The organism is Streptomyces sp. MK7, from assembly GCF_032658145.1.
In the GTDB taxonomy this organism is placed as follows: Bacteria; Actinomycetota; Actinomycetes; order Streptomycetales; family Streptomycetaceae; genus Streptomyces; species Streptomyces spiralis.
The window spans coordinates 1-114,727 of the sequence record NZ_JAVACL010000017.1; the positions used below are offsets into that span (position 1 = coordinate 1).

At 72.8% G+C, this 114,727-nt stretch carries 94 protein-coding genes, 1 tRNA gene and 5 pseudogenes; 54 read left to right on the top strand and 46 right to left on the bottom strand.

The window, feature by feature from the left end; genetic code table 11:
• Positions 1-38 precede the first annotated feature (38 nt).
• The gene (locus R2S09_RS19725) at positions 39-452 is read right to left on the bottom strand and encodes a MarR family winged helix-turn-helix transcriptional regulator (RefSeq protein WP_306189191.1); all 414 of its coding nucleotides are present in this window, start codon (positions 450-452) and stop codon (positions 39-41) included.
• 68 nt (positions 453-520) lie between these two features.
• Between R2S09_RS19725 and R2S09_RS19730 the strand changes: the two genes are divergently transcribed.
• Positions 521-1,327, top strand: a complete 807-nt coding sequence (locus tag R2S09_RS19730) for an SAM-dependent methyltransferase (RefSeq protein ID WP_316742374.1) — start codon at positions 521-523, stop codon at positions 1,325-1,327.
• Between the two features lie 92 nt (positions 1,328-1,419).
• Here R2S09_RS19730 and R2S09_RS19735 read toward each other — a convergent pair whose 3' ends face one another.
• Positions 1,420-2,394, bottom strand: a complete 975-nt coding sequence (locus tag R2S09_RS19735; RefSeq protein WP_306189188.1) for a teichoic acid biosynthesis protein C — start codon at positions 2,392-2,394, stop codon at positions 1,420-1,422.
• Positions 2,395-2,534: 140 nt separating this feature from the next.
• Between R2S09_RS19735 and R2S09_RS19740 the strand changes: the two genes are divergently transcribed.
• The gene (locus tag R2S09_RS19740; protein WP_316742376.1) at positions 2,535-3,017 is read left to right on the top strand and encodes a GNAT family N-acetyltransferase; all 483 of its coding nucleotides are present in this window, start codon (positions 2,535-2,537) and stop codon (positions 3,015-3,017) included.
• Between the two features lie 36 nt (positions 3,018-3,053).
• On the opposite strand, the gene R2S09_RS19745 is transcribed toward R2S09_RS19740, so the two are convergent.
• Both R2S09_RS19745 and R2S09_RS19750 read right to left on the bottom strand, forming a co-directional pair.
• Positions 3,054-4,238 (bottom strand): PP2C family protein-serine/threonine phosphatase, encoded by a 1,185-nt coding sequence (locus R2S09_RS19745; protein WP_306189186.1) that lies wholly within the window; start codon positions 4,236-4,238, stop codon positions 3,054-3,056.
• A gap of 75 nt (positions 4,239-4,313) precedes the next feature.
• A complete protein-coding gene (locus tag R2S09_RS19750; protein ID WP_316742378.1) occupies positions 4,314-5,168 on the bottom strand; it encodes a DMT family transporter in 855 nt (284 codons plus the stop codon).
• Positions 5,169-5,366: 198 nt separating this feature from the next.
• Here R2S09_RS19750 and R2S09_RS19755 point away from each other — a divergent pair, with 198 nt between their 5' ends.
• On the top strand, positions 5,367-6,845 hold the full coding sequence (locus R2S09_RS19755; RefSeq protein ID WP_316742380.1) for a glutamate-cysteine ligase family protein: 1,479 nt from the start codon (positions 5,367-5,369) through the stop codon (positions 6,843-6,845).
• A 68-nt stretch (positions 6,846-6,913) separates the two neighbouring features.
• Entirely contained in the window at positions 6,914-8,128 is a 1,215-nt protein-coding gene (locus R2S09_RS19760; protein WP_316742381.1) for an MFS transporter, read from the top strand.
• A gap of 11 nt (positions 8,129-8,139) precedes the next feature.
• On the opposite strand, the gene R2S09_RS19765 is transcribed toward R2S09_RS19760, so the two are convergent.
• Positions 8,140-9,591 (bottom strand): WGR domain-containing protein, encoded by a 1,452-nt coding sequence (locus R2S09_RS19765; RefSeq protein WP_316742383.1) that lies wholly within the window; start codon positions 9,589-9,591, stop codon positions 8,140-8,142.
• A gap of 115 nt (positions 9,592-9,706) precedes the next feature.
• On the opposite strand from R2S09_RS19765, the gene R2S09_RS19770 reads away from it, so the two are divergent.
• Positions 9,707-10,243, top strand: a complete 537-nt coding sequence (locus R2S09_RS19770) for an SRPBCC family protein (protein WP_306189181.1) — start codon at positions 9,707-9,709, stop codon at positions 10,241-10,243.
• A gap of 337 nt (positions 10,244-10,580) precedes the next feature.
• Here the strand turns inward: R2S09_RS19770 and R2S09_RS19775 are convergent.
• Positions 10,581-11,390, bottom strand: a pseudogene (locus tag R2S09_RS19775) (MFS transporter); the annotation flags it as partial.
• A gap of 191 nt (positions 11,391-11,581) precedes the next feature.
• Here R2S09_RS19775 and R2S09_RS19780 point away from each other — a divergent pair.
• Entirely contained in the window at positions 11,582-12,682 is a 1,101-nt protein-coding gene (locus R2S09_RS19780; RefSeq protein WP_316742385.1) for a lytic polysaccharide monooxygenase, read from the top strand.
• Positions 12,683-12,795: 113 nt separating this feature from the next.
• Positions 12,796-14,047 (top strand): annotated as a pseudogene (locus tag R2S09_RS19785) (cellulose-binding domain-containing protein).
• Positions 14,048-14,159: 112 nt separating this feature from the next.
• On the opposite strand, the gene R2S09_RS19790 reads toward R2S09_RS19785, so the two are convergent.
• The 5 genes from R2S09_RS19790 to R2S09_RS19815 form a co-directional block, all read right to left on the bottom strand.
• Positions 14,160-15,284, bottom strand: coding sequence for a GH12 family glycosyl hydrolase domain-containing protein (locus R2S09_RS19790; protein WP_316742387.1), 1,125 nt, complete (start codon positions 15,282-15,284; stop codon positions 14,160-14,162).
• 313 nt (positions 15,285-15,597) lie between these two features.
• Positions 15,598-16,620, bottom strand: a complete 1,023-nt coding sequence (locus R2S09_RS19795; RefSeq protein WP_316742389.1) for a LacI family DNA-binding transcriptional regulator — start codon at positions 16,618-16,620, stop codon at positions 15,598-15,600.
• A gap of 88 nt (positions 16,621-16,708) precedes the next feature.
• Positions 16,709-17,611, bottom strand: a complete 903-nt coding sequence (locus R2S09_RS19800; protein WP_306189175.1) for a serine hydrolase — start codon at positions 17,609-17,611, stop codon at positions 16,709-16,711.
• Between the two features lie 148 nt (positions 17,612-17,759).
• Positions 17,760-20,147, bottom strand: coding sequence for an MFS transporter (locus R2S09_RS19810; protein WP_372337725.1), 2,388 nt, complete (start codon positions 20,145-20,147; stop codon positions 17,760-17,762).
• Complete coding sequence (locus tag R2S09_RS19815) at positions 20,144-20,638, bottom strand: MarR family winged helix-turn-helix transcriptional regulator (RefSeq protein ID WP_372337724.1); 495 nt, start codon at positions 20,636-20,638, stop codon at positions 20,144-20,146. Before R2S09_RS19815 ends, R2S09_RS19810 begins: the two co-directional genes overlap by 4 nt.
• Positions 20,639-20,807: 169 nt before the next feature.
• Here R2S09_RS19815 and R2S09_RS19820 point away from each other — a divergent pair, with 169 nt between their 5' ends.
• Complete coding sequence (locus R2S09_RS19820) at positions 20,808-21,386, top strand: hypothetical protein (protein ID WP_306189174.1); 579 nt, start codon at positions 20,808-20,810, stop codon at positions 21,384-21,386.
• A gap of 100 nt (positions 21,387-21,486) precedes the next feature.
• Here R2S09_RS19820 and katG read toward each other — a convergent pair whose 3' ends face one another.
• From katG to R2S09_RS19840, 4 genes are all read right to left on the bottom strand, one after another.
• The gene (gene katG, locus R2S09_RS19825; protein WP_306189173.1) at positions 21,487-23,718 is read right to left on the bottom strand and encodes a catalase/peroxidase HPI; all 2,232 of its coding nucleotides are present in this window, start codon (positions 23,716-23,718) and stop codon (positions 21,487-21,489) included.
• Between the two features lie 33 nt (positions 23,719-23,751).
• Positions 23,752-24,189, bottom strand: coding sequence for a Fur family transcriptional regulator (locus R2S09_RS19830; protein WP_306189172.1), 438 nt, complete (start codon positions 24,187-24,189; stop codon positions 23,752-23,754).
• A 222-nt stretch (positions 24,190-24,411) separates the two neighbouring features.
• Positions 24,412-26,052 (bottom strand): phosphoglucomutase (alpha-D-glucose-1,6-bisphosphate-dependent), encoded by a 1,641-nt coding sequence (gene pgm, locus R2S09_RS19835; RefSeq protein ID WP_316742393.1) that lies wholly within the window; start codon positions 26,050-26,052, stop codon positions 24,412-24,414.
• Positions 26,053-26,238: 186 nt separating this feature from the next.
• A complete protein-coding gene (locus R2S09_RS19840) occupies positions 26,239-27,261 on the bottom strand; it encodes a GAF domain-containing protein (protein ID WP_306189170.1) in 1,023 nt (340 codons plus the stop codon).
• A 763-nt stretch (positions 27,262-28,024) separates the two neighbouring features.
• On the opposite strand from R2S09_RS19840, the gene R2S09_RS19845 reads away from it, so the two are divergent.
• The 9 genes from R2S09_RS19845 (at position 28,025) to R2S09_RS19885 (ending at position 39,001) form a co-directional block, all read left to right on the top strand.
• Entirely contained in the window at positions 28,025-29,977 is a 1,953-nt protein-coding gene (locus R2S09_RS19845; RefSeq protein WP_316742395.1) for a beta-ketoacyl synthase N-terminal-like domain-containing protein, read from the top strand.
• Positions 29,974-31,869: an AMP-binding protein gene (locus R2S09_RS19850; protein ID WP_316742397.1), complete on the top strand. Its 1,896-nt coding sequence runs from the start codon at positions 29,974-29,976 to the stop codon at positions 31,867-31,869. The genes R2S09_RS19845 and R2S09_RS19850 overlap by 4 nt, the downstream gene beginning before the upstream one ends.
• 62 nt (positions 31,870-31,931) lie before the next feature.
• On the top strand, positions 31,932-33,116 hold the full coding sequence (locus R2S09_RS19855; RefSeq protein ID WP_316742398.1) for an NAD(P)/FAD-dependent oxidoreductase: 1,185 nt from the start codon (positions 31,932-31,934) through the stop codon (positions 33,114-33,116).
• Between the two features lie 188 nt (positions 33,117-33,304).
• On the top strand, positions 33,305-36,040 hold the full coding sequence (locus tag R2S09_RS19860) for a nitrate- and nitrite sensing domain-containing protein (RefSeq protein ID WP_316742399.1): 2,736 nt from the start codon (positions 33,305-33,307) through the stop codon (positions 36,038-36,040).
• A 12-nt stretch (positions 36,041-36,052) separates the two neighbouring features.
• Positions 36,053-36,484, top strand: a complete 432-nt coding sequence (locus tag R2S09_RS19865; protein ID WP_030173566.1) for a roadblock/LC7 domain-containing protein — start codon at positions 36,053-36,055, stop codon at positions 36,482-36,484.
• Complete coding sequence (locus R2S09_RS19870; protein WP_306189165.1) at positions 36,477-36,851, top strand: DUF742 domain-containing protein; 375 nt, start codon at positions 36,477-36,479, stop codon at positions 36,849-36,851. The genes R2S09_RS19865 and R2S09_RS19870 overlap by 8 nt, the downstream gene beginning before the upstream one ends.
• The gene (locus R2S09_RS19875; RefSeq protein ID WP_316742403.1) at positions 36,832-37,428 is read left to right on the top strand and encodes an ATP/GTP-binding protein; all 597 of its coding nucleotides are present in this window, start codon (positions 36,832-36,834) and stop codon (positions 37,426-37,428) included. The genes R2S09_RS19870 and R2S09_RS19875 overlap by 20 nt, the downstream gene beginning before the upstream one ends.
• 95 nt (positions 37,429-37,523) lie before the next feature.
• The gene (locus tag R2S09_RS19880; RefSeq protein WP_399144219.1) at positions 37,524-38,261 is read left to right on the top strand and encodes a DUF4142 domain-containing protein; all 738 of its coding nucleotides are present in this window, start codon (positions 37,524-37,526) and stop codon (positions 38,259-38,261) included.
• Positions 38,262-38,320: 59 nt separating this feature from the next.
• Positions 38,321-39,001: a GPR1/FUN34/YaaH family transporter gene (locus tag R2S09_RS19885; protein WP_316742404.1), complete on the top strand. Its 681-nt coding sequence runs from the start codon at positions 38,321-38,323 to the stop codon at positions 38,999-39,001.
• Positions 39,002-39,035: 34 nt separating this feature from the next.
• Here the strand turns inward: R2S09_RS19885 and R2S09_RS19890 are convergent, their stop codons facing one another.
• The 3 genes from R2S09_RS19890 to R2S09_RS19900 form a co-directional block, all read right to left on the bottom strand.
• The gene (locus R2S09_RS19890; protein ID WP_306189162.1) at positions 39,036-39,404 is read right to left on the bottom strand and encodes a cytochrome C oxidase subunit I; all 369 of its coding nucleotides are present in this window, start codon (positions 39,402-39,404) and stop codon (positions 39,036-39,038) included.
• Positions 39,401-41,080, bottom strand: coding sequence for a cytochrome c oxidase subunit I (ctaD, locus tag R2S09_RS19895; RefSeq protein ID WP_306189161.1), 1,680 nt, complete (start codon positions 41,078-41,080; stop codon positions 39,401-39,403). The genes R2S09_RS19890 and ctaD overlap by 4 nt, the downstream gene beginning before the upstream one ends.
• Before the next feature lie 152 nt (positions 41,081-41,232).
• On the bottom strand, positions 41,233-42,207 hold the full coding sequence (locus R2S09_RS19900) for a LysR family transcriptional regulator (RefSeq protein WP_306189198.1): 975 nt from the start codon (positions 42,205-42,207) through the stop codon (positions 41,233-41,235).
• A 102-nt stretch (positions 42,208-42,309) separates the two neighbouring features.
• Between R2S09_RS19900 and mdlC the strand changes: the two genes are divergently transcribed.
• The 4 genes from mdlC (at position 42,310) to R2S09_RS19920 (ending at position 48,331) form a co-directional block, all read left to right on the top strand.
• Positions 42,310-43,890 (top strand): benzoylformate decarboxylase, encoded by a 1,581-nt coding sequence (gene mdlC / locus R2S09_RS19905; protein ID WP_306189160.1) that lies wholly within the window; start codon positions 42,310-42,312, stop codon positions 43,888-43,890.
• Between the two features lie 88 nt (positions 43,891-43,978).
• The gene (locus R2S09_RS19910; RefSeq protein WP_316742407.1) at positions 43,979-45,433 is read left to right on the top strand and encodes a benzaldehyde dehydrogenase; all 1,455 of its coding nucleotides are present in this window, start codon (positions 43,979-43,981) and stop codon (positions 45,431-45,433) included.
• Positions 45,434-45,494: 61 nt separating this feature from the next.
• The gene (locus R2S09_RS19915) at positions 45,495-46,742 is read left to right on the top strand and encodes an aromatic acid/H+ symport family MFS transporter (RefSeq protein ID WP_306189158.1); all 1,248 of its coding nucleotides are present in this window, start codon (positions 45,495-45,497) and stop codon (positions 46,740-46,742) included.
• A gap of 149 nt (positions 46,743-46,891) precedes the next feature.
• The gene (locus R2S09_RS19920; RefSeq protein ID WP_316742408.1) at positions 46,892-48,331 is read left to right on the top strand and encodes a condensation domain-containing protein; all 1,440 of its coding nucleotides are present in this window, start codon (positions 46,892-46,894) and stop codon (positions 48,329-48,331) included.
• Here the strand turns inward: R2S09_RS19920 and R2S09_RS19925 are convergent.
• The 3 genes from R2S09_RS19925 to R2S09_RS19935 all read right to left on the bottom strand — a co-directional run bounded on the left by R2S09_RS19925 (position 48,274) and on the right by R2S09_RS19935 (position 53,060).
• On the bottom strand, positions 48,274-50,883 hold the full coding sequence (locus R2S09_RS19925) for a SpoIIE family protein phosphatase (RefSeq protein ID WP_306189156.1): 2,610 nt from the start codon (positions 50,881-50,883) through the stop codon (positions 48,274-48,276). The genes R2S09_RS19920 and R2S09_RS19925 overlap by 58 nt on opposite strands.
• Positions 50,884-51,114: 231 nt before the next feature.
• Positions 51,115-51,684 (bottom strand): TetR/AcrR family transcriptional regulator, encoded by a 570-nt coding sequence (locus tag R2S09_RS19930; RefSeq protein ID WP_316742409.1) that lies wholly within the window; start codon positions 51,682-51,684, stop codon positions 51,115-51,117.
• 92 nt (positions 51,685-51,776) lie between these two features.
• Positions 51,777-53,060, bottom strand: coding sequence for an FAD-dependent oxidoreductase (locus R2S09_RS19935; RefSeq protein WP_306189154.1), 1,284 nt, complete (start codon positions 53,058-53,060; stop codon positions 51,777-51,779).
• Positions 53,061-53,670: 610 nt separating this feature from the next.
• Here R2S09_RS19935 and R2S09_RS19940 point away from each other — a divergent pair.
• On the top strand, positions 53,671-54,411 hold the full coding sequence (locus R2S09_RS19940; RefSeq protein ID WP_306189153.1) for a L,D-transpeptidase family protein: 741 nt from the start codon (positions 53,671-53,673) through the stop codon (positions 54,409-54,411).
• Here R2S09_RS19940 and R2S09_RS19945 read toward each other — a convergent pair.
• Positions 54,401-54,877: an ATP-binding protein gene (locus tag R2S09_RS19945; RefSeq protein ID WP_306189152.1), complete on the bottom strand. Its 477-nt coding sequence runs from the start codon at positions 54,875-54,877 to the stop codon at positions 54,401-54,403. The two genes, R2S09_RS19940 and R2S09_RS19945, sit on opposite strands and share 11 nt — an antisense overlap.
• 314 nt (positions 54,878-55,191) lie before the next feature.
• On the opposite strand from R2S09_RS19945, the gene R2S09_RS19950 reads away from it, so the two are divergent.
• Positions 55,192-55,959, top strand: coding sequence for an ABC transporter ATP-binding protein (locus R2S09_RS19950; protein ID WP_306189151.1), 768 nt, complete (start codon positions 55,192-55,194; stop codon positions 55,957-55,959).
• Positions 55,960-56,107: 148 nt separating this feature from the next.
• Positions 56,108-56,269, top strand: a complete 162-nt coding sequence (locus R2S09_RS19955) for a hypothetical protein (RefSeq protein ID WP_306189150.1) — start codon at positions 56,108-56,110, stop codon at positions 56,267-56,269.
• 25 nt (positions 56,270-56,294) lie between these two features.
• Here the strand turns inward: R2S09_RS19955 and R2S09_RS19960 are convergent, their stop codons facing one another.
• Entirely contained in the window at positions 56,295-57,980 is a 1,686-nt protein-coding gene (locus tag R2S09_RS19960; RefSeq protein WP_316742412.1) for a DUF1996 domain-containing protein, read from the bottom strand.
• Positions 57,981-58,230: 250 nt separating this feature from the next.
• On the opposite strand from R2S09_RS19960, the gene R2S09_RS19965 reads away from it, so the two are divergent.
• The 4 genes and pseudogenes from R2S09_RS19965 (at position 58,231) to R2S09_RS19980 (ending at position 61,354) form a co-directional block, all read left to right on the top strand.
• Complete coding sequence (locus R2S09_RS19965) at positions 58,231-59,883, top strand: multicopper oxidase family protein (protein ID WP_306189148.1); 1,653 nt, start codon at positions 58,231-58,233, stop codon at positions 59,881-59,883.
• Positions 59,884-60,029: 146 nt separating this feature from the next.
• Positions 60,030-60,476 (top strand): annotated as a pseudogene (locus R2S09_RS19970) (cytochrome P450); the annotation flags it as partial.
• Between the two features lie 147 nt (positions 60,477-60,623).
• Positions 60,624-60,797, top strand: coding sequence for a hypothetical protein (locus tag R2S09_RS19975; RefSeq protein ID WP_306189146.1), 174 nt, complete (start codon positions 60,624-60,626; stop codon positions 60,795-60,797).
• 92 nt (positions 60,798-60,889) lie between these two features.
• Positions 60,890-61,354: a hypothetical protein gene (locus tag R2S09_RS19980; protein WP_306189145.1), complete on the top strand. Its 465-nt coding sequence runs from the start codon at positions 60,890-60,892 to the stop codon at positions 61,352-61,354.
• Positions 61,355-61,429: 75 nt separating this feature from the next.
• Here R2S09_RS19980 and R2S09_RS19985 read toward each other — a convergent pair whose 3' ends face one another.
• Entirely contained in the window at positions 61,430-62,410 is a 981-nt protein-coding gene (locus R2S09_RS19985; protein WP_306189197.1) for a pyridoxal-phosphate dependent enzyme, read from the bottom strand.
• A 163-nt stretch (positions 62,411-62,573) separates the two neighbouring features.
• Here R2S09_RS19985 and R2S09_RS19990 point away from each other — a divergent pair, with 163 nt between their 5' ends.
• The 5 genes from R2S09_RS19990 to fdh all read left to right on the top strand — a co-directional run bounded on the left by R2S09_RS19990 (position 62,574) and on the right by fdh (position 69,791).
• Positions 62,574-63,026, top strand: a complete 453-nt coding sequence (locus R2S09_RS19990) for a hypothetical protein (RefSeq protein WP_316742414.1) — start codon at positions 62,574-62,576, stop codon at positions 63,024-63,026.
• A 78-nt stretch (positions 63,027-63,104) separates the two neighbouring features.
• Positions 63,105-64,283 carry a glutamate--cysteine ligase gene (locus R2S09_RS19995; RefSeq protein ID WP_306189143.1) on the top strand — a complete coding sequence of 393 codons (1,179 nt, stop codon included), beginning with the start codon at positions 63,105-63,107 and terminating at the stop codon, positions 64,281-64,283.
• Positions 64,284-64,330: 47 nt separating this feature from the next.
• Positions 64,331-65,323 carry a 4Fe-4S dicluster domain-containing protein gene (locus R2S09_RS20000; RefSeq protein WP_316742415.1) on the top strand — a complete coding sequence of 331 codons (993 nt, stop codon included), beginning with the start codon at positions 64,331-64,333 and terminating at the stop codon, positions 65,321-65,323.
• On the top strand, positions 65,320-66,363 hold the full coding sequence (gene nrfD, locus R2S09_RS20005) for an NrfD/PsrC family molybdoenzyme membrane anchor subunit (protein WP_306189140.1): 1,044 nt from the start codon (positions 65,320-65,322) through the stop codon (positions 66,361-66,363). Before R2S09_RS20000 ends, nrfD begins: the two co-directional genes overlap by 4 nt.
• A 167-nt stretch (positions 66,364-66,530) precedes the next feature.
• Positions 66,531-69,791 carry a formate dehydrogenase gene (fdh, locus tag R2S09_RS20010; RefSeq protein ID WP_316742417.1) on the top strand — a complete coding sequence of 1,087 codons (3,261 nt, stop codon included), beginning with the start codon at positions 66,531-66,533 and terminating at the stop codon, positions 69,789-69,791.
• A 46-nt stretch (positions 69,792-69,837) separates the two neighbouring features.
• On the opposite strand, the gene selD is transcribed toward fdh, so the two are convergent.
• Positions 69,838-70,863 carry a selenide, water dikinase SelD gene (gene selD / locus R2S09_RS20015; protein WP_316742419.1) on the bottom strand — a complete coding sequence of 342 codons (1,026 nt, stop codon included), beginning with the start codon at positions 70,861-70,863 and terminating at the stop codon, positions 69,838-69,840.
• 31 nt (positions 70,864-70,894) lie between these two features.
• Between selD and R2S09_RS20020 the strand changes: the two genes are divergently transcribed.
• Positions 70,895-70,987 (top strand) — tRNA-Sec (locus R2S09_RS20020).
• A gap of 83 nt (positions 70,988-71,070) precedes the next feature.
• Here the strand turns inward: R2S09_RS20020 and R2S09_RS20025 are convergent.
• From R2S09_RS20025 to R2S09_RS20040, 4 genes and pseudogenes are all read right to left on the bottom strand, one after another.
• Positions 71,071-72,771: pseudogene (locus R2S09_RS20025) on the bottom strand (GTP-binding protein); the annotation flags it as partial.
• Positions 72,772-72,782: 11 nt separating this feature from the next.
• Complete coding sequence (gene selA / locus R2S09_RS20030) at positions 72,783-74,096, bottom strand: L-seryl-tRNA(Sec) selenium transferase (protein ID WP_316742495.1); 1,314 nt, start codon at positions 74,094-74,096, stop codon at positions 72,783-72,785.
• Positions 74,097-74,369: 273 nt separating this feature from the next.
• Complete coding sequence (locus tag R2S09_RS20035; RefSeq protein ID WP_316742421.1) at positions 74,370-74,921, bottom strand: hypothetical protein; 552 nt, start codon at positions 74,919-74,921, stop codon at positions 74,370-74,372.
• Between the two features lie 53 nt (positions 74,922-74,974).
• Positions 74,975-75,532, bottom strand: a complete 558-nt coding sequence (locus tag R2S09_RS20040) for a hypothetical protein (RefSeq protein ID WP_306189136.1) — start codon at positions 75,530-75,532, stop codon at positions 74,975-74,977.
• Positions 75,533-76,000: 468 nt separating this feature from the next.
• On the opposite strand from R2S09_RS20040, the gene R2S09_RS20045 reads away from it, so the two are divergent.
• Positions 76,001-76,438: a hypothetical protein gene (locus R2S09_RS20045; protein ID WP_316742422.1), complete on the top strand. Its 438-nt coding sequence runs from the start codon at positions 76,001-76,003 to the stop codon at positions 76,436-76,438.
• A gap of 130 nt (positions 76,439-76,568) precedes the next feature.
• Here the strand turns inward: R2S09_RS20045 and R2S09_RS20050 are convergent, their stop codons facing one another.
• From R2S09_RS20050 to R2S09_RS20060, 3 genes are all read right to left on the bottom strand, one after another.
• Positions 76,569-76,982 carry an SRPBCC family protein gene (locus tag R2S09_RS20050; protein ID WP_316742423.1) on the bottom strand — a complete coding sequence of 138 codons (414 nt, stop codon included), beginning with the start codon at positions 76,980-76,982 and terminating at the stop codon, positions 76,569-76,571.
• 328 nt (positions 76,983-77,310) lie between these two features.
• Positions 77,311-78,498 (bottom strand): AI-2E family transporter, encoded by a 1,188-nt coding sequence (locus R2S09_RS20055; RefSeq protein WP_306189133.1) that lies wholly within the window; start codon positions 78,496-78,498, stop codon positions 77,311-77,313.
• A gap of 134 nt (positions 78,499-78,632) precedes the next feature.
• Positions 78,633-79,376: an SOS response-associated peptidase gene (locus tag R2S09_RS20060; protein ID WP_316742425.1), complete on the bottom strand. Its 744-nt coding sequence runs from the start codon at positions 79,374-79,376 to the stop codon at positions 78,633-78,635.
• Between the two features lie 31 nt (positions 79,377-79,407).
• Between R2S09_RS20060 and R2S09_RS20065 the strand changes: the two genes are divergently transcribed.
• On the top strand, positions 79,408-79,626 hold the full coding sequence (locus R2S09_RS20065; protein WP_316742427.1) for a hypothetical protein: 219 nt from the start codon (positions 79,408-79,410) through the stop codon (positions 79,624-79,626).
• A 31-nt stretch (positions 79,627-79,657) separates the two neighbouring features.
• Here R2S09_RS20065 and R2S09_RS20070 read toward each other — a convergent pair whose 3' ends face one another.
• On the bottom strand, positions 79,658-80,017 hold the full coding sequence (locus tag R2S09_RS20070) for a hypothetical protein (RefSeq protein ID WP_306189130.1): 360 nt from the start codon (positions 80,015-80,017) through the stop codon (positions 79,658-79,660).
• A 383-nt stretch (positions 80,018-80,400) separates the two neighbouring features.
• On the opposite strand from R2S09_RS20070, the gene R2S09_RS20075 reads away from it, so the two are divergent.
• The gene (locus R2S09_RS20075; RefSeq protein ID WP_306189129.1) at positions 80,401-81,627 is read left to right on the top strand and encodes a hypothetical protein; all 1,227 of its coding nucleotides are present in this window, start codon (positions 80,401-80,403) and stop codon (positions 81,625-81,627) included.
• Here the strand turns inward: R2S09_RS20075 and R2S09_RS20080 are convergent.
• Entirely contained in the window at positions 81,611-83,440 is a 1,830-nt protein-coding gene (locus tag R2S09_RS20080; RefSeq protein WP_306189128.1) for an asparagine synthase-related protein, read from the bottom strand. The genes R2S09_RS20075 and R2S09_RS20080 overlap by 17 nt on opposite strands.
• Position 83,441: 1 nt before the next feature.
• Complete coding sequence (locus tag R2S09_RS20085) at positions 83,442-84,035, bottom strand: lasso peptide biosynthesis B2 protein (RefSeq protein ID WP_316742429.1); 594 nt, start codon at positions 84,033-84,035, stop codon at positions 83,442-83,444.
• Between the two features lie 485 nt (positions 84,036-84,520).
• On the opposite strand from R2S09_RS20085, the gene R2S09_RS20090 reads away from it, so the two are divergent.
• The 3 genes from R2S09_RS20090 to R2S09_RS20100 all read left to right on the top strand — a co-directional run bounded on the left by R2S09_RS20090 (position 84,521) and on the right by R2S09_RS20100 (position 87,731).
• A complete protein-coding gene (locus R2S09_RS20090) occupies positions 84,521-85,423 on the top strand; it encodes a DUF6424 family protein (RefSeq protein ID WP_316742430.1) in 903 nt (300 codons plus the stop codon).
• Between the two features lie 13 nt (positions 85,424-85,436).
• The gene (locus R2S09_RS20095) at positions 85,437-86,564 is read left to right on the top strand and encodes a DUF2235 domain-containing protein (RefSeq protein ID WP_316742431.1); all 1,128 of its coding nucleotides are present in this window, start codon (positions 85,437-85,439) and stop codon (positions 86,562-86,564) included.
• Between the two features lie 144 nt (positions 86,565-86,708).
• Complete coding sequence (locus tag R2S09_RS20100; RefSeq protein WP_306189125.1) at positions 86,709-87,731, top strand: NAD-dependent epimerase/dehydratase family protein; 1,023 nt, start codon at positions 86,709-86,711, stop codon at positions 87,729-87,731.
• Between the two features lie 35 nt (positions 87,732-87,766).
• Here R2S09_RS20100 and R2S09_RS20105 read toward each other — a convergent pair whose 3' ends face one another.
• Positions 87,767-88,879 (bottom strand): sensor histidine kinase KdpD, encoded by a 1,113-nt coding sequence (locus tag R2S09_RS20105; protein ID WP_306189124.1) that lies wholly within the window; start codon positions 88,877-88,879, stop codon positions 87,767-87,769.
• A 2-nt stretch (positions 88,880-88,881) separates the two neighbouring features.
• Complete coding sequence (locus R2S09_RS20110; protein ID WP_316742432.1) at positions 88,882-89,751, bottom strand: response regulator transcription factor; 870 nt, start codon at positions 89,749-89,751, stop codon at positions 88,882-88,884.
• A 114-nt stretch (positions 89,752-89,865) separates the two neighbouring features.
• On the opposite strand from R2S09_RS20110, the gene R2S09_RS20115 reads away from it, so the two are divergent.
• From R2S09_RS20115 to R2S09_RS20125, 3 genes are read left to right on the top strand one after another with little or no spacing between them, the layout of a single operon-like run.
• Entirely contained in the window at positions 89,866-90,609 is a 744-nt protein-coding gene (locus tag R2S09_RS20115) for a glycosyltransferase family 2 protein (protein WP_306189122.1), read from the top strand.
• Positions 90,606-91,223 (top strand): DUF2064 domain-containing protein, encoded by a 618-nt coding sequence (locus R2S09_RS20120; protein ID WP_316742433.1) that lies wholly within the window; start codon positions 90,606-90,608, stop codon positions 91,221-91,223. The genes R2S09_RS20115 and R2S09_RS20120 overlap by 4 nt, the downstream gene beginning before the upstream one ends.
• Complete coding sequence (locus tag R2S09_RS20125) at positions 91,220-92,191, top strand: methyltransferase domain-containing protein (RefSeq protein WP_316742434.1); 972 nt, start codon at positions 91,220-91,222, stop codon at positions 92,189-92,191. Before R2S09_RS20120 ends, R2S09_RS20125 begins: the two co-directional genes overlap by 4 nt.
• Here R2S09_RS20125 and R2S09_RS20130 read toward each other — a convergent pair.
• Entirely contained in the window at positions 92,080-92,595 is a 516-nt protein-coding gene (locus R2S09_RS20130) for a hypothetical protein (protein ID WP_306189119.1), read from the bottom strand. The genes R2S09_RS20125 and R2S09_RS20130 overlap by 112 nt on opposite strands.
• Positions 92,595-93,857, bottom strand: coding sequence for a molybdopterin-dependent oxidoreductase (locus R2S09_RS20135; protein ID WP_306189118.1), 1,263 nt, complete (start codon positions 93,855-93,857; stop codon positions 92,595-92,597). The genes R2S09_RS20130 and R2S09_RS20135 overlap by 1 nt, the downstream gene beginning before the upstream one ends.
• 113 nt (positions 93,858-93,970) lie before the next feature.
• On the opposite strand from R2S09_RS20135, the gene R2S09_RS20140 reads away from it, so the two are divergent.
• Together R2S09_RS20140 and R2S09_RS20145 are read left to right on the top strand one after the other, a co-directional pair.
• Complete coding sequence (locus R2S09_RS20140) at positions 93,971-95,530, top strand: hypothetical protein (protein ID WP_399144235.1); 1,560 nt, start codon at positions 93,971-93,973, stop codon at positions 95,528-95,530.
• A 248-nt stretch (positions 95,531-95,778) separates the two neighbouring features.
• Positions 95,779-97,158: an NlpC/P60 family protein gene (locus R2S09_RS20145; RefSeq protein WP_316742436.1), complete on the top strand. Its 1,380-nt coding sequence runs from the start codon at positions 95,779-95,781 to the stop codon at positions 97,156-97,158.
• Between the two features lie 37 nt (positions 97,159-97,195).
• Here the strand turns inward: R2S09_RS20145 and R2S09_RS20150 are convergent, their stop codons facing one another.
• The gene (locus tag R2S09_RS20150; protein WP_316742438.1) at positions 97,196-98,008 is read right to left on the bottom strand and encodes an SAM-dependent methyltransferase; all 813 of its coding nucleotides are present in this window, start codon (positions 98,006-98,008) and stop codon (positions 97,196-97,198) included.
• A 153-nt stretch (positions 98,009-98,161) separates the two neighbouring features.
• On the opposite strand from R2S09_RS20150, the gene R2S09_RS20155 reads away from it, so the two are divergent.
• From R2S09_RS20155 to R2S09_RS20165, 3 genes are all read left to right on the top strand, one after another.
• Complete coding sequence (locus R2S09_RS20155) at positions 98,162-99,496, top strand: SpoIIE family protein phosphatase (protein WP_316742440.1); 1,335 nt, start codon at positions 98,162-98,164, stop codon at positions 99,494-99,496.
• Positions 99,497-99,976: 480 nt separating this feature from the next.
• Complete coding sequence (locus R2S09_RS20160; RefSeq protein ID WP_316742441.1) at positions 99,977-100,243, top strand: hypothetical protein; 267 nt, start codon at positions 99,977-99,979, stop codon at positions 100,241-100,243.
• A gap of 195 nt (positions 100,244-100,438) precedes the next feature.
• On the top strand, positions 100,439-101,350 hold the full coding sequence (locus R2S09_RS20165; protein WP_306189112.1) for an SCO6745 family protein: 912 nt from the start codon (positions 100,439-100,441) through the stop codon (positions 101,348-101,350).
• A 47-nt stretch (positions 101,351-101,397) separates the two neighbouring features.
• On the opposite strand, the gene R2S09_RS20170 is transcribed toward R2S09_RS20165, so the two are convergent.
• The 3 genes and pseudogenes from R2S09_RS20170 to R2S09_RS20180 all read right to left on the bottom strand — a co-directional run bounded on the left by R2S09_RS20170 (position 101,398) and on the right by R2S09_RS20180 (position 103,998).
• Positions 101,398-101,961: a hemerythrin domain-containing protein gene (locus R2S09_RS20170; RefSeq protein ID WP_306189194.1), complete on the bottom strand. Its 564-nt coding sequence runs from the start codon at positions 101,959-101,961 to the stop codon at positions 101,398-101,400.
• A 96-nt stretch (positions 101,962-102,057) separates the two neighbouring features.
• A pseudogene (locus tag R2S09_RS20175) lies at positions 102,058-103,301 on the bottom strand (cytochrome P450); the annotation flags it as partial.
• 178 nt (positions 103,302-103,479) lie between these two features.
• On the bottom strand, positions 103,480-103,998 hold the full coding sequence (locus tag R2S09_RS20180) for a hypothetical protein (RefSeq protein ID WP_306189111.1): 519 nt from the start codon (positions 103,996-103,998) through the stop codon (positions 103,480-103,482).
• 345 nt (positions 103,999-104,343) lie between these two features.
• On the opposite strand from R2S09_RS20180, the gene R2S09_RS20185 reads away from it, so the two are divergent.
• Both R2S09_RS20185 and R2S09_RS20190 read left to right on the top strand, forming a co-directional pair.
• Positions 104,344-104,877 (top strand): DoxX family protein, encoded by a 534-nt coding sequence (locus R2S09_RS20185; protein ID WP_306189110.1) that lies wholly within the window; start codon positions 104,344-104,346, stop codon positions 104,875-104,877.
• Between the two features lie 14 nt (positions 104,878-104,891).
• A complete protein-coding gene (locus tag R2S09_RS20190) occupies positions 104,892-105,428 on the top strand; it encodes a hypothetical protein (protein ID WP_306189109.1) in 537 nt (178 codons plus the stop codon).
• Positions 105,429-105,536: 108 nt separating this feature from the next.
• On the opposite strand, the gene R2S09_RS20195 is transcribed toward R2S09_RS20190, so the two are convergent.
• Positions 105,537-107,051, bottom strand: a complete 1,515-nt coding sequence (locus R2S09_RS20195) for an MFS transporter (RefSeq protein WP_316742443.1) — start codon at positions 107,049-107,051, stop codon at positions 105,537-105,539.
• A 252-nt stretch (positions 107,052-107,303) separates the two neighbouring features.
• Between R2S09_RS20195 and R2S09_RS20200 the strand changes: the two genes are divergently transcribed.
• From R2S09_RS20200 to R2S09_RS20210, 3 genes are all read left to right on the top strand, one after another.
• Entirely contained in the window at positions 107,304-108,845 is a 1,542-nt protein-coding gene (locus R2S09_RS20200; protein ID WP_316742444.1) for a polysaccharide pyruvyl transferase family protein, read from the top strand.
• Entirely contained in the window at positions 108,845-110,314 is a 1,470-nt protein-coding gene (locus tag R2S09_RS20205; protein ID WP_306189107.1) for an FAD-dependent oxidoreductase, read from the top strand. The genes R2S09_RS20200 and R2S09_RS20205 overlap by 1 nt, the downstream gene beginning before the upstream one ends.
• A gap of 102 nt (positions 110,315-110,416) precedes the next feature.
• Entirely contained in the window at positions 110,417-111,262 is an 846-nt protein-coding gene (locus R2S09_RS20210; protein WP_306189106.1) for an RNA polymerase sigma factor SigF, read from the top strand.
• 149 nt (positions 111,263-111,411) lie between these two features.
• Here the strand turns inward: R2S09_RS20210 and R2S09_RS20215 are convergent, their stop codons facing one another.
• The gene (locus R2S09_RS20215) at positions 111,412-112,302 is read right to left on the bottom strand and encodes a DMT family transporter (RefSeq protein WP_316742446.1); all 891 of its coding nucleotides are present in this window, start codon (positions 112,300-112,302) and stop codon (positions 111,412-111,414) included.
• Between the two features lie 182 nt (positions 112,303-112,484).
• Here R2S09_RS20215 and R2S09_RS20220 point away from each other — a divergent pair, with 182 nt between their 5' ends.
• Positions 112,485-113,849, top strand: coding sequence for an FAD-dependent oxidoreductase (locus R2S09_RS20220; protein ID WP_316742447.1), 1,365 nt, complete (start codon positions 112,485-112,487; stop codon positions 113,847-113,849).
• Between the two features lie 458 nt (positions 113,850-114,307).
• On the opposite strand, the gene R2S09_RS20225 is transcribed toward R2S09_RS20220, so the two are convergent.
• Positions 114,308-114,541 (bottom strand): chaplin, encoded by a 234-nt coding sequence (locus R2S09_RS20225; RefSeq protein WP_306189103.1) that lies wholly within the window; start codon positions 114,539-114,541, stop codon positions 114,308-114,310.
• Between the last annotated feature and the right edge of the window lie 186 nt (positions 114,542-114,727).

Here is a 114,727-nt window from a genome sequence, read left to right on the forward strand (position 1 = left end):
CGGTGCGCGGTGCGCGGTGCGCGGTGCGCGGTGCGCGGTCAGGGGAGAAGGTGCTCGGCGAGCTCGTCGAGGAGTTCGACGACCCGGCGGGCCTGCGCCGGGTCGGGAAGCACGGCGGAGATGGCCTGCTCGGCGGGCCGGGTGGCGCGTTCGCGCACCGCGCGGCGCGCCCGCTCGGTCAGGTCGAGCAGGGTGCGGCGGCCGTCGGCGGGATCCGGGGTGGCCCGCAGAAGACCGCGTTCCCTCAGGCGCTGGACCGAGGTCGAGACATGGCTCTGGACGAATCCGGTCCGGACACGGATGTCCTGCACCGAGCTTCCGGGGTGCTTGAACACGTCGGCGATCACGGCGATCTCGCCGGGTGTGAGCGTGCCGGAGGACGGGTCCGCCACCACATCCCGCCCGAGTTCCGCCAGGCGCTTGCCCAGTCTGAGCAGCCGTACACCGTCCATCCCCACATTATGCATCTGCACAGATAGATCTTTACAGATGTATCTGTGCAGATGTAGTTTCCACCGGCATGACGACTCCGGAACCCCTGAGCGCGGTCTCCCGCACCGCCCTCGCCGTCGCGCTGGTGCGGGCCTACGAGAGCGCCCGTCCCGACCCGCTCTTCCAGGACCCGTACGCCGCGGCCTTCGTCGATGCGTCCGACATGCCGATGCCCTCCGCCGGCCCCACCGAAGGCTTCGCCCGGCGACTCGTCTTCCAGGGGATCATCCGCACCCGCTTCTACGACGACCGGCTCCTCGAGGCGGGCTGCGCCCAGGTCGTCCTGCTCGCGGCCGGACTGGACGCCCGCGCCTACCGGCTCGACTGGCCGCCCGGAACCCGCCTGTTCGAACTGGACATGGCACCGGTGCTGGCGTTCAAGGAGCGGGTTCTCACCCAGCAGGGCGCCACGGCCCGCTGCGACCGCACCGCCCTGGCCGCGGACCTGCTGCACGACGACTGGCCGGAGCAGCTGCGCCGGGTCGGCTTCGACCCGGCGCGGCCCACGGCATGGCTCGCCGAGGGACTCCTCGTCTACCTCACGGCCCAGGAGGCCGCGCGGCTGCTGTCGGACGTGGGCCGCCTGTCCGCGCCGGGAAGCCGGCTCTTCCTGGAACGGGGCCGGGACGTGACCGCCACTCCCCCGGACACGAACCTGACGCACATCACCGGCCTGTGGAAGGGCGGGCTCGGTCCCGGCACCCATGAATGGCTCGCCGGGCACGGCTGGTCCGTACGGGTCAGCGACCTCGGCGGCGTGGCCGCCGGCTACGGCCGGCAGGTCCCGACGTCGACCTCGGCCGGATTCGTCAGCGCCGAGCGCACCGCGTCCTGAACCGCCGCGCCGGACCGGCGTGTCGATGCCGGCCCGGCGCCTTCTCGTACGCGCTCCCGCGTGCTCGTACGTGTTCGTAGCGCTCGTACCCGTCAGACGAGGGCGTTCTTGTAGAAGATGCTCGAGCGGCGGTCGCCCTGCTCACCGGAGGCGAAGCCGAGGAAGAGGCGGGACTCACCGGCGTCGGTGCGGTAGATGGCGAGGCCCTCGGGCTCCCGGTAGACCAGCGTGGAACCCGCCTTCGTGAGCGTCGGACCCTGCGCGACGGCACCGGTGTTGACGTTGATGCTCGTCAGGTAGGTGTTCCCGGGCGCGGGGTTGGAGGACGAGTAGGCGTTGCCCGTCAGGTAGTACATGCACGAGCCGTAGAGCGTGTAGCCCTGCGCCGTGCCGGAGATGGCCGGCGGGGTGAACCTGGCCACCGGATTGCTGAAGTCGGCCCGGAAGGCGTCGGAGGTGTTGTAGACGGCGATGTGCTTGGCGCCGTCCTTGTGGTAGCGGACGATCATGCGGTGGTAGACCGGGTCGACGGAGCAGGTGTACTGCGTGGCGCCGGATATCGGCTGGAACTTGCCGATGCTGGTCGAGGAGGCGTCGAGGGTGGTGCCGGCGCTGTACTTGACGCAGGTGAGCTTGGTGCCGTAGCCGTTCCCGTTGGCCTCGCACTCGATCCACAGATAGCTGGTGCCGCCGCTCGCCTGGACACCGAACGCGACGCCGTGCCCGAAGCCGTTGAGGTGCATGTACGAGACGTAGTTGCCGTGGAAGTCCAGGTGGCTGATGCACAGGTCCCCGGCCGACTCCGCGCTGCCGGCCCGCTTGGCGGCGACGAACAGCCGCTTGTTGACCGAGTCGAAGGCGAAGCTCTGCTGGACGCGCTTGCTGTGCAGCACCTTGTCGCGGAACAGGTCGTAGGACGGCCGCGACAGGTCGAACCGCAGGGTCGTGCTCACGGAAGCGGACGCGCCCCGGGCGCCGTACCCGAGCCCGAGCGCGGCGAGCCCGGCGCCGGCGCCGGTGCGCAGCAGTGCCCGACGGCCGGGGGACGTACGGGAGTTGAGTTCCATGGCACTCCTATGTGGGGACAGGAATGGATCTCCATGACCCTACCGGCGCGCGACGGCGCGGTTTCCACCTCCACTTGACTATGACGACCGTCATGGAGGAGCCTGGCCTATGACGGTGGTCATAACGAGAGGTGCTCCCCATGCCTCCTGCCGTGTGTGTGCGGCGCGCCGGGCCCGGCGATCTCGACGGGCTGGGCCGGATGGTCCTGCGGTGCTCGGCCGAGAGCATTCGCGACCGCATGCACGGAGGCACCCAGCGCGACGACCTCCTGCGCGAGCTGCGGGACACCGTGCTCCACGGGGACGGCACGGTCCTGGTGGCCGCCGAGCGGCACAGGACCGTCGGATGCCTGGAACTCGTCCGGCGCACCCCCGGTGCGGCACAGGCCGAGATGGCGCTGCTCGTGGAGGACGAGCGGCAGGGCCGGGGCATCGGCACCCGGCTGCTCGACGCCGTTCCGGCCTGCGCCCGAAGCACCGGTATCGCCGTCGTCGGCTTCTCGGTGGAGGCCGGCAACGGCCGGGCCAGACGGCTCCTGCGGCACCTCCCCGCCGGCGGGCTCCAGTGGCAGTGGCAGCAGGCCTCCCTGGAGGCGACGTGGCACATCGGCGCACTCCGCTGACGGCTCAGAGCGACGGCGGCTCGGGGAGGCGGCGGCTCAGGGAAGGGCGGTTCCGGTGCCCTGCCCGAACAGGGGCGCGTGGATGCCCAGACGGTTCCGGGGCTCCCGGGAGGCCTCCGGGGCGCGGCACAGCGCGATGAGCGCGGCGTCGTCGTTGAGGCGTCCGCCGACATGGGCGAGAAGTTCACGGCGGATGCGGTGCAGGAGTTCCTCGGGACTGCTGCCGCCCCACGGCGCGGCCCGCTCCGCGAGCGGGAAGAACTCGCCGACCGCGTTGCGGGCCTCGACGACGCCGTCGGTGTAGAGCAGGAGCGTGTCCCCGGGTTCGAAGGAGAACACGTCCAGGGTGTATTCCGTGGGGTGCAGCGCCTGCATCCCGAGCGGGGCCGCGGGGTGCACCGGGACCGTGTCGGCGCCGGCGGAGCTCAGCAGCAGCGGCGGAGGATGGCCGCAGCTGAGGACCCGCGTGGTGTTGTCGTCGTCCGGGATCTCCGCCAGCAGCACGGTGGCGAACCGCTCCCCCGGGTACTCGGCGGGCGCGAGATGGGGCAGATTGCGGGCCACGCTCTGCTCCAGGGCGACCGCCAGGCCGGGCAGGGTCGCGTGCTGGTGCGCGGCCTCCCGGAAGGCGCCGATGATGAGCGCGGCCTCTCCGATGGCGGACAGGCCCTTGCCGCGTACGTCGCCGATCATGACCCGTACGCCGGCACCGGTGGCGGTCGCGGCGTACAGATCACCGCCGATCTGCGCCTCGTCCTCGGCGGCGAGGTACAGACAGGCGATCGTCAACGGGCCGATCCGCTCCGGCAGCGGCCACAGCAGGACGTGCTGCGCCGCCTCGGCGACGGCACGCACCCGCTCCAGCTGGCGCCGGCGGCGCTCGCGCATCACGCAGTAGAAGACGGTCAGGGCCGACAGCACCGCCAGGGCGAGGATCTGCACCAGGACGTTGCGCTGGAACAGCACACCGAAGTGCCAGCCGATGTACGCCTGCGCGCCGACGGCCAGGAAACCGATCACCCCGGTCACCCAGGAACCGGCGAACGAGGCGGTGATCGCGGGCGCGATGACCAGCAGGGGGCCGAGATGGATGTCGGCCGGCACCAGCTGGTCCACGATCGTGATCACCACGATCAGGACGATCGGGATCAGCAGCAGAAATTTGCTCGACGGCCAGTGCCGGGGCTGCCGCATCACTGCCGGGCCTCGCTCGAACTTCACATCTTTCCCACTGCCCCTCTCCCCCCGGCCCTAAAGCAGCGGCCTTGGGACGCAAGCCGCTCCCGGCCGCCGCGCCTACAGCGCCCCGGCCTCGGACCTGGACAGTGCGAACACGCCCGCGACGATCAGTCCGATGCCCAGCACCTGCGGCAGCACCCACCAGCCGGCCCGTACGTGCTCCTCGTAGACCAGCACGCCGAGCAGGAAACTCACCGAGGCGTCGCCGAGGGTGAGGGCGGGCTGGGAGGCGATCAGCGGCCCGCCCTGCATGGCGTGCTCGAGCAGGAGCATGGCGCAGACGCCGCTCGCGCCGAAGGCGTACGTCTGCCAGGAGGTGAGGAACCCGGCGAGGCCGTCCTCGGTGAGGATGTGCACGGCCGTCTTCATCAGGCCGGCCGTGAGGGCGAAGCAGATCGCCGTGGCCGTGCCGATGCAGGCGGCGCGGGCCCTGCCCGGCGGTCTGCGCAGTCCCACCGCTGTCAGCACGGCGGCCCCGCCGGCACAGGCGGCCAGCACGGGAAGCCAGCGGTCGATGGACACATGGGTGCGGTTCCCGGCGGGCGCGGCGGCCAGCAGTGCCAGCCCCAGTCCGGCGACGACGGCGCACAGCCTCAGCAGCAGCGCGCCGGACGGCCGACGGCGCTGCCACAGCGACGCCAGCAGCAGCGTGAGCGGCAGCTCCAGCACGAACAGCGGCTGGACCAGGGAGAGCGGGCCGGTGGCCAGCGCGGCCGCCTGCCACACACCTGCAACGATCACGGTGAGCACCCCGGCGAGCCAGACGGGCCGGCGCAGCAGGTCGAGAATCAGCCCGGGGCGGAAGCCCTGGGACTCCGGCACGGTCAGCGCGGCCCTGCGCTGCAGCACAGTGGCGAGCGCGTTGCTGAGTGCGGCCAGCAGTGCGAACAGCGTCGGCAGGACGATTCCCATGCCCTCATCCTTGGCCGATCCGCCCGCCGGTCCCCGGGCGACACGACCGCCGCGTCCTGTCGCCGCACCCCCTGGACCCACCATCGGACCCACCGTCGGACGCACCGTGCGACGCTTGCCCGTCCCGCGTGGTCCCGGCCGCCCGCCGGTGGGACGCTGGGTGGAGAGGTGTCCGAGGAGGGGGAACCGGGAGGGCCGATGGGACGGGACGTCCCGGCGCTGGTCTTCACCCGCGAGGACCGCCGCCGGTACCGGGTCAAGATGCAGGAGTGCCTGGAGACCCTGGCGCAGATGCTGCGCGCGTCACGGTTCGAGGCCGAGCGGCCCCAGGTGGGACTGGAGATCGAGCTGAACCTGGGCGACGACGGGGCGGAACCGGCGATGCGCAACAGCGATGTGCTGGAGGCGATCGCGGACCCCGCCTGGTCCACCGAGCTGGGCAGGTTCAACCTCGAGATCAACATTCCGCCCCGCCGTCTGACGGCGGGCGGGCCCGACGCCTGGGAGTCCGAGATCCGCGCCGCGCTGAACCACGCGGAGCGGCGCGCGGCATCGGTCGGCGCACACCTGGTCATGATCGGCATTCTGCCCACGCTGCGCCAGGAGGACGTCGGTGAGGCGGCGCTGTCGGAGAACCCGCGCTACCGGCTGCTCAACGACCAGGTCTTCGCCGCGCGGGGCGAGGACCTGCGCATCGACGTGGACGGCGTCGACCGGCTGCGGACCTACGCGGACACGATCACCCCGGAGGCCGCGTGCACCAGCACCCAGTTCCACCTCCAGGTGTCCCCGGAGGAGTTCGCCGGGTACTGGAACGCGGCGCAGGCGATCGCCGGGATCCAGGTCGCGCTGGCGGCCAACTCCCCGTTCCTGTTCGGCAAGGAACTGTGGCACGAGACCCGCATCCCGCTGTTCGAGCAGGCCACCGACACCCGGCCGCAGGAGATCAAGGTGCAGGGGGTACGGCCGCGGGTGTGGTTCGGGGAACGGTGGATCAACAGTGTCTTCGACCTGTTCGAGGAGAATCTGCGCTACTTCCCGGCGCTGCTGCCCCTGTGCGACGAGCAGGAACCGCTGGAGACGCTGGACCGCGGCGACATCCCCGAGCTGGCCGAACTGACCCTCCACAACGGCACCATCTACCGCTGGAACCGCCCGGTCTACGCCATCGCCCACGACAAGCCGCACCTGAGGGTGGAGAACCGGGTGCTGCCCGCCGGCCCGACCGTCGCCGACACCCTCGCCAACGGCGCCTTCTACTACGGGCTCACCCGCGCCCTGGTGGAGGAGGAGCGGCCGGTGTGGTCGCGGATGTCCTTCTCCGCCGCCGAGGACAACCTGCACACGGCGGCACGGCACGGCATCGAGGCACGGCTGTACTGGCCGGGGATGGGCGAGGTGCCGGCGGCCGAACTCGTGCTGCGGCGCCTGCTGCCGCTGGCGCACCGCGGGCTGGAGCGCTCGGGCATGGACGAGGCGTGGCGGGAGCCGCTGCTCGGGATCATCGAGCAGCGGTGCGTCGCCGGCCGCAACGGGGCGACGTGGCAGAAGGAGATGTTTCACCACATCGACGCCACCGCCCGGGCGAGCCGGCACGAGGCCCTGCGGCGGATGACGCAGGTGTACATGGAGTACATGCACCTCAACGTCCCTGTCCACACCTGGCCGGTCGACTGACGGCCACGCCCGGAGACGAGATCGTCGCGCCGTCCCATGAGCCGTCACAGGCGAATAGCATCTGCGGGATGTCGAACGGACGAGGCGACGGCCGCGCCGACCAGGAGTGCGTGCGTTCACCCGTGTGGCGGGCGCCGGGGATGGGGCCGCTGCTCGGCTCGGCGGCGCTGGGCTTCGCCGGCCTGTCGTTGCTGCTGCCGGTCGCGCCCCTGTGGACGCAGCGCGGCGGGTCGGACGAACTGGGCGCGGGGCTGGTCAACACGGTGCTGATGCTCTTCACCGTGGTCGCCCAGCTGCTGGTCGCACGCGTGCTCAGACGTCTCGGCTGGACCTGGACACTCGCCCTCGGGGCGTGTCTGCTGGGACTGCCCGCCCTCGGGCATTTCCTCAGCGACCGGGTGGGCGTGGTCGTCGCCCTCGCGGCGGTGCGGGGACTCGGGTTCGGGATCCTCACGGTGTGCGGCGCGACCGGAGTGGCGGCGCTCGTCGAGCCCGCGCGCCGCGGCCGCGCGGTCGGCGCCTACGGGCTGGCCGTGGCGGTCCCGCAGTGTCTGCTGGTCCCGGTCGCGCCCTGGCTCGCCGAACGTGTCGGCTTCGGGCTGGTGTTCGCGTGCGCCGCCGTGCCGTTGCTCGCGGTGCCGCTGGCGCCACGGGTGGCCCACGCGCTGCGCGGCGCCGAGGACCCCGGTGCGGCACCGGCCGAAGGGCGGGATGCCGGCCGGCTCCGCCGTGTCCTGGTCGGGCCGATCGCGGCGCTGCTCGCCATCACCGCGGCCGGCGGCGCCATCGTCACCTTCACCCCGAGTCTGCTGTCCGACGCGACCGCCGTCTACGTGGCGCTTCTCGCGTTCACGGCGACGGCGGCCCTGTGCCGGTGGAGGTTCGGACACGTAGCCGACCGCAAGGGGGCGGCTCCGGCGATCGCGCCGCTGCTGCTGGCCGGCGCGGCCGGGCTCGCCGTCATCGGTGCGGGCACGGCACACGGCCTGGGTGCGGGCGGGCCGGTCCTGGTCGTGACGGGCATGCTCGTCATGGGGATCGCGTACGGCGGCCTGCAGAACCTGACACTGGTTCACTCCTTCGCCGCGGCGGGCGAACCGGCGCGTTCCTCGGTCAGCGTCGCCTGGAACATCGGTTTCGACGCGGGGACGGGGCTCGGAGCCCTCGCGGCCGGAGCCCTCGCCACCGCGAGTTCCTACACGGTCGCCTACGCGGTCCTGGCCGCCACCACCGCGTTCGTGGGCGTCTGCTGGGCCGGCGCGCGGTGGGGCAACGAGCCGTAGGGAGTGTCGCATCACAGCAGCCGCCGGATGTCACCGCGCACCCGGTAGAAACCGCCCGCCGCCGGGTGCAGTGCGTCCACGACGTAGCGCGCTCCGGGTTCGCGTATGGCGCGCGGGAACTGCACGTTCCAGGAGGAGTCGTAGCCGTCGGACACCACGTGCACGCGCAGGCGGCCGCCCTGCTGGACGCATCCGACGACGACCGCCCCGGCGGGAGCGTGGGCGACGGTGGCCATCGCGGCCACGGCCGTCGCCGGTGCGTAGGTCGGCAGGGCCGCGGCGAGCTTCACGTCCCGTGCCACCGGCACCGTGCCCTGCTGGGCGGCGGAGACGGCGGCCTCGCTCGCGTCGACGCACACCAGCGAGCCGTCCGTGGTGACCAGGTAGAGACGCTCGTCGTGGTACTGCATCGACAGCGCCGAGCCGCCGCCCGTGGCGAGCTTCCACAGGCGCGTGCCGTCCCGGTCGAAGCAGTAGACGGAGGACGCCGCGTCACCGGCGAAGACGAACCGTCCGCCGGGTGAGGTGGCGCACGAGTACACCGCGCCGTCACAGGCATAGGTGGCCTGGATCGCGCCGGTCGACTTCGACAGCCGCTGGACCACGCGGTGCGCGGTCCCCGCGTACAGGGTGTCGTCCTCCTGCCAGCCGAACAGGACGGCGCCCCGGGTCGGGGTGTGCCACAGCTCGCCGGTGCCGTCGGGCGCGTAGGCCGTCACGCCCCGGTGGTGGCCGTGGTAGACCGCGCGGTCGTCGGCGCGGACCATCCAGGCGTGCTCGCCCTGGCTGCGGCGGGACCACTGGTGCTCGTCCTCGTGGTCGATGACGGTGAGCCGGCCGTCGCGGTCCGAGACGTCGAGGATGCCCTCGTGGATGTCCAGCCAGAAGATGTCGACGTCCGCGGCGATGTCGTACGCCGCGAACGGCAGCTTGGAGGACAGGTCGTAGACCTTGCCGTCGTCACAGCCCGCGTAGATCCAGAAGTCGTCCGCGACCAGGCACTTCACGCCGTCCGGCAGGCTGAAGCGGGCGAGGACGCCGCCGTCGTGGTCCAGGGTGAAGACGTCGCCCGACTGATTGCCGACCCAGCAGTGCTCGTCGTCGACATGGATGCCGAACGCCGCGGAGCCGGTGCGGAACCGCCACAGCACGGGCGCCACGGCACGTGCGGTGGACGGGGCGGAGGCGACCTGACGGCGCGTCACCGGGCGCGGGGCGCGCTGCCCGGGAACGGCCGGGGCGTACCCCTTGCGGACCTTCTCACCGACCTTCTTCGCCGCGGCCGACCGCGCCTTCTCCGCCGTGGGGAACGTCGTCGTCTGCGTCTGCCCGGCGGCGCCTATCCGCCCGTAGCGCGCCGTCACCACCTGGCCCTCGACGGTCACTTCGTAGAACTTGTGCGCGCCGCCGCCTTCCTGCGACAACTCCAGATACGTCGTCGACACGGTGGACCCGGTGGACATGGCAGACCCCTCCCCATGAACGGATCCGCACTCGCTCCGGCGGATCCCAGTGCTCGAACCATAGGAGGCGCCACTGACAATGGGTGACCGGCGAATCCGAGACGAGGGGGATGACATGTTCTTTGCCGACGGGCCGAGTGTGCGCTGCGACGTCCACGTGCGGGCGCCCGTGGAGCGGGTCTGGGAACTGGTGACCGACATCGCTCTGCCCGCCCGGCTCAGCCCGGAACTGCAGCGCGTCGCCTGGCTGGACGGCGCGGACCGTCCCGTGCCGGGGGCACGCTTCGAGGGCTACAACCATCACGCCATGCTCGGCGAGTGGCGGACCGTCTCCCATGTCGTCGAGTTCGACGAACCGCGGGTGTTCGCCTGGGCCGTCACCGACGCGGACGGCCGCTACGGGGAGGCGACCCTGGATCCGGCGAGACCCATGGCGTCCTGGCGCTACGAACTCCAGGCCGAGGGCGGCGGCACGCGGCTGCGCCAGACGGCCCTCGTCGGGCCGGGCCGCAGCGGGGTCACTCTGGCCATCGAACGCCGGCCGGACCGGGAGGAGGAGATCATCGCCTTCCGGCTGAAGGAACTGCGTGCCGGTATGGAGGCCACCCTGCACGGCGTCAAGTCGCTCGCCGAGGAAGGGCAACGGCGCTGACGCGGAGGGAGGGCACCGGCCGGGCAGCCGGTGCGTCGAGCGCCGCGTGCCCCATGCGGCCTGTCCGTCAGTCGAAGACGCGTGCCAGGGCGTCCAGCACCCCAAGCCGGCCCGCCGGAGTGCTCCGGGCGGCGCCACCAGGCCCCGGACGGCCGGGTGCGGGCCGGCCGGCTCAGAACCTGGGCACCGGCGCCTGGCTCTCACGCGCGGCCTCCTCCGGCGTGGCCACGGAGGGCGGGGAGCCGTCCAGCGGGCGGCGCGCCGTCTCCTTCATGCACGCCACGGAGATCACCCCCACGAGCGCCGCGATCACGGCGTAGTAGGCGGGCATCAGAGCGAGTTTCTGGAAGGCGGGCGTCTCGTCCAGTCTCAGCCGCAGATACAGGCCGACCAGTCCGATGGGGCCGCCCACCAGGAACGGCACCCGCCAGCCCCACGCCTCCATGCCGGCGCCGCCCAGCCATGTGGTCAGCAGCGTCACCAGTCCGGCCGCGGCGACGTACCCGGCCAGCGTGCCGAGTTCCAGGAAGCTCCCGAATAAGCCCCGGCGCCGGTCGGGCGCGTACTCGGCGATGAACGTGGCCGCCCCTGCGTACTCGCCGCCCGTGGAGAAGCCCTGCACCAGCCGGAAGAGGATGAGCAGGGCCGGGGCCCAGAAGCCGATGGTGGCGTACGAGGGGATCAGGCCGATGGCGAACGTGCCGATCGCCATCATGATCATGGTGAGGGCCAGGACCTGCTTGCGGCCGATCTTGTCGCCCATCGGGCCGAACACCATGCCGCCCACGGGGCGCACCAGGAAGGACACCGCGAAGGTCGCGAACGACGACAGCAGCTGCACGGTGTCGTTCCCGGACGGGAAGAACACATGCCCGAGGGTGACCGCGAGATAGCTGTAGACGCCGAAGTCGAACCACTCCATGGCGTTGCCGAGCGCGGCGGCCTTCACCGCCCGCCTCACGGCGGCCTCGTCCGTGACGGTGATGTCGGTGCGCCGCAGCCGGGGGTTCCTGCGCCGTTGCACGACGCGGAACAGCGCGCGATGGCGCCTGACGGCGTCCGGGGCGGCGTCGATCACCCGAAGACCGTCCTCGTGCTCCGCCACGACGGCTCCTTCCTGCCGGCGGACGGCTGCATGAGACCGCATGCTCCGTCGTGGCACCAGCAAACGGCACAGAGGACGAGAGTGACGTTCGGCACGGCGGAGACCGGTGCGGACGCAGGTGCGTTTACATCGGCCCCGGCTCTCGCTACCGTGAGGATGGGAGCGCTCCCACCTTTTCCCGTGCTTGTCATGTTCTGATCACATCCGTCAATCCTTCCGAAGGGAGTCCCTCGGTGACGCGACGCAAGACCTATTCCTTGGCCGCGGCGCTGGCCACCCTGCTCGCGGCGCTCGGCCTGACCTTCCTGGGCCAGGGCAGCGCGCAGGCGCACGGCGTGGCGATGATGCCCGGCTCGCGCACGTATCTGTGCCACCTCGACGCCGTCACGAGCACCGGCGCGCTCGACCCCACCAACCCGGCCTGCCGGGACGCGCTGAACCAGAGCGGAGCCACCGCCCTGTACAACTGGTTCGCCGTGCTGGACTCCAACGCCGGGGGCCGCGGTCCCGGGTATGTGCCGGACGGCAAGCTGTGCAGCGCGGGCGACCGTTCGCCGTACGACTTCTCCGCCTACAACGCCGCCCGGTCGGACTGGCCCCGCACCCATCTGACGTCCGGGGCCTCGATGCAGGTGCAGTACAGCAACTGGGCGGCCCACCCCGGTGACTTCCGGGTCTACGTCACCAAGCCCGGCTGGTCCCCCACCTCGGAGCTCGGCTGGGACGACCTGGACCTGATCCAGACGGTCACCAACCCCCCGCAGCAGGGCTCGCCGGGCACCGACGGCGGGCACTACTACTGGGACCTGAAGCTGCCCTCGGGCCGCTCCGGTGACGCGCTGATGTTCATCCAGTGGGTGCGTTCGGACAGCCAGGAGAACTTCTTCTCCTGCTCCGACATCGTCTTCGACGGCGGTCACGGCGAGGTCACCGGCATCCGCGGCTCGGGCGACGGCAACCCGACACCGACCCCCACCCCCACCCCGACGCCCACCCCCACGCCCACGCCGACCGATCCCGGCACGGGCGCGTGCATGGCCATGTACTCCGTGACCAACTCCTGGAGCGGCGGTTTCCAGGGCTCTGTCGAGGTGATGAACCACGGCACCGCGCCGCTGAGCGGCTGGTCCGTGAGCTGGAAGCCGGGCGCGGGCACCGCCATCGGCAGTGTGTGGAACGGTGCGCTGACGAAGAACTCGGACGGCACGGTCACGGTCAGAAGCGTCGACTACAACCGGACCATACCGGCCGACGGCAGCGTCACCTTCGGCTTCACCGCCACCTCCACCGGCAACGACATGCCGGTCGGATCCGTCGGCTGCGCCACGCCGTAGGCGCCACGGGCCGCTTCGGTGCGCCGCCGGCCGGCCGCTTCGGCGCGCCGTCCGGCGGCCGCCCGGCTTCACCGCACCGAGGAACTTCCACCCACCTCACGGAAGGAGAACCCATGGTCTCGAGGACGGCGCGACCGCCGGGCAGACGGCAGGCGCGGGCGGCGGCGCTCGTCGCGCTGTTGTCCGCGCTGCTGGCCTGGCTGGCCGGTTACGGACCGCTCAGTGCCGCCCGGGGAGCCGACGGGGACGGAGCGTGCCGGGTGTCCTGGACGGTGAACCAGTGGTCCGGTGGCTTCACCGCCCAGGTGTCCGTGACCAACCTCGGTCCCCAGGTGGGCAGCTGGACGCTGGGCTGGACGTTCGACGCCGGCCAGCGGGTGACCTCCGCCTGGAACGCCCGGGGTCGACCAGACGGGCACGGCCGTGACCGCCACCAGTCTCGACTACAACGGGTCGCTGGCGACCGGGGGTTCGGCGTCCTTCGGTCTCCAGGGCACATGGTCCGGCGCCAATCCCGCTCCCGGCGGCTTCACCTTCAACGGGGCGCCGTGCGGCGACGGTTCGGACCCGGGGCCGGGTCCCAGCCCCGACCCGACGCCCAGCACCACGCCCACCTCCAGTGCCACCCCGACGCCCAGTGCCACGCCCACGCCCACGCCGTCCGGCGGTCCCGCTCCCGAGTGCGGCAACGCGACGGTGTGCTCCGGCTTCGAGGACCAGACCGGGAGCGTGCCGTCGGGCGCCTGGACGACCGTCGCACCGGACTGCCAGGGCTCCGGCAAGGTGGCGGTCGACACGTCGGTGGCCCACACCGGACGCCGCTCGGTGCGGGTGGACGGGGCCGCCGGTTACTGCAACCACGCCTTCGTGGCCACCACCAAGGACGTCTCGGCGGTGGGCCCGGTGGTGTACGGCCGGCTGTGGGTGCGCCACACGACGTCGCTGCCCGCCGCGCACGTCACCATGATCACCATGGCCGACGCCCGCGACGGCGGCCGGGACCTGAGGGTGGGCGGCCAGAACGGCGCCCTGCAGTGGAACCGCCAGTCCGACGACGCCACGCTGCCCGCGCAGAGTCCGGCGGGCGTGGCGCTCAGCGCCCCGCTGCCGACCGGACGCTGGGTGTGTCTGCGGTTCGCCGTCGACACCACCCGGCAGAACATGGACACCTGGATGGACGACACGCAGATCGCCGGACTGCACGTGGACGGCACGCCCACGCAGGACGTCGACGCCCAGTGGCTCAGCCGCACCACCGCACCCCGCCCCGCCACGCTGCGGCTGGGCTGGGAGAGCTACGGCACCGGCGACGACACGCTCTGGTACGACGACGTGGCGCTCGGCTCGTCCCCCCTGTCCTGCTGAGGGCTCGGACGGTCCTGCTCACAAGGGGCCAGGGCCTGTCCGGCAGGCCCTGGGACGGCGCCGCACGGGCGTCGTCCCAGGGCGACGGCGCGGCATCGGCGGCGCCGCCGGTTCAGGCGGTGGTGCAGGCGGTGCCGTTCAGGGTGAAGCGGTCGGGCTGGGCGAACGTCCCGGTGTAGCTGCCCTGGAAGCCGAAGGACTGGCTGCCTCCGGCCGCGATCCGGGCGTTGAACCCGAGGCTCGTCGCGGTGACCGCGCCGGAGGACGGGGACACCGTGGCGTTCCAGCTGTTGGTGATCTTCTGGCCGGAGGGCAGCGTGAAGCCGAGCCGCCAGTCGTCGACCGGCGCCGTCCCGGTGTTCGTCACGGTCACGTCGGCGGTGTAGCCGCCCTGCCAGACATTGGTCTTGTACGCCACCTTGCAGGACGCCGGGGTGCCCGGGTCGCCCGAGCCGCCGCCGACGGTGACCGAGGAGGAGAACGAGTTCACCGCGAGCCCGGCGCCGTTGGACCAGGGCTCGAAGCCGGCCTGAACACTCGTCAGGTACCAGGAGGAGTCGGCCAGTCCCCGGCTGATCGCCTGCCGCACGAAGTCCATCACGTCGAACGACCAGCTGCCGATGGCCGAGGGCGCGACGAAGGACAGCACGTCGTTGGAGCCGTTGTTGCCGGACCAGACCTGCCAGCCGCGGCCGGCGACGGTGGCCGTGCCGACCGCGGACCCCACCGGCTGGACGGAGCCGACCTTGTTGAACCACACCATGATCTCGGTGCGGTTGACACCGTCGGTGCGGGGCGTCGGGTCGAGCCAGATGTCGTAGGCCGCGTCGTAGACGGCGTCGGTGACATAGCCGTACGAAATGCTGGTGGGCGCGGCGGAGATGGTGCTCAGCCTGGCCGGGAGGTTGGTTCCGGGCGAGCAGTTGGTGTAGTGGCAGCCGTTGTAGATGGAGGGGTACGACTTCGGCGCCCCGTTGGTGGGCACGGAGCCGTCCGCCTGGGTGATGCGCAGGCCGGTGCTCGTGGCCGTGATGCACTGGGTGGCGCTGGTGCCCCAGCGGTTGTTCTGGACGACGTAGCGGCCCTGGACGGTGGTGGAGCCGAAGGCGTCACAGATCTCGGTGTCGGCGTGGGCCGCGGAGGTCGCGGTCACCAGGGCGGCCACCGCGGCGAGGGCGGTGAGCAGCGCGGCGAGCAGCCCGCGCGCGCCGCGCACAGGGAGTGTCGACGGACCCATCGGGTGTCCTTTCGGTGGGGTGTTGGGGTGTGGGGTGGTGGGTGGGGTACGTGGGGCCCGGAGAAAGGGAGCGCTCCCGGGGGCTTCGGAATGGGAGCGCTCCCAATCGGCGGCTCCCAGGAGCGTAGGCTTCAGTCATGACCCTGACAAGAAGGCGGGAGGCGGCAGAATCGAACTTCTGTCGAAGCGCCTGGTCATCGCGGTGTCCGCGGTTTCGAAGTACGCGCAAGACGATGACATCAGACGCCGAACGCCTTTGGAGCGCTCCCGAAAAGCGGGCATATCACTCACGGTCGGCGTGTCCCCGGACGTCTCAGGCCGAGTCCCTGCGGATCAGCCGTGTCGGCAGGATGACATGGCGCCAGGCACGGCCGGAGTCCTCCAGCGCCTCCAGGAGCAGCCGGACCATGGCCCGTCCGATCTCCTCGACCGGCTGGCGCACGGTGGTGAGCTGCGGATCGGTGTGCTGCGCCAGCAGGAAGTCGTCGAAGCCGATCACGGCGACGTCCTCGGGCACCCGGCGCCCCGCGGCGCGCAGCACATTGAGGGCCCCGGCGGCCATGGTGTCCGATGCCGCGAACACCGCGTCGACCTCGGGATGGCGCCCGAGCAGTTCGGCCGTCGCCCGGCGCCCGCTCTCCTCGCTGAAGTCGCCCTCGACGATCCACGAGGGTCCGTGCGCGTGACCGGCCCTGCGCATGGCCTCCTCGTATCCGCGCAACCGGCACTGGGCGACGTACATGTCCAGGGGGCCGGTGATGGTGGCGACGTGGGTCCTGCCGCTGCGCAGCAGGTGGTCCACGGCGTCGCGGGCACCGCCGACGTTGTCGGAGTCGACGTAGGAGGGGCACTCGTCGCCCGAGCGGCGGCCCAGCAGGACGGTGGGCAGGCGCAGTTCGGCGAGCATGTCGGGCAGCGGCTCACCGCCGCGGACGGACATGAGCAGCACGCCGTCGATGCGGCCGCCGCGCGCGTACTCGACGAAGCGGCGCCGCTCGGCGTCCGTGCGCACCAGGGTGAGCAGCAACTGGATGTCGGTGCCGGCCAGGGCGTCGCTCACGGCGCAGACGATCTCGGAGAAGAACGGCTCGCCGAACTGCCGCCAGTCCGTCTCCGTCATCGCCAGGGCCACCGCGTCCGCGCGGCGCGCCGCCAGGGAGCGGGCCGCCTGGTTGGGGACGTAGCCGAGTTCGGTGATGGCCCGTTCCACGGCGCGGCGGGTGGAGTCCTTCACCCCGTCGGCATTGTTGATGACGCGTGAGACGGTGCCCCGCCCCACCCCGGCGAGCGCGGCCACTTCCTCGAGCGTCGGCGTGCCGGAGCGCTGCTTCCCCACGATCGCGTACCCCCCTCGGTGACCACCCGATACTACGGCCGGTCACGGCCGGTTGGGACTGTCGATCACGGCTGGTTCCGGCGGTCGGTCACGGCTGCTTCCCGGGGGAGACCGAGGACAGGGCCTGGCGCGCCGCCTTCTCCACCAGCGCGACGCCGTCGCTCATGGACGCGCTGCCGCCCGAGAGCACCGCCACGAGGTAGTGGTGCCCGTTCGCGGTGATGCGGCCGACGCTGTTGACGTCCCAGAGCCCGGTCGTGCTGCGCTGGAGCCAGCCGTTCTTCAGCGCCCACTGGGAGCCGGCGGCCGCCGAGACGCCCCATGCCTGGTCGTCGGCGACACGGCTCATCAGCGAGCGGATGTAGGCCCGGGACTCCTCGTTCAGCGCGTGAGTGGGCGCGCTCGGCGTCGTGCCGTCGAACACGGCCCGCAGGAGCCGTATCTGGTCGCGTGCCGTGGTCTGGGTGAGCCCCCACTTGGCGCCGGGGCCGCCCTTCGTCGCCGTGAGCCCGAGGCGTTTGTTGGCCGCCTCCAGTCCGGGCGCCCGGCCGATCTCCCGCCACAGGGCGTTCGCCGCCGCGTTGTCGCTGTGCCGGATCATCGGCTCCGCCAGCGCGCGCTCCTCGGCGGTGAGGTGCCGTCCGGCGTCCTGCGCCTGAAGCAGCAGCGCGGCGAGGATGTCGACCTTGACGATGCTGGCGGTGTCGTAGGGCACGTCCTCGCCGTACACCGTGGGCTCCCGGCCCGAGGCGTCGAGGTCGAGCACCGCGGTGGTGACACGCGCCGTGCTCACGGGCTGCGCGGCCGCGTGGGCCTCGCCCGACGGCGCGCCGGTGGCGGCGGCCGCCGGCGGTGCGTGCAGCGCGCCGAGGGAGAACAGCGTGGTCACGGAGGACAGGAGCAGGGCGGCACACGTGGCGGCGCGCCGGCCGCGGCGCCCGGCGGTGGTCTTCGCGGTGGCCGGGGAACGCGGATACGACAGATAGGACATAGGCAAACGGGCCTCACCGAGGGGTCGTCGCAGGGGCACTGAGGAGTGAACGTAGACAAAACACGCGTCCTGCGACGTGGCCGCCGTCACTCAAAGCCGCTTTTGGCGCGAATTGAGACAACAGCCACAGTCACGGCCCCGGCGGCCGTCAGCCGGGGGTGTGACCGACCTGGAGATCGACTCGGTGGGCTCCTCCGTCGCCCAGCGCCACCTCGGCGGCCACGGGCGGGTAACCGGTGGCGACGACGGTGTAGGCGCCCGGGGCCAGGTTCCGCAGGGTGTACGTGCCGTCCGTGGCGGTCGTGGCCGACGCCACCACGTCGCCGCGTGCGTTCAGCAGGGTGACGCGGGCGTCGGGCACGGGGTGGCCGGTGTACTCACGGCGTACGGTCCCGTGCACGCCGCCGGCGCCCGCCAGCGTGACCTCGGAGAAGACCGGTCCGCTGCCGGCGACGACCCGTACGGCGCGAGGACGGTGCCCCTCGGCCGACACGACCAGGGTGTAGGCGCCGGGTTCGGGTTCCGCCAGGGTGTAGGTGCCGTCCTCGGCCGAGCGGGCGAGGTCCCTCTGGTGACCTCGGTGGTCGACGAGGGTGAGGGTGGCGTGGGCGAGCGGTCGGCCGGTGCCGTCGCACACCCGGCCGCGCAGCGCACCGGAGGAGAGGCGGGACGTCGGTTCGGCCTGCCGCGGGGACGACGCGGCGGCGGACGTGCCGGGCGAGGGCGCCGGGGACGCGGCCGCTGTCCCCGTCTCGGCCGGCGGCGCCGGGGTCCGCGCGGCGGCCGGCGACACGGGCAGCGGCGACTCGGGGAGCGCGCCGTGGCGGCCCCGGACCAGGGAGGCGCCCGCCGCCGCCAGCGACATGGCGATGGCCAGGGAGAACACCACGACCAGGCCGTCGTGGAAGGGCTGCGAGATCAGATGGGGGAAGTACTCGCGCCCGGTGAGGTGGGCGGCGGCGGACGGCGAGAGGTGGCCGAGGATGTCCGGACCCAGCAGGTGCTCGATCGGGTTGTAGCCGAGGAAGGCGGCGAACAGCACGCCGACCGGCGGCAGCCCGGCGACCTGGTGGGCGGCTCCCGCCGGGACACCCTGGGCGGTCAGGCCCGAGCTGAGCGTGTCCGGCAGGCTGCGGGAGAGTCCGGCCACCATGAGCGAGAAGAACACGCCCATGGACAGCACCATGCCGGCGTTCTGGAAGGTGGCGCGCATGCCGGAGGCGGCGCCGCGGGCGTCGGCCGGGACGCTCGACATGATGATCGACGTGTTCGGAGCGGCGAACAGGCCGCCGCCCAGGCCGTTGAGGAAGATCAGTGCGGCGAAGACCCAGTAGTCGAAGTCGCCGGGCAGGACGAGCAGCCCGGCGAAGGACACCGCCATCACGACGAACCCGGAGGCGGCGAACAGCCGGGCGCCGAACCGGTCGGACAGCGCGCCCGAGACGGGTCCGGCGAGCAGGAAGCCGATGGTCAGCGGCAGCATGTAGATGCCGGCCCACAGCGGGGTGTCGGCGTAGTCGTAGCCGTGCAGCGGCAGCCAGATGCCCTGGAGCCAGATGATCAGCATGAACTGCAGTCCGCCGCGTGCGATCGCGCCGAGCAGGGTGGCCGCGTTGCCGCCCGCGAAGGCCGCGTGCCGGAACAGCCGCAGCGGGAACATCGGCTCGGCGACCTTGGTCTCGACCACGCAGAAGGCGGCGAGCATCGCGGCCCCGCCGGCCAGTCCGGCCAGCACCCAGGGGTTGGTCCAGCCCATGGTGTGACCGCCGTAGGGCTGGATGCCGTAGGTGATGCCCGCGAGGAGCGCGGTCAGCCCGACGGCGAAGGTGATGTTGCCCCACCAGTCCATCCGGCCGGGCCGGCGCACACCCGTCTCGCGCAGTGACGCGTACGCCCACACGGTGCCGATCAGGCCGATGGGAACGTTGACCCAGAAGACCGAGCGCCAGTTCCAGGTGACGAGCGCGCCGCCCAGCACCAGGCCGAGGAACGACCCGGCGATGCCCGCCACCATGTTGACGCCCAGGGCCATCCCCCGCTGCCGGGCGGGGAAGGCGTCGGTGAGGATGGCGGCGGAGTTGGCCATCAGCATCGATCCGCCCACGGCCTGCACGATGCGCCAGCCGATCAGCCAGAGCGCGCCGCTGCCGCCGTGGAAGGGGTCGAGGGACAGCACCACCGAGGTGAGCGTGAAGATGAGGAAGCCGGTGTTGTAGATCCGGACACGGCCCATCATGTCGCCGAGCCGGCCGAGGGCGACCACCAGAACCGCGGTGACGAGCATGTAGCCCATCAGCATCCACAGCAGGTAGCTGACGTTGGCCGGCTGGAGCGGATCGAGGCGGATGCCCGTGAAGATGCCGGGCAGCGAGATCAGCACGATGGAGCTGTTGATGGTGGCGAGCAGCATGCCCAGGGTGGTGTTGGTCAGCGCGACCCACTTGTAGCGGGGGTGGTCCGCGCCCATCCAGGTGCCGCGCGTGCGCGGTCCGGCGCCGGTGGTGCCGGGTATGCGCCCGGTGTCCTCGGTGGTCATGAGGTGCTCCCCGTGTCGTGCCGCTCGGGCAGGTGGCGCGGCCCTGCGGCGCCTTCCAGCATCCGTCGCACCAGGGGGAGGGCGGTCCGTACGGCCTCCCCCAGCGCCTGCTGCTCCTCGGCGGGAAGGGCCGCCAGCAGATCGGCCAGCCGGCTGTCCCGCAGCCGTCGGCGCTCGGCGAGCAGTTCCCGTCCGGCGTCGGTGACGGCGACGAGGGTCACCCGCCCGTCCGCCGGGTCGTCGACGCGCCGCACCAGACCCCGGCGCTCCAGGCGCTGCACCAGCTGGGTCATCGACGGCTGGGCGACCCCCTCGGCCGCCGCCAGCGCGGTCAGCCGGGCGGTGCCCTCGCGCTCCAGCCGGGCCAGGGTGGAGGCCGTGGTGAAGCTCATGTCCCGCCGGTCGGTCACGGCCCTGATCACGGCGGAGGCCGTCTCGGCGAGCGCCCGCGCCGTCCGAAGCGGTTCCTGCCCGCTGTCCGACTGATCCACGTCTCAAGTATCACGCCACCTATATAGGCAGGCTATAAAATCTTCGCAAGAAGATGCCCCGGCGCGGGAACAGGCCATGCCCCGGCGCAGGCACAGGCCCCGGACGGCTCCCGGCAGATGAGTGGAAAAGCTCATGCCCTCATACCGTCAGGCGCGGCAGGATCGGCGCATGACGACGATCAGGACGGTGGGGATCCGGCGGGGCGCGGTGCCGGTGGCGCTGCTGGCGGTGCTGGCGGCGGGGTGCGGGACCGAGCGGGCGGGCGACGACGTCGGCGCGCACGGACCCTCGCGAACCGCGGCGGCGACGCCCAGCGCGTCGGCGAACGTGCCGTGTCCCGGTGAGAGCCCCACGCCGTCGGCGACGGCCACGACCGCGGACACCCGGGTCCCGGACACGCCGCCCACCGACCACTACGCCGAGAACCACGGCTTCCGGGTGCCGATCCAGCTGTACGGCCGGCGCCGCTGCGACGGGCTCGCCGCCGTCGCCCGCATCGAGAAGGCGCTCGAACCGCTGCGCAGGCGCGGTGACTTCACCCAGGACAGCACGCGCCGGGTGCTGACCGGTCTCGGCTACGACGCCGGGAAGGTGGAGGCGTACCGGAACGGGACCGGGGTCGGCTTCCTGGTCGAGGCTCCCACCATGTGTCTGGAGGGCACGATGAACACCGCGTCGATCCAGGCGGACGCCTTCGGCGGCTACCCGGACGGCTCCGACTGCCGGCCGCCGCGCGGCGGCCACTGACGGCCCGGAGGCGAGGCGGCGAAGCGGCGAAGCGGCGAAGCGGCGAAGGCACGTCCGGGCCGGTCCGTGCGGACCGGCCCGGACGTGGTGACCGGAGTGATCAGGCCAGGTCGAACCGGTCGAGGTTCATGACCTTGACCCACGCGTCGACGAAGTCGTGCACGAACTTCTCCTTCGCGTCGTCGCTCGCGTAGACCTCGGCGACCGCCCGCAGTTCGGAGTTCGAGCCGAAGACCAGGTCGGCACGGCTGCCGGCCCACTTGACCTCGCCCGTGGCGGCGTCGCGGCCCTCGAAGGTGTTCTGGTCCGCACTCGTCGCCTTCCACGTCGTGCCCAGGTCGAGCAGGTTGACGAAGAAGTCGTTGGTCAGGGACCCGGGGGTCGTGGTGAACACGCCGAGCTGCGACTGCTGGTGGTTCGCGCCCAGCACGCGCAGACCGCCGACGAGGACCGTCATCTCCGGGGCGCTCAGGGTCAGCAGGTTGGCGCGGTCGAGGAGCAGGAACTCGGCCGGGAGGCGGTTGCCCTTGCCGACGTAGTTGCGGAAGCCGTCGACGGTCGGCTCCAGCGCCGCGAACGACTCCACGTCCGTCTGCTCCTGCGAGGCGTCCACACGGCCCGGAGTGAAGGGCACCTCGACCTCGAAGCCGGCCTCCTTGGCGGCCCGCTCGACGGCCGCGCCGCCGGCGAGCACGATCAGGTCGGCGAGCGAGATCCGCTTGCCGCCGCTCTGGGCCGAGTTGAAGGACTCCTGGATGCCCTCCAGGGTGCGCAGCACCAGGGCCAGCTGGTCGGGGTCGTTGACCTCCCAGTTGCGCTGCGGCTCCAGGCGGACCCGGGCGCCGTTGGCGCCGCCGCGCTTGTCGCTGCCGCGGAAGGACGAGGCCGACGCCCACGCGGCGGACACCAGCTGGGACACCGTGAGGCCGGAGTCGAGGACCTTGGCCTTGAGGGCGGCGATGTCCTCGGCGCCGACGAGCTCGTACGTCCGCTCGGGCAGCGGGTCCTGCCACAGCAGGACCTCGGAGGGAACCTCCGGGCCGAGGTAGCGGGCGACCGGACCCATGTCGCGGTGGGTCAGCTTGAACCAGGCCCGGGCGAAGGCGTCCGCGAACTCCTCGGGGTTCTCCAGGAAGCGCCGCGAGATCTGCCCGTAGACCGGGTCGAACCGGAGCGAGAGGTCGGTGGTGAGCATCGTCGGGGCGTGCCGCTTGGACGGGTCGTGGGCGTCGGGCACGGTCCCGGCTCCGGCACCGTCCTTCGGCCGCCACTGGTTCGCGCCGGCGGGGCTCTTGAACAGCTCCCACTCGTAGCCGAAGAGGATCTCGAAGAAGCTGTTGTCCCAGGTCGTCGGCGTGTTGGTCCAGGTGACCTCGAGACCGCTGGTGATGGTGTCGCCACCCTTGCCGGTGCCGTAGGTGCTCTTCCAGCCCAGGCCCATCTCCTCCAGGCCGGCCGCCTCGGGGTCGGGGCCGACGTGGTCCGCCGGGCCGGCGCCGTGGGTCTTGCCGAAGGTGTGGCCGCCCGCGATCAGGGCGACGGTCTCCTCGTCGTTCATCGCCATCCGGCGGAACGTCTCGCGGATGTCGCGGGCCGCGGCGATCGGGTCCGGGTTGCCGTTCGGGCCCTCCGGGTTGACGTAGATCAGGCCCATCTGGACCGCGCCGAGGGGGTTCTCCAGCTCCCGGTCCCCGGTGTAGCGCTCGTCGCCGAGCCAGGTGGTCTCGGGACCCCAGTAGACGTCCTCCTCGGCCTCCCAGACGTCCTCGCGGCCGCCGGCGAAGCCGAAGGTCTTGAAGCCCATCGACTCCAGGGCGACGTTGCCGGCCAGGATCATCAGGTCGGCCCACGACAGGTTCCGGCCGTACTTCTTCTTCACCGGCCACAGCAGGCGGCGGGCCTTGTCGAGGTTGGCGTTGTCCGGCCAGCTGTTGAGCGGGGCGAACCGCTGCTGGCCGGCGCCGGCGCCGCCGCGGCCGTCGCTGATCCGGTAGGTGCCCGCGCTGTGCCAGGCCATCCGGACGATCAGCGGGCCGTAGTGGCCGAAGTCGGCGGGCCACCAGTCCTGCGAGGTCGTCAGGACCTCGGCGATGTCCCGCTTGACGGCCGGCAGGTCGAGGGACTCGAACGCCTCGGCGTAGTCGAACTCCTCGCCGAAGGGGTTGGCCACGGCGGGGTTCTTGGCGAGGATCTTCAGATTCAGCCGCTCAGGCCACCACTGACGGTTTCCGCCACCCTGAGTCGGGTGCGGAGCGCGCCCGTGCGCGACCGGGCAGCCACCTCCGGCCTCCGTCTTGGCGTCGGTGACGACTGCATCGTGGTTCTCGGACATGGGAATCCTTCCGGACTGGGCGGATCACGGTGCTCAGGAACTACGGCTGGTGGAACAGTCGGGGCACAGGCCCCAGTAGATGACCTCGGCCTCGTGTATCGCGAAGCCGTGGTCGTCGGAGGCGGTCAGGCAGGGTGCTTCGCCGACCGCGCAGTCGACGTCGGCGACGGCACCGCACGACCGGCACACGACGTGGTGGTGGTTGTCCCCGACACGTCCCTCGAACCGGGCCGGACTGCCTGCCGGTTCGATACGGCGCACGAGTCCCGCCGCGGTGAGGGCGTGCAGGGCCTCGTACACGGCCTGGAGGGAGACATGGCCGACGCGCTCACGCACCCCGGACGCGATCGCCTCCACGCCGAGGTGGTCACCCTCCCGGACGGTCTCCAGGAGTGCGACGCGCGCGGCCGTCACCCGCAGGCCCGCACCGCGCAGCTCCTGTGCCGCCGTCGGAGGCTCGGCTTCCGTCATGCCGCCGAACCTACCCCCATAAACACGAACGGTTCAAGAAAACGAAAGGTGAAAGTCTGGATTCGCATCGCGCGGGCCGGCCGGCACCCGGTTCCGGGCGGCGCCCCGCCGAAAACGCATCCGGTCCGGGCGTGGACTGCCCCCGCCCGGACCGGCGTACACCTGCTCTCGTCCTCCTGTCGTCCTGCGCCCGGTCCAGCGGCGTACGCCGTCCCGGGCCGGTCAGCCGCCCAGCGCCGCCAGGACCACCTGCTTGGCCTCGTCCTGCACCTGGCGGAGGTGGTCGGCGCCCCGGAAGGACTCCGCGTAGACCTTGTAGACGTCCTCGGTGCCCGAGGGACGCGCCGCGAACCAGGCGTTCTCGGTGGCCACCTTGATGCCGCCGATGGACGCGCCGTTGCCCGGTGCCTCGGTGAGCACGGCGGTGACCGGCTCCCCGGCGAGGGTGTCGGCGCTGACCTGGGCCGGGGACAGCTTGGCCAGGCGTGCCTTCTCCTCCCGGGAGGCGGGTGCGTCGATGCGGGCGTAGGCGGGTTCGCCGAAGCGCGCGGTGAGGGCCGTGTAGTGCTCGGACGGGGTCCTGCCGGTGACGGCCGTGATCTCGGAGGCGAGCAGGGCCAGGATGATGCCGTCCTTGTCGGTGGTCCACACCGAGCCGTCCCGGCGCAGGAACGACGCCCCGGCGGACTCCTCGCCGCCGAAACCGAGCGAGCCGTCGACCAGTCCGTCCACGAACCACTTGAAGCCCACGGGGACCTCGACGAGCCGGCGGCCGAGGTCGGCCGCGACCCGGTCGATCATCCCGGAGGACACCAGGGTCTTGCCGACGGCGGCCTCGGCGGGCCACTGCGTGCGGTGGGCGTAGAGGTACGCGATGGCGGTGGCCAGGTAGTGGTTGGGGTTCATCAGCCCGCCGTCGGGGGTGACGATGCCGTGCCGGTCGGCGTCGGCGTCGTTGCCCGTGGCGATCCGGAACCGGTCGCGCTGCTCGATGAGCGAGGCCATCGCGTACGGCGAGGAGCAGTCCATGCGGATCTTTCCGTCCCAGTCCAGCGTCATGAACCGCCAGGTGGGGTCGGTGAGCGGATTGACCACCGTCAGGTCGAGGCGGTGCTGTTCGGCGATACGGCCCCAGTAGGCGACGGATGCTCCGCCGAGCGGGTCGGCGCCGATGCGCAGGCCCGCGTCGCGGATCGCGTCCAGGTCCAGCACGCTCGGCAGATCCGAGACGTAGGCGCCGAGGAAGTCGTGGCGGCCGGTGCCGGGGGCGGCGAGCGCCCGGGTGTAGGGGATGCGCCGTACGTCCTTCAGCCCGGCGGCGATGATCTCGTTCGCGCGGTCCTGGATCCAGGAGGTCGCCTCGGAGCCGGCCGGGCCGCCGCTCGGGGGGTTGTACTTGAAGCCGCCGTCGCCGGGCGGGTTGTGGGAGGGGGTGACGACCACGCCGTCGGCGAGGTGCGAGGTGCGGCCCCGGTTGTGGGCCAGGATGGCGTGCGAGACGGCCGGGGTGGGGGTGTAGCCGTCCGCGGCGTCGATGAGCACGGTGACGTCGTTGGCGGCGAACACCTCCAGCGCGGTGACCTTCGCCGGCTCGGACAGGGCGTGCGTGTCCGCGCCGAGGAAGAGGGGGCCGTCGGTGCCCTGCCCGGCGCGGTACTCGCAGATGGCCTGGCTGGTCGCGGCGATGTGGTCCTCGTTGAAGGCCGCCGCCAGGGACGAGCCGCGGTGGCCGGAGGTGCCGAACGCCACGCGCTGGCCCGGTTCGGCCGGGTCGGGGTGGAGAGCGTAGTACGCGGTCACCAGCCGGGCGACGTCGATCAGGTCCTCGGGCCCGGCCGGCCTGCCCGCTCGTTCCTGCTGCATGGCGCACTCCTCGCGTTCGATCGTGTATCCGCTCGCGATGTCATCTTCCCCCCTCTCCGGAGCGCGGGCGCACCGACTGGGCAGCGCGGCGACCGGCGGGGCCGGGGGGGAACTCCCGGCCGAGGACTGGGGGACTTTCGCAACAGGCCCTGGGTGCCGGGGCTGCCGGGCGCCGCGCGGGGACCGTCACCTCAGGGGCATGCCGTCGGACAGCGCGCCGCCGCCCAGTTGCTCGAACCGCTGCTGGACATTGGCCGCGAAGGCCTGCGACTCGGCGCCGCCGTAGCCCTGCCCGCCGGCGTTCATCGCCACCGTCAGGACACCCTTGAAGGGTGCGCTGGGGGAGGTACGCACCGGTGTGCACAGGAAGTTGAAGTCCTGGGGTGCCGGGGAGTCGTAGGTCCTCAGGGAGACCCGGGGCACCGTGGTGGGCCGGCCGGTGCGCAGCGCGTCGTCCATCGCCCTGAACACGCCGACCTCGTCCAGGCCGGGCAGCACCCTGCGGCCGAGGCTGAACTGGGGCACCATGCCGAAGGCCTGGCCCTGCTTGCCGTTGGCGTAGCGCAGCAGGTGCTCGGGACCCTCGGTGAGCATGATGGGGAAGGGCGCGCCGTCGAACACCGCGAACAGTTCCTGCTGCTGGGCGAGCAGGCTGTCGCGCAGCTTGAACTCGGACAGGAGGGTCTCGGTGAGTTCCTGCATGCCCTGCCGGAGCTGGCGGTCCCAGGTACGGGGCTTGAAGTCGGCGACGCACACGGTGCCCAGGATCACGCCGGTGTTGTCGCGCAGCGGAGTGCCCAGGTAGGAGCGCACGCCCAGGTCGTTGACCAGGGCGTTGCCCTTGAAGCGCGGGTAGTCGAAGACGTCGTCCAGGGCGAGCTGCGACTGCTGGGCGACCACGTGGGGGCAGAAGCCGTAGTCGCCGGGTGCCTCGCGGGCGAGGTTGCTCAGATCGAACGGGATTCCGCCGCCCGCGGTGTCCACCGAGTCCTCGTCGGAACCGGTGGGCACGAACATGCCGCGGAACATCTGCCGCTCGTCGTTGATGAAGTTGACCATGGCCAGCGGAGCCTGGGTGAAGGTGGCCGCGAGGCGCGCGACGCGGTCGAACGTGGCCTCCGCCTCGACCGTGTTGAGGCCGAGAATCCTCAGCCGGTGCGTCCGCTGCTCGCCGGCGGCACGCTGCTGTTCGGGTGACAGGGAATCCATGGGGTCAGATCAAAGCAGAGTTTCGGCCCCCTGTGGATCACCACTCCCGGTCATTTCCGACCCACCCGTCCCGCCGTCAACCCCTGCGCCCGTAGCAGGACTTGGCTTCCGCGCCGGTCACCGTGGGGCGCTCCGGTCAGTACCGGGCAGGACCGGCACGTGCCCATTCGGGGATTCTGTCCAAACTTTTCGATGTTTCAACGTCCAGCGATCACTTCCCGTCAATCTTTGAACGCCCGGCGAACCGAAACGATTTTGCCCCTGACAATCATGCGGTGGACTTGCTGTCGACACTGACGCGTTCAGTCCGGCACGACACCAGGCACTCGAATACTAGTTCGAAATTGGGAAGGGTGAGGCGGGTGCACGGTCCCCGGTCCGGGCCCGATCAGTGGGTGCGTCGAGACCGTCGGCCCCGCTTCCTCGGGCGGGCGTCACACCGTCGGCCCCCTGTCCCCGCATCGGTTTTACGCCACCACTCACGCCTGCCGTGATCGCGCGGCCCGGACCCGACGGCCGCCCGTCGGCCTGAACGCGGAGGCGGCCCCGGCGGTGCACGGCCGGCAGTCCACGCGACGGGACCGCCCACGCGACGGGACCGCCCGAGCGGCCGGTTCGCGACAGCCCCCTTCTCCGCCGTCCTCGTTCCGGGACGGTTGCTGAGCCTCTGACAAGTGACGTATGCGTGCGGAAAGTTGCGATGGGGCAAGATCAACTGCGCCAGGGCGTAGGAGTCGTGGCGACGTATGAACGGAGTTCTCTCATGAACAGGTCCGACGTGGACCCTCGGTCGGTCGCCGTGATCGGCATGGCCTGCCGGCTGCCCGGCGCCGCCACGCCCGGTGAACTGTGGGCTCTGCTGCGGGACGGCGTGGACGCCACGAGCGAGACACCTCCCGAACGTTACGACGTGGACGCCCTCCACTCCCCCGGCGCCGGACCGGGTCGCATAGCCGCCCGCCGCGGCGGCTACCTGGACCGGGTGGCGGAGTTCGACGCGGAGTTCTTCGGGATGTCGGCCACCGAAGCCACCGAACTCGACCCGCAGCAGCGGCTGTTGCTGATGACGGCCTGGGACGCGCTGGAGGACGCCGGGCAGCGTCCCGACCGGCTGGCGGGCAGCCGGTCCGCCGTCTTCGTCGGCAACGCCCGCGCCGACCATCTGGAACTCGCCCTGCGCCGCGGCCCCGAGTCGGTGACGGCCGCCCAGCTCAACAACTTCCGCTCCCTGCTGGCCGCCCGCCTGTCCCACTTCTTCGACCTCCGCGGCCCCAGCGTCGTGGTGGACACCGCCTGTTCGTCCTCGCTGGTCGCCGTGCACCAGGCCGTGCGGAGCCTGCGCGCCGGGGAGAGCCCGCTGGCCCTGGCCGCGGGGGTGAACCTCGCGCTGCGCCCGGACGAGGGCCTGGTCCTCACCCACGCCGGCGCGATGGCCGGCGACGGACGCAGCAAGTTCGGCGACGCGGGCGCGGACGGCTACTCCCCGAGCGACGCGGTGGCCGTGGTCGTCCTCAAGCGCCTGACCGACGCGTTGGCCGACGGCGACCGCGTCCGCGCGGTCATCCGGGGCAGCGCGATCGGCAACGACGGCCGCACCAGCGACACCGTGCTCAACCCCTCGCTCCAGGGCCAACTCGACGTCCTGCGCTGGGCGTACGAGGACGCCGGCGTGGACCCGGCCGACGTCGACTACGTCGAGGCGCACGGTTCCGGCTCGCCGGCCCTCGACCCGCTGGAGCTGAGAGCGCTGGGCGAGGTGCTCGGCGCGGGACGGCCCGCCCACCGGCCGCTGCTGGTCGGCTCGGTCAAGACCAACGTCGGGCACGCGGAGGCGGCCGGTGGCATGGCCGGGCTCGTCAAGGCCGTGCTGTGCCTGGAGCACGGCCAGATACCGGCCAGCCTGAACCTGGACACCCCGCACCCGGGCGTCGACTGGGACAGCCTGCCGCTGGAGGTGCCGGCCAAGCTGCGGGACCTGCCCGACCCGGGCCGCCCCGCCGTCGTCGGGGTCGGCGGGCAGGGCTCCTCCGCGCTCAACGCCCACGTGGTGCTCGGCCAGGCCGGCGCCCCGGCCGTACCGCCCGCCGGCGAGGCCGACGCCGCGCCGTACGTCCTGGCCGTCTCGGCGCACAGCCCCGCCGCCCTGGAGGCGCTGGCCTCGGCCTACGCCGCCTATCTGCGCCCCGGCGGCGAGGGGGCGTCGTACGCGCTGCGCGACATCTGCTACAGCGCGGCCACCCGGCGCCGGCACCACGCGCACCGCATCGCGGTGGTCGGCCGCACCCACGAGGAGCTGGCGGACGCGCTCACCGGGGCTCCGGCGCTGGGCGGGCGGCCGCTGTCGGCCGTCGCCGACCGCTACCGCGCGGGCGAGGAGCCGGACTGGGAGGCGGTGTTCGGCACGCCGGGCTTCTACGTCCCGCTGCCCCCCTACCCCTGGCAGCTGCGCCGGTACTGGCCGGGCGAGGACCACGGCGACGGGCACGGCGAGGCCGGCGACCTGGCCGCCTGGGTGCTGCGCGAGCACGCCCGCACCGGTTTCGACGACGACTCCTCCCTCACCGACATCGGCATCGACTCGCTGGCGAAGCTGCGGATCGTCGTCGAACTGGCCAAGCGGTGCCGACAGGAGGTCGACCCCGAGGAGTTCGGCCGGTTGCGCACGGTCGGCGAGCTGCGGCAGTGGACCCGGGCGCTGGAGGCGACGGCCCGGTGAACACCCCTCAGACCCTCTACGAGTGGTTCGCCCGCACGGCCGCCGCGCACCCCGAGGAGCCGGCCCTGGAGGTCGACGGGTCCCGGCTGACCTACGGCGAACTGCGCGAGCGCGCCGAGCGCACGGCCGCGGACCTGGTCGCGGCGGCAGGCGGCACCCCGCCGCGCCGGGTCGGCCTGCTCGCCACCCGCTCGGTGACCGCCTACGCCGGTTACCTCGCCATCCTGCGGGCCGGTGCGGCCGTCGTCCCCCTGAACCCGGAGCACCCCACCGCACGAACGGCCGACGTCGTCGAGGCGGCCGCCCTCGACCTCATCCTGACCGAGACCCCCGACGCCGTCGCAGACCTCGGCGTCCCCGTCCACGCGCCCGATCCGGCCACCCCGCCCGGGGACGCCCCGGGCGGCACCGCGGACGGCCCCGGAGCGGACGGTGCGGCCGTGGGGGCCGACAGGGCGTACAGGGCGAGCGGGGCCGAGAGGGCCGGCACGGCGATCGGGGCCGCCCCGGCCACCGGGACCGGCACAGGTACCGAGACCGGCACGGGCACCGTGGCGAGTGGCGAAAGCGTGACCGGGGCCGAGAAGGCCGACAAGGCCAGAACGGCCGCGGGGGCAGTCGGACTCGCCGGGGCCACCGCGGCAGACGGGGCAGACGGACACGCCGGGGCCGCCGGGGCAGACGGGGCAGACGGAGCCGCCGAGGCCGTCGGGGCCGACGCGGCCGGGCCGGCCGGGCCGGCCGGCGGAGGCGTCGGACCCCACGCGGCCAGCGATGAGGTGTTTCGGCAGGTGGGGCCCGACGATGTGGCGTACATCATCTTCACCTCCGGTTCGACCGGGGCGCCCAAGGGCGTGCCGGTCCGGCACCGGAACATCTGCGCCTATCTGGAGCGGGTCGCCGGACGGTACGGCATCGGCCCGGGCAGCCGGCTGTCGCAGACCTTCGAGCTGACGTTCGACGGGTCCGTGCACGACCTGTTCGTCGCCTGGGCGGGCGGCGGCACCCTCGTCGTGCCCCGGCGCAGCCAGTTGCTGTCCCCGGTCAAAACCATCAACAACCTGCGCCTGACGCACTGGTTCTCGGTGCCGTCCCTGATCACGTTCGCCTCCCGCCTCGGCACCCTCGCGCCCGGCAGCATGCCGACCCTGCGCTGGAGCGTCTTCGGCGGCGAGCCGCTCACGCTCCAGGCGGCCCGCGAATGGCGCACCGCCGCTCCGGGCAGCCGCCTCGAAGTCCTCTACGGCCCCACCGAGGTGACCATCTCCTGCACCGCCTACCGGTTCCCCGAGGACATCGCCGACTGGCCGCACACCCCCAACGGCACCGCGCCGATCGGCACCGGCCACCCCGCCATGGAGCTGATGCTGCTGGGCGAGGACGGCCGGCCGGGCGACACCGGCGAGCTGTGCGTACGGGGCCCGTTGCGCTTCGCCGGATACCTGGACCCCGCGCACGACGCGGGCCGCTTCCTCACCGAGGACCTCCGGCCGGCCGGCGACGGCCCGCCGGAGCGGCGGTACTGGTACCGGACGGGAGACAGGGTCACCGTGCGGGACGGCCGGCTCGTCCATCTCGGGCGGACCGACCACCAGGTCAAGATCCGCGGTCACCGGATCGAGCTGGGCGAGATCGAGGCCGCGCTGCGCGGGCAGCCCGGGGTGCGGGACGCGATCGTCGTCACCGTGCCGGCCGCCGACGGCGAGCCGGAGCTGCGGGCCGCGGTGAGCGGCCCGGGCTGCGTGCCCGACCGGCTGTACACGGCCCTGGGCGACCGGTTGCCGCCGTACATGATGCCCAGCCGGATCACCGTCCTGGACCGGCTGCCCCTCAACCCCAACGGCAAGATCGACCGCCGGGCCGTGCTCACCGAACTCGGGTGCGTCCGCTGAGTTCTTCCTGACCCTCCCCGTCCCCGACCCTCGTCCACCGACGTCCGTTGTGAGGCATCCGCATGTACGACGCCATCGTGGTGGGGGCGCGCTGCGCCGGCGCGCCCACCGCCTTGCTGCTGGCCCGGGCGGGACACCGAGTGCTCCTGCTCGACAAGGCGGCGTACGGCTCCGACACCCTCTCCACCCACCTGATCCATCAGCCCGGCGTCGCCGCGCTCGCCCGCTGGGGCCTGCTGGAGCGGGTGCGCGCCTCGGGCTGCCCGCCCATCGAGCGCGCGGTCTACGAGGTCGCCGACATCCACATCGAGGGCTGCGCCCGGGGTGTGGAGGGGCAGCGGGCGGGGTTCGCCCCGCGGCGGCACGTGCTGGACGCCCTCCTGGTGGACGCGGCCGTCGAGGCGGGTGCCGAGTTCCGCGACCACTGCCGGGTCACCGGTCTGCTGCGCGACGACCGCGACCGGGTCGTCGGCGTCGAGGGCAGACACGGCGGCCGCGCGTTCACCGAGCGCGCGCACCTGGTGATCGGCGCGGACGGCATGCGCTCCGCGGTCGCGCGGCTGGCGGGTGCGCCGCACACGGTGCGGGACCCCCGGCTGACCTGCGCCTACTACACTTACTGGCAGGACGTCCCGGCCGATCTGGAGCTGTACGAGCGGCCCGGCGGCTGGGTGGCCACGGTGCCCACCCACGACGCGGCGACCCTCGTCCTGGCCTACTTCCCCCAGTCCCGCTTCGGGGAGGTCCGTACCGATGCGCGCCGCGCCTACCGGGAGCAGATACGCGCCACCGCGCCCGCCCTGCACGACCGGCTGGCCGGCGCCAGCCCGGTGGAGCGGCTGCACGGCTGCGGCGACCAGCAGAACTTCTTCCGGCAGCAGACCGGACCCGGCTGGGTCCTGGTGGGCGACGCCGCACACCACAAGGACTCCATCACGGCACGGGGGATCAGTGACGCCTTCCAGCAGGTCGAGGACCTCGTGGCGGCGGTGAGCGGCACGCTGGGCGGCGATCCCGCACGAGTGGACGCCGCGCTGAGCCGGTTCGCCGAGGACGGCAGGGCACGGCTCGCACCTGGCTACGAGGCCACGCTCGGCGCCGCCCGGCTGGACCCGCACGAGCAGCGGCTCTCCCTGCTGCGCGCGGTGCAGTCGGACCCGGAACTCACCGCGATCTACCTCGATCTGGTGGCCGGCATCGCCTCCGCCTCCGACCTGTACACCCCGCGACTGCTCACGCTGCTGTGATGGGTGCCAACTATATGGAGATACAGGCCAGTTGCCGCAGACCGCATATGACGCTGCGCGATGATCCTGATACCGTGCAGCTCGCGCCGACCTCGATCACGGTGAGCCACCAAGGCCGCAGCGCGGGGATCGTCGAACGTCGAGCGCACCTGCCCGCACCGCTGTACCGCTGCTGTACGAGGAATCAGATGCCAGGCACCCGCGACCGGCGGACACGTCACCGCGCCGCTTCTCCCCGATCACTGCGATCCTCGTTCGTCCTCCCCTTCGTCATCCCCGCGGTCTGTCTCAGCGGCCTGTGGGGGTACACGGCGGCCGGGCTCGTGGACGACCAGGTCGGCTTGCACACCGAGGCCGACCACGTCACGTCCCTCGCCCGGCCCGCGCAGGAACTGCTGTCGCGGATCCAGGACGAGCGCCGGCTGACCGCCGTGTGGCAGGCGGCCCGTACGGACGCCGCCCGGGCGGACCTGGACGCGGCCCGCAAGAAGACCGACACGGCCCTCGCCGAGTACCACCGGCAGGCGGACGGCGCGGACACGGCGACGCTGCGGCGCCGGGCCGGGGCGTTCGACGGCGCGCTGGCGTCGCTGGCGGACCGCCGGTCCGCGGTCGACGCGCGCAAGCTGTCGCCCGGCGACGCCTTCGCGTACTTCACCGAGGCCGCCTCCCAGGGCCTGGCCCTGCTCACCGCGGCCGTACGCAGCGACGACGGGACACTGGAGCGTGCCGGCACCGCGACGGTGGCGCTGGCGCAGATCACCGAGATGCTGGCGCGCGAGGACGCGCTGGTCTCCGCGGCCCTGCCCGCTCGACGCATCGCGGAGGCCGACCGCGTCCGCTTCGGCGAGTACCTCGGCTTCCAGCGGGCCGCACGGGCGGGACTGATCGCCGAGGACCTGCCCGGCGACGCGGCCGCCGGGTACACGCGGATCACCTCCGGCACGCAGTGGGCCGCGGTCGGCTCGGTGGAGGACGCCGTCTCCGGCGGCCGGGGTACGGCTCTGCCGCAGCGCGCCACCGCCTGGCCGGCCGCCGCGGACAGCGTCGTGGGTGACGCCCAGCGTCTGGGCGTCACCTCCCTGGAGGCGTGGGCCGGCGATGCCTCGGACCGGGCCGACGAGCTGCTGCTGGCCACCCTGCTGGGGACGGCGGCCACGCTTGCGGCGCTGGCCGCCGCCGCGGTGCTGGCGCTGCGCACGCGCCGCTCGGCGAGCGGCCGCCTCGCCGAGTCCGACCGCCTGGCCGAGCAGCTGTCCGAACTCCGGTCGAACGCCGAGCGGCTGGCGGCCTACCGCCTGCCCGAGGTGCTGGGCCGAATAGAACGCGGCGAGCGGATCGACCCGGCCGTGCTCACCTCGCAACGGCCGCAGGCGGGCGACGAGATCGGGCGGCTGTACTCGGCCGTCGACCAACTCGCGCACGTCGCCGCCCGGTCCGCGCTGCGCCAGTCCCAGGGCCGGGAGGGCTCGGACAAGGTCGTGGGGCAGCTCATCCGGCGCGCCCAGGTGCTGATCCACCGGCTGATCGCGCTGCTGGACGACCTGGAACGCAAGCACGAGGACTCGGATCTGCTCAAGGACATCTTCCGCGTCGACCATCTGGCCACCCGGGTGCGGCGCCACGCGGAGAACCTGATGATCCTCAGCGGCGCTCCGCCGAGCCGCCGCACGACCCAGCCCGTCGCGCTCACCGATGTGATGCGCAGCGCGGTGGCGGAGACCGAGCAGTACACCAGGGTCAAGGTGAAGAACACGCCGGCGGACCGGCGGGTGGCCCTGGCCGGCCGTGCCGTCGCCGACGTCACGCATCTGCTGGCCGAGCTCATCGAGAACGGCACCAGTTTCTCCCCGCCGGACACCCAGGTGACGGTCAGCGCCACCCGGGTCGCCAAGGGCCTGGCCGTCCATGTGGAGGACCAGGGCCTCGGCATGCCCGCGGACCTGCTGGAGCGGGCCAACCGGCTGCTCGCCGAGCCGCCCAGGGTCGACATGACCGTGTTCGGCGAGGACCCGCGTCTGGGGCACTTCGTGGTGGCGCGGCTCGCCGAGCGGCACGGCATCAAGGTGGTGCTGCGCGAGTCGGACTACGGCGGCACGCTCGCCCTGGTGGTGATCCCCGTGCCGCTGCTGGAGGAGACCTCCTCGCCCGTCGTCGACCAGCTCCAGTCGGCCGCGGTCGCCGCCGGCCGGGCCGTGGAGAGCGAACCGGAACCCGAGCTGACGGGCACCGGGCAGCACCTGGCCGCCGCCGGCCACGGCGCCCTGACGGGGGCGGGTGCCCGTGAGGCCGGCGCCGAGGGCGTCATCGTCCACACGGCGCTGCCGGACCACAACGGTTTCCCCGAGTACGGAGGTGCAGGCTTGTTGCCCCCCGCGTCGGAACACCCCGCGCCCTCGGACCCGGAGCCGGCCCCGCCGAGCCGGCCGGCCCCGCCGGCTCGACCGGCCAGCCCGGCACCACCGGCCCAGCCTGCGCCGTCGGCCCGACGCGCCGAGCCGGCCGGAACGGGCCCGCAGCCGCCTGGACCGGCCGCGGAGCCCTACCGGCGGACGGCACCGCCGCCCGCACGGCAGCCCGCACGGCAGACCCCGGAGCCGGCCGGAGGCCCCGGCACGCCGGACACCCCCCGTCCGCTCACCACACCCTCGGTCCTGCCGCAACGGGTCAGGGGGGCCAGCCTGGCCCAGCAGTTGCGCAGTCAGGCGGCACAGGCCGAGGACGAGTCCGGGCGCCCAAGCGACGACGACGTCATCTCCCCGCACGCGTCGGCCCGTGCGATGAGCGCCATCCACCAGGGGCTCAAGCGGGCCTGGGGCTCCGAGAACGCCCAGGACGCCGAGGACACCGAGGACGACGACACGCCGCACGGTGCGCACGAGAGGCCCAGCGACGCGGCCGGCCCCACCGCCCCTGAACTGTGAGGACGTTAAGCAATGACTGAGCAGGTACACACCGGACGTCAGCTCGACTGGCTCCTGGACGGTCTGGTGGACCGGATACCGGAGATCCGGTGCGCCATCGTGCTCTCCGGTGACGGTCTTCTGATCGGCAAGTCCAAGGACATGCTCCGCGACGACGCCGAGCACCTGTCCGCCGTGGCCTCGGGTGTGCACAGCCTCGCCCGCGGCGCCGCGCGTCACTTCCACAGCGGACGCGTGCAGCAGACGGTCATTCAGATGGACAAGGCGTTCCTCTTCGTCACGGCCGCGGGCAAGGGGGCCCGGCTGGCATCGCTCGCCTCGGAGGAAGTGGATGTGGGGATGATGGCGTACGAGATGGGCACGCTCGTCAAGCAGGTGGGCCAGTATCTGACGGCCGCGCCACGCGTGCAGTCCCCGACCGGCGGCCCCGTTCAGGATGCCTGAGCCGCGCCGGCACGACGTCGAGGAGGCCGGGCGCTACTTACGGCCGTACGCCATCACCGGCGGACGCACCCAGCACAGCCAGTACGCGTTCACGCTGATCACACTGGTCGTGGCGCGGTCGGCACACGGGTCGGCCACGGGCCGGCTGGAGCCGGAGGCGGCCCACATCCTCGACCTGTGCCGGGACCGTGCGCTGGCGGTCGCGGAGATCGCCGCACTGCTGGATCTGCCGGTGAGCGTGGTGAAGGTGCTCTGCGGCGATCTGCTCGACGCCTCGCTGATCCTGGTGCAGTCGCCGCCCGGTCAGGAGAGCCGGCCGAGTGTGGAACTCATCGAAAGGGTGATGGATGGTATCCGTCAGCTCTGAACCGGTCATGCCGACCGCGCTGAAGATCCTCATCGCGGGCGGCTTCGGGGTGGGCAAGACCACCATGGTGGCCGCGGTGAGCGAGGTGCCTCCGCTGGAGACGGAGGAGCGGATGACCGAGGCGAGCCTCGGCGTCGACGACCTGTCGGGGGTGGAGGGCAAGTCCTCGACGACGGTGGCGATGGACTTCGGCCGCATCACGATCGCCCCGGAACTGGTGCTGTACCTGTTCGGCACGCCCGGCCAGGACCGGTTCTGGTTCATGTGGGACGACCTGGCCACCGGTGCGCTCGGCGCGGTGGTCCTCGCGGACACGCGGCGGCTGGAGGCGTCGTTCGCCTCGATCGACTTCTTCGAGGCGCGTGGCATCCCCTTCGCCGTGGGCGTCAACTGCTTCCACGGGCGGCGCGACTGCAGCACCAAGCAGGTACGGGCCGCGCTGGACCTGGACGCGTCCACCCCGGTGGTGCTGTGCGACGTGCGCGACCGCGCCTCCAGCAAGCAGGTCCTGCTCAGCGCGCTGGAGGCGGCCCGAGCCCGGGCGACCGCGGAACGTGATGTGACCTACGTCATATGACAGCCCGGAAGTTTTGCCCGGTGCGGTGATCGGTTCCCGCCGCGTGTCCGTACCTCCTGGCGTACGAGCCGCTCGCGTCTGGAGGCACCCTGCCCATGTCCCGCAGAACGATCGGAACCGCCTTCGTGGCCGGCGCACTGGGTCTGACCGTCGCTGCACTCGCCTATCCCGCCGTGCTCGGGGTGCAGAACACCGCCGGCTCGCCCAGCCGCGTCATCGCCGACACGCGGTACGGGCCGCTCACCGAGGCCGACCGTGACTTCGTCGTCAAGGTGCGCTCGGCCGGGCTGTGGGAGTACCCACTGGGCGAGCTGGCGCTGAAGAAGGGGTCGACGCCGCAGATGCGGGAGGCCGGCAAGCATCTGATCGTCGGGCATGCCGGGCTCGACGAGATGTGCCGCAGGATCGCTCCCGAGCTGGGCATCACGCTGCCCAACCAGGCGAGCCCGCAACAGCAGCAGTTCGTCCAGACCTCGGCCGCCCTGGCCGGCAAGGAGTTCGACGTCACCGCGGCGAACATCATGCGCGTCACCCACGGCCAGATCTTCCCGGCGATCGCGAAGATCCGGGCCGGTACCGAGAACACGCTGGTGCGCCGGCTGGCCAACCTCGCCAACGACACCGTCCTCGACCACATCACCGTGCTGGAGGCCACCGGTGTGGTCGACTTCGGTCAGGTGAACTTCCGGCAGACCACCCCGCCGAAGCTCCCGAAGGACCAGCTCACCCCGCCCCCGCCACAGCCCGGTGCCCCGGTCGTCGCCCTCACCCCCCGCCCCGACCTGAACATCAACACCGTCTCCCCGGCACCGAGTCCGCCGACCGTCGGCTGACCAGGCCGGTCACGTGGGCGGTGCCGTTTCCGCCCGGAGCCGATGGGTACGCGGCGAGCATGATCCCCACTCCGGAGAACGGCCCGGAGGCCGCCACCGTCACCGTCCGGCCGTACGGCAATCCGCTGCCCCTGGGGTTCTTCGCGTTCGGCATCGGCATGGTGCTGCTGGCCGGGGTCGGCCTGGGCCTGCTCACCGGCGACGAGGTGCGCTCCGCGGGCATCCTGCTCGCGGTCTTCGTCTTCCCGCTGGAGTTCCTCGCCGCCGTCATGGCCTTTCTGACCCGGGACACCGCCGCGGCGGCGGCGCTCGGGCTGTTCGCCACCTCGTGGTCCGCGCTGGGGGTGCTGCACATCGTCGCGCCCGACCAGCGGACCAGCACCGCCCTCGGCATGTACCTGTGCGCCTTCGCCCTCATGCTGCTGCCGCTGGCCGTGACCGGCTTCCTGGGCAAGGCGCTGCTCGGCGTGGTCCTGAGCGTCTCCGCGTTGCGGGCCGCGCTGGCGGCCGCCTATCAGCTCGGCGCACCGCACGCGCTCGAACTCGCCGACGCCGCCGCCGCGTTACTGCTGGCGGCGCTGGCGCTGTACGCCGGTACCGCCTTCCTCGTCGAGGACCTGCGGCAGCGTACGGTCCTGCCGGTCCTGCGCCGCGGGGACGCCCGGCGGGCGGTCGAGGAGGACCTGGACGGCCGGCGGACCGGCCGGGCGCGGGAGCCGGGCATCCGCAAGCAGTTGTGAAGGCGTCCCGCACTGCGCGGGCGGCGCGGCAGCGTCAGGACTGCGTGACGGCGAGGGTGAGCAGTGCCGCCGCGGCCAGGACGGCCACGGCGGCGATCACGGAGGCCACGCACCGCGCCCGCAACCGGGAGTACCGCTCCTCGTACTCGCCGCGCAGGGCCCGGCAGCGGTCCGCGACGCGCTGGAGGTCCGCACGCGCCCGGACCAGGCAGTCGCGGACGTAGTGCTGTTCGATCTCCTCCCGCTGGGCGGTGGTCAGCCACTGGAGCGGCTCGGTGAAGGCGCGGGCCCGCTCCTCGGCCTCGGCGACGCGCGCCTGCCACAGCAGGTAGCCCTCCACCTGGTTGACGACGTGGGCGGGTGAGACCGGCTCGTCGTCCGTGCGTCTGCGTGCGTCCGTCATGTCGGCAGTCCCAGGTTCTCCCGCTTGTCCGTGAGCGAGACCTCGGGATGGCTCATGTCGAATGCCGGGGACTCACTGCGGATCATGGGCAGGGTGACGAAGTTGTGCCGCGGCGGGGGACAGGAGGTCGCCCACTCCAGCGAACGGCCGTACCCCCAGGGGTCGTCGATCTCGATCTTCTTGCCGTACTTCGCCGTCTTCCACACGTTGTAGAAGAACGGCAGCGTGGACAGGCCCAGCAGGAACGAGCCGATGGTGGAGACCGTGTTCAGCGCGGTGAAGCCGTCGGCGGCCAGGTAGTCGGCGTACCGGCGCGGCATGCCCTCGGCGCCCAGCCAGTGCTGGACGAGGAAGGTGGTGTGGAAGCCGACGAACAACGTCCAGAAGTTGATCTTGCCCAGGCGTTCGTCGAGCATCTTGCCGGTGAACTTCGGCCACCAGAAGTAGAAGCCCGCGAACATCGCGAAGACGACGGTGCCGAAGATCACGTAGTGGAAGTGCGCCACCACGAAGTAGGAGTCCGAGACGTGGAAGTCCAGCGGCGGGGAGGCCAGCAGGACGCCGGTCAGACCACCGAAGAGGAAGGTCACCAGGAAGCCGGTCGCCCACAGCATCGGCGTCTCGAACGACAGCGCACCCTTCCACATCGTGCCGATCCAGTTGAAGAACTTCACCCCGGTCGGCACGGCGATCAAAAAGCTCATGAAGGAGAAGAACGGCAGCAGCACCCCGCCGGTGACGAACATGTGGTGGGCCCACACGGTCACCGAAAGGCCCATGATCGAGATGGTCGCACCGACCAGCCCCATGTAACCGAAGATCGGCTTGCGGGAGAACACCGGGATGATCTCCGTGACGATGCCGAAGAACGGCAGCGCGATGATGTACACCTCCGGGTGGCCGAAGAACCAGAAGAGGTGCTGCCACAACAACGCTCCGCCGTTGCTGGCGTCGAAGACGTGGGCGCCGAACTTGCGGTCGGCCTCCAGCGCGAGCAGCGCACCCGCCAGGACCGGGAAGGCGACCAGCACCAGGGCACTGGTGAGCAGCACGTTCCACACGAAGATCGGCATGCGGAACATGGTCATGCCCGGGGCGCGCATGCAGACGATGGTGGTGATGAAGTTGACCGAGCCCAGGATGGTGCCGAAGCCCGACAGGGCGAGCCCCATGATCCACAGGTCACCGCCGATGCCCGGTGAGTGCACCGCGTCGGTCAGCGGGGAGTAGGCGAACCAGCCGAAGTCGGCCGCGCCGTTGGGGGTGAGGAAGCCGCCCACCGCGATCAGCGAACCGAGCAGGTACAGCCAGTAGGCCAGCATGTTCAGCCGGGGGAAGGCCACGTCCGGGGCGCCGATCTGAAGCGGCATGATCCAGTTCGTGAAGCCCGCGAACAGCGGCGTCGCGAACATCAGCAGCATGGCCGTGCCGTGCATCGTGAAGAACTGGTTGAACTGCTCGGTCGACATGATCTGCAGGCCCGGACGGGCCAGTTCGGCCCGCATCAGCATTGCCAGGATGCCGCCGAACACGAAGAACGCGAACGAGGTGACCAGATACAACGAGCCGATCGTCTTGTGATCGGTCGTCGTCACCCATTTCACCACCACGGCACCGGCCCGCAGGCGGCGACGGGGACCGGCGGTTTCCGGCGTGATGTGCTGAACGTCTGTCATGCGGCCCGTGACACGCTTTCTTGCGAAGACATGGATGCGTGAGTTCCGCGGGAATCCGCAGGGCTCGGCACCATCCTCGCGGCTCGGACACGCACGGCACCGTCTGCCGTCGCCGGGATGGCCCAACAACGGACCGATTGCACCCGGTCGGCCTACACGGCGCGGGGTCCGACGGGTCGGGCCGGCCGCTCCGGCCCGACCGCGTACGGCGGAAGCTGCGCCGGGCTCACCCGCTCCCCCAGCACCTCGGCCATGAACTGCACCAGCCACCGCTGGGAGGGGCTGCGGGAGGACTCGTGCCGGGCGTAGAGGGCGACCTCGATCGGCTCGGTCTCGAAGGGCAGCCGGACCAGCCGCAGCCGGTGGGACGCGGTGAAGACCTCGCCGACGTACTCGGGGACGATGGCGATCAGGTCGGTCTGTTCCAGCAGGTAGGGCAGCATCGAGAAGCGGGTGGCGTCGACCACCACGCGGTCCAGCAGGTCGTGCGTGGCGAGAACGGCCCGCGGCACGACATGCCCGCTGGAGCCGAAGACGGTGGCGTGGTGCTCGGCGGCGAGCTCCTCCAGGGTGACCGCCTCGCCCCGGATCCGGGGGTGGTCGGCGGCCACCATGGCGACGTAGCGCTCGTGGAAGAGCGGGATCCGCACGGTCCGGTGGGAGGTCAGCACCGGGGTGGCCACGAACGCGTCGAGGTCGCCGCGGCGCAGCTGCTGCTCGGCGTCGTCCACGTCGAGCGGCCGGACGATGAACGACACCCGGGGCGCGCGCTCGCGGGCCGCCGCCAGGAGGCGGGGCAGCAGGGTGGCCTCGCCGAGGTCGGAGAGGGCCAGCGTGAAACGGCCCGGCATGGTGGCGGGGTCGAAGGCGTCGGCCTGGCGGATGGTGCCGTCGATCTCGGCCAGGGCCCGCCGCAGTGGCTCGTACAGCCGGCGGGCGCCGGCGGTGGGCGTCAGACCGCGTCCCGTGCGCCGGAACAGTTCGTCGTCGAAGTGCCGGCGCAGCTTGCCCAGGCTGTAGCTGACGGTGGGCTGGGTGACGTGGAGGGTCTCCGCGGTGGCCGTGACACTGCCGGTCTCGTACAGCAGCACGAACACCCGCGCGAGGTTGAGGTCGAAACTCCGCATGGTCCTCATATCGAGGAACTCTATATCGCCGCTCGGGAACATTTATTGGTGCCCATGTCGGGCCTTGCCTAGCGTGCGTCGCATCACCTGAAAGGAACGTCCGTGTCCTCCGTACGCCATGTCTCCCACGAGTTCCTGCGGCGCCAGGGGCTCACCACCGTCTTCGGCAATCCCGGCTCCAACGAGCTGCCCTTCCTGGCCGGCCTGCCGGACGGCTTCCGCTACGTCCTGGGCCTGCACGAGGGGGCGGTCGTCGGCATGGCCGACGGCTACGCCCAGGCCACCGGGCGGCCCGTGCTGGTCAACCTGCACGCGGCCGCGGGCTCCGGGAACGCGATGGGCGCGCTGACCAATGCGGTGGCCTCGCGCACCCCGCTGGTGATCGTGGCCGGACAGCAGGTGCGCCCCGCCGTCGGCCCGGAGGCCAACCTGGCCAACGTGGACGCGCCCTCGCTGATGAAGCCGCTGGTCGGCTGGGCGGCGGAGCCGGCGTGCGCCGAGGACGTGCCACGCGCGCTCGCGCAGGCCGTGTTCGAGGCCGAGCTGCGACGGCGGCCGACCTATCTGTCGGTGCCCTACGACGACTGGGCGGCCGATGCCGGCGACAACTGCCTGGCCGTGCTGGACCGGCGGGTCGAACGGGCCCGCGTACCGGACGAGGAGCAGGCCCGCCGGCTCGCCGAGCGGGTGGCGGCCGCCGAACGGCCCGCGCTGGTGCTGGGCGGCGACATCGACTCGGCCGGCCTGTTCGACGACGCCGTGCGGCTGGCCGAGCGCCTGGGCGGCCCGGTCTGGGCGGCGCCCTCGCTGTTCCGGCTGCCCTTCCCCAACCGGCATCCGCTGTTCCGCGGGGTGCTGCCGGCCGGGATCGCGCCCGTGTGCCGGGCGCTGGAAGGGCACGACCTCGTGCTGGTGCTGGGCGCGCCGGTGTTCCGGTACCACGAGTACCAGCCGGGCCGGTATCTGCCGGAGGGCACCCGGCTCATCCAGGTGACCGAGGACGCCTCCGCGGCCGCGCGGGCGCCGATGGGCGAGGCGCTGGTCGCCGACCCCGGCGCGGTGATCGACCTGCTGATCGAGCGGCTCGGCTCCCCCGCCGCGCCCACGGGCCCGTACCGGCCCGTGCCCGAGCCGCCGGCCGCCGAGCGGCCGCTGCTGCACCCCGAGGAGGTCTTCGCGGCGCTGCGCGATCGGCTGCCCGAGGACACCGCTTACGTGGTCGAGTCGACCTCGACGAACTCCTCCTGGTGGCACCAGATGGATCTGCGCCGGCCGGGCTCCTACTACTTCCCGGCCGCCGGCGGGCTGGGGTTCGGGCTGCCCGGCGCGGTCGGGGTCGCGCTGGCACAGCCGGACCGGCCGGTCGTGGGCGTGATCGGCGACGGTTCCGCCAACTACGGCATCACCGCGCTGTGGACGGCCGCCCAGCACCGCGTTCCGCTGACGATCGTGCTGCTGCGCAACGGGACGTACGGCGCGCTGCGCTGGTTCGGCGGGCTGCTCGGTGTGCCGGACGCCCCCGGCCTGGACATCCCGGGCCTGGACTTCACCCGGATCGCGGAGGGCTACGGGGTCCGCGCACGGCAGGTGGGCGGCGTCGAGGAGCTGCGGGCCGTCCTCGCCGAACGCCCCGACGGGCCACGGCTCCTCCAGGTCGACACGGCCCTCACCACGCCCTCCTGAGCACCACCCGACTCCCTCCCGAGCACCACCTGCCCGGCCCTGCCACACCCGGGCGACCCGACGAACCGCTACGACGAAAGGGACACCGATGGCACTCCTGGACAGCGACGTCTGGGCGAAGAAGTTCTTCAGCGACGGCTGGCGCAGCTCCGCCGCCGAGCAGCCGGTCGTCGAGCCGGCGACCGGCGACCAGCTCGCGACGGTGGGCCTGGCGACGGCCGAGGACGTCGGCCGGGCCGCCGCGCGGGCGGCCCAGGCGCAGCGGGCGTGGGCGACGACCTCCCCGCAGCGGCGGGCGGCGGTGCTGCGCCGGGCGGGCGAGCTGTTCGCCGAGCACGCCGCCGAGGTGGAGGACTGGCTGGTGCGCGAGGCCGGTTCGGTACGGGCCAAGGCGGGCTTCGAGGTGGGGCTCGCGGTGGGCGAGTGCTTCGAGTGCGCGGGGCTGCCGACGCATCCGCAGGGCGAGGTGCTGACTTCCGAGGAGGCCCGCTGGTCGCTGGCCCGGCGCCGCCCGGCCGGTGTGGTGAGCGCCATCGCGCCCTTCAACTTCCCGCTGATCCTCGGTCTGCGCTCGGTGGCGCCCGCGCTCGCCCTGGGCAACGCGGTCCTGCTCAAGCCGGATCCGCGCACCGCGGTGAGCGGTGGCGTGGTCATCGCGCGGATCTTCGAGGAGGCCGGGCTGCCGGCCGGGGTGCTGCACCTGCTGCCGGGCGACGGCGCGGTCGGCCAGGCGGTGGTCGAGGCCCCCGAGGTGCGGGTGGTCTCCTTCACCGGGTCCACGGCGGTCGGGCGGGCGATCGGCGAGCGGGCGGGCCGACTGCTCAAGCGGGCCCATCTGGAGCTGGGCGGCAACAACGCCCTGGTGGTGCTGGAGGGCGCGGATGTGCACAAGGCGGCGTCGGCCGGAGCGTTCGGCTCGTATCTGCACCAGGGGCAGATCTGCATGACGACCGGCCGTCACATCGTCCACGAGTCGCTGCTGGCGGAGTACACCGCCGCGCTGGTCGCGAAGGCGAAGGCGCTGCCGGTGGGCGACCCGGCCCGCGAGGACGTGGCGCTCGGCCCGCTCATCGACCGGCGTCAGCTGGAGCGGGTGCACGGCATCGTCACCGGGTCCGTAGCTGCGGGCGCCACCCTCGCGGCGGGCGGCGAGATCGTCGGCGCCGGCTACCGGGCGACCGTCCTGACCGGTGTGCGCCCCGACATGCCGGCCTGGCGCGAGGAGATCTTCGGCCCCGTGGCGCCCGTGACCGGCTTCTCCACGCTGGAGGAGGCCGCGGAGATCGTCAACGACTGCGAGTACGGGCTGTCCGTCGGCATCCTCGGCGACGTCGGTACGGCGATGAAGCTCGCCGACCGGATCGACTCCGGCAAGGTCCACATCAACGAGCAGACCGTCAGCGACGAGCCGAACGCGCCCTTCGGCGGGGTCAAGGCCTCCGGCACCGGCTCCCGGTTCGGGGGCGCGGCCGCCAACGTCGAGGCCTTCACCGAGACCCAGTGGGTCACGGTCCGCCCGGACATCGCCGACTACCCGTTCTGACACCCACCCCGATCCACCCGCTCTTGTCCGCCCGCACCCGTCCCCTGGGGGTCATGTCCCGATGACATCCACCGTCTCGTCCCGCACACCGGCGCAGTCAGGCACCACCGGGCGCAACGCCTGGACCGTCGTCCTGTGCTGGATCACCGTCATGCTCGAGGGATACGACCTCGTCGTCCTCGGCGCGATCATCCCGGTCCTGCTGCGCACCCATCACCTCGGCATGACCGCCGGTGACGCCACCACGATCGCGACGCTGTCGCTGGTCGGCGTGGCCATCGGCGCGGTGTTGGTCGGGCCGCTGGCCGACCGGCTGGGGCGGCGGCTGCTGCTCATCGGGGCGGTCGTGCTGTTCTCCGTGTTCACCCTGCTGGTGCCGCTGGCCGGCTCGGTGACGATGTTCGCCGTGCTGCGCCTGATCGCCGGGCTCGGCCTCGGCGCCTGCATGCCGGTGTCGCTGACGATGATGGCCGAGCACATGCCGGCCGCACGCCGGGCCCGGGCCAGCACACTGACCATGACCGGCTACCACACCGGCGCCGTGATCACCTCGCTGCTCGCGCTCCAGGTGACGGACAACTGGCAGATCCTCTTCTACGTCCTCGGCGCCGCCGGCCTCGTCATCGCCGCCGTCCAGTGGTTCCGGCTGCCGGAGTCGGAGGCGTTCGTCCGGGCCAGGGAGTCGGAGGGCGCGCACCGGGTGCCGTTCACGGAGCTGCTGAAGCCGGCGTACCTGCGTGCGGGCATCGGGATCTGGGTGGCCTCCTTCATGGGGCTGCTGCTCGTCTACGGCCTCAACACCTGGCTGCCGAAGCTGATGAACGACGCCGGCTACCCGGTTCCCACGGCCGTCACCCAGCTGCTGGTGCTCAACGCCGGAGGTGTCGTCGGGCTGGTCGTGGGCGGCCTTGTCGCCGACCGCCGGGGCATCAAGGGCACCACGCTCGTCTGGTTCGCGGTCTCGGTGCTGATGCTGGCCTGCCTGAGCGTCAAGATGGACAGCGACCTGCTGCTCGGCACCGTCGTCTTCTGCACGGGCGTGTTCGTGTTCTCCGCGCAGGTGCTCGTCTACGCCTACGTGACCGCGTACTACCCGGCCGCCGTCCGCGGCACCGCCCTGGGCTCGGCCTCCGGGATCGGCCGGATCGGCTCGATCGTCGGCCCGTCGATCACCGGTGCCCTGGTCACCGCGGGCATCGGTCACCCGTGGGGCTTCTACTTCTTCGCCACGGTCGCGGTCCTCGGCTTCGCCGCCGTGCTGACCCTGCCCCGGGCGACGCGGACCGCGCAGGCGGCGCCCGCCGAGTGACGCCTCGCGGGGCCGGCTCCGGGCGTCACCCACGCCCCGAGCCGGCCCCGGACGGCACGGCCGCCCCGCGGACCCGGCCGGCGGCCACCCGCAACCCCCCGTGCCTCTGCGCAGTTGCTTCCCTGTACCCCATGCAACGGAGGCTTCCCTTGCGTATGACCGACATCCAGCGCTGCGAGGTCCGGCCCGGGCTGCTCGTCGAATGGAGTCTCGATCCGGCGGCCGTGCGGGCCGCGACCGGTCTGCCGGACGACTCCCGGCCGCCGGCGTACATCCAGGAGTCGCACATCAGGACGGCCAGGTCCGTGCGGGAGGGCGGCCTGTTCGTGCCGACCTGGCTGGGCACCGCGTTCGACATCCCGGGCAGGGTCGACCTGGACGCCCTTCAGGAGGCGCTGCGCGGCTGGATGCTCCGGCACGAGACGCTGCGCAGCGGCTTTCGCTGGGCCGGCGACGACATGCGCCGGTTCACGCTGGACGCCGCCGACGTGTCGCTGCGCCGCGAGACGATCGGCGAGTTCCGCGACGCGGACGTGCTGGTGCGGTATCTGCAGGATCGCTTCGACGTGGTGGCGGACGCGCTGCGCTGGCCGAACTTCCTGTACACGGCCGTGGTCAGGGAGGACGGCGCCAGCGTGTACATGGCCTTCGACCACAGCAACGTCGACGCCTACTCCGTGCAGCGCATTCCGGCCGAGATCCACGAGCTGTACGCCGCGGGCGCCCGGGGCATCCGCCCCGAACGCGAACCGGCCGGCAGCTACGTCGACTTCTGCCGGACCGAGCGCACCAGCGCCGACGAGATCGACGGCACGGACGCGGTCGTCGAGCGCTGGCGGGAGTTCATCGACCGGTGCGACGGCAGGCTGCCGAACTTCCCCGTCGACCTCGGTCTGAAGCCCGGTGGGCGGCTGCCCCGGCAGAAGCTCATGCGGGAGATGCTGGTGGACGCCGAGGACGCGGCGGCGTTCGAGGCGTACTGCCGGCCCTTCGGCGGGAGCCTGGTCGGTGTCCTGGCGGCCACCAGCCTCATCGTCCACGAGATCGGCGGGCGGCCGGTGTACCGCACGGTCGTGCCGTTCCACACCAGGCGGAACTCCCGGTGGCTGGAGTCGGTGGGCTGGTACGTCGGCGGCGCCCCGGTGGAGATCCACACCGCCCGGGCACCCGACTTCGACAGCCTGCTGCGGACGGTGAGCGCCCAGTTCCGCGCCAACAGGTCGCTGGCCCGGATGCCGCTCGCCCGCGTGCTGCGCCTGCTCGGCTCGGACTTCCGTCCGACCTCGCCGGACCTGTACTCGATCGTCTCGTTCGTCGACGCGCGGGGCATCCCGGGCTCGGAGCGCTGGACGGAGCTGAAGGCCTACGGCCTGCTCCGGGTGTCCTACGGCGACCAGGTGTGCGCGTGGGTCACCCGGCTCCACGAGGGGCTGCAGTTCGCGAGCCGCTACCCGGACACCGATGTCGCGCACAAGAACCTGCGGCTGTACGTCGAGCGGCTGCGGGAGGTGATCGTGTCGGTGGCCCGCTCTCAGCAGCCCGGGGGATCCTCCGGCAGGGCCAGTTCCGCCCAGATCACCTTGCCCTGAGGGGTGTAGCGGGTGCCCCAGCGCTCGGTCATCTGGGACACCAGGAACAGTCCCCGGCCGCCCTCCTCGGTGGTCGCGGCGTACCGCAGGTGCGGTGAGGTGCTGCTGCCGTCGGACACCTCGCAGATGAGGGTGCGGTCGTGGATCAGCCGCACATGGATGGGGTCGGAGCCGTAGCGGAGGGCGTTGGTGACGAGTTCGCTCAGGACGAGTTCGATGCTGAAGGCGAGCTCGCCGAGGCCCCACTCCTCGAGTGTCGCGCTGGCCGCGTCGCGGATCCGGGCGACGGCGGCCGGGTCGGCCGGCACGTCCCAGTCGGCGATCCGGTCGGCCGGCAGCGCCCGGGTGCGGGCGATCAGCAGGGCGACGTCGTCCTTGGGCCGCGGGGGCAGCAGGGCCTCCAGCACGGCCTGACAGCTCTGCTCCGGGGGCCGGTCGGGGTGACCGGCGAGGGCCGTGCGCAGCAGTTCCATCCCCTCGTCCAGGTCGCGGTTGCGGTCCTCGATCAGGCCGTCGGTGTACAGCACGAGCTGGGTTCCCTCCTCCAGCTCCACCTCGGCCGTGCGGAACGGCATGCCGCCGAGGCCCAGCGGCGGCCCGAAGGGCAGCTCGGGGAAGGTGGCGCTGCCGTCCGGGTGGACCAGCGCGGGCGCGAGGTGTCCCGCGCGCGCCATGACACAGCGGCGGGTCACGGGGTCGTAGATCGCGTAGAGGCAGGTGGCACCGACGACGCCCGCGGCGGCCTCCGGGCAGGCCTCGTCCTGATCGATCCGGCCGACGAGGTCGTCCAGGTGGCTGAGGAGTTCGTCGGGGGGCAGGTCGAGGGTGGAGAAGTTGTGCACCGCGGTGCGCAGCCGGCCCATGGTGGCGGCGGCGTGCAGTCCGTGGCCGACGACGTCTCCGACGACCAGCGCGACGCGGCCGCCGGGCAGCGGGATCACGTCGAACCAGTCGCCGCTGACACCCGACTGGGCGGGCAGGTAGCGGTAGCCGGCCTCGATGGCGCTCTGCTCGGGCAGGGCCCGCGGCAGCAGGCTGCGCTGGAGGGTGACCGCCATGGCGTGCTCACGGGAGTAGCGGCGGGCGTTGTCGATGCTGACGGCGGCGCGGGCCACCAGCTCCTCCGCCAGGGACAGCTCCTCCACGTCGAAGGGGCCGTGCTCCTTGATGCGCCAGAAGTTGACCACGCCGAGCACCACACCCCGGGCCAGGATCGGGGCCGTGATGAGCGAGTGGATGCCGTAGTCCACCATCCGCGCGGCGCGCTCCGGGTCCTGGAGATACCAGCCGTCGGCGGTCAGCAGATCGGGAACCAGCTCGGAGCGCCCGGTGCCGTAGCCGCGGCCCTGCGGGGTGGAGGGCAGGAAGTCGATCAGCCGGCCCTTCTCGTAGAGCGGGTGGTCGTCGCGGATACCGTGCACGGTGATCCGCCGGACGCCCGCCGCGGTGGGGCCCGGCTCCTCGCCGTACAGCACGCCGTCGGCGAGGTCGACGGTGACGAAGTCGGCGAAGCGTGGGACGGCGACCTGCGCGAGTTCGTCGGCGGTGCGGGTCACGTCGAGGGTGGTGCCGATGCCCAGGCCGGCGTCGTACAGGAGTTTGAGCCGCTCACGGGCGACCTCGGCCCGGCCGGAGAGGGCCTGGAGTTCGGTGGAGTCGCGCAGGGTGACGACCGTGCCCCTGGGACCTCCGTCACGGTCCGTGGGCCGCTGGTTGACGGCGAGCAGCAGGCCGCCGGCGAGGTGGACCTCGTCGGTGGCCTCGCGGCCGGAGGCGAGCAGCGCGACCGTCTCGGGCTCCAGGCCCGGCAGCTGCGTCACGGACCGGCCCTCGGCGTCCGGGGGCAGGTCCAGCAGCCGGCTGGCCTCGTCGTTGGCGAGCAGCAGCCGTCCGTCGTCGTCGACGATGAGCACTCCTTCGCGTACGGAGTGCAGCACCGCGTCGTGGTGGTCGTACATGCGCCGCATCTCGTCCGGGGCGAGGCTGTGGGTCTGGCGGCGCAGCCGCCTGCCCACGAGCGCCGTCACGGCGGTGGCCACGCCGAGCGCGACGGCTCCGGCGGTGAGGATGAGCGGGATCTGCCGGTTCACCTGGCTGGTGACGTGCTTGACCTTCAGCCCGGCGGAGACCAGGGCCACCACATGGCCGTCGGCGTCGTCGACGGGGACGGTGGCCTGCATCTCCTCACCGAGCGGTCCGTGGACGCTCTCGGTGTAGACCTTGCCCGCCAGGGACGGTCCGATCGTGCCGACGAAGCGCTTGCCGATGCGATCGGGCAGGGGGTGGGTGTAGCGGATGCCGTGGGTGTCCATGACCACGATGAAGTCGACGCCCGCGGACTTGCGCCCCGCCTCGGTCAGCGGCTGGAGCACGGCCGACGGGTCGGGGGCCTTCAGTGCGGTCACGACGCCCGGGGAGTGCGCGAAGGTCTGGGCGACGGCTATGGAGCGGCGCTTGGCCTCGGCGCTGGTGTCCCGCTCCGACTGCATGAGGAGAGCGAAGACGGCGAAGGCCACCAGCAGCACCACGAGGGCCACCTGCAGGAGGAACATCTGTCCGGCGACGCTTCGCGGACTCTTTCCCACCAGCGACCGCCACGATATCCGTCGAAGACGGGCAAAACGGTCTGCCATTTGGCCTTTCTAGCATCGACTTGCCCGAGTCGTCACGGCTTGAGCCGATAATCCTGCGTGACAGATATCACGAGCATGCCGGGAACCAGGCGATATGGATCACAGGACCGGCCGGTCAGGGCATGGTCACAGAGGTCACGGCCGGCCGCTTCAGGCGGCCGGCCGGCCGCGGAGCAGGGTGTCCAGGTGGTCCAGGATCCAGACCCAGGTGTCCTGCGGGCCGGGGGCGCTGTGGCTGAACCCTCCGGCCAGCTCCAGGCTGACGTAGCCGTGCAAGACGGAGCCCAGCAGGCGGACGGCGTGCGTCTGGTCCGGTTCCGGCAGGCCGTAGCCGCGCAGCACCGCCCGCATCATCTGGGCGTGCCGCACGCCCGCGCTCGCGGCGGCCGTCTCGGGGTCGAGGCGGAGCCGGGCGGCGGCGTAGCGGCCGGGGTGCTCGCGCGCGTAGTCGCGGTACACGTCCGCGAACGCGGCCAGGGCGTCCCGGCCGGCCCGCCCCGCCAGGGCGTCGGCGGCCCGGCCGGCGAGCTCCTCCAGCGCCAGCAGGGCGATCCTGGTCCTGAGGTCCTGGGAGTTCTTCAGGTGTGAGTACAGGCTGGCGACCTTGACGTCGAACCGTCTGGCCAGCGCCGACACGGTCACCTGGTCGAAGCCGACCTCGTCGGCCAGATCGGCTCCCGCCCGGACCAGTCGTTCGGTGGTGAGTCCAGCGCGCGGCACGGCTGACATCCCTTCGTTTCCCTGAAGGGATTATGCGCTTTCCTAAAGTTCTTAGGCAACCTCCTCGGGCCCGCCGGGCCTGTCCGGTGTCCTCAGCGGGCAGCCGTACGGCCGGCCAGGGCCCGGGCGACCCGTGTGGCCGCGTACTCCGCACCGGCGACGAAGCGCATCATGGGGCCGAACATCGGGGCGGCCAGCGATCCGGTGAAGTGCAGACCCGGCACCGACGACTCGAAGCCGGCGGACAGCCGGGGCGCCCTCGAGCCGGGCACGTGCTCCAGCGCGCCGCGCACCGCCGGTGAAAGGAAGGGCACCGCGTCCAGGTCGAGGCGGTATCCGGTGGCGGCCAGCACATGGTCGACGGCGAGGGTCTCCGCCGCGCGGCCCGGCCCGGCGAGGTCCAGCCGGACGCCGGCCCCGGACGCCTCGGCCCGGGTGACCCGGCACGCCGTGCGCACCGGTACGACCCCCTCGACCCGGTTCCGCAGCCACCATCCGCCCGAGGGCCGCAGCGCACGCCGGAACAGCAGCAGCCGGGCGGCGGCCGGCAGGTGCCGCACGCCGCCCGGGGCCCGGCAGACCGCGGCCAGGATCCAGCCGGTGCCCAGCGGCGAGGCGGGCCGGGCGATCCGCAGCGGCCACGGCCGGGTCAGGGTGGGAGTCGTCCCCCACAGCACGCTCCGCTCCCGCACCAGCACCTGCGCCCGGGCACCCGCCTCGTTCAGCAGTGCCGCGCTCTCCAGCGCGGACTGGCCGCCTCCGATCACCGCGACCCGCCGGCCCGCGTAGCGGGAGAGGTCGGTGTGATGGCTGGTGTGCGACACCAGCGCTTCGGCGCCCGGTCCCTCGGGCGCGAGGCGGCGCAGCTCCCGCGGTATGTGGGCCAGCCCGTTCAGGCCCGTGGCCACGACGGCGCTGCGGGCCGCGAGCTCCTCTCCGTCGTCCAGGCGAACGGTGAATCCGGAGCCGTCGGCCGCGCGGTCCACGGCCACCACCCGCGCCGCCTCCACCTCACCGACGTACCGCTTCTGGAACCACTGCCCGTAGCGGACGAACACGTCGCACGGGATCGGTGTCAGCTCGGTCAGCTCCGGCTCGCCGTGCCCCCGGAGGAAGTCCGCCAGCCGCCCGCCGGGCTCCGGCGCGGACAGATCGACGGCGTCCGGGGTCGACTTAAGGAACATCCCGGTCGCCATGGCGTGCCGCCAGCTGCCCATGACCTCGCCGAAGACCCGCACCGGCACACCGCGCGCCCGCAGATGGGCGGCGACGGACAAGCCGTACGGACCGGCGCCGATCACGGCGACCGGAAGCTCCTGATTCCCGGTGAACGCCTCCTCGCGGGCAGGGCGTTGCCCCGGAAGCGACTGCGTCATGCATCCCCCCGACTGGTCCCCTCGCCGCCTTCCCCAAGGCGGGCGCGACACTTCGGGACGGCACGACGGCACAGCGCCGCCGCGCACCTCCCCCCTCCGCCGCTCAGTGTTACCCATCGGCCGCCGCGGGAATGCCAAATGGGGCCACCTTGCCAAAAGATGGTCAAACCGTTGACCGAGGACGGCCGTACGGACAGGACGAAGGCCTGCCCTGGCGGGGCAGGCCTTCGGGCGCGGACCGTCAGTGGTCCGTGCCGGCGGGAGAGCTGACGGCCGGTGGTGCGGTCATCAGCTTCCCGAACAGGGCCATGCACGTGGAACAGTGACCAGCCCGCTGTGCGCTCGCGCCGTCGACGCGTTGGCCGAGCCGACGACCGCACAACGTCCTGGCCGCGTTCTTGGCCATGACATGCCACACCAATGCGCCGCCGGGTTTGTCGACTCCTGCACACATCTCATACATGATCGGCTCCCTTGATGGACGCCTCTCTCACTCCAGGAGACACCCGATCAGCCCCACCCACGCTGCCACGGGCGGCCATTCGGGTGACACGGCCCGGCCGGGGGGCCGGGGACAAAGCGCCCGCGGCGCGATGGAATCATGGGCGCCATGCGAAAAGGCGGTGCGATACGCACGGCGGCCCTGGTGGCCCTGTGCGGTGCGGTGACGATGTCCCTGACGTCCTGCGGCGGTTCCGGTCACAGGGACGCCAAGGACGCGGCGGGCAGCGGTCGCCGCACGGACGACGCACCGCCGCCGCCCACCTCCTTCGAGCGCGTACCCGGCATCGGCGACCGGCTGTGGCAGCGCATACCCGCCGGCTCCCGCCAGGTCGTCGCCGTCTACGGCGCCGGACCCGACTCGCCCGACTCGACCGTCGAGCTCTTCGTCAAGGACGGTTCCACCTGGAAGCGCGAGCGGTCCTGGGCAGCGCACAACGGCAGGAAGGGCTGGACCACGGACCACCACGAAGGCGACAAGCGCAGCCCCGTCGGGGTGTTCACGCTGAGCGACGCGGGCGGTGTCCTGGACGACCCCGGGGCCAAGCTGCCGTACACCAGGTCCGCCTCGTTCCAGGCACCCCACTCCTGGAACAAGGCCTACTGGCACGACTTCGACTACGTCATCGCCATCGACTACAACCGGCTCAAGGGCACCTCGCCCAACGACCCCACACGGCCCGAAGGGCAGAGCAAGGGCGGAAGCATCTGGCTGCACATGGACCATGGCAGCGGCACCTCGGCGTGTGTGAGCCTGTCGAAGTCGGCGATGCGGTACCTGCTGCGCACCCTGGACCCGCGCCGGCACCCGGTCGTGGTGATGGGCGACAGGCAGGACCTCAAGGCCTGACGGCGGGCGCGTCGCCGCCCGGGCCGTCGAGCAGGGCGATGCGGGCGATGACGCGTTTGCCCACGGGCTCCCGCCGCGCCTCGAACCCCTGCACGACCGCCAGCACGATCTCCAGGCCGTGCTGCCCGACCCGGCCCGGATCGGCGGCCCGGGCCACCGGCAGCACCGGATCGCTGTCCCAGACCGCGACCTCCACCGTGTCACCGGCGACCAGCAGGTCCATCAGGATGGGCCCGGCGGCGTACTTGCGGGCGTTGGTGACCAGTTCGCTGACCACCAGCTGGGTCAGGTCCATGGCCCGGTCCGAGACCGGCAGGCCGTGCTCGGCCCGCACCCGGGCCAGAAACCCGGCCGCGAGACGGCGGGCCTCGGCGATGCAGGTGGCGTCCCCGCAGAGGGCCGCCGCCGCTCTCGGCGCTCCGGCGTCCGAGGCCCTGCCCTCACCTCCGAGGAGTACGGAATCCATGTCCACCGCCTTCACTGTCCACCGGGCTGCGTGTACCCCTCTTCCGGCCGGACACGCCCAGGCAATTCCTGTCATCTCCGTCACATCCACCCCGGCGGTGACGTCCGGCCGTCCATCCGGCCAACCGTCCACCAACCGTCCGTCAACCGGACAGCCCGGCGACAACCTGCCCAATACATCTACCGTCTGTGGTACCGGCGAGGCCAAGGCCGAGCGGGCCGGCCCGAACGCGTCGAGGGGAGACGGCCGATGACGGAGGAGACGGCAGAGCAGGAACCGGCAGCGGGCCCGGGGCCGTCGTCGCGCTCCGGGAGGTGGGCGTACGCCGCTACACCACCGACCAGGTGATCCTCGACGCCGTCGACCGGACGGTCCGGCCCGGTGAGCACTGGGCGCTGCTGGGCGCCAACGGGGCCGGCAAGACCACGCTGCTGCGGCTGCTCGGCGCCCTGATGCACCCCACCACCGGCACCGTCGAGGTGCTGGGCAGCCGGCTCGGCCGGGTCGACGTACGGGAACTGCGCGCCCGCATCGGGCATGTGACCTCCGCCCAGCGCGTGCCCCAGGACCTCGACGCCCACACGGTCGTACTGACCGGCCACACCGGCACCGTGCAGCCGTTGTGGCGGATGTACGACGAGGTCGTACGGCAGCGGGCCCACGAGCTCCTGGCGGAACTGGAGATCAAGGAACTGGCGGACCGGCCGTACGGGGTCTGCTCGGGCGGACAGCGGGCGCGCGTCCTCATCGCCAGGGCGCTGATGGCGGATCCGGCCCTGCTGCTCCTGGACGAGCCGTTCAACGCCCTGGACCTGCCCTCCCGCGAGGATCTCGTCGACGCCATGCACCGGCTGGCCGAGGGCCGTCCGCGGCTCGCCACCGTGACGGTCACCCACCACCTGGAGGAGCTCTCGCCGGCCGTCAGCCACGCGCTGCTGCTGCGCGAGGGCCGGGTCCTGGCCCGGGGGCCGGTGGAGGAGACGCTGACCGGCACCTGGCTGACGGCCTGTTTCGGCCGTCCCATCGCCGTGAACCGGCACGAGGGCCGCTGGTGGGCATACTCCGGACGACAGGGCTCGTAACGGTCGGTTACCGCCGGTTCGTCGCACGGCAGGGACGGACGCGCTTTCCACTACCGGGAGTAACGTGATCAACTTTGGCACCAGGCGCTCTCCACAACCAAGTTGAGGGCTCGCCGTGCCGTCCGACACCCCCGTGCGAGGTAACCCCATGCCGTCCCAGGACGATGCTCTGCAGCAAGCGCATACCGACTACCAGCAGCACATACGAAGCTGCCGCCAGTGCCACGCCGACACCGTGCCGTGCGCGGTGGCCAAGCACCTGCTGCGCCTGTACAACAACGCCAGACGGAGCGCCGCCCGCGGCGACTGACCGGGCGGAGGCGCCCACGCCGGTCTCACCTGGCGGCGCGCCGGATGCGGTGGAGCAGCAGGAAGCCGGCGATGACCAGCGCCGCACCTGCGGCCGCCGGCCACAGGCGTGTACCGGTCTCGGCCAAGTCGCCCTGGACCGTCTGGGGTTCGGTCTGCGCACTGCCGGTGGATCCGGACGGGCCCGGGCCCGTCCCGCCGGACGCGCCGTTCCCGGAGGGGGACGGTGCCTGTGTGGGGTCGCCGACGTCGCCGCCGCTGCCACCGCTGTCCCGGCTGCCTCCGACGTCCTGCGAGGCGTCGGCGGACGCGGTACGCGCGGGCGCGGGGGTCGCCGAGACGGTGCGCGGGGGCGCAGAGGTTGCCGAGGTGGCGCGCGGGGACGCAGGGCTCGCGGAAGGGGTGCGCGCGGGTGCCGTGCGCGCCGGTGAAGGGCTCGCGGAGGCGGTGCGTGAGGGCTTGGCCGTCGCGGGCGCGGGTTCGGCCGGGCTCTTCGTGGCGGTGGGTGAGGTGGCGGCCTCGGGTTCCGCCGGGGGCCGGGTCTCCCGCGGCGGCACGGGGGTGTGCGACGGCTTCTGATCCCTCCCGGAGCCGCACTGTCGCCCGCTGTTGATGCAGTCGACCATCTCCCGCATGAGACGGTCGTCGAAGACGTTGATGAAGTCGCCGTGGTCCGTGACCGGCTTGTGCAGCTGCTCGGGGAAGGAGTCCACGGCGAACAGCGGACTCGTGCGGCCGCCGTCCGCCAGGCTCGGGGCGGCGACGTCGTAGACGATGCGCTGGACCAGTCGCGGGATGGCGCGGAACCCGTCCGGGCAGCTGCCGTCGGCGCCGGCGAAGGCCACGTGGGTGCGGTGGTTGGCACTGTCGATGTTCCGGCCGTCCCAGCAGCTCTGGAACCTGAAGGTGCGCACCACCTTGCTGCCGGCGGGGCACAGCGGGTACTTGTCCTTCAGCCGGCGGTCCTCGAAGCCGGTGCAGGACCAGGAGGCGTTGGCGTTGGCGGGGCCGTTGACGAACGCCTTGGCGTCGCCGGTGATGATGCGCAGGAAGCGCGGCATGGCGGTGACCTTGCCGCGCGGGTTCCCCCCGAAGGTCAGCGTCACCTGCTCGGGCGTGACGATCCGGCCCGTGTTGCCCTCGGTACCGCCGCCGGGCGCGTCGGCGTCCCGTTCCCGGGTGCCGTCGCGCAGCCGCAGCACGGGCCAGTAGTACGTCGACCTGTCGCCCTTGTCGGCGCAGCTGGTGTCGCCGTTCGCCAGGGTCTCGTCGCTCGCGAAGGCGTTGTTGGCCTGATTGCCGACGTAGTCGTGGAAGTGGTGGGCGCCGTTGCCGACGCCGGGGGCGACGATCACGTTGTCCGAGTTGAACAGGCCGTTCGCGTTCACCCCGCAGCTGGAGGTGAAACTGCCGCGCGAGGCGTCCGCCTCCTCCCGTGGCCCGTTCCCCTCGGGCCGCACGCCGGTGATGTCCGCGTAGTCCGCGGCCGCGGGACCGTTCTGTTCCCCGCCCTGAGCCCGGCCCCCGTCCTTGCCTGCGCCCTGACTCCGGCCCACGCCCTGGTTCTGGTCCACGCCCTGGTTCCGGTCCGGTTCGGTGGCCGAGGCGTAGACGTTGCCCACCATCAGGCCACCGCCGCCCAGGATGAGCGCGACCGCGGCGAACGTGGCGCGTCGCGGGCCGGTGGGTCGTCTGCGCGAGGGGCGTCTCACGAAAGTGCTCCTGGACGTCGTCGTGGCCGGGCCGGGCATGGGGATCCCCCGGTCCCATACGGACGTGAGCCGCCGGGTGTTCAAACGTCCACGCGATTCACAGCAACCTCATGGGCGGTCCGGTGGGCCGCCGAGCGGGTGACGACGCCTCGGCAGGAGGGCGTCGGGGCGGCGGAATTGGTGGCCGTGATCCCCGGACGCGCCGCTCCGGTTCTCCCACATACCGGCACAGAACGTGTGTTATTCATTCATGCACTCACCTACGCGGCGCACCTTGCTCAGTGCCTCGATCTTGGCTGCCGGCTCGGGACTCCTGGGCGCCTGTTCCGGGGCCGACTCCTCCTCGGAGTCGGGCCCGCACCCGGGGACCACGCGGGGTGCGGAGTCGGCCTCCGGCGGCACCCGGCGCTTCGTTCCCAAGGGGCCCAAGGGGTATGTGAACCCGTCCGACCCCGAGGTCCTCGCCGCCGAGAAGAAGCGCGGTGGCGGGCCGGTGCGCAGGTTCAGGCTCACTGCGGCCGAGGCACGGGTGGACCTCGGCGGACGCACCGTCAGGACCTGGGCGTACGGGGACGACCTGCCCGGCAAGGAGGTCAGGGTCACCGCGGGGGACATCCTGGACCTCACGCTCGCCAACCACCTGCCCGTGGACACCACGCTGCACTCGCACGGTGTGCGCCTGCGCTGCGACATGGACGGTGTGCCGGACCTGACCCAGGCGGGCATCAAGCCGGGCGCGGAGTTCTCCTACCGCTTCGCCGTGCAGAATCCGGGCACCTACTGGCTGCACTCGCACTCCGGCATGCAGCTCGACCGCGGCCTGTACGCGCCACTGATCGTGGAGGACCCCAAGGAGCCGCTGACGTACGACAAGGAGTGGGTCGTCGTCCTGGACGACTGGGTGGACGGCGTGGACGGCTCCACCCCCGACTCCGTGCTGTCCCAGCTGCACCACGGAAAGCGCCCGCCGATGGACATGGGCACGGGCGGCATGTCCGGGCACGGCGGCTCCGCCGGTCACCACGTCACGGCCCGGGGGCCCGCACGGGCCGGCTCGTCCGGTCCCTCCCGTGTGCTGCGGGGCTCCCACAGCGACCTTCTGCACAGCATGGGCGGCAATGTCGACTTTCCCTGTTACCTGGTGAACGGCCGCCTCCCGCACGCCCCCACGGTGTTCCGGGCCAAGCCCGGGGACCGTATCCGGCTGCGCATCATCAACGCCGGCGCCGACACCGCGTTCCGGGTGGCCCTGGGCGGCCACGAGATGACGATCACCCACACTGACGGCTACCCGGTCCAGCCCAGGACCACGGACGCCCTGCTGCTGGGCATGGCCGAGCGCTACGACGTCCTGGTCACCGCCCAGGACGGGGTGTTCCCCCTGGTGGCGCTGGCCGAGGGCAAGAAGGGCAGAGCACTGGCGGTGCTGCGCACGGCCAAGACCGGGGCGCTGCCCGAGCCCTCGGTGCAGCCCGACGAACTCCAGGGCCGCCTCGTGCCGGCCCAGCGCCTGGTGCCGGGCGACTCGGTGGCGTACTCCGACCGCAAGCCGGACCGGCAGATCCGCCTGAGGCTGACCGGCAACATGAAGGACTTCAACTGGGCCTTCGACCACAAGCCCTACTCGGTCGAGCAGCGCCATGCCGTCCGCCAGGACGAGCGGGTCAGGCTCAGCGTCATCAACGCCACCAACATGTGGCACCCGATCCACCTGCACGGCCACACGTTCGCCCTGACCGGCCTGGACGCGGCCGGCGCGCGCAAGGACACGGCGATCGTGCTGCCGCACCGCAAGCTGGTGTTCGACTTCTACGCCGACAACCCCGGTCTGTGGATGCTGCACTGCCACAACCAGTACCACTCCGAGTCCGGCATGATGACCAACATCGGCTACCACAGGTGACCGGCGCGGGGCCCTGGGCCGTGCGGCCGGCGTCCCCTCGGAACCGCCGGCCGGCCGGGCCGCGCGGTCCGTCACCCCTTCGGCCCGCCCCGGCGGGCCCCCGGCCCGCCGCGCCTTCGATCCTGGCACGGGGAAGATGACCGTCGCTCCAGCGGCTGCGCGAGGACCCCGGGCTGTCCGTCAAGATCGTCGAGGAGCTGCTGCGTTACGAGCCGCCGGTGCAGCTGCTGCCGCAGCGCACCTGCATCACGGACATCGAGCTGCGCGGGGTGACGATCCCCAAGGGCGCGCGGATCTGGCTCGTCCTGGCGGCGGGCAACCGCGACCCGGAGCGGTTCAAGGACCCGGACCGGTTCGACCCGGACCGGTTCGACCCGGACCGCGCGGACCTCGAGCACCTCGGGTCCGGCAGTGGAATCCACAGCTGCTTCGGGGCGCCGCTGGCCCGGGTGGAGACCCAGATCGCGCTGGCCGAGCCGGCCCGTCGCCTCGACGGCCCGCGCCTGGTCGAGGACCCGCCGCGATACCGGGAGAACGCGGTGCTGCGCGGCCCGCGCCATCTCCCTCTCGACATCGACGGCGTACGCCCCTGACGTCGCCACGGGGACATCCGGTCTCGCTCCGGCCGCCGGTCGCGCAGCGTGCGGGGTCGATTACACCGAAGAAACTTCTGGACAACTTAGAAAAATCGGACAAAATGGTGTGACGTCCACCACGCGACTTCAAGGAGCCGCCCCCGCATGGCGTACGGAGCCCACCACAGCCCGACCCCGCCTCCCCACCCCGACCTGAGCCTGGCTCGTGACTGCGACCACTGCCTGGGCTGGGGAACCGTCATCACCCGCGACGGTCACCATGAACTGTGCGACACCTGCCAGCCCGACCCCGGCGGCGACCCGCCGTTCCCCGGATGAGGCCGCCCGGCACCGGTCCCTCCGAGTGGTGCCGCATCCGGCACGGTCGTAGCGTCGTTACAGCAATCGGACGTCGTCTGCCGGGAGCGAACATGCGCACACACACGGTGAGGACAGTGGTCACGCTGGCTGTTGCCGGAGTGCTCAGCGCGGGTCTGGCAACGGCTTCCGCCGCACCCGCGGGGCAGCCGTCGCCGTCGGCCGGGCACGGGGCGTCGCAGAGGCCCGTGCTCGTCGACTGTTTCTGGAAACCGCAGGCGCGCCCCGACGCGTTCATCCTCGCCTGCGGCGACGCCAACAGCCGCCTCTCCTCGCTGCACTGGTCGACATGGAGCGGCAGGAGCGCGGTGGCCCGGGGCGTCAACTTCGTCAACGACTGCAAGCCGTACTGCGCGAAGGGCACCTTCCACTCGTATCCGGTCATCGTGCGGCTGGACCGCCCGGAGCCCTGGAAGAAGGACCCGAAGGTGGAGCACTTCACCCGGATCAGCCTGGTCTTCACGGGCGCGCGGCCGGACGGGTACGACCGCGTGATGACCTCCCCGCTGTGGGACTGAGACCGTCGCGGCCTCTCCCCGGTTGGACTGAGGTGATGTGGGGCGGGTGCCCGCGAGAGCGGGCACCCGGTGGCGTCAGCCGCCGACGATCTCGGCGAAGCGCCGGGTGTCGATGTTGCCGCCCGAGACGATGACGCCGACCCTGCGGGGCAGCGCGTCGACCCGGCGGGCCAGCAGCGCGGCGAGGGCGCTCGCGCCGCTGGGCTCGACGACGATCTTCAGGCGTTCGAAGGCGAACCGCATGGCCTCACGGATCTCGTCGTCGCTCACCAGGCTGATCGCGTCCACCAGACGCCGGTTGAGCGAGAAGGTGAGCTCCCCGGGGATGTCGGCGGCCTGGCCGTCCGCGATCGTCCGGGGCACCGGCACGCCGACGCGCCGGCCGGCCGCGAGGGACCGCTTGGTGTCGTCGCCGGCCTCCGGCTCGACGCCGACGACCCGCAGGTCCGGCAGCAGGCCCTTGCCCACCGTGGCGCTGCCGGCGATCAGCCCGCCGCCGCCGACCGGGACGACCAGGGCGTCCAGCTCACCGGCCTCCTCGATCAGTTCCAGGGCCGCGGTGCCCTGGCCCGCGATGACGTGCGGATGCTCGTACGGCGGTATGAGCGCGAGCCCCCGGTCGGCGGCGAGTGCCTCCCCGATGGCGACGCGGTCGCCGGTGTAGCGGTCGTAGGTGACGACCTCCGCCCCGTAGCCCGCCGTCGCCTCCCGCTTGGAGCGCGGTGTGTCCTCCGGCATGACGATCACCGCGCCGGTGCCCAGCTCCCGGGCGGCCAGGGCCACGGCCTGGGCGTGGTTGCCGGAGGAGTACGCGGCGATCCCCCGGGCCAGCTGCCCGGCGGACAGCCGGGACGCGGCGTTGTAGGCGCCGCGGAACTTGAAGGCACCGACCCGCTGGAAGTTCTCGCACTTGACGTGCACCTCGGCGCCGACCAGGGCGTCCAGGGTGCGCGAGCGCAGGACGGGGGTGCGGTGCGCCACGCCCTTGATCCGCTCGGCGGCGTCACGGACGTCGTCCAGGGTGACGGACGCGGTCGCGGGTGCGGTGTCGGTCATGCGGGTGCCCTCCTGGCCGGTGTCGCTGCTCATCGCGTCATCCCAGCACCCCGCCCACCGGGCCGCCAACGAATTTCCCCCGCTGTTTCGCCGCCCCCACGGATGGAACCCGAAGGGCCCGTGAGCACCCCAGCCACCACCGCCACCGAGGGAGCGCCCGGTCATGCACTCGATCACCAAAGGCCTGCTGGCAGGCGCCGTGGGCACCCTCGCACCGGAGCTGGTGTCCTACGGCGGCATGCTGCTGCGCGGCCGGTCCGCCAGCGGCATCCCCGCCCAGGTCGCGGACCGTCTGGCCGGCCGCGCCCAGGTGCCGCTCGGGGACGGCGAGGAGAAGGACAACCGCGCCCAGGCGGCCGGGGCGCTGCTGGGGTACGCCATCGGTCTCGGGGCCGGAACGGCGTACGGGCTGCTGCGGTACCGCCGTCCGGCCCTGCCGATCTGGCTGGCCGGACCGCTGCTCGGCGCCGCCGCCATGACGGGCGCCGACGCCCCCGCCACCGCGCTGCGCCTGACCGATCCCACCTCGTGGAGCCCGACGTCATGGGCGTCCGACGTCGTACCGCACCTGGTGTACGGCCTGACGACCGCCGCGGCGCACCGGGCCATGGGCTGACCGGACGGGCCGGCGAGGCGGGAACCACCGGCCGGTCACACCAGAGGCGGGAAACCACGACGAGGGCGGGAACGAGCCGTGACGCTGCGCATCGGGGTCGAGGAGGAGTTCCACCTGCTGGACGCTCACAGCGGCCTGCCGGTGCCGGGTGCGCGTGCCGTGCTCGACCGGCTGACCGGACCCGGGTTCGCGCCCGAGTTCCAGAGCTGTGTCGTGGAGAGCAACAGCGGGGTGCACGAGACCCTCGACGGCCTCCGCGCCGACCTGGCCGCGTCCCGGCGCCGCCTGGACACGGCGGCCGCCCCGCTGGGTCTCGCGGCGGTGGCCGCCGGCACCGCGCCGCTGGCCCGGCTCGGCTCACGAGAGGGCGTCACCGACCATCCCCGCTACCGGCACATGGCCGACGAGTACCGCAGGGTCGCCGAGGAACAGCTGATCTGCAGCGCGCAGGTGCACGTCGACGTCCCCGACCGCGACACGGCGGTGCGCGCCATGTGCCTGGTGTCGCCGTGGCTGCCGCCGCTGCTCGCGCTGTCGGCGAGTTCGCCGTTCTGGCTCGGCGGTGACACCGGCTACGCGAGCTGGCGGACGATGCTGTGGCAGCGCTGGCCCACCGCCGGGCCGGCCGGGTGCTACTCCGGTGCCGCCGACTACGACGCGGCCCTGGAGGAACTGATCGGCTCGGGCGTCATCACCGACCCCGGAATGGTCTACTACGACGTACGGCCCTCCGCGCACCAGCGCACGCTGGAGCTGCGGATCTGCGACGCCTGCCCTCGGGTGGAGACGGTCGTCCTGGTCGCCGGGCTCTTCCGGGCCCTCGTCCACGACGCGTGCGCGCGGCTGGCCCGACCGGCCGGCCCCGCCTGCCCCGGGCACCACGAATGGCTGCGGGCCGCCGCCTGGCGAGCCGCCCGCTCCGGCCTCGAGGGCCCCCTGGTCGACCCGGTCACCCGGCGCGCGGTCCCCGCCCGCGAGGTGCTGCACGGCCTGCCGGACCGGCTGCGCCCGGCGCTGGAGGCGTCCGGCGACTGGGAGAGCGTGCGCGAACTGCTGGGCCGGGCGCTGGCCGACGGCAGCGCCGCACGCCGGCTGCGGCGGGCCGCCGAGAGCGGTGGCCTGCCCGCCGCGGTCCGTCTGCTGATCGCCGAGACCCGCGGCGACACCGGTGCCGTGGGATGCTCCGGCGCGGACGGCGGAACGCCTCCGGCGCGGTTTCGGACGCGCGCCGGCCGGGCACCCGTGCCAGGCTCGTGAGCGGGAACAGGGTGAGCGCCGCACACGGAAGCCGAGGAGGTCGGAGCATGGCCGAGGGCGACACGACGGCGGTGAACGCGACGGGCGGCGAGCCTGTGCCGCCGTCCGGGAACCTGCTGTCCGGGCCGCAGCCGAACGTGGCGGGGGCGGCCGGATACCCCGACGCCCCGCCACGCGTGGGCTTCTTCACCGACACGTCCGTGTGCATCGGCTGCAAGGCGTGCGAGGTGGCGTGCAAGGAGTGGAACGCCGTACCGGAGGACGGCCTGGAACTGACGGGCATGTCCTACGACAACACGCAGGGGCTGGGCGCGGACACCTGGCGGCACGTGGCGTTCATCGAGCAGCGCCTGCCCGAGGCCGGCGGCGAACCCGGCGGCGGTCACGAGGGCTTCGACGTGTTCGAGGCCGCCCGGAACCTCGGCACCTCCCCCGACGGGGCGATCTCGCCGGTGTCGCCCGACGGCCGGACCGAGTTGCGCTGGCTGATGTCCTCCGACGTGTGCAAGCACTGCACGCACGCGGCCTGCCTCGACGTCTGCCCCACGGGGGCGCTGTTCCGCACCGAGTTCGGCACGGTGGTGGTGCAGAAGGACGTGTGCAACGGCTGCGGGTACTGCGTGCCCGCCTGCCCGTACGGGGTCATCGACCAGCGCAAGGAGGACGGCCGGGTCTGGAAGTGCACGCTGTGCTACGACCGGCTCGGTGTCGGCATGGAACCGGCCTGCGCCAAGTCCTGCCCCACCGATTCCATCCAGTTCGGCCCGCTGGAGGAGCTGCGCGAGCGGGCCGCTGCCCGGGTGGCGCAGCTGCACGCGGCCGGTGTCACCGATGCCCGGCTGTACGGCGAGAGCCCGCACGACGGGGTCGGCGGCGACGGCGCGTTCTTCCTGCTGCTCGACGAGCCCGAGGTGTACGGCCTGCCGCCGGATCCGGTGGTCACCACCCGGGACCTGCCCGCCATGTGGCGGCACGCGGCGATGGCGGCCGTCTCGCTCGCCGCGCTGGGGGCCGCGAGCTTCGCGGGGAGGCGGCGATGAGCGAGTCGGACGTGACCCGCGGGGGCCTGCGAGGGGTGCGGCCCGGCCGGGACGCCGTGCCGGGCGCTCAGGACGCGGGGCGCTCGCGGCGAGCTCGCCGTCGCCGGGGCCGCGGCGAGCAGCCGGTGGTCCCCGAGGCGCGGTTCTCGTCTTACTACGGCCGACCGATCCTCAACAAGCCGACGTGGCAGGCCCTCGACATCGCCGGTTACCTCTTCCTCGGGGGTCTGGCGGGCGCGTCGTCGCTGCTGGCGGCCGGCGGGCAGGCCACCGGACGGCCGGGCCTGGCGCGGGTGGCAAAGCTGGGCGCGGCGGGCGCCATCAGCGGGTCGCTGGGCGCGCTCGTGCACGATCTGGGCCGGCCCGCCCGGTTCCTCAACATGCTCCGCGTGTTCAAGCCCACGTCGCCGATGAGCATCGGATCGTGGCTGCTGGCCGGGTACGCGCCCCTGACGATGGCCGCCGCTGCCGCCGACGTCACGGGCCGTGGACGCGTCGCCGGCGCGGGCGCCACGGCGGCCGCGGCCTGCCTGGGCCCGGCGGTCGCCACCTACACCGCCGTCCTGCTCTCCGACACCGCCGTGCCGTCCTGGCACGAGGGCTACCGCGAGCTGCCGTTCGTCTTCGCGGGGTCCGCGTCGAGTGCGGCGGCCGGGCTGGCGCTGGCCTGCGCGCCGGCCGGGCAGACGGCTCCGGCGCGCCGCATGGCGGTGCTCGGTGCCGGGCTGGAACTGGGCGCCTTCCAGCTGATGAAACGTCGGATGGGTCTGGCCGCCGAGCCGTTCGAGCAGGGCGGACCGTACCGGCTGCTGCGGGCCGCCGAGTTGCTGACGGCGGGCGGCGCCGCGCTGGCCGCGTACACGGGCACAGGCACGGGGCGGCGGCGGGGCCGGGCGTGCGCGGTGACGGCGGGGGTGGCGCTGCTGACGGGTTCGGCCGCGCTGCGGTTCGGGGTGTTCCACGCCGGGGTGGACTCGGCCGAGGATCCCCGGTACACGGTCGTACCGCAGCGTGAGCGGTTGCGCGCCCGTCCCGGCTGACGGCGCGGGCACCCGCCCGGCGGCGTTGGAGATGCCGTGGCGGCCCGGCTGCGAAAGAATCCGCAGCCGGGGCGACGGCCGGGGCGCGGCGCCACCGAGGAGGACACGAGAAGGATCCCGAACTGGACCCGGAGCAGGACCCGAGCGGCATCGGAAGGGCTGACGTGATGGGCGTACGTACCTGGATCGACTCCTGGCCGGTCTACCGGCAGCTGACGGGCACCGACCCCCTGGGGCGCGGTGCCGCGGCCAAGAGCGGGCCGAGTGCGCGGCTGACGCCCAGGGTGGCCTCCGCGGACCGGGTGGTGAAGTCCGTCTGCCCGTACTGCGCCGTGGGCTGCGGCCAGAACGTGTACGTCGAGGAGGGGCGGGTCACGCAGATCGAGGGCGACCCCGACTCCCCCGTTTCCCGTGGTCGGCTGTGCCCCAAGGGCGCGGCCAGCCTCCAGCTGACCACCGGCGGCGCGCGTGAGCACCACGTCCTGTACCGCCGCCCGCACGGCACCGAGTGGGAGCGTCTGGACCTGGACACGGCGATGGACATGATCGCCGACCGGGTGATCGAGGCCCGCCGCGCGGGCTGGCAGTGGGAGGTCGACGGCGTGCGCACCCGGCGCACGCTCGGCATCGCCAGCCTCGGCGGGGCGACGCTGGACAACGAGGAGAACTACCTCATCAAGAAGCTGTTCACCGCCCTGGGCGCGATCCAGATCGAGAACCAGGCGCGTGTTTGACACTCCTCCACCGTTCCCGGTCTGGGAACCTCGTTCGGCCGCGGCGGCGCGACCACCTTCCAGCAGGACCTGCAGAACTCGGACTGCATCGTCATCCAGGGCTCGAACATGGCCGAGTGCCATCCGGTCGGGTTCCAGTGGGTGATGGAGGCCAAGGCCCGCGGGGCGAAGGTGGTCCATGTCGATCCGCGGTTCACCCGGACCAGCGCGCTGGCCGATCTGCACGTGCCGCTGCGCGCGGGTTCGGACATCGCCTTCCTCGGCGGGATCATCAACCACGTGCTGAGCACGGGCGCGTACTTCCGCGACTACGTGGTGGCCTACACCAACGGTCCGGTGGTGCTGCGGGAGGACTTCCGGGACACCGAGGACCTCGACGGCGTGTTCTCCGGCCTGGACGCCGGGCAGCGCACCTACGACAACAGCAGCTGGCAGTACGAGGGCACGGAGGTGCAGGCGGCCTCCGGTCAGCGCGACCAGGAGTACGACAAGCGCACCGGCGGCGGCAGTTCGGTGAGCGCGGCGGGGCGCGGCGAGGCCCACGGGTCGGGCGGCGCCGTCATCGGCGAGGGCGAGATCGAACGCGACGAGACGATGACGCACCCACGGTGTGTGTTCCAGGTGCTCAAGCGGCACTACGCCCGGTACACGCCCGAGATGGTGGAGCGGATCTGCGGGGTGCCGCAGGACGTGTTCCGCCGGGTGTGCGAGCTGGTCACTCAGAACTCCGGGCGCGAGCGGACCACCGCGTTCGCCTACGCGGTCGGCTGGACCCAGCACACCGTGGGGGTGCAGTACATCCGTGCGGCGGCCGTGCTGCAGAGCCTGCTCGGCAACATCGGCCGCCCGGGCGGCGGCATCCTGGCCCTGCGCGGGCACGCCTCCATCCAGGGCTCGACGGACATCCCCACCCTGTTCAACCTGCTGCCCGGGTACATCCCGATGCCGCACGCGCACAAGAACGAGGACCTGGACGCCTTCGTGCAGGCCGAGGCGGCCCACAAGGGCTACTGGGGCAACATGCGCTCGTACCTCGTCAGCCTGCTCAAGGCGTACTGGGGTGACGCGGCGACGGCGGAGAACGACTTCTGCTTCGACTACCTGCCGCGGCTGACCGGCTCCCACTCCACCTACGAGACGGTGCTGGCCCAGTTGGAAGGGGTGTGCAAGGGCTACTTCCTCATGGGCGAGAACCCGGCGGTCGGCTCCGCCAACGCCCGGATGCAGCGGCTCGGCATGGCCAACCTGGACTGGCTCGTCGTGCGCGACTTCTCCCTCATCGAGTCGGCCACCTGGTGGAAGGACGGCCCGGAGATCGACAGCGGGGAGCTGCGCACGGAGGACATCGGCACCGAGGTGTTCTTCCTGCCGGCGGCCGCGCACACCGAGAAGGACGGCAGCTTCACCAACACCCAGCGGCTGCTCCAGTGGCACCACCAGGCCGTCGAACCGCCGGGAGAGGCGCGCAGCGACCTGTGGTTCACCTTCCACCTCGGCCGCATCGTCCGGCAGAAGCTCGCGGGGTCCGCCGACCCCATGGACCGGCCGGTGCTCGACCTGGCCTGGGACTATCCCACGAAGGGCACGCTGGCCGAGCCGGAGGCCGAGGCGGTGCTGGCCGAGATCAACGGCCGTGACGCAAAGGGCGAGCCGCTGGCGTCGTACGAGCAGCTCAGGCCCGACGGCTCCACGGTCTGCGGCTGCTGGATCTACTGCGGTGTCCGCGCCGACGGCGTCAACCAGGCCGCCCGCCGCAAGCCCGGCGGGGAGCAGAACTGGGTGGCGAACGAGTGGGGCTGGGCGTGGCCCGCCAACCGCCGCATCCTGTACAACCGGGCCTCGGCGGACCCGGACGGCAGGCCGTGGAGCGCGCGCAAGGCGCTGGTGTGGTGGGACGAGGCGAAGGGTGAGTGGACGGGCCACGACATCGCCGACTTCAAGAAGGACAAGGCGCCCGGCCACCGGCCGCCGGAGGGCGCGACCGGTCCCGAGGCGCTGTCGGGCACCGACCCGTTCGTGATGCAGGCCGACGGCAAGGCCTGGCTGTACGTGCCCTCCGGGCTCACCGACGGTCCCCTGCCCGCCCACTACGAGCCGCAGGAATCGCCCTTCCCGAACCTGCTGTACGAGCAGCAGCGCAATCCGGTACGGCAGGTGATGCCCTCGCGACCGGACAACCGTTACCAGCCCAGCGGCGGCGAGCCGGGCTCGGAGGTGTTCCCGTACGTGGCCACCACCTACCGGCTCACCGAGCACCACACGGCGGGCGGCATGTCCCGCTGGCTGCCCTATCTGGCGGAGCTCCAGCCGGAGTTCTTCTGCGAGGTGTCGCCGCAGCTCGCCGCGGAGCGCGGCCTGGAGCACACCGGCTGGGCGACGATCGTCAGCGCGCGGGGTGTGATCGAAGCACGGGTGCTGGTCACCGACCGGGTGCCGCCGCTGACCGTGCACGGCCGCACGCTGCACCAGGTGGGGCTGCCCTACCACTGGGGGCCGAGCGGCTACAGCACGGGCGACGCGGCCAACGAGCTGGTGCACCTGTCGCTCGACCCCAACACGCACATCCAGGAGACCAAGGCCTTCGCCGTCGACATCCGTCCCGGGCGACGCCCCCGGGGCCCGGCCGCACGGGAACTGGTGCGCGCCTACCAGGCGCGGGCCGGCATCGACGACCACACGGGCACCGAGCCCTGACCGGGCCGACGCGATGGGCGCTCGGGGCTCGGGGCTCCTCCGGGGCTCATCTCAGGACGACCGAGTGGGGTCCGCGCGGGACGAGTTCGCCGATCACCGGGGCGCCGGGGACCTCGCCCGCGACGAGCAGGCCGCCGGAGGTCTGGGCGTCGGCCAGCAGGAGGCGGGTGTCGGCGTCCGTGTCGCCGAAGTCGGTGAACGGGGCCACCCATGCCAGGTTGCGCCGGGTGCCGCCGCTGACGTAGCCGTCACGCACGGCCTGGCGGGCCCCGTCGAGCCAGGGCACGGCGGCGGTGTCGAGGACCGCGGTCACGCCGGAGGCCCGGGCGAGTTTGTGCAGATGGCCGAGGAGACCGAAGCCCGTCACGTCGGTCGCGCAGGTGGCGCCCCGGGCCAGCGCGGCCTCGGACGCGTCCCGGTTGAGGGCCACCATGGTGGCCACCGCCTGCTCGAACCGTTCCCCGGTGGCCTTGTGACGGTTGTTCAGCACACCCAGGCCGAGCGGTTTGGTCAGCGACAGGGGCAGGCCGGGCCGGCCGGCGTCGTTGCGCAGCAGTCGTGCCGGGTCGGCGAGCCCGGTGACGGCCATGCCGTACTTGGGTTCCGGATCGTCCACGCTGTGCCCGCCGCCGACGTGGCAGCCGGCCTCGGCGGCGATGTCCAGCCCACCGCGCAGCACCTCGCGGGCCAGCTCGAACGGCAGCAGGTCACGCGGCCAGGCCAGCAGGTTCACGGCGAGGACCGGACGGCCGCCCATGGCGTACACGTCGGACAGCGCGTTGGCCGCGGCGATGCGCCCCCAGTCGTACGGGTCGTCGACGACCGGTGTGAAGAAGTCGGCGGTCGACACCACCGCCTGCGCGGCGGTCCCACCGTACGCGGGCAGGGTGACGACGGCCGCGTCGTCGCCGGTGGCCAGTCCCACCAGCAGCGGGGTGCCACCGGGGACGGGTGGCGCGGTCGCCAGGCCGCCGAGCACGTCCTCCAGCTCGCCGGGCGGGATCTTGCAGGCGCAGCCGCCGCCGTGGGCGAACTGCGTGAGCCGTACGGGTGTTTCACGGGTGGCGGTCATGCCGGGTCCTTCCGGTAGCCTGGCGGGCGGTGGAGGCGTGTGGGTGCCTGGTGGCCCTCCCGGTCTTCAAAACCGAGGTGTCCGAGGATCTCGGGCAGGCGGGTTCGATTCCCGTCCGCCTCCGTCGCTCTCCGCCGTCCGGCAGCGTCTGCGCTGGTCGTCGACGCGTTCCGTGAGCCCTCGGGCGTCGAGGAACTCCAGCAGCGGCACGGCGACCCTGCGGGTGGTGCCGAGCGCCGTGCGGGCCTCGCTGAGCGTGAAGGGCTGCGGCAGCCGGCTCAGCACCCCGGCGGCCCTCTCGTCGGCCCCCGGCAGCAGGACGACGGTGTCGGTGATCCGCAGCAGCGCGCCCGCGCGGACGGCGGCGGCCACCGCCTTGCGGGTGAGCCCGAGTTCGGTGAGCCGGTCGGCGTCCGGCGCACGGTAGGGCGCCTTCTCCAGCTCCCGCCGTACGGCGTCGACGGCTGCCCGGACGGGCTCGGGCAGGTCGGGGCGGGCGCCGCCGGGGCCGTACAACCGGCCCTGACGGCACAGCAGTTCGGTGCTGCCCGGGGTGCGGGCGAGGGCGTCGACCAGGGCCCGATCGGGCAGGTCAAGCAGCCGCCGGGCGGCCTCGGCCGGCAGGCCCGGCTCCATGGGGTGCCGCCGCGCGTGGCGCTCGGCCTCGCCGGCGAGGCGCTCGCGCAGCCGGGCCCAGTGCGCCGGGTCGGCCAGCCAGTCGCCGGTGACGGGCTCGCCGGGCGCGGGCACGCCCATCGCCAGCAGGTCCGAGCGGCGTACGAGCCCCCGGCGCCGCAGCTCCGCCGCGCCGTCGGGACGGCCGGTCATCGCCGCCAGCTGCGCCGCCCTCGCCCGCCCGGCGCCCCGCCGGGTCAGACGCGGCGGGCGCACGTCGAGCACGACCACGGCGGAAGGCGGGCGTCCGCCGCCCGGTTCGCGGAGCACCGCCCGGTCCCCGACGCGCAGCGGCAGCCGCCGGCTCAGGGTCAGCCTGGCGGTGTCGTCCCCCAGCGGTCGGACGGTCACGGGGACCGCCGCGGTGCCGATGTGCAGGGTGACCGTGCGGGGCAGTTCGCCCGCGGGCTCGCCGGTGACACGGACGTCGATCAGGTCGGTGCGCAGCCAGCGGTCCGGGGCCAGCAGCACCTGACCGCGCCGCAGCTCGCCGTCCCGGTCGCCGTGCACGTTGACCGCCACGCGCGCCACCCCGCTGACGTCGGTCCGCTCCTGCTTCAGGCACTGCAGGCCGCGCACCCGCAGCACCGCCGAGCCGTCCCCGGTCACCAGCCGGTCGCCGACGCGCAGGGTACCGGCGCCCAGCGTGCCCGTCACGACGGTGCCGTGGCCGCGCACCGTGAAGGCCCGGTCCAGCCAGAGCCGTACGTCGGCGTCGGCGGGCGGTACCGGCAGCGTGCGGGCGAGCCGGGTCAGCTCGGTGCGCAGGCCGTCCAGTCCGGCGCCGGTCACCGCGCTCACCGCGACCGACGGAACGTGTCCCAGCGAGGTCCCGGCCAGCCGCCGCAGCGCCTCGGCGCGCACCGGTTCGGGGTCGGCGAGATCGCTGCGGGTCACGGCGAGGACGGCGTGCCGTACGCCGAGGGCGTCGAGGATCGCCAGGTGCTCCTGCGACTGGGGCTGCCACCCCTGGTCGGCGGCGACCACGAACAGCACGGCGGGCACCGGTCCGACCCCGGCCAGCATGGTGGCCACGAACCTCTCGTGCCCGGGGACGTCCACGAAGGCCAGGTGCTCGCCTTCCTCGTCCGGGCCCGTCCAGACGAAGCCGAGGTCGAGGGTGAGTCCGCGACGTCGTTCCTCCGCGTGGCGGTCGGGTTCCATCCCGGTCAGCGCCCGCACCAGGGCGGACTTGCCGTGGTCGACATGGCCCGCGGTGGCCAGGACCCGCATGGCGCGCCCACCTAGCCTTCCGCCACTGTGGCGGCCGCCTCTTCGGTGGCCGCCTCAGCGGTGGCCGACCGCACGGCCTCGGCCAGCCGGTCGTCGTCCTCCGGCGCCACCGCCCGCAGGTCCAGCAGGCACCGCCCCGCCTCCAGGCGGCCGACCACGGGGACGGCGCCGGCGCGCAGCACGGAGGCATACGGCTCCGGCAGGGAGAGCGCGGCGCTGGGCAGGGTCACACCGGGTGCGCCCCCGCCACCGACCGTGGCGGTGCTGGTGACGGCCCGTACGTCCACACCGGCGGCGCTCAGCGGGGCGGCGAGGTGTTCGGCGCGGCGCATGAGGTCCCGCGGGTCGGCGGTCAGGGCCTCGGCGGTGGGGGTGGCGGGACCCGTGAGGGTCGCCTCCAGCGCGGCCAGGGTGAGCTTGTCCACGCGCAGGGCGCGGGCCAGGGGGTGCCGGGCCAGGGCGCGGACGAGATCCTCGTCGCCGAGGAGCAGTCCGCACTGGGGTCCCCCGAGCAGCTTGTCCCCGCTGGCGGTCACCAGCGACGCGCCCGCCCTCAGCTGGGTCTCGGCGTCGGGCTCGGCGGGCAGCAGCGGATGCGGGGCGAGCAGCCCGGAGCCGATGTCGACGACGACCGGCACGCCCAGTGCCGCCAGTTCGCGGGTGCCGGCGGCGCGGGTGAAGCCGGTGATGCGGAAGTTGGAGGGGTGGACCTTCAGGACGAAGGCGGTGTCCGGGCCGATCGCGTCGGCGTAGTCCTCGACGCCCGTGCGGTTGGTGGTCCCGACCTCGCGCAGCCTGGCTCCGGTGGACACCAGCAGGTCCGGCAGCCGGAAGCCGTCCCCGATCTCCACCATCTCCCCCCGGCTGATGACGATCTCCCGGCCGGTGGCGAGCGCGGTCGCGGCGAGGACGAGGGCGGCGGCGCCGTTGTTGACGACGTGTGCCGCGGCGGCGGCCGGCACCCGGGCGCGCAGCGCGTCCAGGGCGGAGCGGCCCCGGCGGGCCCGGGCACCGGTCGGCAGGTCCAGTTCGACATCGGTGGGGCCGGCGGCGTCCAGCACCGCCCGCCGGGCCGCCGCCGACAGCGGCGCCCGGCCGAGGTTGGTGTGCAGCAGCACTCCGGTGGCGTTGATCACCGGGCGCAGCCCGCAGGCCGTGGACGGCAGCAGCGCCACCGCCGTGTCCGCGACCTCCTCGGGCGGGAGCGTGCCGTGGCGGGCCTGCCGCTGGGCCCGCCGGACGGCGGCCTTCACGGGTTCCGGCCCGAGCCGCGCCACCGCCGCCGCCAGGCGCGGGTCGCGCAGAACGCCGTCGGTGCGCGGGATCCGGCGTCGCGGGTCGGGACCGGGGCCGGTGCTCTCGGTCCCGCTCCGCGCTGTCCCGCCTCGTTCGGCCTCGCTCTGCTGGGACCCGTTCTGCCCCGTCTCGCTCTGCTCCGACTCGTTCCGCCCGGTCTCGTTCTGCCCGGTCTCGCTGTGCTCCGTGACCCGCTGGTCCACGCAGCCCCTCCGTTCCTGGCCCGGCCTGATGACGGTGCGGGTGCCACGCCCATGGTCTCCCGGTCCCGGCGGCCGCCCGCGTGACACGCCGGGCGAGGGTCAGGTGCTGAGGAGACGGTTGAAGAAGGCCCGGTACCGCTGCAGCGCCCTGCGCAGGTCCTCCGTGTCCACCTTCTCCCCCTGGCTCCACTGGCCCTCCAGATCCTGCTTGTGCCGCGCGAAGGTGGCGGCCAGGGTCTGCATGACGTCCGCGACGAGGGTGTCGGCGGTGTGCACCGCCTCGCGCGGGTCGTCCACGAACCTGCTCTGCACCGCGTGCCACCGGTCCCGGAAGCCCTGTTCCTCGTCCGGGGTCAGCAGCCGGGGGGTGGCCTCGTCGGGGGCGGTCGGCTCCGGCTGGGCCGGGGCCGTGCCCGTGGTGGTGCCGGTGTCCTGGCCGGTGTCCGCGGTGGTCGCGGACCGCTCGGGCCGCTCGGCTTGCTCGGGCCGCTCGGCTCGCTCGGGCCGGTCCTCGGTGGGCCGCCGTGTCGTCGCCTCGCCCGTGCTCTCACCGGGATAGACCGGGGTTCCGGTCGGGGAGGGGGTCTCCTGGGCGAGATCCTCGGTGGACAGGCCGCGGCCGAAGCGGCTCGGTTTCTCGTTGCTGTGCATGGTGTTCCGTTCCTCCCTACCGGGCCGGCGGGGCAGGCGGGGCAGGTGGGTTCTCAGGAGGGGGCGGGCTGGGCGCGGCCCCCGTCGGAGATCAGTTCGTCGAAGAGCGCGCGGTAGTGGACCATGGCGCCCCTGAGCTGCTCGGTCGTGGCCTTGCTGCTGGTGCTCAGCGATTCGACCTCGTGGGCGGCGCGGTAGTGCTCGAGCGTGCGGCCGTGCTCCACCGAGAGGTCCGCGGCCTGCTGCTCGAAGCCCTCCGTCGGGTAGCCGCGCTCGTGCATGAGCGCCGTCACCAGCCGGTCGGCGTCATGCACCGCGTCCTCGGGCCGGTCCACGAACTCCTGCTGGACGTTGCTCCACTCGCGTGTGTAGCGGTCCCGTGAGACGGCCGGCAGCGGCTTGATGTCCAGCGCGTCGTGCCGCTTTTCGCGGGCCCTGAGCTCACGCTCGCCGGCCCGCCTGCTCTCGGCGTCCTCGACCGTGCGTTCGTATTCGGGGCCGAAGCGCTCACGGAGGTGACGGCGCCTGGTCAGCAGTGCGGCCGCCACGGCGATCAGGGCGAGCACGACGACGATCGGGATGATGATCGCGAGAAGGGTTCCCGTGGACATGTGACACACCCCCTTGGGCATTGGTCCGTCTGCCCCCCACCGGCCGCATCATGCGCATGGGCGCTGCTTTGCCCCCGGACGTGCCGTGGCCGCCGCACCGGAACACACCGTCACCGGGGTGTCCCTTTCCGTCGCGTATTCCGGCCGGAACAAAGGGTGTTGCCGTGGTGCCCGGGGCACCCTCTCGAGATGCCGACCGGCCGAGGGGCGACTAGCGTCTACCGATGAGAGCCGCAAACGGGGGCACGCCCCGTCCGGCGTGGTCTCCACAGCGGGGGCCATTGCCGCAACGCTCGCCCGTGCGATCCGGCGCGGGTGGGACGTGGCGGCGTCGGGGACCGAGACGTGCTTCTCACATACGGCGGCGACACCTCAGACCGCGCCGCACCTTCTCATCCATCCGGCGGGCGCGGCCATCATCCTCGCGCGGTTCCCTTGCGCGAGACGGTGGAAGGAAAGGTACTACCCATGCGAGCACAGCGCGTTAAGCGTCTCATCGCCGTGTCCGCGGCCGGCATCGTCATGGCAGGCGGCGCCGCGATCGGCGCAGCGGGGACCGCTTCGGCTCACGACTCGGGCTATGACCACTCCGGCTACAGCTGGGGCTCCAACGACGACTGGTGGGGCGGCGGCGACCACGGCGACCACGGCGACCATGGCGACCATGGCGACCACGGAGACTATGGCGACTACGGCGACTACGGCGGCCACCACGGCTACAACGGCGGTGGGGACCACGGCGGCGACCACGGCGACCATGGCGACCACGGCGACTATGGCGACTACGGTGACTACGGCGGCCACCACGGCTACAACGGCGGTGGGGACCACGGTGGCGGCGACCACGGCGGCGACCACGGCGGCGACCACGGCGGCGACCACGGCGGCGACTACGGCGGCTACTGAGCCCTCTGGTCCGAGCACCGGGTCTCCGACCCGCTGACGCCGAGTCTCCGACCCACTCGGTCAACGAAGCCACGGTGTGCGGTCCGGGAGGACCGCACACCGCGGTGTGTTTCCGTCCGCGTGCGGCGGCTCAGCCGCTGGCGTTCTCCACGCGCATCCGCACCTGGTCCTCCAGCCGTCGCAGGCTGCCGTCGAGGGCCTCCAGGGCGGCGCGCTCGCCCGGGTCGTGACTGTCCTCGAAGAACGACAGGTGCACGGTCACCTCGCTGGCGCCGCCACCGATGCCGGAGACCTGGAGCCAGCCCGCGTAGCTGCCCTGCTCGCGAGTCCCCCATTCGATCCGCATCTGCTCGCGCTCGGCGCGTATCAGGGCCGAGGTGTCCTGGTCGCTGTGGTCCTCGTGCACGGTGACGGCGGGCGGCTCCTCGACGCGGACGTGCAGGGCGTCCGGCAGCCAGGCGTCGAGCTGGCCGACGTTGGCGGCCTGGTCGAAGACCTGCTCGGGCTGGGCGGGCATCGTGCGTGAACGCTCGTACTCGGACATCACGGCACCGTTCCTCTGCTGCTCGGGGGTCGTACCAGGAACGCGTGCCCCTTCTGCCGCCGCCGAAAAGGCGACCGCCGAACGGTTCGGGCGTCCGTCAGCCGCACAGCCAGTGCCGCAACAGGCAACGTTCGCCCCGTCGCGACGCCCGGCACTCCCCCACTGCCTTGACGGCGTGGGAGGTGCCCCACTCGCCGCACCGGGCACAAGCCCAGGAACGTCCAGTACGAGGGCTCGCACCCGGCACTCCCCCGCCTTCGGCCGGGGAGACCCCCGGAGCACGCACCGGACGCCACTCCTTGACGGGCGAACGTCGCCTGCCGCGGCACTAGGGCGGTGCGGGCCGCAGCGCCGACAGGACCGCCCAGACGACCGAGACGAACGGGACGGCGACGACGGCCCCGATCACACCGGCGACGATGCTGCCGGCGATGACGGACACGGCGACGACGAGCGGGTGCAGGCGGACCGACCAGCCCATCACCAGGGGATGCAGGACGTGCCCTTCGAGCTGGCCGATGACGACGATGAGCAGCAGCACGGCCAGCGCCGTGATCGGGCCGCGCCCGGCCAGGGCGACCACCGTGGCCACGCCGAGCGCGACCGGCGAGCCCACCAGCGGCACGAACGTCGCGAAGAACTCCAGCAGCGTCAGCGGCAGGGCGAGCGGCACGCGCAGCAGGACCAGGGCGACGCCGACCAGTACGGCGTTGGTGGCGGCCACGATGATGATGCCGCGCGTGTACCCGGCGAAGGCACGCCAGGCGGCGTGCCCGGCCCGGTCCCACACCGGCCGGGCGCCTGCGGGCAGCAGCACGTCGCGCGCCCAGCGCCACAGGCGTTCTCCTGAGTGGATGAAGAACACGGAGGTGAACAGCGCCAGTGCACCCGCGGTGACCAGCTCGACGATCCGGCCCAGGCCGCTGAGCGCGCTGTTGAGCAGGCTCGCCCGGTGCGCGGACAGGTAGGCCAGGAGCTGGTCGTGGAGGGCGGTGAGCCGTCCGGGACTGATCCGGAACGGCGGGCCCTGGAGCCACCGCTCGATCCGGTGGATGCCACCGCTCAGCTCCTTCGCCAGCTGTGTCCACTCCCCCGCGACCGCCTCGCCCACGAAGGCGAGCAGGGCGGACGCCAGCAGCATGCTGCCCACCAGGACCACGGCGACGCACAGCGGCCGCGGCAGCAGACGGTTCAGCAGGTCGGCGAGGGGGCGCAGGACCGAGGTGACGACGAGCGCGATGAAAACGGCCACCGCGACGAGCTGGAAGCGGCCGAGGATCGTGAAGACGCCGTACACGACGATGCCGACGAGGATGAGCCGCCAGGCGTAGGCGGCGGCGACGCGCAGCCAGGGTACGGTGCGCTCGGCCCGGGGGTGCTCGGCGGCCGGGGCCGCCGGGCCGGAGCGGGAGCGCGGCGGCAGCCGCACGGAGTGCGCCGGCCGGCTGCCCGGCACCACCCCGCCCGCCCGGCGCCCGCGGCGCCGCCCGGACGCCGGACCGCCCGCTCGCGTCACCGCGCCTCCCGTTGCCGCCCGACGGTCACGTCCACAGCACGGTACGGGCCGCCCGGACGGGTGTCCGGGCGCAACGCGCCAGGGCGCCGGTCATCGGGGGACACGGCTTCCCGTCCGGCGCAGGTGGGCGCCGGTCACGGCGCGGGATTCTCCAGCAGGCCCGGCCCGTTGTTGCGGACGTCGTTGACGGCCGGGGAAACGGGCCGTGCGTCCAGATGGCCGTCCCCCGGAGGGCCGAGCAGCGCCCGCAGCCCGCCGGGGTCCTGGTGGCCGGGGTCGAGCCAGGCGTCGTAGTGGTCCGGGGTGAGGGCGAGCGGCATGCGCGGGTGCACGCGGCCGGCCGCGTCGGTGGCCTCGGTGGTCAGGACGGTGCAGGTCGTCACCCAGGCGGCGGGGTCGTCGTCCCGCGCCACCTCCGGGTCGCGCCAGTACTCGTAGAGGCCGGCCAGCGCCATCACCCCGCCGTCCTCGGGGCGGATGAAGTACGGCTGTTTGCGGGTCCTGCCGGTGTCCTTCGCCCTGACCTGCTGCCACTCGTAGAAGCCGTCGGCGGGCAGCAGGCAGCGGCGTTTGACGAAGGCACGGCGGAAGGCGGGTTTCTCGTGCACGGTCTCGACCCGCGCGTTGATCAGTCGTGCGCCGATCCGCAGGTCCTTCGCCCAGGACGGAACCAGCCCCCAGCGCAGCGCCCTCAGCTCCCGGCGCACCGAGCCCGCGTCCCGCTCCTCCCGCGGGGTGCGCTCCAGCACGGCCCACACCGGGTCGGTGGGGGCGACGTTCCAGCTCGGCTCCAGCGCCTCCTCCGGACGCCACTCGGTGACCCGGAAGTGCCGGACCAGGTCTTCGGGGCTGCGTGTGGAGACATAGCGACCGCACATATCAAGCCACCTGCGGAATAGAGTGCCCCGTATGAGCGCGAACAGTGACGAGGGCGCGAAGAACCCGGAAGAAGGCGGACAGAGCGAGGACGCCGCCGAGCGCCGGGCGACCGAGAAGTTCATCGGCGACCTGCTGGCGCGGGGCGAGGCGGTGTTCGAGGGAGAGGAGCCGACGCCGAGAACGACGCACGTCGTCAGGCGCGGGGACGACGGCCGGCTCACCGTCCGCCGTCTCCGCTTCTTCCACTGATCCAGCCGAATCCACCGGTACCGCTACCTGCTCAGTCGAAGCACTTCCGCACCAGGGCGAGACCCTCGCCGGCCGAGCTCCGCGTGATCTCGTGCGTCTTGAGCCGGGAGGGGTTGTCGTCGCTCAACGACACGTCGGAGCGGTGCTCCTCGGGCACATGGACACGGCCGCGGCGGAAGAGGTCCTCGAGATACGACGCGGCGACCCGCTCGGGGTCGGCAGGCCGGAGCGTGCCGCCGGCCGGGTCGGAGCCGGCGATGCCGAACCGTCGTTCCTCCGCGGGGGCGGAGAGTGAGAGATTACGGATCGCGGAATCCCCCCAGGGAACCTTTGGCCAGGGGTCCCTCGTGTTCAGTACGAGGCCCTGGCAGCCCGCTGTCAATCCCGACACCGGGGGGTGAGGCTCCACTCCGGCCGGTCGTGGCGGCGGACGAACGGGCGGGCACTGTGGCCCATGGCCAGTGTGTACGTGGCGGCGGACTGAGCGACGGACAAGCGGCCGAACGGGTGACGAAAACCGATCCAGGTATTCGACGGCCCCCCAGCTCCCACGTTCAGCGGCATCTGGATGGCGATGCCATGGATCAACGGTGACGATGAAACCCGAGCCCGTGGCGCGGCGGCAGGTCTCCTGGGTCCGTGCTTCGCACGTGCGGTTCCCCTGGTGCGGTGGCCGCAGGAGGTGATCGCTTGAAGACTCCCCCCAGGCCTCGCTCCAACTCGCGCCTGAAGGTGCGCCGGCCACCGCCGAGAACCCCGCGGTCCCGGGTGACCATGGCGGTGATCGTGCTGGTCCTCCTCCTGACGACCCTTCCGCTGAGTCTGTTGGGCGTTGACGACCTGTTCCACGCCCTGACCTTCCCCGGGCGTATCACCGGCGCGGTCCTCATCGCCGTCGCGCTCACCACCTTGCTGGGGGCCGCCGCGGCCTTGGACCACTGGCTCTGGCGCAGCTTCCCCTACTCCGGCGCGATCGTGCTGATCGGAGCGTTCGCGGCCTTTTTGACCAACCTCTTTCTCCTGGTCGAGACGACGAAGTACGGCGATTCCACGACCTACTCAGCGCTCTTCGCCGCGCTCACGGCGGGTTCGGCATGGGCTGTCGTCGCGGTGTGGCGGACATCGGTCGTGATTCCGGCTCCGAAGCGAGTGGCCGCGGCGGTGATCGTCTCCTCGGTCATCACGATCGCCAATTTCGGTTACCAGAACCTGTACCAGCCGAACCAGCGTGAGACCAGACCCCTCCTCAAGTTGTCCACGGGTAAGCCCGACGTGAGTCAAGACGGAAAGGCATTTGCCATACCGGTCGACATCACGTTCGAGAATCACGGCGCCGTGGCTTTCTACGTGCTGGGCACCGAATTCCATGCCATGGCCGAACACGTGCCGCTGAGCAAGACAGACAGGCTTCGCCAGCAGTGGCGAGCCGATGCCGAAAAGTGGGCCATCTCCCAGGAGAAGAACCCGCTCTCCCGCCGGGAGATCCACCAGCCCGGTCAGCTGGTGCAAGCGCAGCCATGGATCGACCCTGGGGCGTGGATCGATCCGGGCGATGTGTTCTCCATACGAGTAATGGTGCAACTGCCCATCGACACGCCCTACGACCAGGTGGCGATGTATGCCAGCGCGAGCCTCGCCCGCAAGGACCGGCTGGGCCTCAAGTCACCGCTTCAGTTCAAGGCATATTCCTGGAAGGGGAGCAACGTGCCCGTATGGGTGAAGAAGCAGGAGAAAAGCGGCCTCGACACCCTCGTCTACCAGGCCAGGGTGGACGAGAACAACTCGATTGACAAGTACACGAGGGACCCGCGGTACGTGACCGTCTACTGGGAATTCGGCGCGCACGGCTCCAGTGTCTCGTCAGTCGTTGCACCAAAGGGTGAGGAGGGCCACCAGGTGAACGGGGAGGAACAAACAGAGCTGAACAGCCGGTACGGTCTCGTGGACGCCTTCGCGGGCCCGGTCGAACGCACCCTGTGGGACATCAAGAGCCGGCAATGACGGGAACGGCCGGGCGGACCGCGCCGGAGCGCCGGTCCAGGCGTTCCAGCCACATCACCAGAGCCAGCGAGCTGTTCACACGATCGCAGGCGTAGGAGTCCCCGATGCCGAGCTGGGCCTCCCGCACCGCCTGGCACAGCGTCTCGACATCGAACATTTCCGGGATCAGCGGATGCCGGGCGGAGCGGCACAGGTCGACGAGTTCCTCGCCGTGGGTCCGCAGGCCGCGGACATAAAGCTCGTTGAACGGGGTCTTGACCGCCCTGCTGTGGATCCGCGCCGGGAGCAGGTCCGCCATCGCCTCACGCAGAAGCACCTTGGGACGACCTGGATCGAATGCGACGTCGACGGGGAGGCGCCGCATCGTGGCGACGACCTCCGGGTCAAGGAAGGGGTGCGTGAGGAAGAATCCGTCCTGTCGCGCTCGGTGCCAGGACAGCGGGTCCGGAGCGGCGAGGTAGTTGGCCGCGTCGTAGAGCGACTGTTCCGGCTTGCGCCCGAACACGAAGCGGCTCTCCGCGATGCTGGCCTCACGATAGCCGTGAGCGCGCGCGAATCCGGAACGCAGCCACCGGGGACGGTTGAAGGTGCCGACACCGCCGAGCGCCGTTCCGCCGCGGACGAGCGCTGTGATCCGTTCGGCTGCCAGCGGAAGTGCCGGCTGCACGACGTATGCCTGGACGATGTCCCTCGAGCCCCGATCGCTCCCCGCGGCCCAGGCGCGCGCCTGCCCGGCCAACTGTCGGAGCCGTCCCGTGCGGGCGAGTCTGTGCAGGTGAAACGGGTTGGCGTCGACAATGGGATCGGCCCCGCAACCGGTCAGCAGGGTGTCACAGCCCAGCTCGGCGGCAGCGGCGTGAAGCCGGGCCCAGAACGGGGCGCGGAAGGCGTGCCCATGAGGCTCGTCGGTGTCTCCCGCGTGGTGCTGGAAGTCGTCGAAGTCGGCCACGTCGTCGGCATCGACGAGCACCGGTCGGGCCGCCGGGGCGTGACGGCGGATCGCCTCCAACGCCGCATGGAGGTACGGCTGCTCCCCCGCCAGCTCTCCCCCGGAGAAACGCCCGGCGAGCAGGACAAGCTCCCCGGGGTCCGCCCGTCCCGCGGCCGGCAGGTCCGCGGCGAGCAGCGCGACACTGGTGGAGTCGGTGCCGCCGGACACGTGGCATGCGGTATTCGTGCCCATACGGCGGCCGACGGCGTTCTCCAGAGCGAGGCGCAGATCCTGGGCGGCGGCCCGGCGGGCGTGGGGTCCGTCCGCTGCCGGCGCGGGCGGGTCGGGGGCCCAGACCCGACGGTCGCCTCCCAGCGTCCGGCCGCGTATGCGCCCGGTGACCGAGAGCTCCACCATCTCGCCGCCGAGGACGCGGTGCACCCCGGCGAACGGGGTGAGGTCCGTGTGCTGTTGCGCCATGTTCCCGGTGAGGTATCGGCAGAAGTAGCGCGGTTCCAGCTCAGTGACGCTCCCCAAGGCGCGGGCCGAGGTGCCTACGGCGCTCACGCGGCCACCGGACTCCCTGAGGAACAAGGGGATGCGCGCCTGCTCGTCCCGCATCACCAGGATGCGGTCGCGGCACGCCAGAACGGCCGCGTAGTCACCACCCGCCGGCAGCGGGAGGGCGGCGCCCCGTCGGCCGAAGTCCTCGAGGAGGCGGCGTGCGCACGCCATTCGGTCTCGTGCCGAGCCGACCCAGCCGACGACGGCGGCGACGGCGACCCGCGAGGTGACCGTCGTGACGAGTCCCTGACGCTCCATGGTCTCGTCGGTCCAAAGCTTCGGTGCGCCCCCCACCCACTCGAGGCGGAGCGCATCCATGTCACTGTCCTCCGCAGTCGATCGAGAGCACCGGTGTGAACGCGTGCCCGCGCGGGTCGGCGTCGGGGATGCTCAGCCCGGCCGAGGTCGTCCAGGCGTGCATGGCGAAGGGGTGTTCGCGCACCCCGACGTGGAGCGTGGCCTTCAGCCCTCGCCGGCGCAGCAGGACGAAGGCCGTCACGGCCTCGGACTTGCAGTCGCCGTTGACCAGCCAGCTTCTGCGGCTGTGGGACTGCACCGCTCGTTTCAGTCGTAGTACCTCTTCTGCGGGGGCAGGGTCCGCACGGATGTAACCCGGAGCCGCCAGGGACAGCAGCCGAAGGGCACCACCGAATCCCGTGGTCCGGATCAGCAGATGTATTCCCCGCAGCCAGGACCCGACGCCGATGTCCGAATGCTCCTTCGGGCGGTGGTCAGCGCACCCGGCGCGAACGAGTTCGGTGACAAGTTCACCGTGCTCCCCCGGACTTGCCTCACCGAACGTCTGGACATCCGCCGTCGTCATCCCGAGAAAACGCGTCCGCTTCCAGTCCGCGATCAGCACACCGCTGGACATCCGGGTGACACGGCAATGCGGTGACAGAATTCGTGCCATGGCCGTCAGGGCATCGGTGTCGGCATCGGCGTCTTCTGTCACCGCACATCCTCCCGGATTTCCGTCCTGAACGGTGTCAGCCGTGGTACCCGTGACCGTCGTAGAATCCACCGCTGAAGCCCCGGATCCGACGGCCGTTGCCGAGACGGACGAGCCGATGCGGCTTGTGAAGCCGCAGCAGTCGGAGAAACATTCGCCTACCTCCAGAATCAGGCAGAGGCCATCACTTCCAGGCTCCCTCCGCGCCGATTGTCCCGCAAGCGCGATGCGCCCGGGGCCGTTTCATGGCGTCCGCCGGCGTTGTTGAACGGGTCACTACCAGGCGCCACGCGGTAGTTGCGACGCCGTAGCAGCGGGAATAGGCTTTTGCAGAGCGCGCGTGTATCACCGCATCACTGATACCACCACCTCACTGAAGGGTGCTCAGCCGGCCCGGACAGCATCCGATGGTCCCGTGATGTGCGGTCGGCGCGAGGAGAACCATCATGACCACTGCGGGTGCGGCAGCACCGCACAGGACTCCTGCCGGGCTGAAACTCGGCGGCGTGGAGTCCGAGAACCACCCCTGGAAGATACGCTTGGTGGATCACCCCAAGCGCTACGAATCGGCTTACTTCTGCGCGGCCAAGAAGACCGCACACAAGATTCTCGCCGACATGAGCGATGACGACCTGCCGTATGGGCACCAGCCGTCCGGCACCCAGCATTGGGAGATGCACCACGGCGGAAGCCTGTGGGTCAAGGGGAGCAACGGCTGGCGAATGTACCGCGCCAGGGTCGGAATCGAGTGGAGCATGCAGTTCTGCGCCGAGCCGTCGAAGGTCGACCGGCTGCGCCGGGACGCGGCCGAGCTGGTCGACGCCTTCCCGCTCACCCTGTCCGCTCTGGCGGCGCTCGGCTACGAGGAGGCGGCGGACCTGCTCCGCACTCCGGTCACGGACGCCGACGGCGTCGAACGGTGGACCGACTGCCTGTTCAACGCCTGTGTGCCGATGAGCCACGGCAACCACCAGGGAGTCCTGCCCCAGGTTCCCGGGGAGCACCACTACCCCTGGCCCGTGAAGGGCGCGGACTTCGTCCGGTACGAGGACTTCGAGCTGTGGGTGACGCTGCCCGACGGGACGCACGGCGCCGTCGCCCCGGTGGACCGGCGGGGCTCGGGCGACGGTCACGTGCGCCTGGTCCACGTGCCGGAGGAGAGCGAGGCGGCAGGGGCGTTCCTGCAAGCGCAGGAGCAGGGGAAGATGGCGGTGCTGCCGCCCAACAGCTCTGTCGCGCTGGAGGCCTTCGCCCAGCAGATCGAGCCCGAGCGGCGCACTGCGACCGGCCCGCTGGTCACCTCGCGGCGGACTCGGGCGCCCCGGCGGGCCTCCGACCGTTCCGGGTAGTCGAGGAGCGGAGATGCCGCGCAGTATCGTCATCTGTCTCGACGGCTCGGGCAACCAGGTGGGGGCCAGTCACCCCACCAACGTGGTCAGGCTGTTCGAGATGCTCGAGGCGGACCGCCCCGAACGGCAGCTGCTCTACTACGATCCGGGCGTGGGGACCATGTCGGCGGGCACCGCACGCGGACCGGCCGGCCGCCGGCTCTCCCGCATGTGCGGACTCGCGTTCGGCACCGGGCTGAAGGCCAACCTCGCCGAGGCGTACACCTACTTGATGCAGCACTGGCAGCCGGGCGACCGGGTGTACGTCTTCGGGTTCAGCCGCGGCGCGTACACAGCTCGCGCACTGGTGGGAATGCTCAACAAACCCGGACTCATGCGCCCCGGCTCGGAAAACCTGGTCGCGTACGCCGCGGGGAAGTACGCGTTCAACCAGGACATCGAGGCGAGCCAGGAGCAGGTCGCCCGTTTCTCGCACGCGTTCTGCCGAAGGACCGAGACCGAGCCGCTGTGGGCCACGGTGAAGCAGAACGACCCGCGGCAAATCTCACACCACGCACTGCCTGTCGCATATCTCGGCGTATGGGACACGGTGAAAGCGGCCGGTCTGCTCCGCCTGGGCAATCTGCACTGGCCCTACACCCGTCAACTGCCCAACGTGGCACGCATCCGCCATGCCGTATCCCTCGACGAAAAGCGCCGCCCTTACCGCGAGTACCTCATCACAGCACGCGAAGGCCCTCTTCGGGACACGGCTCAAGAGGTGTGGTTCGCCGGGGCCCACTCCGATGTGGGCGGCACCTTCGCACATGCCGCGGGCGCGCCGTTGCTCTCCTCCGTATCCCTGAAATGGATCGTCGACGGTGTCCGTCAGGAGCTGGACTTCGTCCCCGACGCGTACGACGAAGCCTGCACCCTGACCGAGGACTTCGCCGACGCACCCGTCCATGGCAACGGACTGCTGTGGACACTGGCGGGCCGACGCGCACGCCCCGTGCCGAAGGACGCGCTGTTGCACGCGAGCGTCAGGGTGCGGCGCGAGCGCGATCCCGGCTACCGCCCCGATCTCCCCGGTCCGCAGGAGACAGGACGCTGGGCCGACCTGGAGTGGACCAAGAACACGTGTGCCCATACTGCCACCTGACGCTACGGCAGGTGACGCAGCCGGTCCTGCGGGAACGTCGCGAGGCCGAGCTGGTGAGCGGCGTGGTGGTGGGGCCTTACGGAGTGATGACGTGACCGGCGCGTTCGTGCGGTGCGGTGCCGTCGGCGGCCTAGCGTGGGCCGTATGCGCGTACTGGTCACCGGCGGTGCCGGGTTCATCGGGTCCCATGTCGTTCAGGCGCTGACGAAGCGCGGGCACGAAGCCGTCGTGTTCGACGTGAGCACGGCCGCGGGTGCGGATGTGCGGAACCCGGAGGCGGTCGGCCGTGCGCTGTCGGGGGTGGACGCCGTGTGCCACCAGGCGGCGATGGTCGGCCTCGGCAACGGCGTCCTGGACGCGGCGGAGTACGTCTCCCGCAACGATCTCGGGACCGCCGTCCTGCTCGCCGCGATGGCCGAGGCGGGCGTACGGCGCCTGGTGCTGGCCGGGTCGATGGTGGTGTACGGGGAGGGACGGTACGAGTGCCGGGAGCACGGCGCCGTACGGCCGGGTCCGCGGGCCGTGCGCGACCTGGACGCGGGCCGGTTCGAACCGGTGTGCCCGAGGTGCGGGCGGGAGCTGCGTCCCGGACTGGTCGGTGAGGACGCCCCGCCCGATCCGAGGAACGTCTACGCGGCCACCAAGCTGGCCCAGGAGCACCTGTCGGCCGCGTGGGCGCGGTCGACGGAGGGGGCGGCGGTCTCGCTGCGCTACCACAATGTGTACGGGCCCCGGATGCCCCGTGACACCCCGTACGCGGGCGTCGCGTCCTTCTTCCGCTCCGCGCTGGCCCGGGGCGAGGCGCCGCGCGTGTTCGAGGACGGCCGGCAGCGGCGCGACTTCGTGCACGTACGGGACGTGGCCGCGGCCAACGTCGCTGCGCTGGAGGCGGAGCCGCCGCGGGGCGCGCTCACCGTCTACAACACCGGCAGCGGGGAGCCGCACACCGTCGGCGCGATGGCGCGGGCCCTGGCCGCCGCGTACGGCGGGCCCGAGCCCGTCGTCACCGGCGAGTACCGCCTGGGCGACGTACGGCACATCACCGCGGACTCCTCACGGCTGCGGGCCGAACTGGGCTGGAAGCCCGAGGTCGGCTTCGAGGAGGGGATGCGGGAGTTCGCCGACTCGCCCCTGCGCGACGAGAAACCGAACGGCCGCATGCCGTAGCCGGGCGGCTCCCGCGCCGATCGGGTGGGCCCGGTTCAGCTCTCCGCCGTGGGGAGGGTCACCTCGAAGCGGCACCCGCCGGGGATGTTGCGTACGGCGGTGTGGCCCTCGTGGGCCTCGACGATGCCCCGGACGATGGCGAGGCCCAGACCCGCGCCGGCCGGAGGCGTGCGGGCGTGGGTGCCGCGCCAGCCGGTGTCGAAGACCCGGGGCAGGTCCTCCTCGGGGATGCCGCCGCAGCCGTCGCTGATGGACAGGACGACGCCCTCGGGCGAGCGTTCGGCGGCGACGGCGACCGTGCCGTCGGCGGGTGTGCGGCGGATCGCGTTCACCAGCAGGTTGCCGAGCACCCGGCTCATCTCCTTGCCGTCCACCTCGACCGGCACCGACTCCACCCGGTCGCCCACGAGGCGCACGCCGTGCTCCCTGGCCAGCGGGTCAGCCCCGGCGAGGGCGTCGCCGACCAGGTCGTACAGCGAGATCCGGGAGCGGGTCAGGGCGAGGCTGCCGGCGTGGATGCGCGAGAGCTCGAACAGGTCCCCGACCATGTCGTTCAGACGCTCCACCTCGGCGCGCATCTGCTTCAGGTAGCGGTCCGGGTCGGTGGCGACCCCGTCCTCCAGCGCCTCGGACATGGCGCGCAGTCCGGCGAGCGGAGTGCGCAGGTCGTGCGAGATCCAGGCGACGAGCTCCCGGCGCGAGGACTCCAGGGCGCGCTCGCGCTCCCTGGACTCGGCGAGCCGCGCGCTGGTGGCGGCCAGCTCGCGGCTGAGGGACTCCAGTTCCGCGGTCGCCGGGGTGCCGGGCGCGGCGAAGTCGCCGCCGTCGCCGAACGAACGGGCGGCCAGCGCGAGTTCGCGGCTGCGGGCCACCACCCAGCGGCCCAGCAGCAGCGCGGTGACCAGGGACACCACCGCGGCCATGGCCGCCACGGTGGTGACGACGGACAGGTCGTGCTGGGAGAGGAACATCGCCTGCGCCACCACCAGGGTGCCGGCGAGCATCGCGCCCACCGCCACAGCGGCGACCACGGCGAGCGAGACGGTCAGGGAGCGCCGGCGGATCAGCCGCAGCACAGCGGCCCCGGCCAGACCGGTCGCGGAGGCGCCGAGGAAGGCGTACAGGGCGATCAGCAGTATGTCGCGCACGGTCAGCTCCCTTCGCCCTCGTGTGCTTCGCCCTTGTGTGCTCCGCCCTCGTGCGCGGTGGGGCCGAAGCGGTAGCCGACGCCCCACACGGTCTGGATCAGGCGGGGCCGGGCCGGGTCGTCCTCCACCTTGCCGCGCAGCCGCCGGACATGGACGGTGACCGTGGACAGGTCGCCGAAGTCCCAGCCCCACACCTCGTGCATCAGGTCCTCGCGGCTGAAGGCGCGGCCGGGGTGCCTGAGGAAGAAGGCGAGCAGGTCGAACTCGCGCAGGGTGAGGGCGAGCTCGGTGCCGTTCTTGGTGGCGCGTCGGGCGGCCGGGTCGACGGCGAGGCCGGCCGCGGCCGGTGGCCGCGACACGGCGGCGGGCCGGGTGCGGCGCAGCACCGACTCCACCCGCAGGACGAGTTCGCGGGGGCTGAACGGCTTGGTCACATAGTCGTCGGCGCCGACCTCCAGCCCGAGGATGCGGTCGTCCTCGTCGCCGCGGGCGGTGAGCATGATGACCGGCACCGGGCCGCGCCCGCGCATCCGGCGGCACACCTCCAGGCCGTCCATGCCGGGCAGCATCAGGTCCAGCACCACCAGGTCCGGCCAGTGCGCGGCGGCGCGGGCCAGCGCGGTCGGCCCGTCCCCCGCCCGGTCCACGACGTGGCCGGCACGGTCGAGGTACCCGGAGACCACCTCGGCGACGGTCGGGTCGTCCTCCACGACCAGGACACGGGCGGCCGGGGCCGGGCGGCGTCCGGCGGTGCCGGGTGCGGTGCTCCGGGGTTCGCCGGTCCGGGATTCACCGGTGCCGGGTTCGCCCGTCCGGGGTTCGCCGGTTCCGGCGTCGTGACCGCCCGCTGGGGGCTCGTACGGCTGCTGCATGCGTCCAGCCTGGCACCACGGCCGCCGTGGTGCCGTCGCCGGTGGCTTCGCGGCCTCCGACGTCCGCGTTTCGTAAGGAGCCGACATCCCTTATGCCCGTTTTGCGTTCGTAAGGTGAGAGCCGTGACGACCTCTCCCACACCACCGGACGTCGACGTGGTGCTCCCCTGTCTGAACGAGGCCGGCGCCCTGCCCTGGGTGCTCGCCCGCATCCCCGAGGGCTGGCGCGCCCTGGTCGTGGACAACGGCTCCACCGACGGCTCGGCCGAGCTGGCGCGTGAGCTGGGCGCGACCGTCGTGTCCGAGCCGCGCCGCGGTTTCGGCGCCGCCTGCCACGCGGGGCTGACCGCCGCCACCGCCGACATCGTGTGCTTCTGCGACTGCGACGGCTCGCTCGACCCGGCGCTGCTGGTGCCCTTCGTCCGCGAGGTGCGCTCCGGCGCGGCCGACCTGGTGCTCGGCCGCCGCCGGCCGCGGGGCCCGGGAGCCTGGCCCGCGCACGCCCGGGTGGGGAACCTCGTACTGGCCCGGATGCTGCGCCGCCGCACCGGTCTGCGCCTGCACGACCTCGGCCCGCTGCGGGCGGCGCGCCGGGCGCCGCTGCTCGCCCTCGGCCTCACCGACCGCCGCAGCGGGTACCCGCTGCAGATGGTGGTGCGCGCCGCCGACGCGGGCTGGCGCGTCACCGAGCACGACGTGCCGTACCTGCCGCGCACCGGCGCCTCGAAGGTGACGGGCACCTGGCGCGGGACCTGGCAGGCGGTACGGGACATGCGCCGGGTGCTCGCCGAACCGGGCCCGCACAGCGCCCCGGGCGCGCCCGCGGCCCCGCACGCGACCCGAGGAGTGCCCCGGTGACCACGCTGCTCATCATCGCCAAGGAACCGCTGCCGGGGAGGGTGAAGACCCGGCTGACACCGCCGTTCACCCCTCGGGAGGCGGCCGAGCTCGCCGAGGCGGCCCTCGCGGACACCCTGCTCGCCGCGGCCGCGACCCCTGCCGACCGCCGCGTTCTCGTCCTCGACGGCGCGCCCGGCCCCTGGCTGCCGCCCGGCTTCGACGTCGTACGGCAGTGCGCGGGCGGCCTGGACGAACGGCTGGCCGCGGCCTTCGCGGGCTGCGCCGGTCCGGCGCTGCTGATCGGCATGGACACCCCGCAGGTGACCCCGGAACTGCTCAGCGTCGACTTCGCCGCCTGCGACGCCTGGTTCGGCCCCGCCGAGGACGGCGGTTTCTGGGCCCTCGGACTGGCGGAGCCGGATCCCGAGCTGCTGCGGGGCGTGCCCATGTCGACGCCCGTGACCGGCGCCGTGCAGCGGGACAGGCTCGTCGCGGCGGGCCTGCGGGTGCGCGACCTGCCGCTGCTGCGCGACGTGGACACCGCCGCCGACGCCCGCGCCGTCGCCGCCCGCGCCCCGCACGGCCGCTTCGCCGCACGGCTCGCCCGCTGCACGGCGGTCACCGGCCGATGAGCACCGCACACGAGATCGCACAGCCGACCGGTACGGCCGGCGCCGGGGCGGCCGCACCGGCGTCCGGTGCCGAGTGGGCCGCGAGCGGCCGCCCAGGGCGTCGCGCAGAGGGCACCGGAACGGCCGACGGGCCGGCGGGGACCGCGGACGGACACGCAGGGACCACGGGTGGCGGGCCCGCGCCGGCCCGCGAGCGGCGCACGGGAGCCACCGACGCACCCAAGAGAAGCCCGGACGGGCACACAGGAACCACCGACCGACCCGAGTGGACCGCCGACGGGCCCTACTCCGCCGCTCTGCGTGCGGGGCGGGGGCCGCTGTTCCTGCGCCGGACCGACGGGTGGCTGCTGCCTCTGGAGGTGGAGCGGTGGTGCGCGGAGCCCGACGCGGTGGATCTGGAGGTGCTGGGCCGTTGCGAGGGCGCGGTGCTGGACGTCGGATGCGGGCCGGGGCGGCTGGTCGCGGCGCTCGCGGCGCGGGGACGGCCCGTCCTGGGCATCGACGTGAGCGAGGCCGCCGTCGCCCGCACCGTGGGACTCGGCGGTCCCGCGCTGCGCCGCTCGGTCTTCGAACCGCTCCCCGGTGAGGGCCGTTGGGACACCGCGCTCCTCATGGACGGCAACGTCGGCATCGGTGGTGACCCGCGCGTCCTGCTGCGCCGTCTGGCCCGGCTGCTGCGGCCCGGCGGTCTGCTGATCGCCGAGGCCGCGCCCGTGGACATCGACGAGCGCGTCGAGGTCCAGGTCGTCCACCGGAGCGACGTGGCAGGCGGCGCGGGCGCCCCCTTCCCCTGGGCGCGCGTCGGCGCCCCGGCCCTGCTGCGCCACGCCGGGCGCGCGGGCTGGCGGTCCGTCGATCAGTGGACGGCGGGCGGCCGGTGCTTCGCCGCCCTGCGCAGCCGCACCACGAGGACCAGCGCCGAGCCGCCGAAGAGCACGGCCGTGATCAGCAGCCAGCGGGCGAGGTAGCCGTCCGGCGACAGTCCGGTGGCCAGCCGGTAGCGCCGCCGGTCCACCTGCCCGGCGATCAGCGGGAACCACACCAGGAGCAGCAGTCCGGACAGGACCGCCGGGACCCGGACGTACGCCACCCACGCACGGCGGCCGGCCCGGCCGGCGGCCCGCAGGGCGGCGCGGTCGGCCGCCGCGTACAGCGGCAGCAGCACCAGGTCGTGCAGCAGCGCCGCCCCCACGAACCACAGCGCCACCCCGAACCAGTCGCCGGCGAACAGGCGCACGCCCGCGTATCCGGCCAGCGCGAACGAGCAGGCGAGCAGCACGAGCTGCAGCGGGCTGCCGAGCGGGAGGCGGACGGGGCGGAGGGGGCGGAGGGGGCGGAGGGTGTGCAGGGGGCGAGGGACACGCGGGGTCATCACAGGTCTCCGAAGGTCAGCCGGGCCACCCACTTGGTGTTCATCACGCCGGGTGCCGCGGGCACGATGACCCGGGCCGGGTAGCCGTGGTCCGGGGTCAGGTCCTCGCCGTTGACCTGCAGGGCGAGCAGGGAGAGCGGGTCGCGCACCTGGTTGGCGCGCAGGCCGGCCCGGCGGAAGGCACCGTGCCGCTGGAGCGACTCCACCAGCACGTCGGGCACGCCGGCCGGGTCCTCGTACCCGACGAGCGCCGCGAGGTCGCGCAGCCGGACGCCGCGCCACCACTGGTCGGAGGTCGACCAGCCCTCCACGCAGGCGATGGGCAGCGCGGAGCTGTGCAGGGGCAGGCGCAGCAGATCGGCGCGGGCGAGCCGGACGGTGCCGGTGCGGCCGGTGACGACCAGCCGCCACGCCTGTTCGCTCGTCTCGGCCGCGTCGATCCCGGCGTACGCGGCGGTCTTGTTGATCTGGAAGCCGCCCGGTCCGCTGCCGGGCTCGGGTCCGCCGTGCGGAGCCAGCACGGCCGTCCGCCGAAGCGGTCCGTCGAAGCCGCGGCCCGCCGTGGTGGCGAACAGCAGCAGCGAGCCGCCCCCGACCAGCCACAGCGCCCCACGGCGCGACACGCTGGGCGGGTCCGGCCGCGGGGACACCAGGTCCCCGCCCTCGCGCGGCGGCGCGGGCTCCGCGCCCGTTCCCCGCGCACGGCGCACGTTGCGCAGCGCCGCGGGCAGCTTCAGGGCCACGTGGACGGCGAAGGCGGCGAAGAACACCCAGGCGCCGTAGAGGTGCAGCGGGTAGAAGGAGCCGGGGAAGACGTAGTCCAGCTGGACGTTGAGCACCCCGGTGGTGAACTCGAACAGGACGCCCCCGACCAGCAGGAGCAGCGAGATCCGTTCCAGGGCGTGGGTGAGGGACCGGGCGGGCGGCAGCGCGAACAGCCGGGGCACCACCGACCACAGCTTGGCCAGCAGGACCGGGATCAGCGTGATCCCGAGCGTCACGTGGACGTTCTGGGTGAGCCGGTACAGCCAGCGCGGACGCGTCGGCCAGTCGAAGAGGTAGAACCCGAGGATCCCTTTCCCGGGGGTCTGGTCGTTCACGGGTGTGAGGCCCGGGTTGTAGGCGGCGTAGGACACCAGGCCGGTCACGAAGAGCGCGGTGATGCCGACCAGCAGGACCAGCCCGAGCACCGAGGTGAACCAGGGACCGCGCAGCGGGCTGCGCCAGAAGCCGGGAGAGGTGGGGAGCCGTCGATCGCTCATGTCCCGACGGTAGGCCGCTTCCGCCCGGGAAAGTGGCATGCGACCCATGACGAAATCCTGACGTCCGGGCCGCCGACCCGCGCGTACGCCGTCCGCCGCCCTAGCGTTCCGGTGTGATCCGCACTCATCTCCGCGACCTGCGCGTCCCGCGCGACCTGTACGCCGTCGCGGCCGCCGTCCTGCTCGTCACGGCGGCGGTCCTCGTCGGCCGCCCCATCCAGTCCGCCCATCACACGCTGTTCGTCCACTGGCCCCCGCTGCTCGCCGAATGGGACCCCCACGTGGGACCGGGCACCCCGGCCGCCGTGCTGGTGGCCGCGGCGGTGGTGATCCACGGGCCGGCGCTCGCCCTGCGGCTCCCGTGGCGGGCGCTGCTCGCCGCCGCCTGGGGCACGGCCATGGCCTGGACGTGGTCGCTCGCCCTCGTCGACGGCTGGCAGCGGGGCGTGGCCGGCCGGCTCACCACCCCCAACGAGTATCTGAGGGTCATCGGCCGCTTCCACGACATCCCGGCCACGCTCCACGACTTCACCCACCACATCGTGATCGGCTCCCCGTCCCCGTGGCCGGCCCATGTCTCCGGCCATCCGGCGGCAGCGACGCTCACGTTCGTGCTGCTCGACCGCGTCGGGCTGGGGGGCGGCGGCTGGGCCGGCGCCTGGTGCATCACCGTCGGCACCACGGCGTGCGTGGCGGTGCTGGTGGCGGTGCGAGTGCTGGCCGGGGAGAGCCTGGCGCGCCGGGCGGCGCCGTTCGTGGTGGCGGCGCCCGCCGCGGTGTGGGTGGGCGCGTCCGCCGACGGATACTTCTCGGCCGTCGCCGCCTGGTTCGTGGCGCTGCTCGCCCTGGCGGTGCGGGGAGGGGCCCGCCCCGGATGGAAGGCGGCCGCGGCCGTCGGGTCGGGGCTGCTGTTCGGCCTGACCTGCTATCTCTCCTACGGCCTGACGTTGTTCGCGCTGATCGGGGCGGGCGTGGTGCTGCTGGGGCGGGCACGGCCGGGCACGCTGCTGCGGGGGCTCCCGCTGTTCCTGGCCGGGCTGGCCGTCGTCCCCGTGCTGTTCACCGTGGCCGGATTCGACTGGTGGGAGGCGTACCGGCTGCTGGTCACCCGCTACTACCAGGGCGCGGGCGGCATCCGGCCGTACGGCTACTGGGTGTGGGCCAACCTGGCGTGCACCGTGCTGATCACGGGTCTTGCGACGGCGGCCGGCCTGGGCCGGGCGTGCGCCGCGCCGGCCCGCCGGCGCGTCCGCGCCACCGACGGCGACGACAGTGGCAGGGGCACCGACTGCACCGACAGCACCGACAGCACCGACAGCACCGACAGCACCGACAGCACCGACAGCACCGACAGCACCGACAGCGACTGCGCCGGTGCCACCGCCGGTTCCGTGACCGGCTCAAGGCCCGGCTCCAGACCCGGCTCCCTGATCGGCCCCGTGATCGGCTCCAGGGCCGAGGCCCGGCTCGCCGTGCTCGTGTTCTCCGCCCTGCTGGCGCTCCTCGTCGCCGACGTGTCGGGCATGAGCAAGGCCGAGACCGAGCGCATCTGGCTGCCCTTCGCGATGTGGCTGCTTCCGGCCTGCGCCCTGCTGACTCGCCCCCGTGCATGGCTCGCCGCCCAGACCGTCCTCGCGCTGCTGCTCAACCACCTGCTGCTGACGGGCTGGTGACCGCCCGTCGAAGAGGGTGGCGAAGAAGGTCACGAATACGTATCGGACATTCCACGCCTCAATCTTCACACCAGGCACACATGTTCGCTAGGTTGGCGCCCAGGCCGCACGATTGCCTCCGGCGAGTCCCGTCGGATCGTGCGACCTCCGCCGAGTCCGGTACGCCTCCACGGCGGCCGGAGCCGAGCACCCGATCGACATCGTGGTGAGTCGGGCCACGTGCGGCCTACGGAAGGAGCACGTCTTCCTTGGCGCCGGAACGCATCTCGCGCTCGGGAGGCAGCGGCCTCCCCGGTCCTCGTGACTCCTCCCCGTCGACGGACCGGAACGCCGACGGGCCAAGCCGCGCCGAGGTCCAACGGCGGGTCAGCAGCCTCTACGACCAGGCCGAGACCGCCACCGGCAACTACAACGCGACCCGCGCGATGAACCAGGGACGGCGCCCGGGGGGCTCCCCCGCGCCGCAGGACGCCTCCGGGCCGTCCACGTCCGCGCTGGACGGCGTGGCCAGGCGCTGGTTCGACACGGCCCGAGCCCAGCTCGGGCCGTCCGTCCCGGCGGCCCTGCCGCCCGACCGCACGCCACGGCCACGACCCCGTCCGGTCAACTCCCGTACGGCGGAGGCCGGGAGCGGTCCGGGTGACGGCTCGGGTGGTCTGCCTGCCCTCAGCAGCAGCGGCCGGCGGGGCGCCGACTCGCCCCTCCTGGAGCTGACGGCGGGCGTGGCACCGTCGGTGACACCCAGTCAGCTTCCGGAACTCACCATGGGACTGCCGACCCAGGCCCAAGCCTCGGCCCCGGCTCCGGCCCCGGCGAGTGACGTACGGGAGTTGTCCGCCGCGCCGACCGCGGAGCCGTCGGCCGCGCCCGGCGCCGGCCCCGAGACATCCCGTGCTCTGTCCGGCTTCGTCGCCCGGCCGCCGCAGCCGGCGCTGCGACCCGCCAAGGACCGGCTCCGCGGGAAACTCTCCGACGCACGCGACCTGCTGTCCCGGCAGGCCGCGCTCCAGAGCGCGCCGACCGCCGTCGAAGCCCGGCCGGCCGAGGACCCCTGGCCCACGACGCCTCAGGACCCCTGGCCCGCCCCCGCCTCGGAGTTCGCACCCGCGGCGCCGGAGACGAATCCGGCCCTCGCCGCCCCGGACACCTGGGCAGACGCAGGCGCGGACACCGGGATGGCCACCGGCGCGGACATCCGGCCGGACGCCGGCTCGGGCGCCGAACCGACGTACGACCCGGCGTACGACTCGGGCACCGGCTCGGCCTACGAGCGGAAGGCAGCCCGGGCGCTGGCGTTCGCCCGCGCACAGGTCGGCAGGCCGTGCGTCTGGGGCGCGACCGGGCCGGGCTCCTACGACTGCTCCAGCCTCACCCAGGCCGCCTGGCGGGCCGCCGGGGTGGCGCTGCCGCGCACCGCCCAGCAGCAGGCCACGTCCGGCACGGCGATCGACCTCGCCGGACTCCGGCCCGGAGACCTGGTCTTCTTCTACGGCGACGCCGGCCATGTGGGGCTGTACACGGGCAACGGCACGATGGTCCACGCTCCGGCCCCGGGGGCGCCGATCCGCGAGGAGTCGATCTTCTTCGCGGGCCCCCAGGCCATCCACAGCGCGAGGCGGCCCGCCTGAGGAGCCGGCCCTTGGACCGCACCCTCGCCCGCGGTGTTCACCGGCTCTTGCGCCCGGCTCCCGCGTACACCCAGTACCGCGACGGGTTCTCGGGGACGTCCTCCTCCCGGTCGGGGCGCCACAGCGGGACGTGGACGAGGCCCGGTTCGACCAGGTCGAAGCCGTCGAAGAGGGATGCGATCTCGCCGTGGGAGCGGGCGGTGACCGGGGAGGTGGCCCGGTCGCGGTAGAGCTGCCCCACGGCGGCGGCCGTGTCCGGGCGGTCCTCGTCCGTGGCGTGGGTCAGGGCCAGCCAGCTGCCCTCCGGCAGCGCGTCCCGGAAGGCCGCCACGATCCCGGCCGGGTCCTCCTCCCGCGTGATGAAGTGCAGAATCGTGATCATCAGGACGGCTACCGGCTGCTCGAAGTCGATGAGTTTCCGTACGCCGGGCGAGGACAGGACGTCGGCGGGGCGCCGGATGTCGGCGGACACGATCGTCGCGTCCGCGTTGTCGGCGAGCAGTGCCTCGCTGTGCGCGACGGCCACCGGGTCGTTGTCGACGTACACCACCCTCGCGCCGGGCGCGCCCGCCTGGGCGACCTCGTGGACGTTGCCCTGGGTGGGGATGCCGGAGCCGAGGTCGATGAACTGGCGCACGCCCGCATCGACCAGGAAACGCACCGCACGGCCCAGGAAGGCACGGTTGGCGCGGGCCAGGGTGCGCACCTGGGGGTCGATCGCCGTGAAGGCGGCCACCGCCTCCCGGTCGATGGCGAAGTTGTGCTCGCCGCCCAGCATGGCGTCGTACATCCGGGCCACGCTGGCCTTGCCCGGATCCACGTCCCGCGGCAGCACGTCCTCGTCCCGCATCGCCAATCAACTCCCTTGATTTTCCACTGTACTTGACAAGGGATCATATAGTTGCCCGCGGCACACTCCACCGCTACCGGCCCACCCGGAAGGCAAACGACCCTGCGTAACACCGAACGCAGTGAGCCCACGGAACCCGACGGCACTCCCCTCGTGGCGCCGCCTCGTCGCCGCGGATACCACCGCGGGTACTTCTCGCCCGCCGCCGACGCCATCGGCAGCGAGCTCGACCTGCGGCTGACCGGCCGTCATGTCGTGCACGCCCTCGCACCGGGCTTCTGCGACGCGGCCTCGGTGTGCCTGCTGCAACGCTGGCTGCTGGAGGAGCAGCCGCACAGGACGGCCGATCCGCCCCAGATCGAGGCCCGCCGGCTCGCGCTGCGCGTGGGGTCGGACGCCTCGGAGGAGTGGGAGCATCTGCTGCCGGTCGGCGAGGTCCTGGTCTTCCCCCGCGAGACACCGTACGCGCGGGCCGTCGCCTGCGGGCAGTCGCAGCTGCTCGACGGTGTGGACGGGCACACCCTCGAACGGCTGCGCAAGACCGGTCCCGGCGACGCGGGGGTGGAGTCCCTGCTGAACTGCGTGTCCTTCCTCATCGTCCCGCTCCGGCTGCGCGGCACGGCCGTCGGTTTCATCGCCTGCACCCGCGGCCCGGACCGGGAGCCCTTCGCTCGCGGCGACGCCGTCGCCGTCGAGTCGCTCGGTGCCCGGGCCTGTGTGGCGCTGGACAACGCCCGGCGCTACGAACGGGAGCGCCGCACGGCGCTGGCCATCCGCCGCAGTCTGCTCCCCGACACCGGTCAGGCCTTCGCGGGCTGCCGGGTCGCCCACGGCTACCGGCCCGCCGGGCAGGACAACGTCATCGGCGGTGACTGGTACGACGTGCTGCCCCGGGCCGGCCGCAGGCTCGGGATGGTGGTCGGCGACGCCATGGGCCACGGGCCGGAGTCCGCCGTCGCCATGATCCAGCTGCGCACCGCCGTCCGTACCCTGGCGGCGCTGGACATCGGCCCGACGGAACTGATGCACCGGCTGGACGCGGTCGCCGGCGCCACGCCCGGCGCCTCCTTCGCCACCTGCATGTACGCGGAGTGGGACGCGGATCTGCGCACCTGCACCTTCGTCGGGGCGGGCCACCCGCCCCCGCTGGTCCGCGGGTCCGGCGGCCCGGCGGCGCGGGTCGAGCTCACCACCGCGGGCCTGCCTCTCGGCCTGGGCACGGACCGATACGAGCCGACGGTGCTGCACCTGTCCGAACCGGCCCTCGTGCTGCTCTACAGCGACGGGCTGGTGGAGTCCCGCACCAGTGACATCGACGAGGGCATCTCCCGTCTCGCCCGGACCCTCGACGCCGGCGCCGCCACCGTGCCGGACCTCGGGCACGCGGACGCCCTGCCGTCCCTGTGCGCGCGGCTGTTGACGGAGTCCGGGGCCGGCGACGGCGGCGACGACCGGACGCTGCTGCTGGCCGAGCTGACTCCCGGGTGAACGAGGCGATCCGCCGGGCTGCTTGTCGCATGAGCGGACGCGTCCGTTCGAGCGGTCTCCTCACCTGATGCGGTGAGGGAGCGGGCCACGGCGCGTACGGACGGGGGGTGACCGGCGTTGCTTCGGCATGGACAGCACTTCTCGGGCCGTGCCGCCCTCCTTCGGCCACCCGCCGGCGGACCGGCCCTACGCGGAACTGACCGGCGGCCCCCATCCCTCCGGAGTGCTCTGGGCGTCGTTCGCGGAGGCCGGTTCGTCTCCGCCGTGCGCCCCCGCGGGGCGCGAGCCCGGCCGGCCACTGCTTCGCCCCTGGGGCACCGGAGCGGGCGGACTCCTGCCGGACAGGGGCAAGGGAACGGGCGCGGGAGCAGGTTCGGGATCGGGGGCGCGAGCGGCGGCGGAGGCGGCGGCCGGGACCGTGCCCGCGGTGCCGGTACCGCGCGGGATCCCGGTCCCGTGAGGCCGGCCGACGTGACAGCGGTGCCACGACGGCGCCCGCGTACGTCGCCGTGGCCGCGTCCTGTCGCCGAGCACGGCAGGAAGCCGTGGGAGGACGGGGACTGCCCCTGGTGCCGTGCGCTGCTCGGCCCGGGACTCGCCCTCGCCGAACCGGGTATCGGGCACGGGAGCGGCCGTTCCCGGTTCCGGCGGGCGGGCCTGCCGGCCTGGGTGCACCGCGCCCGCCTGGTCATGGTGCCGATGGCGGCGCTCACGGTGGTGGCCGCGGTCCTGGTGGCGCTGGCCTGACGCCCCGGACCGGCCGGCCGGCGCGGTCACCGTGCACGCTCTGCACGCCCTGCCCTGGGCGCCGCTCCTCGGTCGCCCGGGGTCCGTCTCGGTCACGGAAGCCGATGTGCACGTGATGCGAGGTGGGTACGGGGTTGTTATGACGCCAGTCATGACGCATGCTGCTCCGAAGCCGACGAACGGAGTTGATCCGGCATGACCGACGTCCTGGCACGGGCGCTGTGGGAGCGCTACGAACCGGTCCACGGCCTTGTGTACTTCGCGCCCGAGGCCCGCCGGGCGGCGGACGCGCTGGGGCTGCGCGGCTTCTGGATGGGGTACTTCGCGCTGCGCGCCGCCCCGCTCGGCGCCGTGCCCGCTCCCGTCGTCACGAGCTCCTTCTACGTCTTCCACCCGGACCGTGTGGCGCGGGCCCTGCCGGACGCCTGGCGGTACACGGCGCCGGCCGACGCCCTCGCGGCCCGGCAGGAGGCGATGGACGCCGCCCTGACCCGCCTGCTCGGCCGGGACGCCGTCACCGGTGCGCAGCTGACCGAGGCGGCGGACCTGGCGTGGCGGGCGGCCACGGCGGCCGACACCGCGGGACGGGTGCTCGGCGCCGCCAACCAGGCACTCGACCGGCCCGCACCGCCGCACGTCCGGCTCTGGCAGGCCCTGACGACCCTGCGCGAACACCGGGGCGACGGACATGTGGCCGTGCTGGTCGCCCACGGCCTCGGCCCTGTCGCCGCGATGGTGCTGAAGTCCGCCGCCGGCGAGTCCGACGCGACGCTGCTGCGGGAGACCCGCAAGTGGGACCTGACGGCCTGGCAGACGGCCGAGGACGATCTGCGCGAACGCGGCTGGCTCGCCGGGGACGGCACGCTGACCGCGGCCGGAACCGCGGTCCACACCGAGGTGGAGGCGCGGACGGACGCGGCGGCCCGGCAGCCGTGGAGCGCCCTGGGCACCGACGGCGGCGCACGCCTGGCCGATCTCCTCGAGCCGCTGGCCAAGACGGTGCTGCACACCGGCCTGGTCCCGGCCGGCAACCCGGTGGGTCTCACCGGCGCCCTGTGGAACGCCTCACCCGCCGCCACCGGGGCCGCCGGCACCGACGGCGGGTGAACTGCCCCCGGCCGGGGGCAGTCAGCGTCGGTCGGCCCCGATCGGCGTCAGTCCGTCTTCCCGCGGCCGGACAGCGCGTCCCTGATCCGGTCGACCATGCCGGCGCCCGGAGCCAGGAGCTTGTTCGCGGGCGGTGTGTCCGGGGCCGCGGGGTGCGGCCTCGTCGGGGCCGTCTTCTTGGCGGTGCGCACCTTCTCGCCGAGCTGCTCCAGGTCCTCGGGGGCCGCGGCCTGGCGCAGCTGCGGGAAGAGGTTCTGCTCCTCGTCCGTGACGTGTTCCCGGATCTCCCGCATCAGACGGCCCATGAGCTCGTCGAACCGCGCCTCGTCGGGGCGGCAGCCCTCCAGGTCCTTCATCGTCCGCTCGGCCTCCGCGTGGTCCTGGATCTCCCGGTCGGCGATCGCGTCGCCGTCCGGCACCCACCGGCGGACCGCCGGGTACAGGTACATCTCCTCGGCCACGGAGTGCCGGACCAGTTCGATCGTGGCCTGGTCCGCCAGGTTCTTGCGCCGTTTGTCGCCGGCCGGGAGGGCCTCGATCTGGGCGAAGATCTCCTCGACCTCGCGGTGGTCGGTGGTCAGTTCGTTGATGACGTCTCCGCCGTGTCCCATGTCAGCGCTCCTTCGTGTTCGAGGGTGGCGTGTCGGAGGGTGTGTCCCCCGGTGGACCGCCGGTCGGGTTCCCGCGCCGGTCCGCGCCACACCGCCGCCCGCCGCCGCGGTCGCCGTCGTACTGCGGTCCGGTGCGCGTACGCCGCTGATGACGAAGCCGCTGCGCGGACGCGCCGGAACGCGGCGCAGCGGGATCCGGAGGTCCTGGTCGGGGACGTCGTACTCCAGGCGGGCCAGGCGCACCGCGAGGGACTCCAGCAGGCCGAGCACCACCCCCTCACCGGGACACCGGTGACCGGTCCACGGGTCACCCCCGCCCTGCGGGATCAGCACGTCACGCTGGGCCGGGTGTTCCAGGAAGCGCTGCGGCCGGAAGGCGTACGGGTCGCCCCAGAGGTCCGCGTCGTGGTTCTGCCCGTAGACGTCGAGGAGCACCATGGCGCCCTCGGGAACCGGCTGCCCCTGCCAGGACAGGTCCCGGACCGCCAGGCCCCCGAGGAAGGGGGCGAACGGGTAGAAGCGGCGCACCTCGTGGGCGAAGGCGCCGGCGTAGGCGGCGTCGCCCTCGCGCAACCGTGCGCGCGTCTCGGGCCGGCGGAGCAGCGCGTGGGCGGCGAACGCGACGAACCAGCTGACGGCGGCCGTGGGACGGAGCACGTTGAGCAGCTCGACCGCGGCCGTCCGCGGTGTCAGCGACTCGCCGTCGCCGTCGCGGTGTCGGACGACCCGCTCCAGCATGGAACCGGCCGGGGCCGGGGCACGGCCCGAACGCACGTCCCGTACCAGGCGGGCCAGCCGCTCCTCCTGCCGGGCGCGGGCGCGCCGGGCACGCCAGTGGCGCGGTCCGAGGGTGGCGAAGCCGTCGACCATCGCGATCAGGTCGCGGGCCGTCGCCGCGGCCTCCGCGTCCGCGTGCGTCTCCGCATACGTCTCCGCGTCCGCTTCCGCCAGGGGGACGCCGGCCCAGCGGCAGACACCGCGCGTGAGCACCACGGCCGCCTCGTCGAACAACACGACGCGGTCACGCCGCGCCCAGCCGGCCACGGCCTCGTCCCATGCCGCCGCGGCCTCCTCGACGACGCCTGCGATCCGGTCGGCGTGCAGCAGCGGCAGGAACAGCCGCTTGCGCTCCCGGTGTTCGTCGCCGTCGAGCGTGTGTACGGCGCCCTGGCCGAAGAGCGTGTCCAGGACGGGTTCCGGGATCGCGTCGTGCCGGCGGACGTTGCGCTCGTCGTAGAAGAAGTGCACGGCGTCCGGACCGCGCACGGCGAGGGCGGGGCGGCCCATGAGCCGGGTCCGCACCGCCCGCTCGGTGACCGCCCGGGGCTGCTCTCCCGCATGCGCCCTGGCAGCCAGGCGTAGCCCCCGGCGAACAGGGAGAGCGTCTGGTCGGTCAGGGGCCGTGAGGGGCGTCCATGCCGCCCGAGTGCCCAGGGGGCCCTGCGGGAAGCACGTGCGGGATCCAGGCCCGGAACGGTCAGCAGGCGTCGGCAGACGTCAAGCGAACGTCAGCAGACGTCAGCGGACGAGCCTCAGATCGGTGATCTTGCGGGTCTTCAGGTCGGAGCGGACGTCGATCTGCGTCACCTTGGCGTCCCTGCGGTCGCTCCAGACGAGCGTCACCCTGTGGGTGGCGTGACCCGCGCCCGACCCGGTGTAAGCCACCTTCCACTTCACCGGCACGTTCTGGGCGAACAGGACTCCGTCCGCGTGCTCCCTGGCCTCGTAGGCGGCCACCCTCCGGCGGGCGTCGGCGGACAGGTAGAAGCTCTTCAGCGCCTTCAGACTCGCGCCGGCGGCCGGGTCCTCGCCGTCCCACACGGTGTCGATGTAGGTGCCGTAGAAATCGGCGACCCGCTGGGTCACCCCGCGCGGGTCGCCCTGGGCCGTGGGCACGGCGGCCGTACGGCCGGCGCCGTGGGTGGTGTGGGTGGTGCCGGTCCCGGCCAGTGCCGGCGTCACGGCGGCCAGGCAGAGGGCCCCGGCCAGGGCGGAGGCGGTGACGAGACCGCGGCGGCTGCGCACACGCGTGGACATATGGGTGTTCCCCCAGCGATTGGCGGGCCGGCTGATCCCGGCCCTGGTCGGCAGGTAAGACACGGCTCGGCACACGCCGGTTCCGAAATATCCGGAAAATTGCGCCTGTCCCGAAACGTGAAAATGGTTGTACTACATTTCGGCCGCCCACAGACCGAAGCGCATCCCCTGCGCGTCCCTTTGGCCCCTTCCCGCGGCTTCTTTTCGCCCCTTCGTGTACGCCCCTGTCGCCCTTTCGGTGGACACCCTTCCGGCCGGTCCTTCTCGATTGCGCGCCTCCGGCGCGGGAACTCGGCGAATGCCGTACACCGATACGCCCCGCGCCCACACCCCTTGGAGAGGACCATGAGTCTGCTGCGCATGGCCGGTCGCCCCCTGCTCGCCTCCATGTTCGTCGTCGGAGGGATCAACTCCGTCCGCAGGCCCCAGGACGTCGCCCCGGCCGCCGAGCCCGTCGTACGGCCGATCCGGGAGCGCATGCCGGTGCTGCCGGAGCACACCGAACATGTCGTGCGGCTGAGCGGCGGCGTGCAGGTCGCCGCTGGTGTCATGCTGGCCCTGGGGCGGCTGCCCCGGCTCTGCGCGCTGGCCCTCGCCGGCACGCTGGTGCCGACCACGGTGGCGGGACACCGGTTCTGGGAGGCCGACGAACCCGCCGAGCGCTCCCAGCAGCTCATCCACTTCCTGAAGAACCTCTCCATGCTGGGCGGCCTGCTGATCGCCGCGGACGACACCGGCGGTGCGCCCTCGTGGCTGTGGCGCGGCCGGCGCACCGCCCGTGAACTCCACCGGGAGGCGGGCCTGGTACGCCGCACCGTCCGCGCGACCGCGGGTCCGGCCGCCACGATCGGCGGCATCCGGGCCAAGCTGCCCGGCTGATCGCGGGACACACCATGAACGACCAAGGACGCTCCGCACCCTTCCTTCCGGGGCTCGCCGGGCAGAGCGGCTACACCTTGCTCGGGATCTACCTCAACGACCATCTGGCGGGCGCGACCATGGGCGCCGAGCGGGCCCGGCACCTCGCCACCGCGTGCCGGGGGTCCGAGCTCGGTACCGCGATGGCGCCGATCGCCACCGCGGTCGCCGAGGACCGCAGGAGTCTGCTGGCCGTCATGCGGCGGCTCGAACTGCCGGTGCGACGTTACAAGGTCTACGCCGGGCGGCTCGGCGAGCGGGCCGGACGGCTGAAGAGCAACGGCTCCCTGCTCCGGCGCTCGCCGCTGAGTTCCCTGCTGGAGCTGGAGCTGCTGCAGGTCGGCGTGCAGGGCAAGATCTGCGCCTGGGAGACGCTCCGGGCGCTCGCCGACCACGAGCGGCGCCTCGACCCGCACCAGCTCGACGGGCTCCTGGAACGGGCCCGGGAACAGCTGCGCACCATCGACGACCTGCGCGCACGTCAGGCGGCGGAGACGTTCCGCGGCCTGTGACCGGTATCTGCGCGGACATCACCCTGCGCGGGCATCGCCTTCGCCCACCGACGAACACGCGTCTCACCCGATCCGCCCCCGGCCATCGCGGCCATCGCCCCCGCCCTCTCACTCCCGGTCGCCGCACCGGCAGGCACAGGTGGGCTGTCCGGGCAGTCTGCGGGGGTGGCGGCGTGCGGTGCGGAAGGGGTCGCGGTGCCAGTCGAGGACGGCGATCGTCAGGGCTGCCAGCATGGCGACGAGGGCGGAGCCCACCGAGAGCGCCACGGCCTCCCGGAAGTCGCTGCCGCTCGCGCCCAGCACCAGGTAGAAGAGGCCCGGGAGGGCGGCCGTGCCCACGGCGCCGCCCAGCCGCTGGCCGGTCTGGAGGGCGCCGCCCGCCGCCCCGGCCATCCGCACCGGCACGTCGCGCAGCGTCATCGTCACGTTCGGGGAGATCACGCAGCCACTGCCCAGCCCGCCGACGAACAGGGCGGGCGCGGCGAGCCACGCGACGACGTCGGGCGGGGCGGAGCGCAGCACCAGCGCTGCGGCGCCCAGACCCGCCATCACCGTCACCATCCCCCAGACGGTCAGCAGCCGGCCCAGCCGCTCCACCAGCCGTCCGGCCACCACCGCCGCGGCGGCCGAGCCGATCGCGAACGGCGTCACCGCGAGACCGGAGCGCAGCGGCTCGTAGCCGAGGCCGTTCTGGAAGAACAGGGCGAACACCAGCCACACCCCGCTGAACCCCACGAAGTACAGCGCGCCCAGCGCCGTCCCCAGGGCGTAACCGCGCGTGCCGGTGAGCAGCCGGGGATCCAGCAGGGGCCGGCCCTCGTGTGCCGACACCCGCCGCTCCCAGAGCGCGAAGCAGGCCAGGAGAGCCAGGCCCACCGGGAACAGCCACCACAGCCGGCGCAGTCCACCGCTCTCGGCGAAGACCAGCGGCAGCATCCAGGCCAGGACCCCGGCGCCGAGCAGGGCCACGCCCGGCAGGTCGAGGCGTTCCCGGCGGCCGGGAACGACACGGGGCAGCAACCGCAGCCCCAGCAGCAGCGCGACCGCGCCGACGGGTACGTTGACGTAGAAGATCCAGCGCCAGCCCTGCGCGCCGTGCGCCAGCGCGAGGATCAGGCCGCCGGTGATCGGTCCCACGGCGCTGGAGACGCCCACCGTGGCGCCGAAGAGCCCGAAGGCCCGGCCGCGTTCGGCGCCGCGGAACATCTGCTGGATCAGCGCGGAGTTCTGCGGGGCCAGGCATCCCGCGCAGGCGCCCTGCGCGAGCCGGGCCACGACGAGCCAGGCGATCGTGGGCGCGGCGCCCGCCGCGGCACTGCACACCACGAAGGCGGCCAGGGCCCACAGGAAGATGCGGCGTCTGCCCACCGCGTCACCCAGTCGGCCCGCCGGCACCAGGACGAGGGCGAACGTGAGGGCGTATCCGGACACCACCCACTGCACGGAGGACGCCGAGGCATGCAGGTCGCGCTGCATCGACGGCAGCGCCACGGCCACGATGGTCACATCCAGCAGGCTCATGAAGCCGGTCGTCAGGGTGACCCACAGGGCCTTCCAGCGTCTGGGGTCGGCCGGGCCGGCCCGCGCGCCGCCGCGTCGGCCCGGCCGCGTGTCCCTGTCCACGAACGCTCCTCCGGTTGCGGCCCCGGCACGCACCGTTCGTCACGTTCCGGCGTGCCGAAGTGGCGCGTTCCCCTGTGGCCGGAGGTGGAACACCTCACCTGGAAAGGGCGGCGTCACTGCTCCACCCGGACAGACAGCGGCTGCCGGACGGCGACGGAGGTGTTTTCCTCGTGAGGTGAAGGCAACTCGGCCCGCGCATCCGCACAGTGCCGTCCCCCGACCGCAGCCTGCTCCACGGAACGGGAGTTCCGGATGACCACCTCACCGCACCGGACGCCCCGCTCACGGGCCCCGCGCATCGGCCTGCTGGGCTCCTACGGCGGCTACAACATCGGCGACGAAGCCGTCCTCCAGTGCGTCCTCGGCTGCCTGCGCGGCCACCGCCCCCGGGCCCACCTGGTCGTCTTCAGCCGCGACGCCGAGCACACCCGCGCCCACCAGTCGATGGCCGACGAGGTGGTGCCCTGGGAGGGCGTGCCGCAGAGGCAGGTCACCGACGTGCTCTCCGGCCTGGACCTGCTGGTCCTCGGCGGCGGCGGCATCCTCTACGACGGCGAGGCGCGCCGCTATCTGAAACTGGTGCGGGCGGCGCAGCTCCGCGGCGTCCGTACGTTCGCCTACGCGGTCGGCGCGGGCCCGCTGCACGAGGGCGACGACCGTGAGGCCGTGCGCACCGTACTGGCGGCCATGGACGAGGTGGTGGTGCGCGACCAGGAGTCGCGGCTGGTGCTGGAGGAGGTCGGGGTCGAACGGGACCTGGTCGTCACCGCCGATCCGGCGCTGCTGCTGCCGCCCGAGCCGTTCACCGCCGAGATGATGCGGCAGGAGGGCGTGCCGGCGGACGCCCGGCTGGTGGGGATGTCCGTGCGCGAGCCGGGCCGGGCCGCGGAGAAGCTGGACGAGGGCGACTACCACGCGCTGCTCGCCGACGTGGCCGACTTTCTCGTGCGCCGCTTGGACGCCCATGTGGTCTTCATGCCGATGGAACGCCACGACGTCCGCCACGCGCACGCCGTGCTGTCCCGGATGACCGCGCCCGACCGGGGCCGGATCCTGCACAGTGCCTACACGCCCGGACAGGTCCTGGGCCTGATGAGCCATCTGGACCTGGTGGTCGGCATGCGCCTGCACTTCCTGATCTTCGCGGCCGTGTCCGGCCTGCCCGTCCTGCCGCTGCCCTACGCGGGCAAGGTCTTCGACTTCGCCCGCCGGCTCGGGGCTCCGGCCCTGGTGGGCGTGGCCCGCGAGCAGGTGGGGCTGCTGCTGGCGGAGGTGGACCGGTTGTGGGACGAGTTCCCGCAGCGCCGGGTGGATCTGGGCGCCCGCGTCCGTGCCCTGCGGGAGCTGGCCGGGGAGACCTGTGCGCGTTGCGGGACCCTGCTCGACGCCATGGACCGGGAGGACGACGACAGGGTCCTCGTCGACACCCCCGACATCCCCGGGGGCGCCCCCGACAGGCCCGCGGACGCCTCCGTCAGGTCTGCCGGTGCCGGCCCCGGCAGACCTGACGGCGCGGGCAGTCCCGCCGACCCCGCCGAGCCCGGCAGCAGCACCACCCGCCTCGGCAGCCCGGCCGATCCCGTGGGCGCGGACAGCGCTCCCGTGGGCGACACCCCGGTGTCGGCGCCCCACGGACTGCACCTCCTGCGTCCCGCCCACGGGCCCGGACCGGGGTCCGGACCGGGGCCCGGGACCGGGCCAGGTGCCGCACCCGACCCGGAGCCCGGCGCCGGCGTCGTACCGGATCCAGGGGACGGCGCGGTGCGCAGCGGCGGCGCCGGGCAGGAGGCGTGATGCCTGTTCTGCGCCGCCCCGAGCAGCCGCGTACCGTAACCCTCCCCGCGCGCTCGGCCCTGCACGGGGGCCGCACGGACGTCCTGGTGGTGGGCGGCGGACCCGCGGGCACCGCGGCCGCGTGGGCGGCGGCCGAAGCCGGGGCGGAGGTGGTCCTGGTCGAGCGGTACGCCTTCCTCGGCGGCAACGCCACCGTCGCGCTGGTGATGCCGCTGATGTCGTTCCACAACGAGCACAAGCAGGCGGTCTTCGGCGAGGACGGCGCGGGCGACCGGCTGCTGCCCACCGACCACGGCGAGGGCGAACCGGTGGTCGCGGGCTTCCTGTGGCGGCTGCTGGACCGGCTCACCGCGCGCGGCGGCGGCATCCCGCCGTCCCTGGAGACCGGCTACACCGTGCCCTTCGACCCGGAGGTGTTCAAGCTGGTCCTGCTCGACCTGCTGGACGAGGCGGGGGTGCGGCTGCTGTTCCACTCCTTCGCGTCGGCGGCGCTGCCCCTGGACGACGGCTGGCGGGTGGTCTTCGAGACCAAGTCGGGCCCGGTGGTGATCGACGCGGGTGTGGTCGTGGACGGCACCGGCGACGGTGACGTGGCCGCCTCCTGCGGGGCCCCGTTCGAGGTGGGGCGCCGGGAGGACGGGAGGGTGCAGCCGATGACGCTGATGTTCCGCATGGCCGACTTCGCCCGGCCGGGGTTCTCGGAGTACGTCCGGGCCCACCCCGACCAGTGGCGGGGCGTCCACGGACTGTGGGACATGGTGCGGGAGGCCACCGAGGCAGGCGAACTGCGGCTGCCGCGCGAGGACATCCTGTTCTTCGGCACCCCTCACCCGCGCGAGCTCGCCATCAACAGCACCCGGGTCACCGGCGCGCTGGGCATCGACGTGTGGGACCTCAGCCGTGCCGAGTGGACGGCCCGGCGCCAGCTGGCCGAGATCGACCGGTTCCTGCGCTCGCGGGTGCCGGGGTTCGAGGAGGCGTACACGGTGCAGAGCGGCACCCAGATCGGGGTGCGGGAGACCCGCCGGGTGATGGGCGACTACCGGCTGACCGGCTACGACATCCTGGACGCCCGGTCCTTCCCGGACGTCGTCGCGCACGGCGCCTACCCCATCGACATCCACAACCCGGAGGGCAGCGGTACGGTCATCAGGCGCGTCCCCAGGGGCCGGTTCTACGACATCCCGCTGCGCTGTCTGCTGCCGTCCGGCACCGACCGGCTGCTCGTCGCCGGGCGCTGCATCTCCGGCTCGCACGTGGCGCACTCGTCGTACCGGGTCATGCCCATCGCGATGGCCACCGGGCAGGCGGCGGGTGTCTGCGCCGCGCTGGCCACCCGGCTGGGCCGCGGCCCGCGGGGCGTGCCGTACGCGCTGGTCCAGGAGGAACTGACGCGTCAGGGCGCCCGGCTGCGGGTGCCGGAGGGCGGTCGGCCGCCGACGGGTGAAATGAGCCGACCGGAGAAATAATGGGTGTGAGGTTCCCGGAGGGGGGTACACGCTCCGAAGCCCGTCTTGATCACGAGACGGTCACGGCAGGCCACGCATCGGCTCAGAGGGAGGACACGCACTATGGCGGTGACCACAGAGGCGCAGGCGACTCCGGCCCGGACGGAGCTGCCGGAGGTGACCGACCCCTCACAGGTCGCGCCGAGTGACGCGCGGGCGCTGTCCCGGCTGTTCTTCGAGCGGCTGGCGACCCTGGAAGAGGGCACGCACGAGCACCAGTACGCCCGCAACACGCTGATCGAGATGAACATGTCCCTGGTGCGCTACGCCGCCGGACGCTTCCGCAGCCGGGGCCCCCAGGAGATGGAGGACATCGTCCAGGTCGGCATGATCGGGCTGATCAAGGCCATCGACCGGTTCGAGCTCTGCCGCGAGGTGGAGTTCACCTCCTTCGCCGTCCCCTACATCGTCGGCGAGATCAAACGCTTCTTCCGGGACACCTCCTGGGCCGTGCACGTGCCGCGCAGGCTTCAGGAGGCGCGGGTGGAGCTCGCCCGGGCCACTGAGGAACTCGGCAGCCGGCTGGGGCGCAAGCCCACCACGCGGGAGCTGGCCGAGCTGATGAACCTGCCCGAGCAGGAGGTGGTCGACGCGATGGTGGCCTCCAACGGCTACACCTCCGCCTCACTGGACGCCGCCGTCGGCGGCAGCGAGGAAGGCGAGAGCGTCCTGGCCGACTTCATCGGCGCCGAGGACATGACCATGGAGCTCGTGGAGGACGTGCACAGCCTGGCCCCGCTCCTGGCGGACCTCGACGAGCGGGACCGGCAGATCATCCACATGCGGTTCGTGGAGGAACTCACCCAGGCACAGATCGGAGAGCGGCTGGGCATCTCCCAGATGCACGTGTCCCGTCTGCTCAACCGTCTGCTCGCCCGGCTGCGGCAGGGACTGCTCGCCACGGGCTGAGCGGACACCGGGCCTCACCGGACACCACGGCCTGGGCGCACACCGGGTCCAGGGGCCGGACGCCGCCGTCCTGGGGAGGTGGGCGGTGTCCGGCCCCGCTCCGTGCGCCCACCGAGGCGTGGCGGGGAGGTGGTCGAGCGTCCGGTGGGTCAGCGGCCGGCCCGGGTACCCGTGCGGCCGTCGCCGACCAGGGTCTGCTGGGCGTGCGGGACCACGCGCGTCAGCCGGATCACGCCCCACGCGATGAGCCCGGCCCCCACCAGCTCCGGCAGCAGCCACACGCCCGTACGGACGTGCTCGCCGAACAGCATGACGCCCAGCAGCAGACTCACCGTCGCGTCGCCGATGGTCAGCGCCGGCTGGGAGGCCGCCAGCGACCCGGCCTGGAGGGCGTTCTCCAGGAGCAGCAGCGAGCTGAGGCCGACGACGGCGAACCCGTAGGTCTGCCAGGTGGTGAGGAAGGCATCGAGTCCGTCGGCGTCCAGCACGCCGCTCGCGGACTTCAGCATGGCGGCGGTCAGGGCGTTGCCGATGGCCGCGGCGGCGGCCAGGACGGCGGCCCGGAAGAGCGGGGGACGCCCCGGGCGGGCCAGGACGACCGCCGCGGCCATCGCCCCCAGGCACAGGATGAGCGCGGGGACCCAGCGCACCATGGACGCCTGGTCCTTGGAGCCGGAGGGCGAGGCCGCGACCAGGACCAGCACCAGACCGCAGACGACGCCGGCCACGGCCCACCATCCGGCGCCGGGCAGCCGGCGGTGCATCAGGGCGCCGGCGGCCAGCAGGGCGAACGGCAGTTCCATGATGAACAGCGGCTGCACCAGCGCCATCGGCCCGTTGACCAGCGCGAGCGCCTGGAACATGGCCGAGGCGAGCACTCCGCAGATGCCGGCCAGCCAGACCGGCCGCCGCGCCAGGGCGAGCAGCAGGCGCAGTCCGCCGCCCTGCGCGACGGTGGAGGCCGCCTTGCGCTGGAAGGCGGTGCCCATCGCGTTGCTGGCCGCCCCCAGGACGGCGAAGCCCACGGCCAACCCGATCACAGCTCCACCATGCCCGACGGAACGCGTCCCGTCCTGCCGCGGCGTCGCCACCCATCACGGCGACTTTGCCAACCCATAATCGAGCCTTATGACCTCATAGACCGGACCCCCGTACCAACTTAGGTTTGCCTTAATTTAGGGTTGCGATGAGTCGCCTGTCACCGCTCGAAGGGAACCTGATCATGCCCCGCCCCCTGCGGGTAGCCATCGTCGGAGCCGGTCCCGCCGGTATCTACGCCGCCGACGCCCTGCTCAAGTCCGGCGTGGCCGCCGAGCCGGGCGTGTCCATCGACCTCTTCGAGCGGATGCCGGCGCCGTTCGGCCTGATCCGCTACGGCGTCGCCCCCGACCACCCCCGCATCAAGGGCATCGTCACGGCCCTGCACCAGGTGCTCGACAAACCGCAGATCCGGCTCTTCGGCAACGTCGACTACCCGGGCGACATCACCCTGGACGACCTGCGCGCGTTCTACGACGCCGTGATCTTCTCCACCGGCGCCACGGCCGACCGGGCGCTGCCCGTACCCGGCATCGACCTGGACGGCTCCTACGGCGCCGCCGACTTCGTCTCCTGGTACGACGGCCACCCGGACGTGCCGCGCACCTGGCCGCTCGAGGCCGGGAAGGTCGCCGTGCTCGGGGTCGGCAACGTCGCCCTCGACGTGGCCCGGATCCTGGCGAAGACGGCCGACGAACTCCTGCCGACCGAGATCCCGCCGAACGTGTACGAGGGCCTGAAGGCCAACAAGGCACTGGAGATCCACGTGTTCGGCCGGCGCGGTCCCGCGCAGGCGAAGTTCAGCCCGATGGAGCTGCGCGAGCTGGACCACTCCCCGAACATCGAGGTCATCGTCGACCCCGAGGACATCGACTACGACGAGGGCTCCATCGCCACCCGGCGCGGCAACAAGCAGGCCGACATGGTCGCCAAGACGCTGGAGAACTGGGCGATCCGCGATGCCGGAGACCGGCCGCACAAGCTGTTCCTGCACTTCTTCGAGTCCCCGGTGGAGATCCTCGGCGAGGACGGCAGGGTGGCCGGCCTGCGCACCGAGCGCACCGAGCTCGACGGCACCGGCAACGTCAAGGGCACCGGCACCTTCAAGGACTGGGACGTCACCGCCGTCTACCGCGCCGTGGGCTACCTCTCCGACCCGCTGCCCAAGCTGCCGTGGGACGACGAGACGGGCACGGTTCCCGACGAGGGCGGCCGGATCATCGGCGAGAGCGGCGAGCACGTGCAGTCGACGTACGTCACCGGCTGGATCCGCCGCGGCCCGGTGGGCCTGATCGGCCACACCAAGGGCGACGCCAACGAGACGGTCGCCAACCTGCTGGAGGACTACGCGGCGGGGCGCCTGCACACCCCCGCCTCCCCCGGCCCGGAGGCCGTCGACGCCTTCCTGGCCGAGCGGAACCTGCGCTTCACCACCTGGGAGGGCTGGTACGGCCTCGACGCCGCGGAGAAGGCGCTGGGCGAGCCGCAGGGCCGGGAACGGGTGAAGATCGTCGAGCGCGAGGACATGCTCCGGGCGAGCGGGGCTTAGGGGTCCTTGCACTATGAGCGTCCGATCAGGTCGCGTGGTCTGGTGGTGGGGGTACCTCCCGCGCCGTTCAGGCAGTGGGAGAGCATCGCAAGGCGCCGGAGCGCCCTGGTAGCGGAGCTACCTGGGCGTTTCGGCAACGCGGCGAGGTGCGGTGCCAGGCCGCGCGACCCGGGCGGGCATAGTGCAAGGACCCCTCAGCGCCGGAACGGCCGGGTGCCGCGCACACCCCGTACCCCCGCGCACGGGGTGTGCGCGCCCCACCCGGCCGCGCGCCCGCACACCTGTGTCGCCGGACGGTACCGGCGACCACAATGGTCGGCGGACGGGGCCCGCCCACCATCCGCATCGGGGCGTGCCCCGTCTCCGGTGCCGGAAGAGCACCGGACCCCCGCACGCGAACGAGCCGTACCACGGCATCGAGGTACGGCTCGTTCGGCTGCTGCCCGTCGGGGGCTCCCTTACTGGTTCGCGCACGCGTTCCCGGCGGCGGGGTTGAGCAGACCGATCACGTCGATCGTGTTCCCGCACAGGTTCAGGTCGAGGTCGAGAGGGACCTGGATGACGTTGCCGGAGAGCAGGCCCGGGCTGTTGGAGGCGGTGCCGGTCGCGGTGGTGTCCGCGGCGGCGGTGCCCGCGCCCGCCACCAGTGCCGCACCCGCCAGGACCGCGGCGGCCGTCATTCGGATCCTCATGTGAACTCCTGTCGCTCGAAGTAGCAGGTGCCTACACAGTGAGGGTGTCAACCGCCGCGGGACCATCACCCCACGGCCGAACGGAGTAGACATGTCAGCCTCCCCGGGCGCCAGTTGGACCGAACGGGGAACGGGTGTGCCGCCGTACGGGCGACGCCGCAGGCAGATCGGGCGCGCGTCAACGTC

Bases quoted from the DNA above. Each gene is read 5' to 3' on its own strand.
- R2S09_RS19875 (WP_316742403.1), top strand. From the start codon at position 36,832: ATGGTATCCGTCAGCTCTGAACCGGTCATGCCGACCGCGCTGAAGATC.
- R2S09_RS19830 (WP_306189172.1), bottom strand. From the start codon at position 24,189: ATGACGGAAGCCGAGCCTCCGACGGCGGCACAGGAGCTGCGCGGTGCG.
- R2S09_RS20190 (WP_306189109.1), top strand. From the start codon at position 104,892: ATGAACGACCAAGGACGCTCCGCACCCTTCCTTCCGGGGCTCGCCGGG.
- R2S09_RS20210 (WP_306189106.1), top strand. From the start codon at position 110,417: ATGGCGGTGACCACAGAGGCGCAGGCGACTCCGGCCCGGACGGAGCTG.
- R2S09_RS19810 (WP_372337725.1), bottom strand. From the start codon at position 20,147: ATGACCACCGAGGACACCGGGCGCATACCCGGCACCACCGGCGCCGGA.
- nrfD (WP_306189140.1), top strand. From the start codon at position 65,320: ATGAGCGAGTCGGACGTGACCCGCGGGGGCCTGCGAGGGGTGCGGCCC.
- R2S09_RS19820 (WP_306189174.1), top strand. From the start codon at position 20,808: ATGACGACGATCAGGACGGTGGGGATCCGGCGGGGCGCGGTGCCGGTG.
- R2S09_RS19765 (WP_316742383.1), bottom strand. From the start codon at position 9,591: ATGTCCACCGGGTCCACCGTGTCGACGACGTATCTGGAGTTGTCGCAG.
- R2S09_RS20220 (WP_316742447.1), top strand. From the start codon at position 112,485: ATGCCCCGCCCCCTGCGGGTAGCCATCGTCGGAGCCGGTCCCGCCGGT.
- R2S09_RS20170 (WP_306189194.1), bottom strand. From the start codon at position 101,961: ATGGGACACGGCGGAGACGTCATCAACGAACTGACCACCGACCACCGC.
- R2S09_RS19990 (WP_316742414.1), top strand. From the start codon at position 62,574: ATGCACTCGATCACCAAAGGCCTGCTGGCAGGCGCCGTGGGCACCCTC.
- R2S09_RS20225 (WP_306189103.1), bottom strand. From the start codon at position 114,541: ATGAGGATCCGAATGACGGCCGCCGCGGTCCTGGCGGGTGCGGCACTG.
- R2S09_RS19730 (WP_316742374.1), top strand. From the start codon at position 521: ATGACGACTCCGGAACCCCTGAGCGCGGTCTCCCGCACCGCCCTCGCC.
- R2S09_RS19940 (WP_306189153.1), top strand. From the start codon at position 53,671: ATGCGAAAAGGCGGTGCGATACGCACGGCGGCCCTGGTGGCCCTGTGC.
- R2S09_RS20060 (WP_316742425.1), bottom strand. From the start codon at position 79,376: ATGTGCGGTCGCTATGTCTCCACACGCAGCCCCGAAGACCTGGTCCGG.
- R2S09_RS19935 (WP_306189154.1), bottom strand. From the start codon at position 53,060: ATGACGCAGTCGCTTCCGGGGCAACGCCCTGCCCGCGAGGAGGCGTTC.
- R2S09_RS19945 (WP_306189152.1), bottom strand. From the start codon at position 54,877: ATGGATTCCGTACTCCTCGGAGGTGAGGGCAGGGCCTCGGACGCCGGA.
- R2S09_RS19965 (WP_306189148.1), top strand. From the start codon at position 58,231: ATGCACTCACCTACGCGGCGCACCTTGCTCAGTGCCTCGATCTTGGCT.
- R2S09_RS20050 (WP_316742423.1), bottom strand. From the start codon at position 76,982: ATGTCCGAGTACGAGCGTTCACGCACGATGCCCGCCCAGCCCGAGCAG.
- R2S09_RS19925 (WP_306189156.1), bottom strand. From the start codon at position 50,883: ATGTTCCTCCTGCAGGTGGCCCTCGTGGTGCTGCTGGTGGCCTTCGCC.
- R2S09_RS19840 (WP_306189170.1), bottom strand. From the start codon at position 27,261: ATGGATTCCCTGTCACCCGAACAGCAGCGTGCCGCCGGCGAGCAGCGG.
- R2S09_RS19900 (WP_306189198.1), bottom strand. From the start codon at position 42,207: ATGCGGAGTTTCGACCTCAACCTCGCGCGGGTGTTCGTGCTGCTGTAC.
- R2S09_RS19845 (WP_316742395.1), top strand. From the start codon at position 28,025: ATGAACAGGTCCGACGTGGACCCTCGGTCGGTCGCCGTGATCGGCATG.
- R2S09_RS19770 (WP_306189181.1), top strand. From the start codon at position 9,707: ATGTTCTTTGCCGACGGGCCGAGTGTGCGCTGCGACGTCCACGTGCGG.
- R2S09_RS19800 (WP_306189175.1), bottom strand. From the start codon at position 17,611: ATGTCCTATCTGTCGTATCCGCGTTCCCCGGCCACCGCGAAGACCACC.
- R2S09_RS20165 (WP_306189112.1), top strand. From the start codon at position 100,439: ATGACCGACGTCCTGGCACGGGCGCTGTGGGAGCGCTACGAACCGGTC.
- R2S09_RS19870 (WP_306189165.1), top strand. From the start codon at position 36,477: ATGCCTGAGCCGCGCCGGCACGACGTCGAGGAGGCCGGGCGCTACTTA.
- R2S09_RS19915 (WP_306189158.1), top strand. From the start codon at position 45,495: ATGACATCCACCGTCTCGTCCCGCACACCGGCGCAGTCAGGCACCACC.
- R2S09_RS19985 (WP_306189197.1), bottom strand. From the start codon at position 62,410: ATGACCGACACCGCACCCGCGACCGCGTCCGTCACCCTGGACGACGTC.
- R2S09_RS20110 (WP_316742432.1), bottom strand. From the start codon at position 89,751: ATGCAGCAGCCGTACGAGCCCCCAGCGGGCGGTCACGACGCCGGAACC.
- R2S09_RS19955 (WP_306189150.1), top strand. From the start codon at position 56,108: ATGCCGTCCCAGGACGATGCTCTGCAGCAAGCGCATACCGACTACCAG.
- R2S09_RS20065 (WP_316742427.1), top strand. From the start codon at position 79,408: ATGAGCGCGAACAGTGACGAGGGCGCGAAGAACCCGGAAGAAGGCGGA.
- R2S09_RS19755 (WP_316742380.1), top strand. From the start codon at position 5,367: ATGGGACGGGACGTCCCGGCGCTGGTCTTCACCCGCGAGGACCGCCGC.
- R2S09_RS20125 (WP_316742434.1), top strand. From the start codon at position 91,220: ATGAGCACCGCACACGAGATCGCACAGCCGACCGGTACGGCCGGCGCC.
- R2S09_RS19890 (WP_306189162.1), bottom strand. From the start codon at position 39,404: ATGACGGACGCACGCAGACGCACGGACGACGAGCCGGTCTCACCCGCC.
- R2S09_RS20045 (WP_316742422.1), top strand. From the start codon at position 76,001: ATGCGAGCACAGCGCGTTAAGCGTCTCATCGCCGTGTCCGCGGCCGGC.
- R2S09_RS19790 (WP_316742387.1), bottom strand. From the start codon at position 15,284: ATGGGTCCGTCGACACTCCCTGTGCGCGGCGCGCGCGGGCTGCTCGCC.
- R2S09_RS20200 (WP_316742444.1), top strand. From the start codon at position 107,304: ATGACCACCTCACCGCACCGGACGCCCCGCTCACGGGCCCCGCGCATC.
- R2S09_RS20185 (WP_306189110.1), top strand. From the start codon at position 104,344: ATGAGTCTGCTGCGCATGGCCGGTCGCCCCCTGCTCGCCTCCATGTTC.
- R2S09_RS19910 (WP_316742407.1), top strand. From the start codon at position 43,979: ATGGCACTCCTGGACAGCGACGTCTGGGCGAAGAAGTTCTTCAGCGAC.
- R2S09_RS19760 (WP_316742381.1), top strand. From the start codon at position 6,914: ATGTCGAACGGACGAGGCGACGGCCGCGCCGACCAGGAGTGCGTGCGT.
- R2S09_RS20000 (WP_316742415.1), top strand. From the start codon at position 64,331: ATGGCCGAGGGCGACACGACGGCGGTGAACGCGACGGGCGGCGAGCCT.
- R2S09_RS20040 (WP_306189136.1), bottom strand. From the start codon at position 75,532: ATGTCCACGGGAACCCTTCTCGCGATCATCATCCCGATCGTCGTCGTG.
- selD (WP_316742419.1), bottom strand. From the start codon at position 70,863: ATGACCGCCACCCGTGAAACACCCGTACGGCTCACGCAGTTCGCCCAC.
- R2S09_RS20150 (WP_316742438.1), bottom strand. From the start codon at position 98,008: ATGCGGGACGAGGACGTGCTGCCGCGGGACGTGGATCCGGGCAAGGCC.
- R2S09_RS20090 (WP_316742430.1), top strand. From the start codon at position 84,521: ATGACCACTGCGGGTGCGGCAGCACCGCACAGGACTCCTGCCGGGCTG.
- R2S09_RS20135 (WP_306189118.1), bottom strand. From the start codon at position 93,857: ATGAGCGATCGACGGCTCCCCACCTCTCCCGGCTTCTGGCGCAGCCCG.
- katG (WP_306189173.1), bottom strand. From the start codon at position 23,718: ATGTCCGAGAACCACGATGCAGTCGTCACCGACGCCAAGACGGAGGCC.
- R2S09_RS20080 (WP_306189128.1), bottom strand. From the start codon at position 83,440: ATGGATGCGCTCCGCCTCGAGTGGGTGGGGGGCGCACCGAAGCTTTGG.
- R2S09_RS20130 (WP_306189119.1), bottom strand. From the start codon at position 92,595: ATGACCCCGCGTGTCCCTCGCCCCCTGCACACCCTCCGCCCCCTCCGC.
- R2S09_RS20100 (WP_306189125.1), top strand. From the start codon at position 86,709: ATGCGCGTACTGGTCACCGGCGGTGCCGGGTTCATCGGGTCCCATGTC.
- pgm (WP_316742393.1), bottom strand. From the start codon at position 26,052: ATGCAGCAGGAACGAGCGGGCAGGCCGGCCGGGCCCGAGGACCTGATC.
- R2S09_RS19860 (WP_316742399.1), top strand. From the start codon at position 33,305: ATGCCAGGCACCCGCGACCGGCGGACACGTCACCGCGCCGCTTCTCCC.
- R2S09_RS19735 (WP_306189188.1), bottom strand. From the start codon at position 2,394: ATGGAACTCAACTCCCGTACGTCCCCCGGCCGTCGGGCACTGCTGCGC.
- R2S09_RS20180 (WP_306189111.1), bottom strand. From the start codon at position 103,998: ATGTCCACGCGTGTGCGCAGCCGCCGCGGTCTCGTCACCGCCTCCGCC.
- R2S09_RS20035 (WP_316742421.1), bottom strand. From the start codon at position 74,921: ATGCACAGCAACGAGAAACCGAGCCGCTTCGGCCGCGGCCTGTCCACC.
- R2S09_RS19880 (WP_399144219.1), top strand. From the start codon at position 37,524: ATGTCCCGCAGAACGATCGGAACCGCCTTCGTGGCCGGCGCACTGGGT.
- R2S09_RS19855 (WP_316742398.1), top strand. From the start codon at position 31,932: ATGTACGACGCCATCGTGGTGGGGGCGCGCTGCGCCGGCGCGCCCACC.
- R2S09_RS19980 (WP_306189145.1), top strand. From the start codon at position 60,890: ATGCGCACACACACGGTGAGGACAGTGGTCACGCTGGCTGTTGCCGGA.
- R2S09_RS20095 (WP_316742431.1), top strand. From the start codon at position 85,437: ATGCCGCGCAGTATCGTCATCTGTCTCGACGGCTCGGGCAACCAGGTG.
- R2S09_RS19865 (WP_030173566.1), top strand. From the start codon at position 36,053: ATGACTGAGCAGGTACACACCGGACGTCAGCTCGACTGGCTCCTGGAC.
- R2S09_RS19885 (WP_316742404.1), top strand. From the start codon at position 38,321: ATGATCCCCACTCCGGAGAACGGCCCGGAGGCCGCCACCGTCACCGTC.
- R2S09_RS19740 (WP_316742376.1), top strand. From the start codon at position 2,535: ATGCCTCCTGCCGTGTGTGTGCGGCGCGCCGGGCCCGGCGATCTCGAC.
- R2S09_RS19975 (WP_306189146.1), top strand. From the start codon at position 60,624: ATGGCGTACGGAGCCCACCACAGCCCGACCCCGCCTCCCCACCCCGAC.
- R2S09_RS20205 (WP_306189107.1), top strand. From the start codon at position 108,845: ATGCCTGTTCTGCGCCGCCCCGAGCAGCCGCGTACCGTAACCCTCCCC.
- R2S09_RS19750 (WP_316742378.1), bottom strand. From the start codon at position 5,168: ATGGGAATCGTCCTGCCGACGCTGTTCGCACTGCTGGCCGCACTCAGC.
- ctaD (WP_306189161.1), bottom strand. From the start codon at position 41,080: ATGACAGACGTTCAGCACATCACGCCGGAAACCGCCGGTCCCCGTCGC.
- R2S09_RS20075 (WP_306189129.1), top strand. From the start codon at position 80,401: ATGGCGGTGATCGTGCTGGTCCTCCTCCTGACGACCCTTCCGCTGAGT.
- R2S09_RS19725 (WP_306189191.1), bottom strand. From the start codon at position 452: ATGGACGGTGTACGGCTGCTCAGACTGGGCAAGCGCCTGGCGGAACTC.
- R2S09_RS20085 (WP_316742429.1), bottom strand. From the start codon at position 84,035: ATGGCACGAATTCTGTCACCGCATTGCCGTGTCACCCGGATGTCCAGC.